64 protein-coding genes, 3 tRNA genes and 1 pseudogene are annotated in these 94,233 nt (G+C 38.2%); 39 read left to right on the top strand and 29 right to left on the bottom strand.

The features are described 5' to 3' along the window. Nucleotides 1–74: 74 nt before the first annotated feature. Together tamL (AC0UMU_RS03390) and AC0UMU_RS03385 are read right to left on the bottom strand one after the other, a co-directional pair. Nucleotides 75–2,387 carry a translocation and assembly module lipoprotein TamL gene (gene tamL, locus AC0UMU_RS03390; protein ID WP_278714933.1) on the bottom strand — a complete coding sequence of 771 codons (2,313 nt, stop codon included), beginning with the start codon at nt 2,385–2,387 and terminating at the stop codon, nt 75–77. After that, the gene (locus tag AC0UMU_RS03385; RefSeq protein ID WP_278714925.1) at nt 2,387–7,108 is read right to left on the bottom strand and encodes a translocation/assembly module TamB domain-containing protein; all 4,722 of its coding nucleotides are present in this window, start codon (nt 7,106–7,108) and stop codon (nt 2,387–2,389) included. The genes tamL (AC0UMU_RS03390) and AC0UMU_RS03385 overlap by 1 nt, the downstream gene beginning before the upstream one ends. A 186-nt stretch (nt 7,109–7,294) precedes the next feature. Between AC0UMU_RS03385 and AC0UMU_RS03380 the strand changes: the two genes are divergently transcribed. The 3 genes from AC0UMU_RS03380 (at nt 7,295) to AC0UMU_RS03370 (ending at nt 9,905) form a co-directional block, all read left to right on the top strand. Continuing rightward, nucleotides 7,295–7,753, top strand: a complete 459-nt coding sequence (locus AC0UMU_RS03380; protein ID WP_278714928.1) for a PepSY-like domain-containing protein — start codon at nt 7,295–7,297, stop codon at nt 7,751–7,753. 524 nt (nt 7,754–8,277) lie between these two features. Then, the gene (locus tag AC0UMU_RS03375; protein ID WP_473979866.1) at nt 8,278–9,084 is read left to right on the top strand and encodes a KilA-N domain-containing protein; all 807 of its coding nucleotides are present in this window, start codon (nt 8,278–8,280) and stop codon (nt 9,082–9,084) included. A 59-nt stretch (nt 9,085–9,143) separates the two neighbouring features. Continuing rightward, nucleotides 9,144–9,905 (top strand): class I SAM-dependent methyltransferase, encoded by a 762-nt coding sequence (locus AC0UMU_RS03370; protein ID WP_022389598.1) that lies wholly within the window; start codon nt 9,144–9,146, stop codon nt 9,903–9,905. A 93-nt stretch (nt 9,906–9,998) separates the two neighbouring features. Here AC0UMU_RS03370 and AC0UMU_RS03365 read toward each other — a convergent pair. From AC0UMU_RS03365 to ilvD, 7 genes and pseudogenes are all read right to left on the bottom strand, one after another. Continuing rightward, nucleotides 9,999–10,349: pseudogene (locus tag AC0UMU_RS03365) on the bottom strand (MobV family relaxase); the annotation flags it as partial. Nucleotides 10,350–10,683: 334 nt separating this feature from the next. Further along, nucleotides 10,684–12,264 carry a pectate lyase gene (locus AC0UMU_RS03360; RefSeq protein ID WP_288641799.1) on the bottom strand — a complete coding sequence of 527 codons (1,581 nt, stop codon included), beginning with the start codon at nt 12,262–12,264 and terminating at the stop codon, nt 10,684–10,686. Nucleotides 12,265–12,728: 464 nt separating this feature from the next. Next, a complete protein-coding gene (ilvC, locus tag AC0UMU_RS03355; RefSeq protein WP_009317742.1) occupies nt 12,729–13,775 on the bottom strand; it encodes a ketol-acid reductoisomerase in 1,047 nt (348 codons plus the stop codon). A 51-nt stretch (nt 13,776–13,826) separates the two neighbouring features. Beyond that, nucleotides 13,827–14,576 carry an acyl-[acyl-carrier-protein] thioesterase gene (locus tag AC0UMU_RS03350; RefSeq protein WP_009317741.1) on the bottom strand — a complete coding sequence of 250 codons (750 nt, stop codon included), beginning with the start codon at nt 14,574–14,576 and terminating at the stop codon, nt 13,827–13,829. A gap of 4 nt (nt 14,577–14,580) precedes the next feature. Beyond that, entirely contained in the window at nt 14,581–15,129 is a 549-nt protein-coding gene (gene ilvN, locus AC0UMU_RS03345) for an acetolactate synthase small subunit (RefSeq protein WP_009317740.1), read from the bottom strand. A 13-nt stretch (nt 15,130–15,142) separates the two neighbouring features. Beyond that, nucleotides 15,143–16,852 carry a biosynthetic-type acetolactate synthase large subunit gene (ilvB, locus tag AC0UMU_RS03340; RefSeq protein ID WP_009317739.1) on the bottom strand — a complete coding sequence of 570 codons (1,710 nt, stop codon included), beginning with the start codon at nt 16,850–16,852 and terminating at the stop codon, nt 15,143–15,145. Between the two features lie 30 nt (nt 16,853–16,882). After that, a complete protein-coding gene (gene ilvD, locus AC0UMU_RS03335) occupies nt 16,883–18,712 on the bottom strand; it encodes a dihydroxy-acid dehydratase (protein ID WP_278716178.1) in 1,830 nt (609 codons plus the stop codon). A gap of 496 nt (nt 18,713–19,208) precedes the next feature. Between ilvD and tamL (AC0UMU_RS03330) the strand changes: the two genes are divergently transcribed. The 3 genes from tamL (AC0UMU_RS03330) to AC0UMU_RS03320 all read left to right on the top strand — a co-directional run bounded on the left by tamL (AC0UMU_RS03330) (nt 19,209) and on the right by AC0UMU_RS03320 (nt 23,197). Further along, nucleotides 19,209–21,530, top strand: coding sequence for a translocation and assembly module lipoprotein TamL (tamL, locus tag AC0UMU_RS03330; RefSeq protein ID WP_022389594.1), 2,322 nt, complete (start codon nt 19,209–19,211; stop codon nt 21,528–21,530). Nucleotides 21,531–21,617: 87 nt separating this feature from the next. Continuing rightward, nucleotides 21,618–21,691 (top strand) — tRNA-Arg (locus tag AC0UMU_RS03325). An 882-nt stretch (nt 21,692–22,573) separates the two neighbouring features. Then, on the top strand, nt 22,574–23,197 hold the full coding sequence (locus tag AC0UMU_RS03320) for a DUF975 family protein (protein WP_022390049.1): 624 nt from the start codon (nt 22,574–22,576) through the stop codon (nt 23,195–23,197). A gap of 107 nt (nt 23,198–23,304) precedes the next feature. On the opposite strand, the gene AC0UMU_RS03315 is transcribed toward AC0UMU_RS03320, so the two are convergent. The 4 genes from AC0UMU_RS03315 to AC0UMU_RS03300 form a co-directional block, all read right to left on the bottom strand. Continuing rightward, complete coding sequence (locus AC0UMU_RS03315; RefSeq protein ID WP_278716175.1) at nt 23,305–24,681, bottom strand: GDSL-type esterase/lipase family protein; 1,377 nt, start codon at nt 24,679–24,681, stop codon at nt 23,305–23,307. Nucleotides 24,682–24,727: 46 nt separating this feature from the next. Continuing rightward, nucleotides 24,728–25,414 carry an SGNH/GDSL hydrolase family protein gene (locus AC0UMU_RS03310; protein WP_022389532.1) on the bottom strand — a complete coding sequence of 229 codons (687 nt, stop codon included), beginning with the start codon at nt 25,412–25,414 and terminating at the stop codon, nt 24,728–24,730. Nucleotides 25,415–25,613: 199 nt separating this feature from the next. Continuing rightward, nucleotides 25,614–26,855, bottom strand: a complete 1,242-nt coding sequence (cls, locus tag AC0UMU_RS03305) for a cardiolipin synthase (RefSeq protein ID WP_288641807.1) — start codon at nt 26,853–26,855, stop codon at nt 25,614–25,616. Between the two features lie 496 nt (nt 26,856–27,351). Continuing rightward, the gene (locus AC0UMU_RS03300; RefSeq protein WP_022389870.1) at nt 27,352–27,942 is read right to left on the bottom strand and encodes a hypothetical protein; all 591 of its coding nucleotides are present in this window, start codon (nt 27,940–27,942) and stop codon (nt 27,352–27,354) included. A 340-nt stretch (nt 27,943–28,282) separates the two neighbouring features. On the opposite strand from AC0UMU_RS03300, the gene AC0UMU_RS03295 reads away from it, so the two are divergent. The 7 genes from AC0UMU_RS03295 (at nt 28,283) to AC0UMU_RS03265 (ending at nt 41,053) form a co-directional block, all read left to right on the top strand. Continuing rightward, nucleotides 28,283–28,355, top strand: a tRNA-Lys gene (locus AC0UMU_RS03295). A gap of 97 nt (nt 28,356–28,452) precedes the next feature. Further along, a complete protein-coding gene (locus AC0UMU_RS03290; protein ID WP_278716172.1) occupies nt 28,453–28,707 on the top strand; it encodes an Arm DNA-binding domain-containing protein in 255 nt (84 codons plus the stop codon). Nucleotides 28,708–28,866: 159 nt separating this feature from the next. Next, nucleotides 28,867–31,074, top strand: a complete 2,208-nt coding sequence (locus AC0UMU_RS03285; RefSeq protein WP_278716170.1) for a glycoside hydrolase family 3 C-terminal domain-containing protein — start codon at nt 28,867–28,869, stop codon at nt 31,072–31,074. A gap of 946 nt (nt 31,075–32,020) precedes the next feature. Then, on the top strand, nt 32,021–34,171 hold the full coding sequence (locus AC0UMU_RS03280; RefSeq protein ID WP_288641774.1) for a T9SS type A sorting domain-containing protein: 2,151 nt from the start codon (nt 32,021–32,023) through the stop codon (nt 34,169–34,171). Between the two features lie 232 nt (nt 34,172–34,403). Next, on the top strand, nt 34,404–37,733 hold the full coding sequence (locus AC0UMU_RS03275; RefSeq protein WP_288641776.1) for a SusC/RagA family TonB-linked outer membrane protein: 3,330 nt from the start codon (nt 34,404–34,406) through the stop codon (nt 37,731–37,733). Nucleotides 37,734–37,748: 15 nt separating this feature from the next. Then, nucleotides 37,749–39,689, top strand: a complete 1,941-nt coding sequence (locus tag AC0UMU_RS03270) for a SusD/RagB family nutrient-binding outer membrane lipoprotein (protein WP_288641779.1) — start codon at nt 37,749–37,751, stop codon at nt 39,687–39,689. A gap of 41 nt (nt 39,690–39,730) precedes the next feature. Next, nucleotides 39,731–41,053, top strand: a complete 1,323-nt coding sequence (locus tag AC0UMU_RS03265) for a glycoside hydrolase family 99-like domain-containing protein (protein WP_278716163.1) — start codon at nt 39,731–39,733, stop codon at nt 41,051–41,053. A gap of 171 nt (nt 41,054–41,224) precedes the next feature. Here AC0UMU_RS03265 and AC0UMU_RS03260 read toward each other — a convergent pair whose 3' ends face one another. After that, nucleotides 41,225–42,868 carry a diphosphate--fructose-6-phosphate 1-phosphotransferase gene (locus AC0UMU_RS03260; protein WP_009317720.1) on the bottom strand — a complete coding sequence of 548 codons (1,644 nt, stop codon included), beginning with the start codon at nt 42,866–42,868 and terminating at the stop codon, nt 41,225–41,227. 195 nt (nt 42,869–43,063) lie between these two features. Beyond that, the gene (locus AC0UMU_RS03255; RefSeq protein ID WP_288641783.1) at nt 43,064–44,374 is read right to left on the bottom strand and encodes a hypothetical protein; all 1,311 of its coding nucleotides are present in this window, start codon (nt 44,372–44,374) and stop codon (nt 43,064–43,066) included. Nucleotides 44,375–44,598: 224 nt separating this feature from the next. Here AC0UMU_RS03255 and AC0UMU_RS03250 point away from each other — a divergent pair, with 224 nt between their 5' ends. The 10 genes from AC0UMU_RS03250 to AC0UMU_RS03205 all read left to right on the top strand — a co-directional run bounded on the left by AC0UMU_RS03250 (nt 44,599) and on the right by AC0UMU_RS03205 (nt 61,851). Next, nucleotides 44,599–45,300, top strand: coding sequence for an iron-sulfur cluster assembly scaffold protein (locus AC0UMU_RS03250; protein ID WP_009317717.1), 702 nt, complete (start codon nt 44,599–44,601; stop codon nt 45,298–45,300). 18 nt (nt 45,301–45,318) lie between these two features. Then, complete coding sequence (locus AC0UMU_RS03245) at nt 45,319–46,329, top strand: GGGtGRT protein (RefSeq protein WP_009317716.1); 1,011 nt, start codon at nt 45,319–45,321, stop codon at nt 46,327–46,329. A gap of 740 nt (nt 46,330–47,069) precedes the next feature. Further along, the gene (locus tag AC0UMU_RS03240) at nt 47,070–49,430 is read left to right on the top strand and encodes a leucine-rich repeat domain-containing protein (protein ID WP_278715506.1); all 2,361 of its coding nucleotides are present in this window, start codon (nt 47,070–47,072) and stop codon (nt 49,428–49,430) included. A 182-nt stretch (nt 49,431–49,612) separates the two neighbouring features. Then, nucleotides 49,613–52,288: a zinc-dependent metalloprotease gene (locus AC0UMU_RS03235; protein ID WP_278715504.1), complete on the top strand. Its 2,676-nt coding sequence runs from the start codon at nt 49,613–49,615 to the stop codon at nt 52,286–52,288. A 201-nt stretch (nt 52,289–52,489) separates the two neighbouring features. After that, nucleotides 52,490–55,579, top strand: coding sequence for a SusC/RagA family TonB-linked outer membrane protein (locus AC0UMU_RS03230; protein WP_009317710.1), 3,090 nt, complete (start codon nt 52,490–52,492; stop codon nt 55,577–55,579). Between the two features lie 33 nt (nt 55,580–55,612). Next, a complete protein-coding gene (locus tag AC0UMU_RS03225) occupies nt 55,613–57,085 on the top strand; it encodes a RagB/SusD family nutrient uptake outer membrane protein (protein ID WP_022601429.1) in 1,473 nt (490 codons plus the stop codon). Between the two features lie 25 nt (nt 57,086–57,110). Continuing rightward, nucleotides 57,111–57,989, top strand: coding sequence for a DUF4843 domain-containing protein (locus tag AC0UMU_RS03220; protein ID WP_288641607.1), 879 nt, complete (start codon nt 57,111–57,113; stop codon nt 57,987–57,989). Nucleotides 57,990–58,017: 28 nt separating this feature from the next. Beyond that, nucleotides 58,018–59,469 carry a hypothetical protein gene (locus AC0UMU_RS03215; RefSeq protein ID WP_022601426.1) on the top strand — a complete coding sequence of 484 codons (1,452 nt, stop codon included), beginning with the start codon at nt 58,018–58,020 and terminating at the stop codon, nt 59,467–59,469. A gap of 67 nt (nt 59,470–59,536) precedes the next feature. Then, the gene (locus AC0UMU_RS03210) at nt 59,537–61,018 is read left to right on the top strand and encodes a T9SS type A sorting domain-containing protein (RefSeq protein WP_278715499.1); all 1,482 of its coding nucleotides are present in this window, start codon (nt 59,537–59,539) and stop codon (nt 61,016–61,018) included. A gap of 380 nt (nt 61,019–61,398) precedes the next feature. Continuing rightward, entirely contained in the window at nt 61,399–61,851 is a 453-nt protein-coding gene (locus AC0UMU_RS03205) for a GNAT family N-acetyltransferase (protein ID WP_009317702.1), read from the top strand. A gap of 25 nt (nt 61,852–61,876) precedes the next feature. Here the strand turns inward: AC0UMU_RS03205 and AC0UMU_RS03200 are convergent, their stop codons facing one another. After that, the gene (locus AC0UMU_RS03200) at nt 61,877–62,290 is read right to left on the bottom strand and encodes a GtrA family protein (RefSeq protein ID WP_044261709.1); all 414 of its coding nucleotides are present in this window, start codon (nt 62,288–62,290) and stop codon (nt 61,877–61,879) included. Between the two features lie 1,022 nt (nt 62,291–63,312). On the opposite strand from AC0UMU_RS03200, the gene AC0UMU_RS03195 reads away from it, so the two are divergent. The 4 genes from AC0UMU_RS03195 to AC0UMU_RS03180 all read left to right on the top strand — a co-directional run bounded on the left by AC0UMU_RS03195 (nt 63,313) and on the right by AC0UMU_RS03180 (nt 65,887). Then, nucleotides 63,313–63,888, top strand: coding sequence for a hypothetical protein (locus AC0UMU_RS03195; protein ID WP_473979865.1), 576 nt, complete (start codon nt 63,313–63,315; stop codon nt 63,886–63,888). Then, nucleotides 63,875–64,231 (top strand): IS66 family insertion sequence element accessory protein TnpB, encoded by a 357-nt coding sequence (gene tnpB, locus AC0UMU_RS03190; RefSeq protein ID WP_473979864.1) that lies wholly within the window; start codon nt 63,875–63,877, stop codon nt 64,229–64,231. The genes AC0UMU_RS03195 and tnpB overlap by 14 nt, the downstream gene beginning before the upstream one ends. 76 nt (nt 64,232–64,307) lie before the next feature. Continuing rightward, nucleotides 64,308–65,516, top strand: a complete 1,209-nt coding sequence (locus AC0UMU_RS03185; RefSeq protein ID WP_473979863.1) for an IS66 family transposase — start codon at nt 64,308–64,310, stop codon at nt 65,514–65,516. Then, on the top strand, nt 65,501–65,887 hold the full coding sequence (locus AC0UMU_RS03180; protein WP_473979867.1) for an IS66 family transposase: 387 nt from the start codon (nt 65,501–65,503) through the stop codon (nt 65,885–65,887). The genes AC0UMU_RS03185 and AC0UMU_RS03180 overlap by 16 nt, the downstream gene beginning before the upstream one ends. A gap of 1,027 nt (nt 65,888–66,914) precedes the next feature. Here AC0UMU_RS03180 and AC0UMU_RS03175 read toward each other — a convergent pair. Then, nucleotides 66,915–67,235: a DUF2188 domain-containing protein gene (locus AC0UMU_RS03175; protein WP_473979862.1), complete on the bottom strand. Its 321-nt coding sequence runs from the start codon at nt 67,233–67,235 to the stop codon at nt 66,915–66,917. An 11-nt stretch (nt 67,236–67,246) separates the two neighbouring features. Continuing rightward, nucleotides 67,247–67,546 carry an HNH endonuclease signature motif containing protein gene (locus AC0UMU_RS03170; RefSeq protein ID WP_302464149.1) on the bottom strand — a complete coding sequence of 100 codons (300 nt, stop codon included), beginning with the start codon at nt 67,544–67,546 and terminating at the stop codon, nt 67,247–67,249. 430 nt (nt 67,547–67,976) lie between these two features. Here AC0UMU_RS03170 and AC0UMU_RS03165 point away from each other — a divergent pair, with 430 nt between their 5' ends. Genes AC0UMU_RS03165 through AC0UMU_RS03155 form a run of 3 tightly spaced genes read left to right on the top strand, consistent with a single transcriptional unit; the run spans nt 67,977 to nt 71,818 of the window. Then, nucleotides 67,977–69,212: an AAA family ATPase gene (locus tag AC0UMU_RS03165; RefSeq protein WP_473979861.1), complete on the top strand. Its 1,236-nt coding sequence runs from the start codon at nt 67,977–67,979 to the stop codon at nt 69,210–69,212. A gap of 18 nt (nt 69,213–69,230) precedes the next feature. Beyond that, nucleotides 69,231–71,531: a hypothetical protein gene (locus AC0UMU_RS03160; RefSeq protein ID WP_302464147.1), complete on the top strand. Its 2,301-nt coding sequence runs from the start codon at nt 69,231–69,233 to the stop codon at nt 71,529–71,531. A gap of 5 nt (nt 71,532–71,536) precedes the next feature. Then, nucleotides 71,537–71,818: a hypothetical protein gene (locus AC0UMU_RS03155; RefSeq protein WP_021970568.1), complete on the top strand. Its 282-nt coding sequence runs from the start codon at nt 71,537–71,539 to the stop codon at nt 71,816–71,818. A gap of 285 nt (nt 71,819–72,103) precedes the next feature. On the opposite strand, the gene AC0UMU_RS03150 is transcribed toward AC0UMU_RS03155, so the two are convergent. The 4 genes from AC0UMU_RS03150 to AC0UMU_RS03135 all read right to left on the bottom strand — a co-directional run bounded on the left by AC0UMU_RS03150 (nt 72,104) and on the right by AC0UMU_RS03135 (nt 74,972). Continuing rightward, nucleotides 72,104–73,042 (bottom strand): ATP-binding protein, encoded by a 939-nt coding sequence (locus AC0UMU_RS03150; protein WP_473979860.1) that lies wholly within the window; start codon nt 73,040–73,042, stop codon nt 72,104–72,106. Between the two features lie 11 nt (nt 73,043–73,053). Next, nucleotides 73,054–73,209 carry a hypothetical protein gene (locus AC0UMU_RS03145; RefSeq protein WP_181978941.1) on the bottom strand — a complete coding sequence of 52 codons (156 nt, stop codon included), beginning with the start codon at nt 73,207–73,209 and terminating at the stop codon, nt 73,054–73,056. Nucleotides 73,210–73,599: 390 nt separating this feature from the next. Next, a complete protein-coding gene (locus tag AC0UMU_RS03140) occupies nt 73,600–73,956 on the bottom strand; it encodes a hypothetical protein (protein ID WP_117694936.1) in 357 nt (118 codons plus the stop codon). 425 nt (nt 73,957–74,381) lie between these two features. Further along, nucleotides 74,382–74,972, bottom strand: coding sequence for a Panacea domain-containing protein (locus AC0UMU_RS03135; RefSeq protein ID WP_473979859.1), 591 nt, complete (start codon nt 74,970–74,972; stop codon nt 74,382–74,384). 218 nt (nt 74,973–75,190) lie between these two features. Between AC0UMU_RS03135 and AC0UMU_RS03130 the strand changes: the two genes are divergently transcribed. The 3 genes from AC0UMU_RS03130 to AC0UMU_RS03120 all read left to right on the top strand — a co-directional run bounded on the left by AC0UMU_RS03130 (nt 75,191) and on the right by AC0UMU_RS03120 (nt 78,094). Further along, nucleotides 75,191–76,360: an ATP-binding protein gene (locus tag AC0UMU_RS03130; RefSeq protein WP_117694940.1), complete on the top strand. Its 1,170-nt coding sequence runs from the start codon at nt 75,191–75,193 to the stop codon at nt 76,358–76,360. Nucleotides 76,361–76,363: 3 nt separating this feature from the next. Beyond that, a complete protein-coding gene (locus tag AC0UMU_RS03125; RefSeq protein ID WP_117694942.1) occupies nt 76,364–77,014 on the top strand; it encodes a hypothetical protein in 651 nt (216 codons plus the stop codon). A gap of 534 nt (nt 77,015–77,548) precedes the next feature. Then, the gene (locus AC0UMU_RS03120) at nt 77,549–78,094 is read left to right on the top strand and encodes a Panacea domain-containing protein (protein ID WP_235333126.1); all 546 of its coding nucleotides are present in this window, start codon (nt 77,549–77,551) and stop codon (nt 78,092–78,094) included. An 868-nt stretch (nt 78,095–78,962) separates the two neighbouring features. Here AC0UMU_RS03120 and dnaK read toward each other — a convergent pair. Then, on the bottom strand, nt 78,963–80,873 hold the full coding sequence (gene dnaK, locus AC0UMU_RS03115) for a molecular chaperone DnaK (protein WP_009317642.1): 1,911 nt from the start codon (nt 80,871–80,873) through the stop codon (nt 78,963–78,965). A gap of 635 nt (nt 80,874–81,508) precedes the next feature. On the opposite strand from dnaK, the gene mce reads away from it, so the two are divergent. From mce to AC0UMU_RS03090, 5 genes are read left to right on the top strand one after another with little or no spacing between them, the layout of a single operon-like run. Then, a complete protein-coding gene (gene mce / locus AC0UMU_RS03110; protein ID WP_009317641.1) occupies nt 81,509–81,922 on the top strand; it encodes a methylmalonyl-CoA epimerase in 414 nt (137 codons plus the stop codon). A gap of 17 nt (nt 81,923–81,939) precedes the next feature. Further along, complete coding sequence (locus tag AC0UMU_RS03105; RefSeq protein ID WP_022601414.1) at nt 81,940–83,493, top strand: acyl-CoA carboxylase subunit beta; 1,554 nt, start codon at nt 81,940–81,942, stop codon at nt 83,491–83,493. A gap of 23 nt (nt 83,494–83,516) precedes the next feature. Next, the gene (locus AC0UMU_RS03100) at nt 83,517–84,404 is read left to right on the top strand and encodes an OadG family transporter subunit (RefSeq protein ID WP_022389582.1); all 888 of its coding nucleotides are present in this window, start codon (nt 83,517–83,519) and stop codon (nt 84,402–84,404) included. 18 nt (nt 84,405–84,422) lie between these two features. Next, on the top strand, nt 84,423–84,854 hold the full coding sequence (locus tag AC0UMU_RS03095; protein ID WP_022389583.1) for a biotin/lipoyl-containing protein: 432 nt from the start codon (nt 84,423–84,425) through the stop codon (nt 84,852–84,854). Nucleotides 84,855–84,858: 4 nt separating this feature from the next. Continuing rightward, the gene (locus AC0UMU_RS03090) at nt 84,859–86,019 is read left to right on the top strand and encodes a sodium ion-translocating decarboxylase subunit beta (protein WP_122304677.1); all 1,161 of its coding nucleotides are present in this window, start codon (nt 84,859–84,861) and stop codon (nt 86,017–86,019) included. Nucleotides 86,020–86,249: 230 nt separating this feature from the next. Here AC0UMU_RS03090 and AC0UMU_RS03085 read toward each other — a convergent pair whose 3' ends face one another. Continuing rightward, entirely contained in the window at nt 86,250–86,735 is a 486-nt protein-coding gene (locus AC0UMU_RS03085; RefSeq protein WP_261797412.1) for a pentapeptide repeat-containing protein, read from the bottom strand. A gap of 259 nt (nt 86,736–86,994) precedes the next feature. Here AC0UMU_RS03085 and AC0UMU_RS03080 point away from each other — a divergent pair, with 259 nt between their 5' ends. Next, nucleotides 86,995–87,954 (top strand): glycosyltransferase family 2 protein, encoded by a 960-nt coding sequence (locus AC0UMU_RS03080; RefSeq protein WP_009317635.1) that lies wholly within the window; start codon nt 86,995–86,997, stop codon nt 87,952–87,954. A 13-nt stretch (nt 87,955–87,967) separates the two neighbouring features. Here AC0UMU_RS03080 and AC0UMU_RS03075 read toward each other — a convergent pair whose 3' ends face one another. The 5 genes from AC0UMU_RS03075 to AC0UMU_RS03055 form a co-directional block, all read right to left on the bottom strand. Next, nucleotides 87,968–89,389, bottom strand: coding sequence for a lipopolysaccharide biosynthesis protein (locus AC0UMU_RS03075; RefSeq protein ID WP_009317634.1), 1,422 nt, complete (start codon nt 89,387–89,389; stop codon nt 87,968–87,970). Nucleotides 89,390–89,498: 109 nt separating this feature from the next. Then, a tRNA-Ser gene (locus tag AC0UMU_RS03070) sits at nt 89,499–89,588 on the bottom strand. A 495-nt stretch (nt 89,589–90,083) separates the two neighbouring features. Then, nucleotides 90,084–91,685, bottom strand: coding sequence for a phosphoenolpyruvate carboxykinase (ATP) (gene pckA / locus AC0UMU_RS03065; RefSeq protein WP_009317633.1), 1,602 nt, complete (start codon nt 91,683–91,685; stop codon nt 90,084–90,086). A gap of 174 nt (nt 91,686–91,859) precedes the next feature. After that, nucleotides 91,860–93,299 (bottom strand): MFS transporter, encoded by a 1,440-nt coding sequence (locus AC0UMU_RS03060; RefSeq protein WP_009317632.1) that lies wholly within the window; start codon nt 93,297–93,299, stop codon nt 91,860–91,862. Nucleotides 93,300–93,378: 79 nt separating this feature from the next. Next, nucleotides 93,379–94,047 (bottom strand): bifunctional 4-hydroxy-2-oxoglutarate aldolase/2-dehydro-3-deoxy-phosphogluconate aldolase, encoded by a 669-nt coding sequence (locus AC0UMU_RS03055; protein ID WP_022390456.1) that lies wholly within the window; start codon nt 94,045–94,047, stop codon nt 93,379–93,381. Between the last annotated feature and the right edge of the window lie 186 nt (nt 94,048–94,233).

The raw sequence follows: 94,233 nt of genomic DNA, 5'->3' as shown, positions 1-94,233 counted from the left end.
ACTCTATCGACTTTATATGCCATCTTACTTTTTAGGGACATTTACTGAATATCCCATTTTATTTGTGTTTAATATCAGAACGGATATCCGATAGCCAAATGGAATCCCAGACTGTTTTTAAAACTGGATAGATTATAGTATCCTTTCTTATCGGGATTGGAATAAGGGGTATGCAAACCTATGCCGAGGTCGGCTCGTAATACGATATAGCTAATGTCATAACGTAGCCCGAATCCGGTACCTAAAGCAATGTCTTTTCCGAAGCTTTTTAATGTCAGTTTTCCTCCGGGACGTTGCGGGTCTTCTTTTAATAGCCAGATATTTCCTGCGTCCATAAATATAGCTCCATGCAGATCTCCTATAATCTTAAACCGAAATTCTATATTAGCTTCTAACTTGAAATCTCCGGTTTGGTCAAAATAAGCATTGGGATTGTCTTGTGGCGGTCGATAGCTACCTGGTCCTAATGTCCGTATTGTGAAAGCTCTGATACTGTTTGCTCCACCGATATAGAACTGTTCACTATACGGCATTACTTTTGAGTTTCCATAGGCATGTCCTGCACCTACAAGAAAACGGGATGCCAGCCAGTTATCTCCCCATAGGCGACGATAATATTTCAATTCGGTACTTCCCTTTACAAATTGGGAGAACTGATTGCCGAACAGATGTTTTTCACCTTTATCTCCCAATAACCCCATTACTCCGGCGAGTATATTTCCTGCTTGAGTTCCGTTTGTTTGCCATAAAATACGATTATTGCCTTTTCTACCGAACGATTTATTGAATGTATAGGTATAACTTATTGTCGGAATAAACTGATTTCTGAAACTAAGGGCTATGGCCGGATTTTTATCCATGGTTTCATCAAAATTTTTAGTCGTGTTCAGCAGTTTATTATAAGTTAGTTTTAAAACAGTTAGGTTATGATAACTGACGTCTGACGTCTGAAATTCATATCCTCCTGAGGCATTGAATGAAATCATTCGGAAAAAATGTGGTCTGTTCATCAGATCCGTACCTAATTGAAAGTTGGTACGTGCGCCATACTTTTGAGGTCGGGGAATAAATTTGGGTACTAATAGTCGAGGAAATGATAGGTTTGCATTTAGACCTATTTCATAGGAGTTTAAAAGAGACGATTTCGATCCGCTTTGTTTTTTCCCGGTTTGCCATTCGTATGATCCGTTCAGTTTTACACTTAAAATTTCTCCCCCTCTAAAGATATTTTTATGATTTACTCCGAAAATCATTCCCGGACCGATAAAACTGTTCGATTTAGAGGAAACGTCTATTTCGAACTCCGATTCGAGGGGAATGTCCATAGCTCCGTCTATTTGTACATTGAGAGAGTCTGCTCCCCGTAAGGAATCTATGGGCGTAACATTTAGATTTATATATCGGAATATACCCAGCCTGCTTAGATTGGTCTGAGATTGGTCTTGTTCGGTTACCGAATATACTTGCCCCGGACGTAAAGTTATATTTGACGGCATGATAGATTGCTTGACTCTTAGCGGTTTCTGGTATGCCATTTTCATATCTTTATAATATATGGTATCCCAAATGCCTTTTCCGGTAGAATTTTGTAATGATATGTCTATCTTGCCCACAGTATATGCTTTCAGAGCCATTGTCGGAATACCTTTTTTTATAATCATTCGAAGGTTGACTTTCAAATGTTCTTGTGTTGTATCTGCCAGGTATTCTATATATTCAGGACGAAAATAGTAGTATCCGTTGTTTCGTGCGAGAGTAGCGATTCTCGTTCGCTCTGCCGACAGGGAATCTGCATTATATTGAGATCCGACTCGTAGTAAGGACTGGGCTTTGGTGCTGTCAATCAATTGTGTAATTCCGTCTGTCGGCTTCGGATAGGAAATGCTGCCATAGGTCCATGCTTGCGGAATTTTTACAGAGTAGCTGATTTTCGCCTTTTTCTTGTTTTTTTTATTATAGAGTAATGAATAACTGGCTTCAGCTCCGAAATATCCGTAATTTGCTAAAATATCTTCGACGACTTTAATACGCAACTCGGGTTGTACACCGGATATGAGCACAGGTTCTTTAGCGAATTTATTGTAAAACCAATGCTTGAATCCTTTATTTTTTTTAGGAACAAAATTGTTGTAAACCCATAATCCAAAAGGAAACGGGGTACGGTAGTAAGGACTGTATAGCGGATTGTTAGGAGGAACGGATAAAGGATCTTTTACGGCAGAGATTACATCTCCGTCAACTTTAACGCCTTCTATCGGTTCTATTTTCATTTTTTTCACTCCGGTATAGAGAACCTCATCTTCTCCCAATCTTTTTGTCGTGGAACAACTGGTTATGAAAACTATACCCGATAATATAATAATTATGTTCGCTATATATTTTTTCATCATTTTGTCTCTTTCTTCTCTTTACGGCTACTTAATCGGAAAAGTTCCGACAGTTTGAGTAATTTCTTTCTGACAACGAACCCGACACCGGTTTGTGTCACTTCTCCCTCTAAAATGCTTTCGTAACCTGTATGTCTGAAAATTTTGATAAGCATGTTATCTCTTTTATCGAGTCTGTATTCTAAAGAAATATCATCGACAAGATTTTCTTTCAGATTTTCATCTGCTGCAGCATCTGGGCTGAAACTTCCACCGATGATTACTTTAAAACGATCGTTGAACAGAGTTTTAGAAACTTTATACGAATAGTCGGTCCGTGTCCCTTGTCCGCCGTTCATCGTATCGTCGTAGCTATCGATTCCGAAACTTACATCGATATTTTTCAGATTGTTTTGAGCCCATTGATTCAGTTCTTTCTGTATGAATGAATTTAGAGGATTTCCCGATGTCAGGCTCGATGATGTCGATGTACCTGGACCACTATATGTATTGTAGATAAGCAGATTCATGGCTTGGGTAGCTCTTTGTTCTGCAGTCATAGCAGTGAGTTCGTTTTGAATAGTCAGGTCTTCCGGAGCAGAAACATTGAATGTGATTGCGAGATTTTCGAGCGTATTTTTGATGTTGATAATAACATTGAAAGTAACCGGACGACTATTATTATCATTTTCTGTGACTGAAATCCTCAGAGGCTCTATTGCTGTGATATTCATACTGGGGTCGGCTATATCTCCACTCCATGAAACAAAGCTGCCTTGTTGTATATTGAATAACTTTTCGGAAATGATCGGTGGATTGTATCTGACTGTACCCCCAGTCAATTCGTATTTTCCTGTAAACCGGCTGTCTCCGAGAGTATTCATTGTATAAGTAAGATTTCCTCCGCCTTTGAGATCTATGCGATTCTTTCCGTCGGCGGAGAGATTTACTGCCATTTTCACTTCGTTGGCAATATCTACATTCATGAGAATGTCCATCCCGCTTATTTTAGCAGCAGTTACAGAAAGAGTGTCGGCCAAAGCCGTGCTATCATTGAAAGATACGAATGTGACCATATTGGTATTAGCTTGTTGTTTAAGCTCCAATGGAGAATCTCTCATGACATAAGTCACCTCTGTCCCGTTTAATAATCCGATATTTCCTCGTAGCTTCAACTCATCGATAGCTCCTTTGACAGAAATATCCAAATCGGCATTGGCCTTACCGTATAACATTGTTTTATTATTCTTGGGAACGTTGATCATTTGAAAATCAGAACCTTTTATTGTAATATCTGTCATTATCCTTGAAAAGTCCCGTAAATTTAAATCTCCGTTTATCGTAAGGGGCTGTTTATTCGGTCCGTTTATAGCATAGTTATTCAGTATGACATCATTCTCTATAATTTCTATTTTTTTGTCGGATAGTCCGAATGAAGTTCCGATCATCGGAACAGATATAAATGTGCTTGCAAATTGCAGATATCCAGACGCTATGGGGGCATCTGTTTTCCCGGAGATATCTACTTCTCCGTTAAGTGCTCCATCGATCTTTGATACATCTGCAGGTAAAAAAGGATTGGCTATTGCAAGAGGCAATGATAATAGCTGGAGTTTTAGTTGTATAGCGTTTGTAGTGTCCGGTTGGTAGTATCCTTTTACGGCAAGCGCCTCTTTTTGGTCTACCAATAACCCTAATCGTACTTGTTGTCTGTTTTCATCGTTGAGCCTGTATCGCATGTTCAGATCGATGTTACCGACTCGCTGTTTGTCATATAATAATTCTGCAATGGAGATATCTCCCGATACGTTAACTTGCTCTTTCGGAAAATCGAGGACCAAATCGGTCGATAATTTCCCGGCAACGGGTGGTGCTAAAGGCCAGGAGCTGAGTAATGAAGCTATGTCAAGTCCTTTCATGTTGATATTTAGTGCTCCCGGTCTGCCGCGACGGTTGGTTGTCGATTGTAAAGATATGCGTTGTTCTCCGTTCTCCATATTGATATTGGCGGCCATGTGTTTATCGAAGTAGTAATCGAAATAGTTATTTTCATTTAGCGTCCATGTCGAAAATCCCAATATAGGATCGGTCGGGGCAAATGTAATGTGCACCAAAGAATCTTGCATGTAGGCATCGCATCCGAAACGGAATCCTTGTTCTGATTGTCGGTTTCGTTGCAAACATCTTAAACGTAGATGATTGTCGGTTATATATCCGTTAAATCCTAAAGATGCAATCTGATCCAGATTTCCCGATTTGTTTCCGATATGCAATCCGTATAATAACCGAGCACTATCTTGTCGAGCTTTAAATGAAATCGTATCTAAATTGATGCCTCCGGTAGTCAATTTATCGACGAATGCCGAAAGACTGAATGGTTTATCTTCGAGAATAGAAATGTCCATATTTGCAGAATTCATTTGAATTCCGTATCTCTCTAAATAATTATTGAGGATTTTATCCGATTTGATATCAGCTTTTAATTCCAGACGAGGAAGATTTTTTTGTAAGGTTTCTATATCTATACTTTGTTTCTCGATCTGTTCTGAAATAAGCCGGTTTGTTTCATTTATTCGTTTTAAAAATTCGTCTAATCCAGAAGGAGATGAGAAAGAAACATAAATATCGGGAGTTTTGAAGTTAACTTGTATTTTGTCATTTAACAATTCTCCTTGTAACGCAAGACTTTTAAATTCTCCGTTTATTTGATCGGCTTCTATTTGCAGATTATGAAGTTCGGTATCTAATGTATATTCTCCTTTGGAATTTCCGCTGCCGGAAATATTTAATTGTGTTGAGACGCTGAGGGGAGTATCGGTAAATCCCATTTGCCATGTATTGATGTTTTTTATTTCTCCGATGATATAAGCTTTGTATTCTTCGGGAGATAAGTTTCCTGAGATGTCCATGTGGAGATTTAAGGCTTCGGAGCTACTGGATAGAACACCCGTTAGAATACCGTCTTTTAGATGCAGCGTTGTGATGAGGTCGGTGTAATCATATTTTTTATAATCGAACCGATCTATCGTGAGAGCTATGTCTGTATAGGTTTTAACTGATAAAGGGTCGAAGCCTTTTCCTTCTCCTTTTAAATGCATGCTTAAACATCCCAAAGAATCTTTCGGTAAAAATGAATTTATGGGGAATTGAGATGCGTCCATATCTATTTTGTATGCCTCTGAAGCAAGATTGACTTGCCCGTTAGCAGAAAGATTTCCATCTCCGATTTTCAATAAAATAGAAGGAGAGTATTGTTTCCCATTCATGCGTATAGATCCGTTGCATATTATTCCGTTAGGGATATCTATCTGATCGTTCAGATCTTTTGGAAAAATATTTTTAACAAAAGAGCTATGTACAAGAGTGCTTTGCCAAGAAAATGCTCCATTTAACTTGTCAGAATTTATAATTTCATTCATTGTACCTTTTCCGGAAAAGAGGAATCGCCTGGGTAATGTTAAGTCAAATTGTTTTATATCTAATTCCCCTAATGACCCTGTTATATGGGTGTTGGCTTTTAAGGTTTCTATCGGTAGTAAGGCTATTTCTTTTTGTAAATCGGGATACAAGGCATAAATATCTTGCATGGCGACTCGTAAAGAAAGCAATGCGGAAACGGGACTTTCGTTTTTTTGTTCGATTATATCTCCTCCTACTTTTATATCCGCATCTATTTGGGAAAGAAAAGTTTTCAGACTGAATCCACTTAACGAGATTTGTTCGGAATTCATATCGAAGTCTCCCTGCGTTCGTAAGACCGATAATCCGGAACGTTCGGTAAATGCCAACTGTTGTAATTTGAGTTTTATTTCACTTCCCTTATTATAAAAAGAGTTTACGCCAAGGTTTAGTCCCGATAATTGAATATAGTCAGGGTCTAATCCTTGTTGGGGAATATGATGCATGAGACCGTATGTTCCCGAACTATTTTTTAATTGAAGAGATTGCACATCGATTGTCCACGGGAGAGATGTTGCTGTATCTGTTTCTGCCGTTTCCGGTTGAACGGGAGACATTGATGTTGTGTCGTTCAGATAGCTAAATCCTGCCTCGGATATTGTAACCGATTCTACTCCCACAAACTGTTTCCCTAAATCAACGATGCCTTTTTTTAGTAAAGCTGATGCGACTTTAACTTGCAAATCGCTTGTTTGGGGTGATGTAGTCATACCGAAAGCAATGTTCTCTAATTGCAATTGCTTTATATCGAGTATCCATAGGATAGGATTCGGTTCGCTGTTTGTAGTATCGGGTTCGCTTTCTCCCAAGTCTAATGATACAGTTCCGTTTCGAAGTTCTATATTCGGGATTTCAACTCGTTCATTTCCAAGGTCTACCGGTTTTGCATTGAGAGCTAATAGTCCGACATCTCCTTTTAGATTGAGTTGTGATATAGTGTCATTATAATGAAAATGAGTGTTTTGGAATGAAAATTTCTCTATTTGGACTTTTTTTTGTAATAAATATCGGAAATTTACATCAAGTTGCAGATTATCACAATATAACATGGTATCACCTTCGGCGGTGATAATTTTGCTGTTGTCCAAAACCAAATTTAACGGAAATTTGAGACGTATGCGTTCAATAGCGATACTCATGTTTAATTGTTTCGAAGCATACGTTGTTGCTAGATCTTTCGCCCAGCTTTGTATTGCCGGAATATATAATGTGAAAGGCAATATTAGTAAAGTCAGGAATAATATTCCTATGGATATAAAGCAATATTTAAGAATTTTCTTCATTTCGTATTTTCGGACTCAGGTCGTTTAAAATGAATCATGCTATAAAAATAAATATTATTGCTTAAAAAGCGGTTATATTTACTGTGATTATTCAAAAAAACACCTCTCTTTTGTTTTATAAGATATAAACATTCTATCCTTTATTTTGTTTTTAATAAACGTAGAAACATAAAAATACGATAGATTATGAAAAAAATGATGATGCTCATGGTTTTTCTGGCCAGTGCAGTATTGGCCTTTTCAGCCACGAAAGGCTCGGAAAAACCGATTCCTTTTGAAAAGTTGCCGAAAATGGCTCAAGAATTTATTCATACCCATTTTAAAGGGGTAAAGGTTGTTAAATGTGAAGTCGAGTCTCCTTGGACGCAATTCGATGTGCGAATGGCCAACGGCTATGAACTGGAATTTGATCGGGTTGGAAATTGGACTGAGATCCAGAAAGAAAAGGGCGGCATTTCTTCATCGATATTAGGCGTTCTTCCTCAACGCTCTTATAGCTACTTGCAATCGAATTATTCGGGTGTTTCTGTAGAGAAAATTGAACGCCAGAAAAAAGGTTTTAAGGTAAGTCTCAATACACAGCCCGAAGAGACAGAGATACATTTCAGTAAAGATGGAAGATTTTTAAGTAAAAAGGTTGATTGATTTTTGTATATGAAAATTTAAACAGGCTCTTAGAACCTGTTTAAATTTTGCTCAAGTCAGATTCGAGGATTTCATTCGAGTATGTTTTCTTGTTTTTATGAGTATGATAGCAGATTATCATAATAAAAAACAGATCGAAAGAAAACTCAAAGAAGATATGGTTGAATTTCCTACATTGGAAAATTTAGGTCCTTAGAAAAAGAGAAGAACAGCCGGAGATTTATATATCGGCTGTTCTTTTTATTTTAAATTTTCATCGGTTAGATTTAACCGATTGAAGAATAAACTTTTAGCGTAGTATTTGAGAAATAGAGGTAACGAATTAGCAACCGTGCAATTTTCAGCGATTAGCGGTGCTATGCTGTTAAATAACTCTTTGCATTTACAAAGGTATAATAATTATTCAGGAAATAATGCCTACTATCAAAAAACTGCATCCTATCTTTGTAAATAGTCCATTAAAAAGAATGCAATCTCACAAATTATAGCGACCTTTGTGATTGAAAATCAACGTATCAATTACAATGGCAAAAATTACCGTTCAAAATACAGATATTAGCGTTGTCAGGTACAATGAAGAAGACTACATTAGTCTTACAGACATGGCAAGAAGCCAACTGCAAGAGCATATTATCTTCCGTTGGCTTAGCCTTAAAAGCACTATCGAGTATCTTGGCGAATGGGAAATGTTGTATAATCCCGATTTTAATTGTACCGAATTCGGTACAATTAAAAATGCGGCAGGAAGCAACAATTTTGTGCTTTCGGTGAAAACGTGGATAGAACGGACCGGTGCAATTGGCATTCGTTCTAAGGCTGGTCGCTATGGTGGTACGTATGCACATCGGGATATAGCATATCATTTTGGTATGTGGATTTCTCCTAAATTCCAATTACTTCTTGTTAAGGAGTATCAGCGGCTAAAGACAGAAGAACAAAGGCTGCTCGGTTGGTCAGCGAAACGTGAATTGTCGAAAATCAACTACCGCATACATACTGATGCCATAAAGCAAAACCTTATTCCAATGGAAGTCACACCGATACAAGCAAGCATTATTTATGCCAATGAAGCCGACGTGCTGAACGTGGCAATGTTTGGTATGACAGCAAAACAATGGAGAGAAGCGAATCCCGAGCTGAAAGGAAATATCCGTGATTATGCTACTATCAATGAACTTATCTGTTTGTCGAATATGGAGAATCTAAATGCTGTGTTTATCGAACAGAACATGTCACAAAGGGAACGTCTTGTTAAGCTAAACCAAATAGCTATCCATCAAATGAATATATTGGAAAGTGATGATAATCAAAATCGTAAGCTGTTGAAATAAAGAATTGAAGAATCTCTTTACAGATAAGCATTGTAATGTTTTAGCAATCAATAAAGAATATGAATACCGATTATAAAGTTGGTGATTTTATTTATAATGCAGATATTTATGACGGGTTGAATAATTCTCTGTTCGATTTGGAATTCTACAAAAAATGGCTACCTCAAAATAAAGATGCCAAGATACTTGAACTCTGTTGTGGTACGGGTAGACTTACGATTCCAATAGCAAAGGATGGGTATAATATTAAGGGAGTTGATTATACTTTATCCATGCTTGAACGGGCAAAGGAGAAAGCATTTCAAGCTGAGTTAAAAATAGATTTCATTGAGGCAGATATTAGAGAATTGAACTTAGGAGAAAAATTTGATCTTATTTTTATTCCGTTTAATTCAATCCATCATTTGTATAAAAATGAGGATTTATTTGATACGTTGAAAGTCGTAAGAAATCACTTGAAAGAAAAAGGTTTGTTTTTATTGGACTGCTTCAATCCTAATATCCAATATATTGTTGAAAACGAGAGGAAGCAACAGGTTATTGCCGAATATACAACCAATGATGGAAGAAAAGTATTAATAAAACAAAGCATGCACTATGAAAGCGCATCTCAAATTAATCGTATAAAGTGGCAATATTTTATTGACGATAAATTTCATTCAGTCCAAAATATGGACATGAGATTATTCTTTCCTCAAGAATTAAATTCATACCTCAAACAAATTGGATTTAATATTGTCCATAAATTCGGGGATTTTACAGAGGGCGAATTTGATGACAATTCAGAGAAACAAATATACATTTTGGAACTTAAAGAGTAAGGGCAAAATGATAAAATCATAGACAAAATACAACAAAAACACTGTTCTTCTAAAAATTGTAAGCAGTATTTTTGCCTTCTGTGAAATGAACGGTTACAACTTCATCTCTCTGTCTTTTCTTTGCGGTTGTATAGGTCGGCGTATGTTCTGCCTTAACTTCTCGAACTGTTCCTTGAACCACTCGGCAATGGGTTTTCGGTCAATGGCAAGAACTAATTTCGTCCCGTCCGTGGGGTCTTTCAGCACTTGAAACCCTGCCTTTTCGGTCGTGAATTTCCGTCCGTGTTCCTCCGAATAGAGTTCCCCTGCATACTCCAACGGCTTTCCCTTGACGAGCATTGCGGTCTGCCTTTCATCAAACCCGACAAGGCGGCAGAGGTTTTCGATACGGAGCATTTCACGGAAATAGGGAAACCATGCCGTCGCCTTTGCGATTACCGTTTTTCAACTACGCATAGCTCACTCCTTTTGGGGGTTACAAAATTAGTTGTTAGTGAGTTATCGATAGCTATGTGAATCGATGCAAAACGTAGAAACAGAACATTTTAGTAAGAAATATGTACCCGTTACGGGAGTAACGAGGTGGTAACTGAACTTCTGCACCGTTTGGCTTCGAGGTGGTATTTCGTTGGCTCTGCCCCCCATAGAAAAACAAAGCGTAACGAACGCTGTATCAGCTAATTCGCTACGCTTTGCCCAAATTTACTTTTTCGCTATGTGTTTATTTTAAAGTTTATCTGGATTTTTCGAAATTAATGTTTTCGGCAATTCCGTTTTATTATTTATTCTGAGCTTCTGTAATGGTCTCTACTAAACTATTGAGGTAAACTTCTATATCGGTATATCCCGAACTTAAAGTGTGAGCATTAGGGTTATTGTAACTATTCGGATTCAGGCCTACTTGTTTTTCCCATTCATCGGGCATACCGTCACCATCTGTATCGACCGGAGGCTCGGTACTGTTTAGTGTCGGCCAGCCACCTACTGTTTCTTGTGAATCTATTATACCCGGATAGTTAGCTCCGCTATAAGTGGCTGTACCATTCTTTACTTCGTTGATAATTCTTTTGTCGACAGCGTCGCGAACTAAAGAACATCCGGCATATTCGCATACACGGGTGTATGCATTTTCTGCCGAATGAGTAGTGACTTCGGTGGCATCTCCCATATCGGTAAACATGACAGAGGATTTGATAGAGGAAATTGTTCCACCCGGAAGCGAATAATTTCTTTCATCGGGATGTACGCCGATCCAGTTGTCATTACATACGTTATTTGCTTCTTGAGCAGTTGATGTAGTTGCTCCCATGTAGTTCCCGTTGATGTAAAATGTACCCCATTGACCGCTCATTTGCCCGTTGCTATATTCCCCTAAATCTGCATTCGGTGCAAATATTCGGTATTTTACGGTCGCAGAGCTTTTTTCGGTCGCAGGTCCTGGTTTATAATAATTGTTTACCAGATTATAAGATCCTCCTTCTCCGGCATAACTGCTGTTTCCTCTCCAGTTATAAATAACGTTATTTCTGAAATCGACCTTTTCAAGATCGGGTAGGGCAGACATCCGGCTACCGTTGAAACGAGGGTTACGGCTGTCATGGTGCGCTAACAAGTTATGATGAAACGATGCGTTTTTACCTCCCCATATTCCTCCGTAACCGTGAGCTTCCTTGCTGTGCAGTGAAAGTCTGAGGCTTTCCGAAATCAAACACCATTGCATTGTGAAGTTGGTATTGTCATAAAATGAGGCACATTCATCTACACACCAACTGACAGAGCAATGGTCTATCATGATGTTTTTTCTTTTCGTTCCCCCGAAAGCATCCGCCCCGTCAGCATAAGTAGGGTCTATTTTGCCTGCTGCAATATCCTCTTTCATTTGAGCATCACCTAATCTGAATCTCATGTAACGGATAATTACATTATCAGCTTTTATCATTACTGGATATCCGGCAAGGCATATTCCATCACCCGGAGCTGTTTGTCCGGCTATGGTTACGTCTCCGTTTTCGATAGATAGTTCTTTTTTAAGTTTGATTGTTCCTGATATTTTGAAAATGATAATACGAGGTTCGTTTCGAGACAAAGCGTACCTTAAGGTAGTGTTGTCGCTGAGTTCATCATTAAGAGAAGTGACATAGTATATTTTTCCGCCTCTTCCTCCTGTCGTATTGCGGCCAGCTCCTTCTGCACCGGGAAAAGCGTAAGCCGTTTCTTGTATTTGTGTATTATTATTGCCATTCCCTGATGTGTCTATATTACCTCCGGCAGAAAATGTTTCGTTATCTTTTCCACAAGAAATAAAACATATCGATGCACACAATAAAATTTCGGATAAAGTCATTTTTCTTGTTTTCATAGTTTTTTGTATGGTGTAATATTTTTATTGCTATATTATATTTTTAAACACAACAAATTTAGTCCGGAGTTTTTTGAGATAATAGGATTAATTGACATAATTGTGGCCATTTTTTTCCACATAAGCGGATTTTTTGTTTTTAGATAAGAAAGGTTGTTATGTAGAACGAATTATAAGACAGTCAGTTAAAGATTGTATGTTTGAGAGTTTGTTTTAATTTCCCTTGGAACGGTACTGAGAGTTCTTTTTGGGAATGTTTTTTGTTTTTCATGAAATTACTGGAAGGAAAGTATAATATAGGACATGTTACTTGCCAGATAATAGGTGGGATATAGTAATATACAAATTTTATATCTTCCTTTCTTGGTATGGAGTGGAAAATAGAAATTATTTATATAAAAAATACAAGAAGCTGTCTCAAAAATTTTAGAGTTCAGCTTCTTGTATTTTTATGAAATGTTGAACTAGTTGTTTTCTGGACGTAATTTACGTACTACCATACCGGCTTGCCACATTTCACTTTCACGAAGTTCTTTCAGTTCTTGATTTAAACCTTCACGATAGTTCGGTTTACTATTGGTATCGATAGAGCGTTGAGCCTCATTTCCTTTAGCGACTTCGCTATATAATTCTTCAAATACGGGTTTAGTTGCATCACGGAATTTTTTCCACCAGTCGAGAGCTCCTCGTTGAGCTGTGGTAGAACAGTTAGCATACATCCAGTCCATTCCGTTTTCTGCAATCAGTGGCATCAAAGATTGAGTAAGTTCCTCTATTGTTTCGTTAAAAGCCTCAGACGGAGTGTGTCCATTTGCTCGCAATACATCATATTGAGCAGCGAAAATACCTTGGATAGCACCCATCAGAGTACCGCGTTCTCCGGTTAAGTCGGAATATACTTCGCGTTTGAAAGTTGTTTCAAACAGATAACCTGAACCAACTCCGATTCCTAATGCAATGACTTTTTCTTTAGCTTTTCCGCTTGCATCTTGGAATACGGCATAGCTTGAGTTAAGACCACGTCCTTGAAGGAACATACGGCGCAAACTAGTTCCAGAGCCTTTAGGTGCAATAAGGATTACATCGATATCGGCAGGAGGAATGATGCCTGTACGTTCTTTGTATGTGATGGCGAATCCGTGTGAGAAGTAGAGGGTTTTACCTGCAGTCAGATGTTTTTTTACTTTAGGCCATACTTCGATTTGTGCCGCATCGGAAAGCAAATATTGAATAATGGTTGCTTTTTCACAGGCTTCTTCGATCTCAAACAATGTTTCTCCGGGAACCCATCCGTCTGCAACGGCTTTATCCCATGTTTTAGAATCTTTACGTTGTCCGACGATCACATTAAATCCGTTGTCACGAAGATTCAAGCTCTGACCGGGACCTTGAACACCGTATCCGATAACGGCTATGGTTTCATTTTTCAAAACTTCTCTTGCTTTTTCCAAAGGAAATTCTTCGCGGGTTACAACATTTTCTTCAACACCGCCAAAATTCATGATTGCCATAATGTTTTAATTTATAAAGTAGTTAATGAAATTTTTTGTATATATTCTTTACTAATTACGTTCAGAAAATTCTATTCTTCCTCGACATATAGTTTCTCCACTGCTGTTTCGTATTTCCGATGTATAAATATTTTCTGCAAGTTGTTCACGATAAAAACTCAATTTGTCACCATAACGGGCTTCACTGATATAATTGATCTCAAACCTACGAATAAAATTTTTGTCATACATATCCATCGAGAACATATCGAGTATATGTTCGATATATTTTACACTGTTTATGTGACGATTAATGTCTATATCGCTGTATCGAATAGGATAGATGATCGGATTTTCATCGTTTACCGGTTTTATTTTTGATTGCGGGGCAATCGGACAATCTTTCTCCCCTACATTGTTCTCGATATGGCGGAATGTAGTAATATCTACCGAAGTACGATTTTGTATATCTATAACTGACCAGATAGAACGGGCATATCCGTATAGTTTTCCATCGGGACTGCTGAAACAAAAATTTCGCGCAGAAAAATGTTTATTGTAACTTTCGATCCATGTTTCTATTTTGTATTTATCGTAAATACCCGGATAGGAAGACATCTCTATTGCCAGTCTGGCCAGTACCCATGCCCGATTTTCTTTGATCAGGGTACTGTATCCTACTCCCCAGTTCTCTGCATGATATGTAGCTGTTTCAAGTATTCGTTTGACCAATAAGGTCAATGGAATTTCCTGTTGTGCATTTCCTTCGGCAGGTTCTAAATCATAAATATATGCCGCTATCTTTTTCTGTTCATTCTCCATAATGTTATTCTTTGGTAGAGAGACGTCGACACTCTTGTGCTTCGAGAAACAAACTTACATGTTCTACGGTCGATTTGGTGATTGCAACACGTCCTGAACGGACAAATTGCATAACTCCGAATTTACTCAATTCTTCGAACAGTTGTTGAGTCTCCTCCGTGTGGCCTGATTTTTCTATCACTGTATAAGTTCGGTTTACTTCCAGAATTCGGGCGTTATGGCGGCGAATAAGTTCTTCTATTCCGCTATCGTCCAATAATTTTTCTGTTGCGACTTTGTAAAGAGCCACCTCTTGGTAGAATATTTCGTCTTCGGTATAGAAGAATGCTCGGAGTACATCAATGCGTTTTTCTATTTGTTGTACGACTTTTTGTATCGTATCTCGATCGCTGTTTGTCGTAATGATAAATTTGTGTATCCCTTCGATTGCTGAAGCAGAAACAGAAAGACTTTCGATATTCAGACGGCGGCGACCGAAAATAATCGATATCTGATTTAGAAGACCGACTTGATTTTCTGTATATACCGTTACTGTATATAATATAGATTCCATATGCTTCGTTCAATTAATATTTTTCAGTACTGTTTAATAAAATATCGGTAACGCATCCGCCTGCAGGAATCATGGGGAATACCATGCCTTCTTCTTCTACAGCGACATTTAATAAGTATGCTCCTTTGTGGGCGATCATTTCGGCAATGGCTTCGTCTAATTGAGAACGGTCTGTAACATCGCGTCCTTTGATGCCGTATGCGGCTGCTATAGCCTTGAAATCAGGATTAAGCATGTGCGTTTCGGAATATCTTTTTTCGAAAAACAATTCTTGCCATTGGCGTACCATGCCTAGGAAATTATTATTTAAGATGATGATCTTTATATCTGTCCCTGTTTGCATGACTGTACCTAACTCTTGAATGGTCATCTGAATGCCTCCGTCTCCGGTAAAAAAACAAACGGTACGTTCGGGTGCTCCCATTTTAGCTCCGATGGCTGCGGGAAGACCGAATCCCATAGTTCCTAAACCTCCGGATGTAACAATGCTTCGCGTACGAGTATAATTAAAATATCGCGCTCCCATCATTTGGTTTTGTCCTACATCGGTAACCAGAATGGCGTTGTTGCCTGTTGCTTCAGAAATCTTTCGGACTACTTCACCCATTTTTAAAGCTCCGTTTTCGGGATATACTTCCGGACGGACGACTTTTTCATATTCGGTTTTCTCACAGATTTCAAATTCCGATAGCCATTCGGTATGTTTATTTATATTAACTTTGTCGAGCAGCTCCGAAAGTGTGGATTTTGCATCCCCTAATACAGTGACATCTGCATGAACATTTTTGTTGAATTCTGAGGGATCTATATCGAAATGGATCACCTTTGCTTGTTTCGCATATGTGTCTAAACCTCCGGTTACCCGATCGTCGAAACGCATTCCTACAGCAATGAGAAGATCACATTCATTGGTTTTTATATTCGGACCGATATTCCCATGCATTCCCAACATCCCTTTATTTAGACGATGGGCGGTCGGTATTGCGGACAGTCCTAATAATGTGCAGCCTGCAGGAATGTCGGCTTTTTCCATTAATCTCAATATTTCATTTTCGGCATGGCTCAAGATGACACCTTGCCCTATCAGAAGCAGAGGCTTTTTTGACTGATTGATTAATGTTGCCGCACGGTTTATTTCCTCTTTGTTAATTGGGGGATAGGGATTGTAGCTTCGTATGAAATTGCATTTTTGATAATGAAATTCAGCTGTTCCTACTTGCGCATCTTTGGTGAAGTCCAGTACTACAGGCCCTGGACGTCCCGAACGGGCAATATAGAAAGCTCTTGCTACGGCCCAAGGAATATCTTCGGTACGGCGTATTTGATAACTCCATTTGGTAACCGGTTGAGTAATTCCTACGACATCGGTTTCCTGGAAAGCGTCAGTACCTAATAGTGAGGAACTGATTTGTCCGGTAATAACAACCATGGGAGTGCTGTCTACCATGGCATCGGCTACTCCTGTAATGATATTTGTTGCTGCCGGACCAGAAGTTACCAACACTACACCTGTTTCACCGGATACTCTGGCAAAGCCTTGAGCTGCATGAGTCGCTCCTTGTTCATGTCTTACCAAGACATGTTTTAGCCTGTCTTTGTAATTGTGCATACAATCAAAAACCGGCATGATAGCTCCTCCGGGATAGCCATAGATCAGTTTTACATTTTCTTCTAATAAAGAACGGATCAAAGCTTCTGATCCTGATATTTTATCTGTTGCCATATAAATATTTTCTGCAAAAAATTATTGCTTTTATTCTATAATACGTACCGCTCCTTTATCGGCCGAGCTAACCATAGCTGCATATGCTTTTAATGCTTTAGAGATATTCCGTTCTCGCTTTGCCGGAGTAAAAGCTTTTTTCCCTCGAGCTTCTTCTGCAGAGCGGCGTTCGGCTAATTGCTCGTCACTTAGTTTGACATTGATCGTACGTTTCGGGATATCGATTTCGATAATATCTCCATCCTTGACAAGTCCGATATTTCCTCCGGCTGCCGCTTCTGGAGAAATGTGTCCTATCGATAATCCTGATGTTCCTCCGGAGAAACGTCCGTCGGTGATCAGAGCGCATTCTTTTCCTAAATGTCTAGACTTTATGTAAGAGGTCGGATATAGCATCTCTTGCATGCCGGGCCCACCTTTCGGACCTTCATAAGTGATGACGACAACATCACCTTTTTTGACATCACCCTTTAAAATTCCTTTGCAGGCCTCTTCCTGTGATTCGAATACTTTGGCTTTCCCGGTAAAGTGAAATATGCTTTCATCTACTCCGGCTGTTTTTACAACACATCCGTCAATTGCAATGTTCCCTTTGAGTACAGCAAGACCTCCGTCTTTTACGTATGCGTGTTCAAAATCCCGAATGCATCCGTTGATGCGGTCATTGTCTAAAGAGTCATACCGGTTGTCTTGAGACCCCATTTTGAGATTATATTTGTTACCGGGTGCGCTTTTCCATAGTTCGGCAGCTTCTTCTGTGTATTCTGACCCGTCGATGGCATATCGGGCGATTGCCTGTTCCAAAGTCAGACCATCGACTCGATGCACATGGGTGTCCAATAATCCCTGTTTTGCTAATAAACTCATAATGGATAGAATGCCGCCGGCACGATTTACATCCTGAATATGATAATGTGAGTTGGGAGCGACTTTGCAAAGTACGGGTGATTTGCGAGATAGACGATCTATATCGTCCATTGTAAAATTGACACCGGCTTCTTGAGCTATCGCTAATAGATGTAGTACTGTATTGGTAGATCCTCCCATAGCAATATCGAGAGTCATAGCATTAAGGAATGCATTGCGTGTGGCTATGCTGCGGGGTAGTACCGATTCGTCTCCATCTCGGTAATATTTGTAACAGTTCTCAACGATCTGCGCTGCTGCTTTGATAAATAATTTTTCTCTGTTGACATGGGTAGCGACAATAGTGCCGTTACCGGGAAGTGCCAGACCTATGGCTTCGTTCAGACTGTTCATGGAGTTTGCCGTAAACATCCCAGAACATGAACCGCAAGTCGGGCAAGCAGTACGTTCTACTTCAGCAACTTGCTTATCACTTATAGTTTCGTCTGCCGATTCTATCATCGCGTCGATAAGGTCAAGAGAACGCCCGTTTAGGTTACCGGCTTCCATAGGGCCTCCGGATACGAATATTGTCGGGATATTAAGCCGCATGCTTGCCATTAACATACCCGGGGTGATTTTGTCGCAATTACTGATGCAAACCATTGCATCTGCCTTGTGGGCGTTTACCATATATTCGACACTATCGGCGATAAGATCACGAGAAGGGAGAGAATATAACATACCGTCATGTCCCATAGCAATACCGTCATCGATCGCTATTGTATTGAATTCGGCTGCAAAGCAGCCTGATTTTTCAATCTCTGTTTTGATTTTTTGTCCGATTTCATGCAAATGTACATGTCCCGGGACAAATTGTGTAAACGAATTAACAATAGCGATAATGGGTTTTCCTATCTGATCTTCTTTCATCCCGTTGGCCCGCCATAATGCTCTTGCTCCGGCCATTCGGCGTCCTTGTGTGCTGGTTGCACTATGCAATTGATGTTTCATTATTCTTATCGTTTTATATACAAAAAGACCTTTCTACTATATGAAGAAAGGTCTTTTTACTTTATTTTATTTATGCTATTCACATAAAGTAACTACATACCTTTCTTCTTTCACTCCCACACGACGACATCGAGTAGAGATAAACCAAGAAGGTTAATGATATGTAGAATAATACTAATCATAATCGTTATTTGTATTACATTGTCATTTTGTATTACGATGCAAAGGTATAGCTTTCATTTTATATTCCAAATAAAATAGTAGAAAAAAAACATTGATAGTAAAAAAATATCATATATAGTCCTGTTTTAATGATAAATTATTATAAAACAAAGAACGATGAATTTTAAATTTAGTATTGGACTAAATAATTGAAAACTATGTTTTATTGTTGATAACATAATTTTGAGTTGTTAATTTTGTGCATAAAACAATATTTCTGTACGTTTGTAAAGAGATTCTGAAATTACATCTGCTCCTCGGATAAGGTAAAAATATGAGATACTTCCGCTTTTTATTTTGTTTGTTCGGTTTATTGCTGGTTGCATCTTGCAATACGACTCGGCATGTAGGAGAGGGGCAATATCTTTTGAATAAGGTGAGTGTAACTTCTGATAATAAGAATGTGAAATCATCGGAGTTAAAATCGTATGTAAGGCAAGAACCTAATCATAAAACTTTTGGTTTAGTTGGGCTTCCTTTGTTTTTCTATAATCTTTCAGGAGACAAAGATACTCGTTGGAATCGGTGGCTGAGAAAAGTCGGGACACCGCCGGTGATTTATGATCCTGACTTGACAGAGAAGTCACGTTTAGAGATTACGAAAGCATTACGTAACCGAGGATATGAAAATGCCGTGGTGACGGTAGATACTATTGCCCGGAAAAAAAAGATGAAAGTCCGTTACCAGGTTAAGCCGGGAAAACCATATCATATTGAAAATATAACTTATAATATTCCTAATGATAGCATTGCCCGTATTATATTAGCTGATACTTCGGCTTTTCTATTGAAGAAAGGGGCTATTTTTGATCGGAACTTGTTGGAGCAGGAACGTCAGCGTATTTCTACGTTGTTAAGAAACAGGGGATATTATGCTTTTAATAAAGAATATATTACCTATACGGCTGATACGACGTCTCGAAATTATGAAGTGGATCTGGAACTGAATCTTATGCCTCCTTTGTTGCAGGATACCACTCGTTCGGATATGGTATTCAGCAAGCATGAAGTATATCATATCCGGAATGTCTATTTTATGACCGATTATAACCCGATGAATATCGAGCAAGATTTACGTTTCAATGTAAAAGATACGGTCGATTATAAGGGCTTCAGGATATTTTATGGGAATAAAAAATACTTGACGCCTGCAACTTTAGTGGAAAATTGTTATATACGTCCCGGAATGCGTTACAGTAATAGGGCGGTCGATAACACATTTTCTGCATTTGGTCGTCTTCGGGTAGTAAAATATGTCAATATACAATTTCACCCTCTCAATATTGACGGAGATCCTGTATTGGATTGTTATATTTTGTTGACCGAAGGCAAGCCTCAGACGATCTCTGTAGATGTTGAAGGTACTAATTCGGCAGGAGATCTGGGTTTTGCGCTTGGTTTGACGCATCAGCATCGGAACATGTTTCACGGGTCGGAAACATTTACGACCAAATTAAGAGCAGCTTACGAAAGCCTTTCGGGGGATTTGGGAGGGCTTTTGAACGATAATTACCTTGAGTTGGGTGCGGAAGTCGGAATTTCATTTCCGAAGTTCCTTTTCCCTTTTGTTAGTCCGACGGTACGTCGGCGTATGCGTGCGACAACCGAATTCACATTGAATTTCAACTATCAGCAACGTCCCGAATATACTCGGGTAATTGCAGGTGGCGGATGGAATTATAAATGGTATAGTCATAATAATATGTATCGGCATCATCTCGACTTGGTAGATATCAGTTATATTTATTTGCCGAAAACGACCGAGCGGTTTATCAGTAATCTTGATAGTATTGCTTCGAGTAATCCTTTGTTGAGGTATAGCTACGAGAACCATTTTATTATGCGTTCTTCCTATGTTTTTTATCAATCAAACTTGAGGCCGGGAGTAAAGAAAGTTTCCGGAAATATTTACACTTTACGAGCTGCGGGAGAGATAGCCGGTAACTTGTTGTATGGTATATCTAAACTTACTAGACATAAGCCGGGAGAATATGGAGAATACAGTATATTGGGAATTCGTTATGCGCAGTATGCAAAAGCCGACTTGGATTATGCTTATACTATTTTGTTGAATGAGCGTAATTCGCTGGCATTGCATGTAGGGGCAGGAATCGCAGTTCCTTATGGAAATTCTGAGATGGTACCGTTTGAAAAGCGTTATTTTTCGGGGGGAGCTAATAGTGTGAGAGGTTGGTCGGTCCGAGGTCTTGGCCCGGGACGTTACAGAGGAACGAATCCTATGACGGATTTTATGAATCAATGCGGGGATATTCGATTAGATATGAATGCAGAATATCGCAGTAAATTGATTTGGAAACTTGAACTGGCTGCATTTTTAGATGCCGGGAATATTTGGACAATACGTAATTATCCGTCACAACCCGGAGGTAAATTTCAATTGAAATCTTTTTATAAGGAGATTGCGATGGCTTATGGCTTAGGTATGAGACTAGATTTTAACTATTTTATTTTACGCCTTGATTTGGGGATGAAGTTGTATGATCCTTCAGTTGTGAATAAAAGTAAGTGGGTGATTTCTTATCAAAATTTTAATCGGGATGCGACATTGCATTTTGCTGTAGGATATCCCTTCTGATGGTTGTATATAAAAATACATTTGTCATATTTGGAAATCCGATAAAAAATATTACCTTTGCATCGCTTTTGAATAAAAAGTAAGGCCGGTCGGGTAGCTCAGCTGGATAGAGCAACAGCCTTCTAAGCTGTGGGTCCTGGGTTCGAATCCCAGCCCGATCACCGAAATAATAAGCAGTTAGTCGAATGATTAACTGCTTATTATTTATATGTTTTCTTGCAATTCTTTGTTTTGGACTGGATTTGCTATCACAGTTAAAACTCGATGAATGGCAATAATAAGTGTAGATCTGCCAATTTTTTTACTTTTACAGGTAGTGAATTACTGATACTATATTTAATATTTTCTATACTTACAGGAATGGCATTATCAAAACTTGATTCCCCTTTTATCGGTATTGCCGATTTTACAGATTCTATTTTTACGGGAATTTCGGTATTGTGTAATTAACACCGATGATATGAACGTCAACGCCTCCATCGTTTAATTGTTTTAATGTTGTGGAAGCGGCTCTAAGGGTAGGAATTACTCCATTATTTTTGAAAATCAGAGTGATTAGACAAATAGCAATAATAGTTAAAGTACTTTTGGTATATAAATTTATTTTCATAAAAGTAGAATTTAAATAGTTGTTTTATAGCTTTGTTTCTTTATTAAAATTAATATAATCTTTTTTTTAGATTAAAAAAGTTGATGATGCTATTTTTTATATTGAGCTTTTAGTATTGAAAATTTTACTTTTCTGTTTTCTTTTTTTAAGAAAGTCTGTATAGGTTTTTTGTATAAATTATGAATATCTGTTCATTTGTATTCTAATTGGAATTGTTTTTGCTGTAAAAAACACTTTTTGTTTATATTAGATTTAATATAAATATTCTTAAATTGCTATTAATAAGGAATTTATCCTATTTCATGTTTGAATATTTATTGTTTGTATAATTAAAAATTTTTTTTCTGTATAAAAAAAATGTATTTTTGTTCATTATAATATCGAATACACAGATATAAACATTATTGGGGCTAAATCATTTAAAATTGTAATTATGGAATCATTTAAATCTTCTATTTTTAAAGACAAAGCTTTGAAAGCTCTTTCGGGGAAATGGAAGCCATCTGTTATTGTTTCGCTTGTGACTATGCTTATCATAGGGGGAAGTATTGCATTCCAGCACGTTTCAGTGCTGTTATATTATGCTGTTTTTTGGCTTTTTGGAAGTATAGTTTCTATCGGGTGTGCGTATGTCTTTCTTGATTTGTATCGTGATAAAAAAGAGCCTCGAGTTGCCGATCTCTTTACTCCTTTTCGACAATACGGACGTATTGTTACCTGTTATATTCAGGTGCTAATGTTTACTATATTATGGTCGTTGCTTTTGTTTGTTCCGGGAATAATAAAGGGATTATCTTACTCAATGTCTTATTTTATATTGAAGGACCGTCCGGAACTATCTCCGGCAGAAGCCATAAAAGAAAGTATGCGCTTGATGAACGGTCATAAAGCCGATTTGTTTATTTTACAGTTGAGTTTTATTGGCTGGACAATACTTGGTCTCATTACCGTTATCGGATTTATCTGGGTTATTCCTTATATAAATACCTCTATTGCCGCATTCTACGAACAATTGAGGAATAAAGATACTGGGTCTTTGAATACTGTTACAGAATAAAATAGAATTGAAAAATGGTCGAAAATAATGGTCCTCAAAAAGTTCTCTATTTAGCTTTTTGAGGGCCATTATTAAAATTTGCCATATTTGTTTGCATCAGAAAATGCTTATTTTGTGTATTTGAGAATAAAATTGACAATGGGTGTCGGATCTGTCAAACTGTGTGGATGGTGTCCGCAACCGAGTTTTGTGATTACTCTAACTGTGCCTCCCAGTTCTAAGTAACGTTTTCTGATAATATCCATGTGCTGTTCGAAGGGTACAGCTTCATCGCTGTCACCGCAAACGCTGATAATCGGAATATTTGCCTCTGCCAAAGCTTTGAGCCTGTAAATAGATTTTCCTTTATCTTCAGTCATTTGATTGTCTTTTAAATTCCATTCCTTCAATACATCGTTCCATAATTTTTTATTGTCTCTTCCAGGCCATAAAAAAAGATCACATAAAGGTGCATCGACATACAGACATGCTACTCGGTCGGTATTTTGTGCAGCCCAGTTGAACGCAAAGAATCCTCCTCTGCTGAACCCCTCGACGGTTACTTTGGAGGAAAGTTGATAAAAATCTCTCATATAGTTGCAAAATTCAGCTCCTAACTTTACGGCATGAGGACTTCCGTATAAATGAGTGAGATCATAATAGGCGACATGAAACCCTTTTGCTAACAGAGCAATATCTACGCTGGGAAATGCTGCGAAAAACGCCGGTCGCCATATCCAAGGATTTCCCGGAGCAGCTTTTTGGGGAACTACTACGATGGCGTTACGGTTTTTAAATTTGAAATCATATCGATCATATCGCTCCCATTTGCTTTTTATTCCGGGAAAAGCTTGCATAGTATGGTATTGCTTTTCATTTTTGATGCTTTCATAAACTGTTTCTGCAATGATAATTGCTCCTTCGGGGTTTGGGTGTATTTTATCCGGAAAGAGATTTGGCATATTATCGGTCGCTGTATGTATATCGATGACAGGTAGCTTTTTTTCTTGTGCGATTTGTCGGATGATGGGTATGATTCCTTTGGTTATGATACTGTCATTGATACCCCATTGTATTCCATAAGCTTTTGCCGGAGTGCATAGATATATTTTAGGCTGGGATGAAAGAGCCTGAAAATCTTGAATCATTGTTTCCAAATCAGATTTGAAGTCATTCTTGTATTTCCAGTTCTGAGGCTTGGAGTCATTCGTCCCTAATTTGATAATGACTATGTCCGGTAAAAATTTTAAGGCATCCCGATATGTTTTTTCTTTCATATAGGGATTATCGCCTTTGTTTATAATAATACGTCCGCTGATCCCGAAATTACGCACTAAATAGTCTTTTCCCAGCATTTGGTTCAATACAGACGGATAACTATCTTTATCTCGGTTTTTTATACCTGATCCTGCGGTTATGCTATTCCCGATACAGGCAACTTTTATTTGTGTATAAGCTGTCGAATATAGAAATACAATAAAGGCAAATAATACTATTTTTTTCATTGTGTGTGTTTGTGTATTAATGAAAAATATTTTCTTTAAGTTCTTTTTATTCACTCAAAGATTCTAAAATTTTTTTTGCAACTTGTTCTGCAAGTACTTGATAGCCTTTGTCTATAGGATGCACACCATCTCCTCCGATAAAATATTCGGGATGGTCGAGTATTAGATTGAATAAATCGTTGGTTTTTATATCTTTTGCTTTTGAAATATGTTTTTGTGCTATTTCATTTCTGGTAACAATGCGAGCTACTCTTTCTTCGAGCCGTTCGCAGTATTTCCCTGTGCGTATAGGTGTGGTTGTAGCCCAAATCAGTTTCGCATTCGGTGCATTTTTGCGAATAGCCTTGATCATGTCGGGAAATGCTGCATCATATTCGTCTTCGGTATATTCCCAGCCGTGTAATCCGTTATTGAAGTGTACTAAATCGAATTTCCCGTAACTCATTATCAGATTTATTTCTTGAATGAGTGCCGGATCTCCTAAACTTTTGGAAGTTGTTAATCGCGCTACATAAGCTTTCCCTTTGAGTAATTTTTCAACTTTAGGATAATATCCTCGTGTAATGGAGTTTCCGATAAGCAATACTCTTGGTAATTTGTCATCGTTAGTATGTGGTAACCATACATCTATCCATTCTACTGTTTCTCGTTTAGGTGTAATTTTTTTCGCCTGAACCGAATTTGCTGTAAAAATAAAAATCGCAATGATAAAAATGATCTTTGAAAGTTTCATGGTTTTGTGTGTTTAATATGTGTGTTTTATGAAAAGAAAAAATGTACTATAAAATGATAAACAAAATTATCTTCCTTTATCTGAATATGAAATACCTTTCTGTTAAATAAGTATAAATTTATAAATTCAAAAGCTCGATTTTGTAAAGATTGGTTGATTTCTTATCTCGGTATAGGTAATTGCAGGAGTTAAACAAAGTTTACAGGAATGGAGTGCACATTTGAGCCAATAACCCTACAAAACGTTTCCATACCGATCTTTTTCTCCATTCTTCCAGTGTAAGCATAGTGCAATTTTGCTTGTCTTTTTCAAAAATTTCAGAGAGTTCTTCTGTTATCTCTTTATCAAAAATGAACGCATTTACTTCATAGTCATATCGTAAGCTTCTACTGTCGAGATTCGCTGTTCCTACAGTACAGAAAGTACTGTCTATCATCATGATTTTAGAATGATGAAATCCTCCGTTATATAAGTAAATATGAGCTCCTTTTTTCATTAGATTATGGGCAACACGAATCGAACCTTCAGGTGTAAATGCGATATCTGCTTTTGCGGAAATCATGATTTCTACATTGATCCCGCGTTTTAATGCCGATTTTAAAGCTTTTCTTATAGAACGAGTAGGTAAAAAATATGGATTTACAATTTGTATATTCGATTTTGCTACGTCGATTGACTTTGCATAGGTTTGTCTTATTTGTTTTGGCGATTTTTTCGGAGTTCGATCAACAATAGCTATCGATTTACCTTTATGAAATGTTGTATCTGAATAAATGGGAAAATAAGCTGTCCCGCAGATATTCTGTTTAGTAGTCTTATTCCAGATAGAAAGGAATATCTCTTGCAGATAATGTGTGGCTTTTCCCTCGATGCGTACATGCATATCCCTCCATTCTCCTATTTCCGGCAAGCCTTTAATATAATAGTCGGCAATATTCATACCTCCGACATAAGCGATTGTTCCGTCTATAACAGCAATTTTCCGGTGATCTCGATGAAATACGTGGTTTATATAGGGAAAGCGTAGGGGGTCGAAATGATAAATTTCGATTCCTTTTTTACGTAAATTCTTTAAGTGTTTTTTTTTCAATGGTCGGCTGTTTGACCAGTTTCCGAATGCGTCGAACAGAGCTCGTATTTCTACGCCTTCTTGAGCTTTATGAGCCAGTAAGGTAAAAAGTTCATTAGCAATAGAATCGTTGCGGAAATTGAAGTATTCAAGATGTATATGATGTTTGGCTTTTTTTATAGCAGAGAATAAATCATCAAATTTTTCTTTTCCGCTTTTAAGCAAATGAATTTTATTATCTGTTGTAACGGGAATGTCGGCATCAGATAAAAATTGAATTACTGCCGAGTCACTGGTGATGGTATCTGATGGTTTTGAATGAAAAAATATTGTATCTTGTTGGGCATATAAGTTGTTTACAAATCCGAACATGATGATTGTCAGGAAAAAGAAAAATCCTTTTTTTAGATAGTCTGCAGTTAGAATTATGCGATAAATAAAATGATAGATAAAAGACATGTTCAGATTTGTATTTGGGTAATTCGTTTTTATAAAAAAATTATTGTTCTAAAGTTTATACATAAATAATAAATAGTTTGTACGATAGCTAGAATTAAGAACCTGTTCAAAAGTTTATCCGGAATGAAATAAACCTGTTTCGGATTATTTAAAAAAGAGAGAATAGCCTCTTGTTTTAAGTTTTAAGAGTCTTTCAAAATTCTAAAATTATTTTGTTGTAATAATTAGAATATTCTCATAATATTTTCTTTTGGAAAAAAAGAAATAGGCTCTTAAATTATTTTACGAAATTACCTAAAAATGTAAAGATTGTCAAGCCGCTATTTTATTATTTCTACTAAAAAAATTGTCAAAATCTTTCTTTTTATGGCCTTTTCCCCCTTTTTTCAAAAAAGGAGGATTCTGTTATTTATGGAATCCAATTTACGATTCCATTTACAGGATGTTTTTTTCTCCATTCGATAAAATCAGAGTAATTATCTATTCCGTTTTCAATTACGGCTTGATAATATTCTATTCCCATGATTTTTTCCGTATCTGGAGTTTCGTTCTTCAGAGTTAAAATGGCTAATTTTTTTTCAGGGGTAAGAGCTGCACAAATGTTGTCGGCAACTTTTTCAAAATAGCCATCATATCGAGATCCTTTTAAAATATGGATCATGTCTATTTGCCACAGGTCGTTATCTTTATCTATATACCAAGCATGCCATTCGATGCAATGTTCCTCTGTATCGATAAGATTGTTGTATTCGATTTTTGTTATAGAAGGACTTTGGGCTAATTGTGCGATGGCCTTGAAACTGTCATGGATGTTAAGTTGTGTGGTGTAAATATGAAAGTCGATGTCTTTATGTTTTAGGAGCAGGCCCATTCTTAAAGAACCGACCAGATTGATTTCTGCCCCTATCGACTTCCATATATTTATTATGTTTGTTTCTTCTATGATGTTTTTTGCTCGTTTTTGATTTTTTTCGGCGAGGGCAAATATAGGGTTCTCCATATTATATTTTTAGTTAGTAAAAAGCAAATATAATATTTTGAAAGAAAATATCGAAGTCATGTTTTCTATTATGCGATTAGATCAATAGAAAGAAATCCAAATTGATGTTATTAAGCTATTTGCTTGTAATTAATCAGAGAGATGTTAGAGGAAAGTAAGATGAGAAATTTTTTTTGTATTATATGTGTATAACTGTTTAAAAAATAAGTATGTATGTTTTATACATGACTTTTATATTTGAAAATGTATCGGAAAGTGATAAAAAAGTGCATGGATAATTTGCAGAAATAAAAATAAAGCGTACCTTTGCAACGCATTTGGAAAAACAAATGCCCGCGATGATTCGCTAGCTCAGCTGGTAGAGCACAACACTTTTAATGTTGGGGTCCTGGGTTCGAGCCCCAGGCGGATCACTTGAAAATCAGAGAGTTACACCAAAGTAACTCTCTTTTTTTATGCCCAAATTGCGCTGGTTTACATGGTTCAGTTAAACCGAGAGTTAAACCAAGAATGGAAGCAACAGTTAATGTAACGTGCTACAAATCAAAAGTCTTAAAGAATAGCGAATCACCGCTTATGGTGAGAATCTGTAAGAATGGAAAGAAAAAGTACAAGAGTTTAGGAATCTCTGTCAATCCTGCACATTGGGACTTCAAGAAGAACCTGCTTAAGCCCAAATGTCCCAACCATGAAGCATTGTTTATTATAAACAAGAGGATTAGCGTTTTTATTGAAAATTTGGTACTTAAGTATCCCGGATTCTAATCTGTTTATTTATGCCTTTTTTAATTTGTATTTAATCGAGATGTTTTTATTTCTTTAATATAGAATCGTGATCTTTGTGAATGTAATTTTTTGAGATTATAAATTAATGCTATTTTTGCATATCTTGAATTTTAATCATCAACATAAACACTATCATACATGAAAAATCAAATTTTTTATTGCGTTTTATTTGTTTTATGGGGTTTTTGCGCTCATACGGGAAAGGCTCAGAATACTTTTCCGTTTCAAAACCCTGATCTCTCTTTCGAAAAAAGGGTAGATGATTTGGTATCTCGGTTGACATTGGAAGAAAAGGTCTCCCAAATGTTGAATAAAGCTCCGGCTATCGAGCGTTTGGGTATTCCGGCCTATGATTGGTGGAATGAATGTTTGCATGGCGTTGGACGTACACCCTATAAGGTGACGGTATTTCCACAAGCCATAGGTATGGCTGCTACGTGGGATGATGCTTTATTTCAAAAAGTTGCGTCATCTATTGCCGATGAAGGCCGGGCTATATATCATGATGCCATATCGAAAGGAATTCATGAAATTTATCATGGATTGACTTATTGGACTCCGAATATTAACATTTTTCGAGATCCGCGTTGGGGAAGAGGGCAGGAGACTTACGGAGAAGACCCTTATTTGACCGGAACTTTAGGAAAAGCTTTCGTCAACGGTTTGCAGGGTGATGATCCTAAATATTTAAAAGCATCGGCATGCGCAAAACATTATGCCGTGCATAGTGGTCCGGAAATTTCCCGGCATTTTTTCAATACAGAAGTGAGCATGTATGATTTGTGGGACACATATTTACCTGCTTTCAGAGATTTGGTCGTGGATGCGAAAGTGTCGAGCGTAATGTGTGCTTACAATGCTTTGGCCGGTCAGCCGTGTTGTGGAAATGACCTTTTAATGCAGGATATTTTAAGAAAACAATGGAAGTTTACCGGTTATGTGACATCTGATTGCGGAGCTATTGATGATTTTTTGAAGCATAAAACTCACGCCGATGCTGCTCATGCTTCGGCTGATGCCGTATTGCATGGAACAGATCTTGAATGTGGGCAGAATATATATGTAAAACTGGTTGATGCCGTGAAACAAGGACTTATTACCGAAGCTCAGATCGATGAATCGGTAAAGCGCCTTTTTATGACCCGGTTCCGTTTGGGCCTTTTTGATCCTGCAGATCGGGTAAAATATGCCGATACTCCGTTGTCTGTTCTTGAATGTGACGAACACAAGGCATTGGCTTTGAAAATGTCCAGGGAATCGGTTGTGTTGTTGAAAAATGACAATGTATTGCCTTTACGCAAAAATTTAAAGAAAATTGCTGTTATAGGCCCGAATGCCGATGACTCGACTGTTGTATTGGGAAATTATAACGGCTTTCCCTCCAAGGTGATTACTCCGCTGGAGGCAATACGTTCGAAAGTCGGAAAGCGCACACAAGTCATTTACGATAGAGCGATAGATTGTGTGAAACCTTCGGATGAGAAAACCTTAAATGCTTTGATAGAACGCTTAAAAGGTGTAGATCAGGTGATCTTTGTAGGGGGAATATCTCCTCGTCTTGAAGGTGAGGAATTGCCGATCTCGGTCGATGGATTTCGAGGTGGAGACCGTACGACAATTGCTTTACCTGAAGTACAGACTGAATTGATGAAAAAAATGAAAGAGGCGGGTTTGCCGATTATTTTTGTGATGATGACGGGTAGTGCTTTAGGTATAGAATGGGAATCTCAGAATATTCCTGCTATTCTGAATGCATGGTATGGCGGTCAATTTGCAGGACAAGCAATTGCAGATGTATTATTTGGCGATTATAATCCTTCGGGGAAGCTGCCTGTTACGTTCTATCGTTCGGATAGCGATTTGCCGCCTTTCGGAGCGTTTTCTATGGCAAATAGAACTTATCGCTATTTCAAAGGTGAAGCGTTGTATCCATTCGGCTTTGGGTTAAGTTATACGATGTTCGATTATTCTGTACCGCAAGTCGTATCCGGGGGAAAAGTCGGTGAGCCGATAAAAGTTTCGGTAAAAGTTAAAAATATAGGGAAGAAAGATGGGGATGAAGTTGTCCAACTGTATCTTTCTCATGAAGGTGTGGAAAAAGCTCCGATTACGGCTTTGAAAGGATTTAAGCGAGTTTATTTGAAAGCAGGAGAAGAAAAAACGCTTTCGTTCGAGATTTCTCCGAGAGATATGTCTTTGCCGGATGATAACGGGATCATAACTGTATTTCCGGGTAAGAAAACAATATACGCAGGAGGAATGTCGCCTACTTCTGAGGCTAAGTCGAAAGGATTGGTAAAAAGTTCTGTATGCCAGATTACAGGAGATGCTTATGTAATAAGATGATTGGGTTTTAGAAGTATAATTTGTAACAGATTCTGAGGCGGTCAAAATGACCGCCTTATTTTTTGTTTAGACAATCTGTTTTCTATTTTTTTTGCTGTCATGAGGCTTTGTTTGTCTTTCTTATCGAGGCTGAAAATACTCTTAAAAATAGATATATTGAGAAACAACTTCTGTTATGATAGGACCAAAATATATAAGAGTCTGCTATAATACTCATTATTTCCTTTCTGTTATTTAGTTAAAAATAGATGTTTGTTTTTGCTATGTTCATTAATAGTAAAATCGGAGTGCTTCTGAAAAATATCGGAAATAGAATTCTTAATGTATAGATATACTGACAGAGAAGACATGCTAAATATTTTTTTTAATTCGAATAGAAAAATGTTTATATAAATCATGTGAAAGTTGTCTGTTAAAAATGATATTGAATGAACTGTGATTATAGATTTATTCATTTCTTTGCCTTACTCTATTAATAGTTTTGTAATATTATAGAAATGCTGATAGAAGTTTTTTGTAAATTATTTTTGATAGGTAATTATTTGAAATATTGAATAGTTTTATCCTTGGTATAAAAATCTTGTATACTTATTTTTTAAATATTGATTTATTTGTATTTTAATTGATTATGATAAAATTAATTCATATTTACTGCATATTTTAATTGTTTTGACGGATTTAAATTTGATTTGGAGACCTGAAAATATTTTCATTGATTTCTTTGTTTAATTATTTTTTAATCGCTAATTAATATGAAATAAAGAGGTGAATTAATACTTCAGATATACTTTTGTTTCAGAAATAGTAGGCAATAATAGGATTTGCTGAAAATTTACACTGTGGGTTTTGAATTTGAAAAATGTAATAGTTTTTTAATATGATAGAAAGATTGATCTTAAATCAATAATAAATTAATAACAAATTGTAGAATTAAAACTTGATTATCATGAGAAATGTAAGTACTCTGAAAAGGATAGCACTTGCTATTTTGTTTGCAGGTCTTTTTACTTCATCTTATGCTGATGCCAAGAAGTATTATTTGTCACCTGAAGGTAGTGATGATAATGATGGATTGACAGAGGCTACAGCTAAGGCCTCGGTTAGTGGTGTAATTACTGAAATTTATAAAAGTCCGACTTTGGCTCAAGATACAATGGGGCATACACCTGTGGAGGTTTATGTAGACGGAATTATCGATATTACTAAAGAACCTTCAAAATCGGGGGGATGGAGAGATATTATCGGTAATGCGGGAGATTACGCTACCGGTTATCCTCAATCGTTAAAAGGTCCTGATGGAGTAGAGCGTGAATATCGCACATGGAATGCAAACGGTGGAGATATGGGTGTATTATTTTTGGATGTACCGATGACATTTATCGGGAAAGATACCGTGACTTGTGGGTTTACCGGAAGTGATAGAAGTCGTATATTTCGGATTGACGGAGGTTTGAACGGTGGAAAACATTCTTTTAAGAACTTGCGTTTTACGAATGGTAAAGGCGCTAGTGATACAGGAGGTGCTTGTTATATAAGAAGTATAAGTGTCGATTTTGAAAATTGTTTTTTTACGGGGAACAAAGTCCTGACTCGTGGTAATGACAACAGTAATCAAGGAGGTGCTATGGTGATTATTGCAGCAAACATCAATATGGATAATTGTGAGTTCCGTCATAATTTCGGTGGTCTCGGAGGTGCTATTTCTTGGCAGGGCGGTGGTGCTGTTAATATTACAAATACACTCTTTTATGCTAATAATGCTACTTGGGTGTCGGATGATGCAGGAGGTGGTATTTGGGGAATTCCCGATGGTTATGGCGCAGCGAATAAAGGCGGTGCAATAGGTATTTCTTTGAGCAATGGAAAGAATAATAAATTGCATGTAAAAAATTGTCGTATGGTCCATAATGGAGCTAATGATTCCGGTGGTGCTATTTATTTTGAAGAAACAGGGGCTGCCAATAATGGAGCGGAGACTCCTATCACATTTGAAAATTGTGTTATAGCAGATAATTTTGCAATGTCGAGTTGGAATGGAAACGGAAACGCCGATGGTGGAAAGGGCGGAGGTGCTATTTATATGCACAATGCTGTTCCTAATATGCAAGGATTTTTTGTAAAGTTTAATCTGGTAAATACAACGATTCTTTATAACTATGCGCAAGGTGCAGGTGGTGCTATTCTTTGTAAATATGGTCGGTCGACTAATGAGTTTAATATTATAAATTGTACGATAACCGAGAATATGAGCGGAGCTCTTAACGGTAATGGATATGATGCCGCGGGGATACGCACTCTGGATGCAGACGGAGACTTGTCGCCTCAAGCAATGAGAAAGAGAATTTGGAATAGCATAATTGAGAACAATCACGCATCGAATCCAGTGCAACTTAATGATGGACGTCCCGATCTTTATTATGGAGATGTTAATTTCCAGAATTCAAAAAATAAAGATGTTGTAGCCAATTTGGATTTGAGACGTTCATGGTTGGGGCGCATCTCTTTCGGCGGTCAATATGCGTTAGTAGGAACTTCTGCTGATGCGGCTATTGCTACAGAAGAAGAATTGGCTAAGTTGAAAGAAGAAAATCGCTGGAACTATTCCTCTAATGGAGAGCTTAAAGCAGGATTTTCACTTTGGGATAATTTTGACTATTATATTGATGAAGGATATCTGTTTTTACCTTCCGATAATGAAGGTTTGACTTTTGGAGAAGGTCGTTTGTTGCAGGCGTTTGATGTAACAACAGATGGGCGGAATTTGGAACGGAAATTTACAGATGGAAAATGTGCAATTGGAGCTATCGAACAAGATTCGGAAGTATATCCTTCGGCTGTAGATAAAAGTATTGTATCTGATTCTGAATTGAATATATATTATGCAGATGGAAATATTCATGTTATCGGTATTTCTGAATCATCAGTTGTTAAGATCAATATATATAATATGTCTTCTCAATTGCTATCTTCTGCTACTAAATCTATAGAAGCGGGAGCTTTTGCTCAAGAAGTTCCGGTAAACTTGTCTTCTGGTATTTATGCGGTACAGGTTATTGCAGGAAATCAAGTAAAAAGTATTTTAGTTAGTGTAAAATAGTTAGTGAGTGCTGGAAAATAGGAGTGTCTGGAAATTTAAACAGACACTTCAATTTTCTAATTTTAAGATTTTCTTGATGCCATGGAAGTCAGATTTTGTAAGAAAAATAGATTTTGTTATATCTGATATTTTTAAGAAAATTCCTGTTGAACTTATGCTTTTTGATCTTTGTTACGCTAAAATTTTTTTAGCGAGGAGATATACACACATTTATTAAATTTATTTTATAATTATGGAAAACAATAGAGAATGTGAAGATCGGATGACGGTTAGACGTCCGTTCCGAATGAGTTTTTTTGCTCTGATCTTTGCACTGATTCTTTCCTCTTTTCAGACATTGTCTGCACAAAACCGTAAATTAGAAGGTACGGTATTTGATGAGCAAGGAGAACCTGTGATTGGTGCGACGATACGGGATTTGTCATCGAAACGGACAACAACAACTAACATCGATGGAAAGTTTACGTTACAGATTCCTGAGAATGCCACGATTAATGTGACATATATCGGATGTGTACCGCAGAACATTACAGTCAATTCTAAAACGACTTTCTTGAAAATCACGTTAAAACCGAAAGTTCAAGAGTTGGAAGAAACAGTTGTGACGGCTTTGGGTATTCGTCGTGATGCTAAATCTTTGACTTACGGACGTCAGACCGTAAAGATGGATGATGAAATGACCCAGACCCGTGATGCGAACTTGTTGAATATGTTACAGGGTAAGGTTTCGGGGGTTCAGATTATATCGGGAGGAGGTCCAGGTAGTTCGACTCGTGTAGTTATACGTGGTAATAACTCTATTACGGGAAACAATCAACCATTGTATGTGATCGATGGTATCCCTATTATGAATGATATGGGAGAAAATGGTGAACTCGATTATGGTAATGCTGCTGCCAACATCAATCCGGATGATATAGAAAGTATAGAAATTCTGAAAGGTGCAAATGCATCGGCTTTGTACGGGTCAGACGGTGCGAACGGTGTTATTTTGATTACGACGAAAAAGGCTCAGGCTCGTGCAGGCTGGGGTGTCTCATTCTCTTCTAACGTGCAGTTGAGTCGTCTGTACCAATATCCGGCATATCAGAATATTTATGGTTCCGGTATGAATGCCGAAATTAATCAGAATGCATTGAATATGACAGGTAAGAACGGATTAAATACTACCTATAATCCTAATTTGCCTTGGGGAATATTTAACTTGACATCTCAAGATGCCAGTGACCGTAGCTACGGTTTACCTATGTTAGGTTTCCCGATTATCGGACGTGGAGGAGAGCTTCGTACTTACTCTCCGAATAAAAATAATATTTCGGATCTTTATAAAACCGGTATTGCCTGGACAAATTCTTTGTCTTTTGATAAGGTAACGGATAAAGCTTCGATACGTTTTTCTTATACCGTATTAACAGCTAATGATGTAGTGAAAGATTGGAATGAACGTTCCCGTCATTCGTTCAATTTGCGTACACAATCTAAATTGACCGATCGTTTGACAGCCGATGTCAATGCAAGCTATACATACGATGCCATGGATAATCGTGGGTATCGTAATTCATCGAGTCGCAATCCGCTATATATATTGGGAAATTTACCTCGTGATACTTCGATCGGAGAATTGATTCCTTGGAAAGACGGAGAAGGAAAACCATATAACTTGAATGGTGGGTTTACTAACCCGTACTGGTTGTTATATGAATTGCCGAACCATGATACGAAACATTGGTTTATGGGGAATATCACATTGAATTACCGTATTTTGAATTATTTGAATTTCCGTTTGCGTATTGCTACCGATTTGCAAACTGCCAGAGGATGGGAATATACCAATATGTATAGCCAGTTCGATACGGACGGTCAGTTCAAAGAGTTCTCTCAAATGGCTCAGAATAACAATATCGAGGCGATGTTGAACTTTAATAAACGTTTTAAGAAAGACTGGAATCTGACAGCATCCTTGGGTTATTCATGGCAGAATCGGAGAAATGAGCGTACAAATTTGACTGTAGGAACGACTTCTCAACCGGATATGCCGAGTTTGGCAAATAACGGAGCTATTTTGGTCGGAAACGACAGCTATGATGGTAAAGAGAAAGTTTCTGTATTTGCGATGGCCAATGTCGGATATAAAGATATGGTCTATTTAGACGGTACAGTGCGGAATGACTGGTCTTCTACTTTGTCTCCCGGAAATAATTCTTATTTCTATTGGTCAACGGGATTGAGTTTTATATTGACTCAGGCTTTTGATATTCCTAAAGAAATATTGACATTCGGAAAATTACGAGGATCTGTCGCTACGGTTGGTAATGATGCCCCGTTCGATTCATTATATGACGGTTTGAATCTTTCGAGTACATACTTGGGGATGCCTTATTATATGACAGATAATATTCGTAAAAATCCTAATTTGAAACCCGAGCAGACAACGTCTTATGAGGTAGGTGCCGATTTCCGTTTTTGGAACAATAGGATCTCTGTCGATTTTACTTATTATTGGAAAAGTACGACAGATCAGATCATGCGGGCGAGTGTATCTTCTGCATCAGGCTATAAAGAACGTTTTGTAAATGCCGGAGAGATTCAAAACCGAGGAGCTGAGTTAACCGCTTCTATTACTCCGGTAAAAACGAAAAATTTTGAATGGACTACAATTTTCAATTGGTCGAAAAATAATTCGAAAGTCGTTTCTTTAACTCCGGGGGTAGATCGTTATCAGGTGCGTGCTGCCGGAGCAGATGGCTGTATCAGTTATGTTGAAGTGGGTAAACCCTATGGTCAGATGTATGGTACAGATTGGCAACGAGATGCTGCGGGCAATGTTATTGCAGATGTTTCTGGTAAGCCTCTTGAACAAAAAGATGTATATATCGGATGTGTCGAACCTGATTTTTTAGGAGGTTGGAAGAATCAGTTCAGATATAAAGGTTTTGATTTCTCATTCTTATTTGACTTTAAAAAAGGTGGGTTGTTCTATTCTGAGACTGCTTATAAAGCGAATAATATGGGTAACAGTATAAAGTCTTTGGAAGGTCGTGATGAATATTTTTTCTCTAAATGGGTATTGGATGAGAGTGACCAGGAACGTGCCGGTTATTTGAGACCTACGGATGTTCCTTTCCCGGCTGATGCTCAAGCTAATCGTGTTCCGTATATGGATGGTGCTCGTCCTAAAGGGGTATATTTCCCCGGACGTGTATTTGAAGCAAGTATCGAAGGTTTGGGCGGACAGCCGGTTGTCAATGACTGGGTGAAGCCGGACGTAATGTTTTGTCATATATCCGGACGTAATGCCAAGATGAACACTTATGATGCGACTTATGTGAAATTGCGTGAAGTTGCTTTGGGATATACCTTCCCGAAAAAGCTTTTGCGAAAAACTCCTTTTCAGAGTTTGAGACTGTCGGCAGTCGGACGTAACCTGGCTATTCTGTTCCAAAATACTCCACAAGGAATCGATCCTGAAGCGACTTCTACAACTGGGAATGGTCAAGGTTTTGAACAAGGCTATCCATTGCCTACTGCAACTTATGGTTTTGACTTGAAAGTAACTTTCTAAAATATAGAGATGAATATGAAAAAAATAATGTATTTATTAGCCGGACTTTTGTTTTTTACGGGAGTTACTTCTTGTGAAGACCGCTTTGAGGAGGCTAATACAAATCCTAATAAGATATACAATGTTCGCTTGCAGGATGTGTTTCCGGGGACAATCTACAAGAGTCTTGATTGTATGGCGGAGTTGAATTATAACTACTTTATGTGGTTTTCTCGCTATTCGTTCCTTACTTTCAGAGGTCCGAGCGATAAAGATAACACGAGCGGTGCATTTACTAAGATGTATGTCGATATTTTAAAGAATCTGCAGATCGGTATTGATAGAGAAAAAGATATACCTGAAGCTATAAATAGAGTGCAGATCGCTCAAATCTGGAAAGCATACGTATATTACTTCATGGCCTCTTCTTTCGGTCCTATGCCTATGCAGGATGCTTTGAATGCCGATTTAAATGAGTTCCGGTATGATTCCGAAGCTTCGATTTATACAGAAGTGCTGAATATGCTCGATGATGCGATTAGTAAGATCGATTTGAATAAGGACGGTTTTGAAAAGGATCCGGTGTATTATGCTTCTGGAAATAAGAGCGATATGACTCGTTGGTTGAAATTTGCCAATACGTTGCGCCTTGAAGTGGCAATGAATACACAGAGTGCAATTCCTGAACGTTCGCTTCAGGCTATTCAGGCAAGTATGGGACGGGAAGATCTGTTGATGTCGACAGTAGAAGATAATATGTGCCCGAAATGGGGAACTCAGAAAGATGTCGATGTATCTTGGTATTATACTCGTTTTTTGAAAGAACTTGATACAAAGCCGAATAATATCGATTCTTATCCGAATGTCAACCTCTACTTCTTTATTTGGCTGAGGTCTTTCAATGATCCGCGTTTGGAAGCGTATTGTCAGAAAACGTTTGATTTTGAAGATCGTTTTGAAGTACGTGATACATTGTTCCGTCAAAGTGTAATTGAGGGACATGAATTGATGATGGACTCTATGATTGTTACTTACAAAGTTCCGTATTGTCCTCGTGAAGAGTATTCTCCGGTTACGACAGGTGCGTGGGAAGTAGGTACTTATGACGGTGTCAATAAAATTCCAAGCCCGTTTTCAAGTGCCAATGTTAGTAGAGACACTTATTCGAAAGTTGCTTATGATCTTGTTAAAATGGATGCATTTCATCCGATTTTGACAGCGGCAGATGCCAACTTTCTTGCTGCCGAAGCTAAAATTAAATATGGATTGGGTGCAAAATCTGCTGAAGATTATTATAAAGCCGGTATTATTGCGTCGTTCGACCAATGGGGAGTATCGGGCGCTTCCGATTATTATGAGCAAGATGGTGTGAAATGGAATACGAACGGAGAAGGTATATATGATTATCAGGGTATTTACAAGGTTGAAGTTAATGGAGAAGGCGGTGATGAAAACCACTTGGAGCAAATATGGAAGCAACGTTATTTAGCTGATTTCTTTAATGGCCATGCTGCGTGGACTTTGGAACGTCGTACAAGGGTGATGAATTATCCTCCTTATTTCTATGCTTCTGTTAATAATTTGCCGGAAGGTTCGAAAACGACTTATGATTATATTCCGGAACGATTGGTTTATCCGACAGAAGAACTTACTAAAAATAAGGTGCAATATTATAAGGCTATCGATTTGTTGCAAGCCAATTCGCCGCAATCATCGCCTATTTATCATTGGGGAGATAACTTTTTCACTTTATTGCAATTTGCAAAAACATTCGATACTGCAGCCGGAGACGCAAAATGGGCAAGGGGTACAGTTGTATACAGCTCTAAATTTGCGCAAAAATGGTATGGTAAAGATTGGGATCATTTCTTGGAAGGCGTAAAGAAAGAGTTTCCGGCAATCAAGGATACTACGGAATTTGGCAAGTATATCGATATGAAGGTGATTAAACAAGTTGAGTTTACGCCCTATTGGTAATATATATTTGTATAAGTTAGAACACATAAAATCAATATAGAATGAAACGAAATAGTAAAATAGGATTGTATCTCTGTGCCGGATTATTGATGTTTTCTTCTTGTGCGAAGGATGACGGACCCAGTATAGATGATTATTTTCTGAATTATGAAATTCCCGATGTTGAGCCGCCTGCCGGTCTACAGTTAGGAGCTTATTATATGAATTTGGGTAGCGGTGGTCTTAACGCAGAGAAATATGCACGGTTGAAACAACCTTTAGATTATGCTAACTCTATTTTAGGAGCGAATGTCATACCGATGTTGTCTTCTGTGAATTATCCGGAGGAAGGATCTAAAGCCACAGATGCTCCTTATCCGATGAACCCGAATAATGAGGAGTTTATCGCTATAGCTCAGCAGCAAGTAGATTGGGCATTACAGGCGGGACTGGACTTTTTCATTTTACCGAATTGCAATACTTCGATGGGTAAATATCCTAATGTGTTAGGAGATACTGCATTCGTTAATGTGGTGACAGGACGTCGTGATGTAACCGGAAAGGCGGCGAATGATCCGGCTTGTGGTGCTCTTGTCGATTTAAAGGGACTGAAGTACGTGATTTCGGTGAATATGAATAATTTTAATAATCAGCCGACGGCATTGAAAGCCGAAGAGGGCGGGCGTGTTGAAGAGGTGCAAGATGTGGTTTCTACTCGTCCTTTGAAGTATCAGACTCGGCTTCAGCGTTTTAATGATATCTTTAAGCGTATTGCCGATTATTTTAGTGATCCTAATTATTTTAAGGTTGACGGGAAACCTATGGTTGTTATTATTGCTGCAGATAAAACCCATTCTTTAGATAGCAAGAAGCTATATGCCGATATGAGGGCTTATGTGAAAGAAGAAAGAGGGTATGATATGTTCTTGGTCGCCCGTCAGGGAGCTTTTACGCCTCCGGGACGCTATCAATATTATTTTGTGGGCAATGTAGATGCATTGTGTTGTGAAACGATGTATAAACAGACTAATTATAACCGTTCGCAAATGTACCCGCAACTGATAGACCAGAACTGGGCTTATTTCCAGAGTTTCTTGTCCAGCAACTTCGGGCACGAATTTATTCCGACAGTTTCTCCTGCATTTAATTGGTATGTAGAGAATCTGCAGAATTATGCTCAATACCCGTTGGTCGTTCGTAATAAAGATACGTTTAAAACATTATGTAATGTGGCAAAACGTAATTTGGGCAGACATCCTATCGTGTTTGTCGATTCGTTTAACGATTGGAATACCAATACAGCGATAGAACCTACCGATCCGGCTTACGGTGATGGCTATGGAACAGAATATCTTGATTTCGTAAGGGCACAGTTTAAGAGATAAAGGAAGTATAATATGTTTTGAGAAAAATGCGGAGGATATTTTTATTCTCTGCATTTTTTTATGATCAGACCGGTTGTTTAAAGAAATGGAATAACAGGCTTTTTTATATAAAAAACGAGTCTCGTTTCAATTAAAGAAACGAGACTCATTTTTATATAAGAATAATAATCTTTAGGCTTGTTCCAATTTCAATGTTTCTGTCGGTTGGTCGCAAACTTCTGTCGGTCCGAAGTATTGGATCGGTCCGGGATAAACATAGCAAGTCTCTTTAGCCCATTGTTCGCGCTGTGCTACAAAATGTTTAAAAGGTGCACCATCCAATTTTACCAATGCTTTTTGTATAACCGGTTTCATTTCTCCGTGGCGGCGTTCCATATTCATCATCATGGTTACAGGAACACCTCCTGCAATCCATTGATCTGCAGGTTTTGTAGTATTACGTACCGAAGACATGTATCCGGTCTTACCTTCACCGATCAACATTGCCGCTGTGTATCCTAATGAGTAGCAGTAGTCGGCATCGAAGTTAGAAGGAGCAGCGCAACGACCTTCGTATCCGAAGAAATGATGTTGAGCAGCGAATTTGCCGTTATATTTGCCTTCAGCTTTCCATTCGGCCAATTTTTTGCTAACCATTTCTGAAAGTAATTTTTCAGTTTCGATCAATGATACTTGGACGTTTCCGTGCGGATCGCGGTCTAATGATAATTGACGGGCGACACCTTCGGGAAGGCTTGCATAAATAGCCGAATTTTCGGAAGAGAGGTGATTGATGATATAATTTCGTTGTTCTGATTTTTTAATCATAGCAAATTCATTGCTATTGTGTGCAAGGAAGTCGTTCAATTCGGCGATAAGTCTTTTCATGGCCGGAATGAATTCGATCAATCCTTCAGGGATAAGAACAGTCCCGAAATTATTACCTTGTGCTGCACGATCGGCAACGATCTTTGCAATATATGTCACAACATCGTCTAATGACATGTTTTTGGCTTCTACTTCTTCTGAGATGATACAGATATTTGGTTGGGTCTGTAATGCGCATTCCAAAGCAATATGAGAAGCCGAACGTCCCATCAATTTAATAAAGTGCCAATATTTTTTTGCAGAGTTGCAATCACGTTGGATATTTCCGATAACTTCGGAATAAACTTTACAAGCCGTGTCGAATCCGAAAGATGTTTCTATCATTTCGTTTTTGAGGTCTCCGTCGATTGTTTTGGGACAACCGATTACCTGTACACCCGTATTGTTTTTTTTGTAGTATTCTGCCAATACGCAAGCATTGGTATTAGAATCATCTCCTCCAATAATAACGAGGGCTTTGATATTTAATTCTTTAATAATTTGTAACCCTTTGTCGAATTGGTCTTCTGTCTCGAGTTTTGTACGACCTGAGCCGATAATGTCGAAACCACCGGTATTCCGATATTCATCGATAATATCTTGGGTCAATTCGATATACTTGTGATCGACTAGACCTCCCGGTCCTAATAAAAATCCGTATAAACGGGAGTCTTTGTTCAGCGCTTTTAATCCGTCGAAAAGTCCTGCAATTACATTATGACCTCCGGGAGCTTGTCCACCCGAAAGTATAACTCCTGCATTAATTGCCGGGTAATTTTTTACTTCATTGCTTTCTATGAACGATAATACCGGCATTCCGTAAGTATTGGGGAATAATTTCGCAATAGCATCTTGGTCAGCTACAGACTGAGTCGGAGCTCCTTCTTGGATTTTGAGAGACCCTTTAAGCGCTTTAGGCAACTTCGGTTGATAAGCTGCACGAGCTATTTGCAGAGCACTTTTTTTCATTGTAATTGAGAATTTATTTGTGTTAATAATTAAAACTACTGTCAATCTTACAAAAGCGATACAAATTTCGTCAATTTTTTTCAGAATGCAAAAAGAGCTTTTATCAATTTGACAAAAAATAAAGATAAAATCGATTGCACATTGTAGTGATATGCGACCGTTTTAATCATGGATATGATGAGATACCATTGAAATTTATCGGTTATTTTTTCCGATGCTGAACGTATATCCGATAGAAAGGTTGAATTGTGTCCGTAATTCCATCGGTCTGTCTATACTTTCGGTAAATGGGAGATAAGTGTTTATTTTTATGGGAATTTGATACTTTCCTTTATTAATAGATATTCCGGCTGAAGCAATTATCCCGACAATATAGTGAGGATATTCCATCGGATTGATGTTGTGTCCTAACTCTCGAACAGATATGTCGAGTTTATTTTTTACCGGAATATATACTTGTTGATAAAATCCTATTTCGAGTAGAGGTTGTATTTCCTTTTTCACCATCAATCTGCCTTCTACACTGATTTGATTATATATCCCTAAAGTACGAAATAAGTAATGGTATTCTATATCGTGATATGTTTTTAGTCCTGTAACGTTTCCTTCATTATCTGTGAATTCATATCCGGGATGATAAAATATTTTGTCGTAATAGGTGTTTTTTTTAGCATTCAGATAGAACAGACCAAGTGCGACATTTAATCGAAGCCTGTCTGTGAATTTATTAAGGCTGCGGCTATATGTCACTCCGACATGTGCCATGGGACAGAGAAAATTTTCTTGTTTTGGATCGAGCAGATCTGTTGTACGTCTTTTTTGAAATCCGAAACTTGTGAAACAAGTCAAAAATTGAGAAGGTCTTTTATGGGGTTCTTTATATATGACACAATCTTTGTCTGTACATACGAGGTCATGATATTTTTTGAACAGAGCGATCATCTTATCTTGGTTATAACTTGATTTAGGTATATCGTTTTTCAATTTCTCTATTTGATTTATAAAAAGGCTGGCCAATTTCTTGTCGTTTCGTTTCGATTCCAGTTGGTCGTTGAAAATATCAGCCGGACAGATTATCTCAACCCAACTGTCTTCTTTCGGGATTTCGGCTAAGAATGCTGTGACGATAGGCCCGAATGATTTTCGATTATTCATTTCTTTCGAATAATCTATTTGTGCGCAATATAAATTGATAATTCCTTCCAATAAACATTCTACGAAATATTTTCCGTTGAGATGAGCTGTTTTTATATTTTTACTTTGAAAACATAGTCCGTCATCGTATTGATATGAGATCAATTCGTTCGGAGTATAGTTAAATTCTGGAGATCGCATGTCTTTTTTAAACAAGCATTTTTCTTGATCTTCCATGCTTTTCCGATAGGCGATATATCCTTTTATTGTGTCATTTTGGGTGGTGACAACATATCCCGACTTCCATTCTTTGTTTGCCGCAAATAAAATTTCGGGAATGAAAATTAACAGAACTGAAATTAATTTTTTCATGATGTAGTTAGTGTGTGAATAGTAATGTGAATGTAATACAAATGTATAAAAATATTGGGTTTATTCAATAATATTTATCTTAAATTTGATTGATGATGATAGATTGATGCCAATTACTCTGATTTTTCTTCAAATATATATGTTGTTAAAATCGGGAAAAGTTCTAACTTTGCGGTGCTTATAAAAGGCTTTAAATTTTCATTAAATAAAAAGAGCGAATTATTATGATCTATTCACACGAAGTAGAACACATGTGTGTTGTAAAGAAAGGACCTAATCATGGTCCGGCTCCTATACCTGAAGAAGGTAGATGGGTGAAAGCCAAAGAAGTGATTGATATTTCAGGCTTGACTCACGGTGTGGGGTGGTGTGCTCCGCAACAAGGTGCGTGCAAACTGACTTTGAATGTAAAGGACGGTGTAATTCAGGAAGCCCTGGTAGAAACTATCGGTTGTTCGGGCATGACTCATTCAGCTGCTATGGCATCTGAAATTCTTCCCGGGAAAACCATTTTGGAAGCATTGAATACCGACCTTGTATGTGACGCTATCAATACGGCTATGCGTGAACTTTTCTTGCAAATTGTTTACGGACGCACTCAGTCAGCTTTCTCTGAAGGCGGTTTGATGATCGGTGCAGGGTTAGAAGATCTCGGTAAGGGTTTGCGTAGTCAGGTAGGTACTTTATATGGTACTTTGGCAAAAGGCCCTCGTTATCTTGAAATGGCGGAAGGTTATATTAAAACTATCGCTCTCGATAAGAACGATGAGATTTGCGGATATGAATTTGTTCACCTCGGAAAATTCATGGATGAGATTAAGAAAGGTACGGATGCCAATGAAGCTTTGAAAAAAGTGACCGGCACTTACGGACGTTTCACTGAAGAACAGGGTGCAGTTAAACATATTGATCCACGTCACGAATAATATAGGGAGGAACAGATAATGATTAGAGAAGTAAAATTTGAAAGTCAAGACCGTCGTATCAAACAGATTCTTGCTGCATTGAACGAAAACGGAATTAAAGATATCGAAGAAGCAAATGCTATCTGCGAATCATATGGTCTCGATCCTTATAAAACGTGTGAGGAAACTCAGCCTATTTGTTTTGAAAATGCGAAATGGGCTTATGTCGTAGGCGCTGCTATCGCTTTGAAAAAAGGTTGCAAGAATGCGGCAGAAGCAGCAGAGGCTATCGGCATAGGATTGCAGGCGTTTTGTATTCCCGGTTCTGTTGCCGATGATCGTAAAGTAGGTATAGGACACGGTAATTTGGCTGCAATGTTATTGCGTGAAGAAACTAAATGTTTCGCATTTTTGGCTGGTCACGAGTCGTTTGCTGCGGCTGAAGGTGCTATCAAAATTGCTGCAAAGGCCGATAAAGTACGTAAAGAACCTTTACGTTGTATTTTGAATGGGCTTGGTAAAGATGCTGCACAGATTATCTCTCGTATCAACGGATTTACCTATGTTCAGACTCAGTTCGATTACTATACCGGAGAGCTGAAGGTGGTTAAAGAAATTGCATATTCCGATGGTCCTCGTGCCAAAGTAAAATGCTATGGTGCTGACGATGTTCGCGAAGGTGTGGCTATTATGTGGAAAGAAGGCGTAGATGTGTCTATCACAGGTAACTCTACCAACCCGACCCGTTTCCAACATCCGGTTGCCGGAACATATAAAAAAGAACGTGTATTGGCAGGCAAACCTTATTTCTCTGTTGCTTCAGGTGGCGGTACGGGGCGTACCTTGCATCCTGATAATATGGCTGCCGGTCCTGCATCTTACGGTATGACGGACACAATGGGCCGTATGCACTCTGATGCTCAGTTCGCCGGTTCTTCATCAGTTCCCGCTCACGTAGAAATGATGGGCTTCTTGGGTATCGGTAACAACCCGATGGTAGGATGTACAGTGGCTTGTGCGGTTGATGTTGCTACTGCTTTGAGTAAGTAATTAACAATACTATTTTATAAAGAATCCTTATAACTTCTCAGTTTATAGGGATTCTTTTTTTGTTTATTTGTAGATAAAGAGTAGTGTTGTTTTCTTAAAGTTGTCTGAATTTTCTAATAAAAAATATTATTAGGTCATCTTTACGTTTTCTTTTAGTCTGTAATGGTGTTGATGTTTTTTTCTCGAGAGGAGAATTGACTATTCATGTTGATTTCTCTCGAAACTGATCTAAGTAGAATTTAGTCGGTTTTTTTAACTAATAATCTTGAGTCAATAAATAAATTTTCAATTCGTAGTAGTAAAAGAATGAAAACATAATTCTGCATAAATGGTGTATATTTTATCATTTTTCTTGATAAAATAGTTGCTGCATAGCATATATTACACAAAAAAATATGTTTTTGATAAGAAAAGAAATAAATTTATTATATTTGTAGCCGTTAGGCTTGAATGTTTATGCTGGGTTAGCGTATTTTTATGCTAATATTTTATTATATATAAGGTGAATCGTCCAATTAATTGAACGTTAATCTGGACGTTTTTTTTATCAAGGACATTTTTTCTATTAGCACTTAAGAAATTACATTTCAGGACAATATCCTCTTTTCCTCACCAACACAATATCTTTCTTCCACAATCCAAATAAACGTTCGTTAATATAGACATCTGTGGACTATAAGGTTTTAAATAGGATTTTGATAGTGTTAATTTTATTCTTAAATAACTAAAACTTAAGGCTTATGAAAAGATGTTTACTCTTATCTGCTTTATTATGTCTTTTTTCTATTGTACATATGTATGCAGAAACTACTACGCCTTCTATTACATTGACTACGACTAAGACTGATGTGATAGAAATGAAATTCGGTTGTCGAACAGCTCACACGATCCATATTGATTGGGGAGATGGAAAACTTGTCGAAACAGTAGAAATTGCTGATTCAGCGACGGTTTATCCAAAAGCTTCTTCTGCAGCAATTTATCCTACTACTGTTACCGGAACTCCTGTAAATGGTGGAGAAATAAAGATTTATGCAGATGATATCAAGTTTTTTGTTATTGATGCAGATCAGCAAGTTACTGAATTGGATGTGAAAGGTGCAAAAGATTTGGGATATATTAAAGTTAATAAGAATAGTATTACGGCAATTGATTTATCTAAAAATAATCAATTGGAATATGTGAATCTTGACGATAATAAACTCGAAACCCTTACTTTGGGAGATGCTCCTAATTTGGAGCAAATTGTTGCAACCGATATGTCGATAGCTAAGATCAAGTTGACAGGATGTCCTAGTCTTGTAAATGTAAATCTTGCAGATAATAAGATTACTACGATCGATGTAAGCAAGAATACTAAAATGACGACATTAGCGTTGACGAATAATCTTTTGACAGAGATTGACTGTTCGGCATGTGAAAGTTTAAAATATCTTCGGTTGTCAGGGAATAGATTCGCAGCTGCGAATTCGGTAATTTTCCCGACATCAAGTGCCAATCTAACACAAGTTTTATTGAAAGATAATTATTTTAAATTATCTACTTTGCCTGTTACGACAGCCAGAACTTATACTTATTATCCGCAAAATCCGTACCCGTCTCCTAAAGAAATAGCGTTGGGCGGAATTATTGACCTTTCTTCAGAATTGAAATTGCAAGGACTTTCTACACAAGAGGAAACCACGACTTATACATGGCGTAAAAAAAGCGATAATGCCGAGTTGGTTGCCGGAACAGATTATACAATAGAAAGCGATGGTATATTTAAGTTCGACAAAGCATTGTCCGATAGTGTGTATTGCGTTATGGCAACAAATGCTTTCCCTAAATTTACTTCCTCGAACCTTTACAGAACAGAATATTCGGCTGTCGTTTCAGATCCGACAATTACATTGAGTACTACCAAAACCGATGCTATTGAATTGATGGTCGGTTGTGCCACAGGGCATAAAATATTTATCGATTGGGGAGATGGTGCACCGGTAGAAACGGTAGAGATAAACGATTCGCTTACTGTTTTCGGACAGGCAACAATGAAACCGACAACGATTACGGGAACACCCAAGGGAACAATAAAAGTTTACGGAAGCGATATTCTCTATTTTGGAGCTGATGAACAGGAACTGACTGCACTCGATGTGACTGCAGCTACTCGGTTAGGTGTTCTGAAAGTACCTACAAATAAACTCGAAAAATTGGATGTTACGAATAATGCAGAATTATATTATATCTATGCAGAAGAAAATAATTTGTCGAAGTTGGATGTAACAAATTGTTCGAAATTATTCTGGTTGACGGCAAAAGGGAATAATCTTGCTTCGATAGATTTGACAGCTTGCCCCGATTTGTATAACTTAGATTTGAGCACCAATCAGTTATCTACCATCGATTTGTCGAATTGCAATGCATTGGGAACATGTCGGATATACAGCAATCAATTGGAAAGCATTGTTATGCCGAGTGAAGGTGTTGCACCTAAGACAATGATGGATGTTAAGAATAACCGATTAACGATTTCCACACTTCCGAAAAAGACCGAAGGCATGTCTTCTGCCACTCGTCTTACTTATGCACCCCAAGCTCCGTATGTATTGCCTAAGGATATTACTGCGGGAGAAACAGTCGATCTCTCTTCAGAATTGAAGGCTATCGGAGTATCTGACAAAGAAGAAACCACGACCTATACATGGAAGTTGAAATCTTCGGGAGAGGCATTGCAAAAAGATGTAGATTATAGAGAACAAGACGGAGTATTTACGTTTACCGGAACGGCGCTTTTGGATAGTGTATATTGCGTTATGGCAACAGCGGCTTATCCTAAATTTACGGGTACTGCAAATATGTTTAAAACAACAAATGTTCACATTACTGTCCCTGCGGGAGTAAAAGGAAATACAGTAAGTGACAAAATCGTAACTACCGGAAACGGCTTGATTAAAGTATTGAACGTCGCAAATAATGATATGATTGAAATATTCTCTCTGAATGGAGCTTTAATTACAGTGCGTAAAGCATCCGAAAATACGGAGACTATAAAAGTTGTACCGGGTTCATATATTGTTAAAATCGGCGATAAACGTTGTTCTGTAATAGTTCCGTAAAATAGAGGAACATATAGATGAAAAAAAACGGGAGATACCCGTTGATTTACGGGATCTCCTTTGTTTGGGTATCAGAAATTGGAAATAGAGAAAAGGCGTGTTCTGTATTTTAGCTGTTTAACTTAACTATGCAAATCATAGAACATGTTTAGGATTAATAATTAAATTATAGGTAAGTGCAAATGAGAAAAGTTGGATTAATATTGCTGTCGGCAGTATTATTGTTCGGATCTCCCGATGTTTATGCCAAAAGGGGGAAATCTAAAAAGTCTAAAAAAACAGAAGTTTCGAAAGATTCTTCAGTGAAAAAAGAGAGTAGCAAGTACAAACGGACTTTTAAGACGAAAGCTTGTGAAACGGCGAAAGGAGACTTTCTTACATTACATTGGACTAAAGGGAAAATCTATTTTGAAATGCCGGTAAAATATCTCGGTCGGGAAGTTTTGATTGCTTCTACTATCTCAGGTGCGAGTGATACAGATCTTGGGATGATCGGGTATAAGCCTAAACCGCCGATGCATGTGAAATTTGTTAAAATGGACAGTCTTATCTGTATGTCGAAGGTAAATGTCGCTCCACGATATGATGAAGGAGATGCAGCAATGAAAAAGGCTATTGGTATCAGTACTTTAGATCCGATTCTGAATACAATGCCTGTTTTTTGCTATACTCCTGACAGTTCGGCGGTTGTATTCGATATGACTACTCTTTTTACCGGATCGAACGACCAATTATCTCCTATGTCGAATGGCGGTGGTGTAGTGAGTGTTTCAGGTTCTTTCAATTCTAAAGCTTCGACTGTGACAGGAATAAAAGCATTCGAAGATAATGCTTCTATCAAGTCATATATGTCTTATTCGGTTTCGACAAAACTGATGGGACTGTACACGTTATCGCAGAATGTTCCGGTGACATTTCAGGTAACTCGTACGATTCTACTTTTACCGGAGCAGAAAATGCGTCCTCGTGTTTCAGATTCACGAATAGGTATTTTTAATACAAACCGTTTGAATTTCGATAAGAATGAAGATTTTATCAAAACCTATTCGATGATTCACCGTTGGAATTTGCAGCCTAAAGATACTGCGGCTTATTTACGAGGTGAATTGGTTGAGCCGGTGAAGCCGATTGTTTTTTATTTAGATGACGCTTTCCCTGCAGCCTGGGCTAAAGGTGCGCGTATGGGTATTCTTCGCTGGAATAAAGCATTCGAAAAAATCGGTTTTAAGAATGTGATTCAGATTCTCGATTTTCCGAAAGATGATCCTAATTTTGATCCAGACAATTTAAAATATTCTTGTATTCGTTATGTTCCTGCACGAGTTATGAATGCTATGGGTCCCTCATGGGTAGATCCTTCTACCGGAGAAATTATCAATGCGTCAGTATTGGTTTATCATGATGTGGTCAAGCTGTTAAACCAATGGCGTTTTGTACAGACTGCACAAGTAGATGAAAGAGCTCGATGTAAGAAAATGGATGAGGATATGGTTACCGAATCTATTGCCTATATTTTAGCTCATGAAGTCGGACATTGTCTCGGATTTATGCACAATATGGCAGCATCTGCCGCTTTTCCGGTCGATTCTTTACGTTCGGCAAGCTTTACCCAGAAATACGGAACTACGCCTTCTATCATGGATTATGCTCGTTTCAATTATGTTGCTCAACCGGGAGATAAGGGGGTTAAACTGACTCCTCCTGATTTAGGTGTATATGATTATTATCTGGTAGAATATGCTTATAAACCGATATTTGAGGCAAAAGATGAGATGGAAGAGATTCCGTATCTCGAAGCTATGATCGATGCAAAAGCAGGAGATCCGCTTTATCGTTACGGAAGACAACAAGTCTCAGGACGTTATGATCCGAGTGCCGTGGAGGAGGATCTTGGCGATGATGCGATCAAGGCATCCGATTACGGTGTAAAGAATCTGAAATATATTCTTGCTCACATGAATGAATGGATAACAGATGAAATGGATCCGGACGGTTCATACAGGGAGATGACTTATGAGAACTTGGCTAAACAATATGACCGCTATTTCCGTCATGTTATGTTGAATATCGGAGGAATTTATTTGACCGATTTGAAAGCCGGTACTCCGGGAGAAAGAGTTCGGGCAGTAGAAAAATCGAAACAAAAAGCTGCCCTTAAATGGGTGATAAACGAGTTGAAAAATTGCGACTGGTTAGACAATGAAGAAGTGACAAAGAACTTCGGATTAAGAGTCGGATTAGCTCCGATTATGAGATACTATACCGGACTTGAATTATTTAATTCATACAGCAATGTTATTTTTTCGTCTCATATTGCCGGAAAAGAGGGTTATTCTCTCAAAGAATATTTTGATGATCTATATTCTTTGGTTTGGGAAAGCGCCATAAAGAAGAATCATGTACCCGAATCTGACCGTATGTTGCAACGTCTTTTCTTAGAAAGAGCTGTATATGTAGCCGGTAAAGCAACCAAGCCTTTACAAAAAATGGGATTGACCGACGAAAATAGTATTGCTGCGGCTTATGCTCCGTCTGTTGACGAAATTGTCTCTATGGAATTGGATGAAAGCGGAGTTGTAGAACGTTATAAAGATGTTTTGCGTGAATTGGAAATGAAAGAAGGCTCAGGTGTTGTCGCACGAAAAATGGCTCAAGATGAGATCGGCTATGGTTACGGTTGGCAATATAAAGTAAATTTGAGAAGTATAGATAATTCGAAAGATCTGTTATTCGGTCAACTTTTACGTGTTCAATCTTTATTGAAGTCACGAATGGGTGCTGTCGATACCGATACAAAAGCTCACTTTAAAGCTATGTTGTACTTGATCGATGAAGCTTTGGATGCAAGATCTAAATAAATGGGTTTTGAACGGTTCGGAAGAAAATTCTTATTTTCTTTCCGAACCTGACCTTTTCCTAAACTATGCAAGATTTGTAAGATTGTAGGTTATATCGTTCCGGATACTGAAACCTGAACCTATTCCGGATTTTAATTTTATGTAAAATAGTCGAACATGTTTTCTCCGAACGGGGAAAGATTATAAAAACTCAGAAATTATATGTTATACACTTTTGTTCTGAGACGGTGGTTGAAGAGAGTTTTGCTGTTATCTGTTTTAGTAATGATAACCGGCTTAATAAATGCTCAAACCCCTCCTAAAAATGAAAATAAACAAACTTCAGATAAAAAAGAGCAACCTAAAACCCAACGAGTTACGGTTATCGGTACGGTACTTGATAGTAAAGAAGAGCCGTTACCGGGAGTTGTTGTGAAAGTAAGAGGAACAACACAGGCGGTAGCTACGGATGTTGACGGGCGGTTTATTATACAGATTCCTAAATCGGATAAAGACATATTTCTCGATTTTTCGTTTGTAGGTATGTTGCCGCATTCTATCAAGGTTGTAAAGCCTGAACGAAAATTGATTGTTCACTTAAAAGAGGATAATGTCGCTTTAAGTGAGGTTGTGGTAAATGGTTTTTTTGCGCAAGATAAGAAAACTTTTACGGGAACTGCGACGACGTTACAGCGTGATGATTTGTTGAAGGTTTCCAGTACGAACGTTTTGAAAGCGATTACGGCACTGACCCCTAATATGAAAATTGTAGAGAATAATGCAGCGGGATCAAATCCGAATGTAGTTCCTGAACTGATAATTCGTGGTGCTAACTCTTTGGCTATTAGTGGAGAACAGGGAATTAATAATCCGTTGGTAATATTGGATGGAGTAGAGATTTCTATGGAAGAGCTTTATGATATGGAGATCAATGAAATAGAATCTGTTACGATATTAGAAGATGCTTCGGCTACGGTACTTTACGGTGAACGGGCTGCCAACGGTGTAATTTTGGTAGAACGTGTCAGGGCAAAGGATAGTAAAGTGCGTTTACGTTATAGTTTTACTCCGACATTTGCTTATGCTGATCTTTCTTCGATGAACTTGACCAATGCCGAGCAGAAGTTGGAGCTGGAACGCCTTGCCGGTCTTTATGATACCGATGATGGTTCTTTAGATCAGGCATACGCATATAAATTGGAAAATATTCGGAAAGGAATCAATACAGAGTGGTATAAAGCTCCATTGCGCTTCGCTTTCAGCCATTCCCATTCTTTGACACTTACCGGTATGGGGCAAAACTTATCTTATTCGGCGGGACTTAGCTTTAGAGATACTTATGGTATTATGAAAGGAGACTATCGTCGTAATTACGGATTCAATATAAATTTCGGTTATCGGTTGACTGATAAGTTGACTATCTCTTTTACAGGAAGTTATGGATTGGGCGGAAGTAAGAGTTCTCCTTATGGAGATTATTCCACATATAGTAAAATGAATCCGTATGAACCGATTTATGATGAATACGGGGAATATATCAAAGAATATTATTTCGATCCTTTCGATCCTTCCGGATCAGAAAAAAAGATCGAAAATCCTTTGTATAATGCGACTTTATCGAGTTTTAGTAAAAATCAGAGCCGGAATATGAAAAACTCGGTAATGATACGTTGGGATATCGTACCTCAATTCTATGTTACCGGACAAATAAATTATTCTTCAGATTACAGTCAGTCCGATGTATATGTTTCTCCGGATGATTCTCAATATCTGTTAACGGTAAATCCTGCCGAAAAAGGTTCTTATACGATCTCCGGAACAAATAATTCGGCATGGGACGGAAAATTTACAGCCAGTTATAGAAAACAGTTTAAGGATGTCGGGTTTTCTGTTAATGCAGGTTGTTCAAGTATATCTTATAAATACTCCAGCGATTTTTCTGCGCAAGGGATCGGGTTTATGAAGGATAATTTGAATGATATCAAGTTTGCTATGGGATATACCAAGAATGGAAAGCCGAGTGGTGATGAGAATATCAGCACAAGTGTAGGATTTTATGGAAATACGACGATTGTTGTTTTAAAACGATATATTATAGACGGAAATCTCTCTTACTCGGGAAATTCTTCGAACGGTGCAAATAAGCGTTTCGGACCGTTCTGGTCGGTTGGTGCTCGTTGGAATATCCATGAAGAGAAATTTTTTAGAAAGAGTTGGCTGAATGATTTGAGCCTCCGTTGGAATATGGGATCTACGGGAAATGCCGGGTTTAGTGCAAAACAGGCGGTAACCCGATATCAATATGATCAGGATAATGATTATTATACAGGAGTCGGTGCTACCCCGATAAATATGGGAAATCCCTTATTGAAATGGCAAAAGACCTTGAAGAATACATTTGCGATAAATACTCGTATGTTTCAGGATCGTCTCTCATTTAATTTTAGTTTCTATTTAGATAAGACTTTTGATATGTTAGTACCCATCGATTTGCCTCCTTCAGTCGGGGTATCCAGTGTGAAAGTCAATATGGGAGAATTACTGAATAAAGGACTTAGTTTTAGTTTGTCCGGAAGAATTTTGCAAACAAAAGACTGGTATCTGAGCTCTTATATCAACGGGTCTCATAATTTCGATAAAATAACGAAGATCAGCGATGCCTTGGAAAAAACCAATCAAGGAGGAGATACCGGGACTAAACCTAAACTTCTTTACAAAGAGGGCGGTTCTCAGTACGATATATATGCAGTGCGTTCTGCCGGTATCGATCCGGCTACTGGGCAGGAAATTTTTATTACCAAAGACGGACATTATACTTTGAAGTATAATGAAGATGATAAAGTTGCTGTGGGAAATGAAAATCCTATATTGAAAGGAAGTTGGGGAATGACATTGGCGTACAAAGGATTCGGATTGAATCTTACTTCGAGCTATACGTTTGGTGGAGATATTTACAATTCGACGATTGCCGATGCTGTTGAGAATATTGATCCTTATTTCAACGTTGACGTTCGAGCTTTTACCGATCGATGGAAACAACCGGGAGACCATACGCGTTTTCTTGGATTAGGTGAGAAGAAAGAGACCTATCGTTCTGAAAGGTTTGTAGAAAAGAAAAATGAATTTTATCTGTCGAACATAACTTTCACGTACGAGTTGCCTAAGTCGTTTCTGAAAAAAATCAAATTGGAGAGATTAGTTGTCGGAATTGCTTACGACGACGTATTCAGAATTTCGTCGGTAAAAATGGAAAGAGGTACTTCATATCCTTACCAACGAAGTCTGAATCTTATATTCCGACCGACTTTCTGATAAACGTGTTGTCAATTTATTTTATTAAAGAATATGAAAACAATAAAATATATCAAACTCCTGCTTTGTGTGACGGTATTGCCGTTGTTGTTGGCGAGTTGTGCAAATTTCTTGGATGTTAATCCGAAGGCGGAAGTGCTTGATAAAGATCTTTTTGAAACGGATGAAGGTGTTGAGGATGCTCTTTATGGGGTATATACGACTTATCGGTCTAATGAGATTTATGGAAAATATATATCCATACTTTATCCGGAAGCTATGTCTTTAAATTTTTCCGCAAAAGGTGGTGGAGGCTTAGACTACCTTGCTCATGCCGATTTTGAGAATGCTTCTGCACGTTCTTTGTGTAATGCTACATGGAAAAAATCTTATCAGGCTATCGGTTATGTAAATAATATAATACAGAATTTGGAAGCAATCAGTCCGACAAAGTTCAGATATTATAATTTGTATAAGGGAGAAGCTTTGGGACTGCGGGCAATGTTGCATTTTGACTTGCTAAGGCTATTTGCCGTGGATTATAATGCTAATGACAGGGAAGCTTGGAATAAAGCTATACCTTATGTCACGCGTTACTCCTATGATATCACTCCATTTTATACGGTAGGTGAGGTATATAATAAAGTGATAAAGGACTTGAAAGATGCTGAAGTTTGTTTAGAAGAGGATCGGCAATTGGTTCAGGCAGAACGCACTAATATCGGCAGTTCTTTTACCGATTGTCGGGTTATTCACATGAATCTTTATGCTGTACAAGCTCTTTTGGCTAGAGTATATTGGATGAAACAGGATATGGATAGTGCAGCTATTTATGCCAAGAAAGTAATCGACAGTCAAAAATTTCCGTTGATGACATCTTCTGATTTTGTTCAATTCGAGAGAGGGGTATTGAATATGAAAGAGACGATTTTTGGACTTTATGCACCTACTTATGCTTCAAATTGTTATTCGATATTCGGAAAAACAGGTAGTACGGATATGTTAACGTTAAATCCTGATTATGAAAATTGGTATAGTGATACACAAGGACCTACACCGGAAGGCTCTGATTTACGTCTATCTGCATGGTTCGGTTCTACACTTGAAGTAAGCCCGGCTTGTGTGAAAATGATCAATTCGATGTTTGATAGCGGTTCTACCGATTCACAATATTCAGGAGATTCATATCTTGGAGTAAGTTTGATTCGAGTTCCGGAGATGTATTATATCATGGCAGAGGCGTTGCTTGAAAAAGATCCTCAGCAAGCGACGGCTTATTTTGATAAAGTAATCGAATCGCGAGGCATGGTCAAATTTGCTGATCGCGTCGAGGGCGGAATTACAGCAGACGATATTTATATTGAACGGCGGAAAGAATTTTATGGAGAAGGACAGCAGTGGTTCAATATGAAGCGTTTGAAGAAAGATATTCAGATCAGCGAGTCGAATGTTCTGGACGGTCGTTTAGATAAAAACTATAAAATGTTGATCCCGAATGATGAGGATTTGCGTGATAATTATGAGTAAATTCATTATAATATTGAGTAAAGATATGGACAGATTAAAAAAATATGAAACAGGAATAGTCGGGAGTTTTTTGCTGTCGTTGCTTTTGCTGTTCAGCTCTTGTCAGAATACGGGTCTTATGTATGATGTTTCTCAGCCGGGTACTGTGTACTTTGTAAAAACAGCATCGGCCGATGCTCCGGTATGTTCGTTTGTTTTTGAAGCTGAGGATGAGATAACCTATGAAGTCCCGGTAAAACTGATGGGGATGCCTTGCAATTATGACCGGGAATTTGTAGTGACATTAAAACAAGATACAATGACTACGATAAAGGCGGGAGGTGTCAGCTATCCTGTCGAAACAGCCGAATTGGGAAAAGATTTCGATATGGGAAATTTGATTATACCAGCAGATTCTATCATGGGAAAAATCGTATTTACATTGCATCGCATTCCGGAGATGCAAAATACCTATCGAAGTGTGTTGATGGAAATCGGTACGAATGAAAATTTTATACCGTTATACGGAGATTATTATCGGTTCTTTATATCCGATGGAGATGTGCCTCTTCCGACATGGTGGAACAACGGAGGTACAGGTACGGGACTCATTGAAGGGTGGCAAATGTATATCGGTAAGTTTTTCCCGGAAAAATTCAGGCTGATGCTTGAATATTATTGGGATATGGAAGAAACACAACCTGAATTTTATGAAGAAGCTGTAAGTAAGTATGGCAAATATCTGGATAAAGAGGGTATTACGGCCGGATTTTATCAAAAAGACAATCCTGCTGTCTGGGCTAAGTATGTTCTGATCCCGTTGTATGAGTATTATAAGGCGAACCCTATTCCGAATGATTGTCCTTTTGCCGAGTCCGGCAATCAAGGTGAGTTTTGGCGTGATCCGGTTGCGTTGTACAGATGATATTATTTAATTGTAAAATATTTTTCTTATGCGGAAAATTAATATATGTTTTTTGATACTGCTGTTGTTGACAGGATGTTACGGTGTGGAAGAGCAAGAACTGACTCCGTTGGCAGAATTGACAATCGGTAATCCTACCGATGTGATTAATGCCGATTTGGGGATCGAATTGGTTTTTGATGCTCAGGTATCCAGTGCAAATGACCAAACGGTAAAATATGAATGGGCTTATGGCACTCCGAACCCGTCTTCTTCGGCTGTATATCCTATAAAAGGTGATCTGAAAGTAATCTCGACAGATCCTAACATAAGATATACGTTTACTCGTGTCGGCAATTATATTATGCGGTTGAAGATAGATAACGGCGAGTCTATTGTCTTTAAATTCTATACTTTAAATGTCAATTCGGGGTTGGACGAAGGAATCTTGATCTTGAATACCGATGATCAGGATCATAGTTTGCTGACATTCATTAAAACCCGAACTCCGGAAGAGGAAGAAGAAGGAGCGCAGGAAATATATGAAGATATTGTCGGGATGATAAATCCGGGTATTGAGATAACAAAAGGCGTCGATCTTTATATCGCCAATAAGAATTCAGAAGGTAACTATCCCGATCTGGTCGTTTCTTCGGCCGATGACAAAGGCTCGATTATCAGTATGGATCCCCGGAATTTTGAATTGAAGAAAGTTTTAAAAGTCGAGGAACTTTATCCCGGTGTAAAATGCCTCAATTTTGCCGGATTTTCTTCGTCTGCCAGTGGCCGATATACGATGATGAACGGAACGGATGGTGCCATTTACCGGTATGACCTGTTGACAAATGATGTCGCGCTTCGTACAGATTCGAGAAATTTAGGGGTCGAAAAAGCTTATTATGGCACATTTGATGACGATCATTATCATTTCTTCTATAAAGAATCGGTAATTTATGCTCCAAGCTATGCTAAGATCGATAGTACATCGGTTGCAAACGGATCGTCATTGACCGATTACAAAATCGTAAACATGGTTTTCAGAAGAAGAGGTTCAAGAGAATTATGGGTAATTACTCGTCGCAAGTCCGATAACAATATTGTATTGCACAAGATGTCCAGTACTTTTACTCAATATGCCAAACGGTTGGATTATGCTGAAACAGAACCTATGGCTATGGATGAAAATTCGGTAATGATTACCACACGGAGATCGGCGCAGATGTACTATAATTATGACAACAAGGTTTATCGTTGGGATTACGCATCCCGTATTCCGACAATAAATTCGAAGCCTGCTATTACTCCTCCTGCAGGGGAAGAAATAACGACTTTGGGACGTAGTTATGATGAGAACTATCTCTATGTAGGTACTTATAACCCTGCCAGATCAGGGAAAAAAGGAAGCCTGTATATTTACGATTTTGCGACCCAAAATTTGGTGAAGAGTTACGAAGGAATTGTCGATAAGCCTGTAAAAATTCTTTATAAATATAGGATGTAAAAAATAGAAGATTAATCAGGTCGGGCAAAAAAGAAATTTTCTGCCCGACCGTAAAAATTGACAGTGTATGAAAAAGAATTTACTAATTGCTTTGTTTGCCCTTTGTGCGTATAGTTTGTATGCTGACGGGCAGGTGGTGACTCTGGACAGCATTATGACCAGAGATGTGTATAACGATTTGTGGAAATCGGAAAAATATACTTATGACGAGAAACAACAGGTTGTGAAATATATCAAATGGGATAATACGGGAAGCAGTCTGAAACAGGATAGTACCTTTTATCGCTATGATGCGCAGGGGAATATGATCTTTCGTGAGAAATGGACATACCCGCGTACTTCAAGGTATCTCGGATGGAAAGGTTCTTCTCGGGAAGAGAATGAATATTATGCGGATGGGAAACTTTATAAGGAAAAAAATTGGAGCTATTTTCAACCGAATGCCGATACCGAAGGGGAATGGTATGCTAGTAGTGGATATACATATACTTATTATGATAATGGGAGTATTCATACTAAGTTGATGGCAAGTGGAGGCTATAAAGATGGTGCTCCGTTACCTTATAAGGATAAATTGATGTATGTTTATACGTATGACAACCAGGGCCGTGTAGTATTGGAAGAATCCTTCGATAAAAGTGCTTCAGAAGAATGGACGGAAAAAAGTAGCCGAAAAACTTTTGAATATAGTAATGAAAGACTGAAAGATGCTTCTCTTGAGTTATATGAAGATTATGAAAATGGAGAGTGGATACCTTCCAGTAAATTAGAGCGAGAATTTAGTGCCCAAGACAGTCTTGATTGTAAAACATATTGGAGTTATAATAATGATTCGAAAGCATGGGAAGGTTCGTCTAAAGAGGACTATATTTTAGATGATGCAGGAGTGACTACTGAACGTATGGATTATGAGTGGGAGAATGGAGAGTGGAAAGCTGATGTAAAAATGGAGTATGCTTACGATGATGCCGGACGAAAAATCTATTTTCATAGATGGGTTGTTGAAGAAGACGATAACTTGAAGGATGATTCTGAAACAGAATATGGATATGATGATAAAGGTCGTAATAATATGATAGCTTATTATTCGTATTCAAGCGGTGCGAGAAAAGGTACTACAAAATCAGTACAAGTTTTTAATGATAAAGATCAGGAAATTGAAAAAACTACTTATCAGTGGAGTACACTTGATAATAATTGGGAAGGGAAAAAGAAAGAAACCACTACCTATAATGAAAATGACGATATCGCATCTATAAAAGAAGATGTTTTTGACGGGTTCGAATATATGGACCAATATGTACACACATATTATTATACGGTTCATAATACCGGAGGTATTTCTGAAGCGAAGTCCGACACGATGAATTTTAAAGTTATGGTACAAACCGGCACTATACAAGTTGAAGTATCGGATGGCAGCCCGGTTTCTTTTTATGACTTGAACGGTAAATTGATAAAGAGCAATAGTACGATATGTAGTTCTTTGTCGGCGGGTGTATATGTTGTAAAAGTCGGTGTTAATGCTGTTAAAGTAATGGTCCCTTAATTATTATTTCGAGAAGAATAGAGCCAAAAAGTCCGGATATATTATCGGATTTGGATGGGCTTTTAAAATAATACATCGCAAAAATAAATTTGAGAAAAGCGTAATGAATTAGCATAAATAGCTTTCGTTACGCTTTTTTTGTATTAAGGCATAGAAAACCTTATTGTAGCCAAATTGCACAGAAGTCCGGTCATCGGTTCATTATACTCTATGAGAGGGTGTAGTAGATTTCATCGTTTTTCTGCGCAATGGAAAAACGAAAGAATAAAATTGTAATATACTCATTACGCAGAAATACAAAAAAGCGCTGTTCTTCATAAACGATAAGTAGTGCTTTTTTGTAACTTTATAGCCTATTTTAATCGATTATACATTCAAAAATGGAAATAGAAAAATTACAATATTTATCAGATGAAATTTTAGATGAGTTGTTGATAGTATGGGAAAAGTCTGTACGTAGTTCTCATCATTTCTTAAAAGAAGAAGATATAGAATATTTCCGACCTTTAATTCGAAATCAATATTTTCCGGCAGTTGAACTTTTTGTAATACGAAATGAAATCAGACAAATTGTCGCTTTTATGGGGTTAAGTGATGATATGTTAGAAATGTTGTTTGTACTGCCTGAAGAGCAAGGAAATGGTTATGGCAAAGGATTAGTGGATTATGCGATCAACAAATGTAATATCTATAAAGTAGATGTGAATGAAGATAACGAACAGGCTTATCAATTTTATTTGCATATGGGGTATGAAGTCATAGGACGAGATGAATATGATTCTTCAGGTAAACCTTTTCCTATTCTACACTTACAACAGCCGTCAAATCGTTGAAAGTGAAATTAATTTCCAGAGATATTTATCTGTTTTTATGAGGGTGAATCTTTTTTATCCATTTGAAAGATGGCTTCAGAGCCATACGTACCAGTAAAAAATTGATCGGAAGAATAACAATCCAAACAGGCATAGGGGCATACGCTTTGGGTACACCGAGAAATATGAATAAATTGAAACAAGATATTTGCAACAGATAGTTAATGACATGACTTCCGCAAAATCGGATTGCGTTTTTAACCGAAGGTTTGGTTTTGAATGTGTAGTAGTTCGATAATAAGAAGTTACAGACAAAACTGATAATGAATCCGGTAGTATAAGCAATGTTTAAAGAGAGAAAATTGCTTAGTGCTAAATAAATGCTATAATGTATGACCGTAATGATCGTACCGGTGACAATGAAGCGGAAAAGTTCACGGTAACGAAGCTTTTGTTTCATAAACGGCATTAATTCTAACTTAATAAATATTCGTTTTTGTGGAACTATGAATTATAAAATTCTGACAAATGTAATGTAAAAAGATTAGATACACAATTTTATTACCGATTTGCTTTATATTTTGTAGTATGATTTTTTTAAGAGCTTTTTGGAAGCTTGTTGTCGGTTGATTGATGTATCCTGTTTACAGGAATAGTTGTTAAACAGTTAATTGAATGTGGAAATTTACAATGGATTTTTTTAGAGAATTGGGAGATATGAAGTTCAATAAAAGGGCATTTCATTTTATTGCAATAAAGCCTGATCTCACCATTTACTACATCCTTCAAAATGGCTTTAATAAACTCTTGAACATCGATAGACAATATCTATAGTTCTGTTATCTTGTTTATATTCATATTTTAATTGTGAAATACGACTTTTGAGGGAGAAATATTACTGTTTGTAGATGAAGCCATCAGAAGTAATAAGGATCTGTATTAGTATCAAAGGCATAGCAACCATGAACCCCATAAACGCAAAAAGCGTGCAACTCATTGAGCTGCACGCTTTTTACTATTTATTGTTACTGTCTTTTATCGCAGTTTATTTGACTTCCTCTAAAACAACTTCAACTGATTATCAGAAGGTTACAAACATCATGGTACAAATATGGTAATTTTATACCGTAAATATTCATATAAACAAAATTGGGAAACATTGATTTGTAAATAGCTGATTATTAGATGTTAAGTGGATTATAAACTATTGTATTCTTTGTACTGATAATACAGATTATAACAATCCTGCTGACATCAGTTATCTCCATTGAGAAGTGTGAGGTGTTGTACATAAATCAGCTTGCCCTTCCATTGATTCTGGAAAGCATGTATATATTGTTTTCACTGCATTGGTGTTAAATTGAATACTCTTATGGGAATAAAAATAAACGCCCTCGATTTGAGCATTGTTGGTATAACCGTCCGCGATAGCGTCTTGTAGTCTGCCTGTAGTATTTCTAACTTTGCCATAAAATTTTAAATATGGAAAAAGTAGAATACTACAGGCAGATTTTTTCTGCTTTTAAAGAATTATGTGCGTGCGGCAAACAATCATGTTCTTTTCGGGAATATTGCCGTGAGCATGGTGTCAGTTATTATAGGATGTATTTAGTATTGAAGGAAGAATACCCGAGTTTAAATGAGATTCCCGGATATACAAGAGGCAGCAGCCTGAAATTCCTTTGTTCTCAGGTTTATGAAGATTTTAAGAGTCTCTGTGCCGATGGCAGACAGCCAGGGACTTTTATAGATTATTATAGAGGTTTTGGAATAACCAAGAAACAGATGAAGAGCTATCTGAGGCGCAACAGGCTGCGTGTTATAGATTTGCCGGGATATACGAGTCATTTCGGTGTTCCGGGTTCACAATATAAGGAAATACCTTTTGAGGATATTATCTTTGAGGAAGCAGGTTTTCTTCCTGCAGAGAGTTGCAATGTGATTACAGTCAGGGTAGATGGCAATGTTGAAGTAAGCTTCCCGGCAGATACAGACTTGTCTGTTATTGCTAGGTTTATCCGTAAAATGGGAAAGGAGGTCACTCATGTGGGGGATTGATTCATATATGCATCTGTGGGTCTGTCAGAATCCGGTCTCTATGCGTTACGGTATACGTGGTCTGACGCAAATGATATGGTCATGGAAAGGACATTCTCCGGTTTCTGGAGATGTATATGTATTTTTCTCACAGGACCGTAAGACCATGAAAGCATTAAAATGGGACGGTGACGGCTTTTTGATGTATACTAAAAGGCTGTCTCAAGGACGTTTCCGGGAAGTGCTGAAAAACAAGGATGGCAGTGTCCGTAGGCTTCAATGGGACGACTTTTACATGCTGATGAGGGGGCTCACACCTGTAAAAGTAACGGTCGAGAATCGCTTTAGAATGGCCGTCAAATAACATGTACAATACTGATAATCAAACAAATAAAGTGTAAAAAGTTGTATATATCAGTCTTTTTTCGTAACTTTAAAGCATGAAAAAGGATGAACTGATAGAGCTTTTGCAACGCCAGAATGACTTCCTACAGGGTAAACTGGAGGAAGCCTTGACGTCTGTCCATTCACTGACTTCCGCTAACGAGAAGCTGACTGCTACGGTTGAGGAACTGAGAAGGCAGATAGCCTCTTTGGAGAAAACTCTCAAAGGAAAGAACATCGAACTCAGTAAGGAAAAAACTGCCCGTCAGGCTATGCGCCGCCTGCAGGAATCCCCGTCGGAAAGACAGACCAGACAGGTAATATCCAGCCCGGATGCTCCAGAACAGAAGAAGGAAAAGAAATGCACAAACAACGGGGCAAGGAAAAAGACACATCCTGAATGTGAGATTGAAACTGTTGAGGTAGAGCCTGACAGTCCGGAGTTCAATCCGGAAATAGCCAGATATATGTGTACATGCGATGTCGTGCGTTACTCAATGATTCCCATGCGCTTCATCAAGACAATCTATAAAGTAAAGAAATATATTCAGGACGGTATAATCTTCAAAGGTCCTGTTCCGGCAACTCCTCTGTTGAACTCACAGTACACATCCTCTTTTATCGCAGGTCTGGCTGAGTTGCGCTATCTGCACGGCATGCCGCTTGAGAATGCAGTCGAATACTTCCGTTCACACGGTTTCGATCTTGATAAGGGTACCGCCCAGAAACTTGTCAGCAAAACCAAAGTACAGCTTGAGAACCTTTATAGGGCCCTTGCAAAGGCAATCCTAGAGGATAATTATATCTGTGGTGATGAAACTTATCAGAAAGTACGTCTGCAGGTAGCCACTGAATCCGGAAAGAAAATCAAGAAAGGATATATCTGGGTGTTTGTCGGTATGACCACAGGCCTGGTGTATTTCTTTTATGATGACGGATCACGTTCTGCTGAAGTCTTCGAAAATGAAATAAAAGGATTTAACGGTGCCTTCCAGTGCGACTATTACTCCGGATACCGCCATATCGGAATCGGTAATCTGAAAGGAATTAAAAGACTTCCCTGTCTGCAACATATAAAACGGAAGTTTCTGGATATAAAGGATAATACTATTGCCCAGCAAACAGCCAAGCGCTTCGGCCTGTTGTATCACTTCGAGCATAAATACAAAATAGGCAAGTACGGATGGACTGACGAGGACCACCTTCAGTGGAGACAACGTTACTCAAAGGTGATGCTTGAGAAAATCAAATCCACAGAGGACTGATTGAGATTAAAGACCGTCCGGGAATACCTCCTGATGACCCTCTGAATGCGGCTGCAGAACATGCGCTGAAACAGTGGAATGAAATCCCTGCAATCTTCTCTTCTCCTACATACAGGCTTGACAACAATGAAGTTGAACGGATCAACAGGTATATATCACTGACACGACGACGTCTGACAATCGGATCTCATACCGGAGCCGAAGTGGCTGTGTTGTACCATTCATTAGCCATAACATGCCATAGATGTGGAATAAACATATTTGAATACTTCTGCGACATTATAGACCGTTGTGCCGCATGGCCTCCTAATACCCCTATAGATAAATATCGTGATTTGCTTCCTGACAGATGGAAAAAAACACAAAGATAGCCGTCCAAAAATCTGGACGGCTATCTTTTTATGTGGTGAACGCTATCGCGGACGGTTGTACCATTGTTGAGAGGCTTGGGAGTTCTGATGTCGCAAAAGTACATCAACTATTCTATTCCGCCAAACTGTTGTGGATGTTTCTGCAGCAAGGTTTATCGTCATCAGTTTACGCAGGGGCCGGCTAATTTTCGCAACAATCTTATTTAGTAAATAAGAGTTACCACCAAACGGAAAAATAATATTTTACTCTTATACATTACCGACCGGGTAAGTCTTTGTAGTAAAAAATAACTCCATGTGCGGTCCTATATATTAATCAGTTTAATTTAGTATCTATATATAAAGGAAATAAACCAAACTAAACTGTTTTTAAGTTGCTCGAAAAGCGAAAACAAGATCTTGTCTCATTTATTAGACATGCAGATATGCAAGCATATTATTAATGTATAAATGAAGAGATACAACATCGTTCTTATGGCTTTTTTGTTCTTATGTTTTTTTGCTAAAGGAAATATCAGGCAGTCCAAACTAATTTCCTATATAACGAAGGAAGATTGTTGATGATACTTTCATAGAACAAGATAAAATTCTTGCTTTTATACGTTCACGATGTTGTTACTGTTCAAAACTCATGAACTGATATTAATTATGAATGATACATTGTATTGTAAAAATACTCAATCCACTGCGTAAAATGTAGAGATACACAATATCTAAATGAACATTAAATAATTACATACAAAAATCAATAAGTTAAAAAGGCTTATAAGATGCATATATGAAGCAATTAAGCAAGAGAATGAGTAATATTGACTAGAAACTATAGTGCCGGAAATTGAGAAGAAATGGATACAGTCTATTCATAACTAGAGTTTGATTATGAACCAATTTGAGAACAGAATCCAGATATAAAAACAAACTTGCAGCTGAATCCTGTTTCCATTTACACAAAATTCCGGACAGTGCCTATCTAGAATAAAAATAGCAGGCCTTTGAAACGGCCTGCTACCTCCATGAAAAGCGATGCTTAATGCCTGGAGTCCTTGGGAGGACATGGGTCATTTCCATAGCTGTTGGGATTTTGAATCTTACCATCTGCTCCATGAGGAATAAGTTCTAGTCCTTCCCTCTTTGCCAGATCGCGACTCCACTCCATTGCTTCTTTTTTCGTATCAAAATGCTTTGAAGCCCTGTCTGCGTTAGGTCTTTTCGCATCCCAACCTCCTCTGTTTGGATTAGAAACAATGTGTATCTCTTTCCTCATAACAGTAAGGTTTAAATTGTGAAAACAATGCGGTGGACTTCCGATTCCGCTACGGAGCACTTGAGGCGTTGCATACCGTGCCAACTGTTTGGCGATTACTTCTCTACGTTATGGTCCCCCTGAGAAGTGATTTTGCAGCACAAACGGTCATCTTGTCTGGATGCATTGTTCTTCCACTGAAGTGGTCGAAGGTTGGACAGATTATCAGAACCACCCTTGGAAACGGGAATAATGTGGTCAATCTCCCATCCATATTGACTGGTTCTGTCACCATAGTATTTCCAACCAATCCAGGCACCACACTGGTCTTTACGCCACACTGCAGGGTTATTGTTACCGACTGTTTGTGCCTTATTCCAGACAGCAAGTTTTGTTTCTTCACTGAAGTCTGCCATTGTGTAATTGGATTTAGTTCCTGTTGTCTGAACAGTACAGCAGAGCTTTACACTTTGGAGTGGTTTCGATGCTCAGGAACGAGTCCACATTCTGATTATGAACAACAAGAATGCCAATTCTTAAAATTTGAGCAAAAACCTCATAAATTACAACTATTTTATCAAAAACAAGTATATAAAACGTTGATATTCCGCCAAATCAGCACAATCCTGTCATGCTGTCAGTCAAAACTGCCACTGTCAGGTTGGCGTGTTATTTTCTGACAATTTGTCTTCTTTTTGAAGAAAATGCAAAATTTTTTGTGCGAACAAACTAAAATGCATATATTTACAAGCCAAATTTGAGTAAAAATCACAAAATGAAGTTATGATAACAAACTTTATCGTAGAGAATTACCGTTCGATAGACGGAGAAATCAGATTGTCGTTCATGGCTGATACAGGCATTAAGGACATGGACAACAGGGGATATACCACTGTTGCAAACACTCGCGTTCTTAACGCCAAGGCTTTCTATGGAGCCAACTCTTGCGGTAAATCAAATGTGTTCAAGGCTGTTGGAATGATGAGGGGTATCATTATTCATTCAGTGAGGCTGAACGATAACGAAACGTTACCGTATGATGCCTTTCTCCTTTCGGATAAGGAGGCGAGACCAACACGGTTTGAAATGTCATTTGTGGATGGCACCGACAAGTTTACATACGGTTTCAGCTACACTGCGAAACGGATAGAAGAAGAATGGCTGGTAGCAAAATTCCCCAAGCGATCACTGAAGACACTATTAAGACGCAGCCAAAATACAATTGAGATTGATGAGCAGAACTACTCGGAAGGTTTGTCAATAAAAGAAGGCACTATTCCACTGAACAATAACAGGTTGTTCATTTCGTTAGCCGCACAATTGGGAGGCGAGATATCGAAACGAGTGATAGAATGGTTCAGAACAAAGCCTAGCGTGATTTCCGGTTTGCGAGATAATGACTTTTCGCGCTATACTAAGGAGATACTTCATACCAGGACTGATTATAAAGATGAAATTTTGGACTTTATCAGCAGTATGGATGTGGGGTTCCGTGAAGTAACCACCGAACAAGAGTATATTGACGAAAAGATGCTGCCCAAAGGTCTGCCCGCAGAAATTGTGGCATCCCTAAAAGAGCATCCACCCATTGTTGCCTATGCCAAGCATAGCAAAATAAACGCAGATGGTGAGGTTGTTGGGATGGTTGATTTTGACATAGAAGAAAGGGAGTCGGATGGTACGAGGAAACTGTTTAATCTTGCCGGGCCTATTGTTGACACCTTACGGCAAGGGAAATCGCTGTTTGTGGATGAACTGGATGCACAGTTGCACCCGCTGTTGTCGCGACGTATTGTAAAACTCTTTAACTATGCAGAAACGAACCCTCACGGAGCCCAGCTGATTTTTACGACTCATGATACTAACATGCTGTCAAAGAAATTGCTGAGACGAGATCAGGTGGTCTTCGTAGAAAAGACGGCAAAAACGAGCTATTCTACAAAACTCACACCGATGATGAGTATAACGCTGGACAACGGGGCAAAGCCTAGGACAGATAGCAACTACGAGAAGAATTATTTGGAAGGCAAGTATGGTGCAATTCCATACTTTGAGGATGAATTTAAAGGTTGTAACGAATAGAGAAAGGAGGCGAATACCATGCAGCCAGTGTATATTGACTTACATATCCACACCTATCCCAATGCGAACGACCGTTCGACGGACTATGATGTTGTGACGCTGGTGAGGAAGATTGAGGAGTACAACAATGATGAACCATTCCTAATAAGCTTTACCGACCACAACACCATTAACAAGAAAGCATACCTAGCAGCCAAGGCTATCGGAGTTAACCTACTGTTGGGTGCAGAACTGCACATCAAGAACCACGATGACGTAGAGGCGTTCCACTGCCATATTTATTTCAACATGGATGTGACAGAGGAAAACATTAAAGCGCTGAACGAGATCTTGGACAAACTGTATACAAACAAACTGCCATGCAAAACCGACCAGTCAATACCCGACATACAGAAGGTAATTAATGCCTTCGATCCATTTGAGTTTATGCTACTGCCACACGCGGGTCAGAAGCACGGACAGTTCAACTACTCACTGCATGAGGGGGAACAGGTAGATAACGCCATCAGCCGCAGTATCTACTACAACCAGTTTGACGGCTTTACTGCGCGTGAGGACAAGGGACTGGAAACCACACGAGAGTATTTTGCCAAATTGGGCATAGCGGAGTTTGTGAACCTGCTGACCTGCTCAGACAACTATATTCCTAGCCGCTACCCGGAACCGAAATCGAGCGAGGCTTCGCCTTTCGTGCCTACGTGGATGATGGCTGAACCGACATACGACGGCGTGAGGTTGTCACTCTCGGAGAGCTCGAGACTGTTCTACCAAAAGGAAAAGCCGCAGATACAATGCGACCACATAGGTAAGGTGAAGTTGTCAAACGAGCTAATAGACATTGACGTAGAACTGACAGAAGGACTTAATGTGGTGATAGGTGGCTCTTCATCGGGCAAAACGCTGTTTGTGGACTCGATGAACAAATTCTTTGAACAGGATTTGCAACATTCGGAATATGCTAAGTTCAAGGTGGAGAACATAGACGTAAAGAACCCGTCGGAAATTCATCCCTACTACATTCACCAGAACTTTATAGCAGATTTGGTGAACAGGAATGATGAAGCCTCGATAGACGAGATTCCCATCCTGAAGAAAGCATTTCCGAGCGACGACAACGTGAAGCGCCAAATCAGCAAAACGCTGGCAGATCTAAAACGCATAGTGGATGAGATGCTACTCTGCGTGGAAAATATTGAGAAGATAGAGCGTTGGCTGAAGGACATTCCACATCCCGGTAAACTGATTACGAAGGGTAAAGTGGAGGGAAACATTTTCCAGCCGCTGATGCCAAAGAATGATGAAGAGGAGAAATGCGCCTATTCAGAGGAAGACTACAATGCCGACGTTGAAAATATGGTGGCTTTGAAAAAGTTTGTAGATGAAAATCCGTTTACAAACAATATCAGCAAGGAGGTAGAGGTTATACTGAAGGAGCTCGCTAAAGCTAGAAGGGGTGCTGTGCTATTTGAAAATGTGGCCGCACTGATAGCGACGCGCAAGGATGAGAAGGACGAAGAACTGCAAACAAGGCAGGGACAGAACCAGAGCAACTTACAAAACCGCAGGAAACTGATACAGCACCTTCGTGACTACGTGAAATACAGCCGTAGTTTTGCTGAGCAGAAAGTGAAACTGACCGAGATGAACAGGTCGTTTACCACTAAAGAAGTGAAGGCCACTGGGCACACGCTGTACATAGAAAACACGTTCAAATTTAACGAAGGAGTGTTAATGGAGGTGCTGAACAAGTATCTGAACCACCACTTCAGGAATATGGACGATGTGGTACCGAAGAATATGTATCAAACAAAGTTCAAACAGCGTCCGAGGGTGAGCTCATATAGGGAATTGGGTGACTTTATCTATGAATACCTTCGGAAAAACGACCATACATCGTATAAAATCGTGTCTTCGGATGGCAGGAATTTTTACGAGATGAGTCCTGGCTGGAAGTCGGCTATCCTGCTGGACTTGATACTTGGCTATGATGGCGGCAATTCACCTATCATCATTGATCAGCCGGAAGACAACCTAGCTGTGAAGTATATCAACGAGGCGCTGGTGCAGACCATCAAAAAGGTGAAGTACAGGAAGCAAGTAATATTGGTGAGCCACAACGCCACCATTCCGATGATGGCTGATGCTCAGACCATTGTGCTATGCAAGAACGACGGAAAGAAAATCACAATCCGTTCAGCATCGCTGGAAGGTCAGATTGGAAAAGAGAAGGTACTGGACCTGATAGCAGACCAGACCGATGGGGGCAAGGCATCGATCAAGAAAAGAGTAAAGAAGTATAACCTGAAAAAATTCAATTAAGCGATATGAAACTGGTATTCAATAAAAACGAAAATGGTGATGTATCGGTAACCATGTTTAAGGGCACCGCAGAAGCGCAATTCTCCTATATCGAGATGATTAAGGCACTCTTGGCTGGTGAAGCACTAGACCGTGATTATGATGAAAGCATCTCTAAGGAAGAGCAGGCGCAAATAAACGACGTGTTGAAAGAGATAGAGAATACAGCAATAGAAACCATGACAGAGAACACGGATATTGAACATGACAAAACGGAGAGCGATGAGGACTTACCGTTTTTGAAGTAACATACCAAGGATGATTATAATAACGAAATACAAAATTTATAAATTGTTTTTGTGACCAAAGAAATGTCCAATACACATAACATTTAAAGTTTTTACTTGTAAGTGATCATGATAGATTATAATCTACGCACTGTCATACTTTTTTATGGTTTTATAATGTTAAAAACATTAAATCTTAATTCTTTCAACAATCCTTGGATTTTCCCTTATCACTTTTCTATTGTTTAGTTAAAAAGCGTTAATAATCAGATATATACAAATTCTGTTTTTATTATCTAAAAAGAATTATACATTAGTTTGCAACCATAATTTAAACAGCGGGTCTGTAATGGTATATATACCTCCCCGTTGGGTTTGAGATGTTCTATCTATAATTTTCCGGTCAGCCATCAGTTTGAGATATGGGGATATCTTCCCGTTATCTTGACCTGTCATCTGACGGATCTCCTGCAGACTGACTCCATTTTCAAGCCTTGCAATAGCCGATAAAATTCTTTGAATCTGCACTACATAGCTATCATACTTTGCCTGATAATAGAAAGAGAAATAGTCTAAAAGAAGCATTATATCCATTTCGGGACTTGCAGAATCTTCAATAATCTTTGCGGCAATCTGTAAAGAACGTGGTGTCTTAGGCAAGTAAAACATCAGGTTTTCCAAACGTGTCATATCCGCCTCATACCCTACGAACATACTATAATCAGTGACGACAAGAGGTCGTATATAAGAGATCTTAAATCCTTCGAAGAAAGCAGACTCATAACGGGTGAATGCCGGCAGCACCTTGTCGGCTGTTGCTATCAGAATAGGTGCACCAGCTTTATTGAGCTTTCCCCTCAAATTATACTGCTCAGTATTATCACTCCTCTCGAAATAGTACTGGACATTGTCAATCAACAAGACAATCCTGCAAGAATCGCCCTGCAGTGAACAAAACTTCCATATATCATCAGTTGAGAAAAGGCTTTTTCCATCTATAAAAATCGGCTTAAGCCATTTGGCACTGTTCTCTATATTGAAATACATCCTTTTGAGCAATGAGGTCTTTCCACTCCCTTTTTCACCAATAATCAAATTGGGCTGTGCGATTTTATCCCTGTCCTCCTTTAACAAATAGTTGAAGATGGACGTAAAAATATCATTGTTTATGACAACAGCCTCTTCCTTTATCCCATTGCCAAGAGATAAAGGAGGCTGATGCAATATGCTGGTACTTGTATTCATCTATTTAATCATTAAACAAACCTGTCAAACCAATAATCCCTCAAAAGCGGTGAGCGGAATATACGCAAAGCGTCTTTCTTCATAATGTATTCAAGAACTTTGCTTAAAGTATAATCAACAGCCTCAATCTTTGAGGCATCCTGACCTGTCATCAAAATGTTGAGCATACCTTCCCTTTCTATATCCTCCGGTAGAGTGGCAAGTAGCTTCAGAATCTACCGGGCAGGAAGCTCGTATTCACCATATTCGACTAGTCTCTCAGACCATGTGCTCAAATAATTCTCTAAATATAACCTACGATAAGCTGTGTCGATATCTTCCAAAGTCATCTTGTCCTCATAGTCTTCTACCTATTTTGAGAAATAGAATAAGGGGATGTTCCAATACGAATACTCAACAAACTCATCGCTCATTTCAATATTTTCAGACCTACAAAACCGCAAAACAGCCAATGGATTTTAGTTTTGCTAACCCGTAGGGCTTATAAGCCAGTTGAGGATAAAGTCCACTTTTTCAGTTCTGTCTTCACCCGTGCTGAGAATCTCCAGGAAAAGAGTCTATTCATCAACGACAATAAATATGTCTTCATCGTGCCTGATTAGCTCCTTCAAGAAATCTTCTTGGTCTTCTTTTTTCCAAAAATCAAATTGAACAGGACCGAGAGAAATCTTCTCTATCCTTTCCAGTACTGAAGCCAACCCTTTGGACATTCCTTTAGCTACCTGTTTCCAAATACCATTTTTGCAGAAGGCTTCAATTACAAGGTTAAGAAAACCATCTTCTGTGATTGTTTCCTCCAGGTCGATATAAACACATTTCCACCTCTGATTCTTTTTCTCTTCTATCAGACTTTTGCCAATGAAGACTTGCAAATGCGGCGAGGTACGGACAGTAAAAAGAATGGCTACTATCAAGCTGTCTGTTTACCTTGCGGATTTCCTTTTCTCTTCCGAAGAAGTCACCATATTCTGCCAATAGACCAATCTTATCTGATCTACACATAGTTTTTCAGATTTATCCGCAAAGATAAATATCTAATTAATAAAAAAATATTTTTATAGAAAATTATTTTTATAAGTTTATGGCCATGCAGTTCATTTGTCCGGACGTATTCATTAAATATGAACACAGGTAAAATGATGAAGCAATAAATATCGTCATAAAAAGTGAAAAAATCGGGTATATACAAAGAATTTCTTAAGTTCACAAATGGTATTCCACTGGGATTAATCTGCAGTAATCATTATTAAAAATTATATCTAAATAGCTTTACATACTTTGAAAAACGCAATCTTGCTTTCTGAACAAAAAAGGACGAAAAAACAACAAATCACTTTCCTCAAATATGAGATTCAGTATTTAAGAGATTAGCCGTCTGTCGTATATTCAAACTCTCACGATAATCCTCTGCTGCACAATCAGTCATTTCTTCTGTAAAGTCAATTTGCTGGTCGGAATTGTTGCATTCATATTTATTGAATGCCTCCAATAATCCAGTACGTACTGCTGTCCGATACCAAAGAGTACCTTCCTTATGGGTTTCCGAAAACAAATCAGATGCAGTCATATTTCCATATTTTGCCAATATCTCGTCCATCATCTCGATTTCACATTCTGAGAATTCATTGTCATCAAAATCGGCTATTGCTTCAATGAAAGTACCACCATCCTTAAAATCAGTTTTTACGAAATTTTTCAGAAGATACGGACTGTCAGAAAGATCGACGAACACATCCTTTGCTACAGGACCGATCTGCCATACTTCAAACGGTATGCCTATGAACGGGATATGATATTTCAGTGCCATACGTTCCTCCATCAAATACAAAAGTCTAAGTAGTTGTGTCTTGCTGAGATTAGATTTTTTACGCGCTATATACACAATCGTATTACCAAGCTTCTGTTTAGTATATTCAGAGAATTTACACATAATCAATGTATTTTGGTTACAAAGATAGCTTTAACCTTAAAACGGACAAGAAAACAAGCAATTAACTGTACAAATGTACGTCGACACATGTGGTCAAATAAACAATAAAACAGTTTTAGATAGAAGCGAACAAAATAAATATTGAAAAATCAGCCTTCACACACCCGTAATCCATTAATTATCCGTATCTTTGCCTATTAGAAAGCAACTTCAAAATCATGAAAGAATCTATAATCATAAAGAACTTAGGCCCGCTTAAAGAAGTGGAAATAAGAGATATCAAGCCACTGACCGTATTTATCGGTAAGTCTGCCAGTGGTAAGAGTACAATCATGAAAATTATTGTACTTATGAGATATATCTATAAAATGATAAACATCCGGTCGTATCTGAAAAATGCGAAGATTACCCGTTCGCCATTCAAACTACGTTTCAACTCTCTGCTTCAGGACGGCCTGGAAAGCATGATAACGGTAGAAACCGAGATATATTATACCGTAGAAATAAACGGGAATCAATATACCCTGTCCTATACCAACAAGACTTTGCAGTCGGACATCAACATTCCAAACAACGACCTGGTATTCTTCAAGGAATCGTATATATCAGAAACACGAAGCGTAATTCCTACATGGGCATCCAAAGTGGCTACGCTTAAAGGGGCAAGCCTCGGCTTCTTCTTTCACGAGACATTCAACGACTTCAACAACGCGACAGATGTCATCAAAGAACAGCAACTGGACTATCTGAATCTGAAGATGAAAGTCCAGAAGTCCGGCAATAAGCCTAAACAGTTTATGATAGAGTCATTACAGGAAGGCACCAAACCTGTGGAACTGAGATATGCTTCTTCCGGTATTCAGACATCTGCTCCATTGGTCACCATTGTTCGCTATTTTGCAAAAGAATTCTCATTCAAGGATGCTTTCAAGCGCTCTGTGCTGGACTATCTGTACAAACAAGACAGACTTGAAAAATTCACTCCCCAAATCAACCAAAGCGATTTGGAGAAGTATGTGCATATCCATATAGAAGAAGCTGAACTGAGTCTTGATCCAGAGGCACAGAGGGCCCTCATAAGCAATCTTATTGATGAAGCGTTCCACAAAAACAATGAAGACCGCAAGCTGGGGCTGATGATAGCCACACACAGCCCTTATATCGTAAACCATCTGAACGTACTGCTTCGTGCCGGATACTTTGAAAAGGCAAGGGAAAACTATCCATTCCTGGAAAAGGATAATATTGCCGTATATCGTGTACATGAAGGCACTCTGACATCTCTGATGGCAACGGATAACGAAACGGAAGAGTATGTAATCAATACCTACGACATGTCCGACACGATGGAAAGAATTTTTGACGAATACGAAAGCATGGAGGAATAATGTATGGACAGCGCACTGATTGACTTCCTCAAAAAGGACTATCCCGCACATTTCGGACAGGAATGGAAAGAAGACACCATGCAAGTCCGAAGAGAACAACGGCCTAAAGGCAAATTCGAAATACGAGACGGACAACTGCAAATTGTACAATATACAGGTAATGGCGTATCCGTCATTAACAACAATTCGGAAACAGATGTAGAAATCATAGATTTCGAACACTATATAAACATCTTTCGCGATACAGATGCCGGTATGGGACGTAAATGTGACTTTATCATCAATCCGATAGCCGGATATGATTTCATCATATTCAATGAGTTGACTGAAAGCGAAAAACAATACATCATGCCTTTCACTTCTCCCAAAACAGGGGAAGAAAAGGAAGGAAAACTGGCATACGCAAAAAAACAACTAGAAATCTCCATTGAAAAATTCTATAGCGTAAACAACTTTTTGGACGACTATGAAAAAAAAGTGGCTCTTTTTTCATGCCGACTGACAGATACGAGACCTAATGGAATCATGTCAAAATCATTACGGGCTTTCCGAAAACCACAGAAAATATTCGCCAATATCCGGGCTCATGAGCTACTGATACATGACTTTGTCTTTGAACAGAGAATATACGATAACGAGTACAAAGTTTGCTAAAAATAACAAGAAATACTCTGATAGTTATCAGAGTAAACCATATATACAGGAACAATGGATGGAGAAAAGACAAGAATATCCAGATTCTAAAGTGTATTGCCTATCTGTAACTGAGACCACCCACTAATAAAAGGACTTATCAGTTTGGAAAGTATCGCTTATGTAAAAACTAAGGACATCATTCTTGCGTTTATGGCGGTTTATGAATTGCCGAAAGCATTATATTCTTCTCTGATAAATGAATGAATTAAATCATAGGAAAAGTCCAATCTAATAAAGATACCAGTAATGAAACAGGAAAGACTTTGAGCAGTTGAAACAGAAAGTGATTATAATGAATATGTTATAAAAGCATTCTATATCTCATGATTGTCGGCTAGTATGGTTGCGCCCTGCTCAAATATCTGCATAACAAAACATTTAATTTGGAAGGAAAAAAGAGAAGAAATAATAAAAGGTTGGCAGTCTATTCCAATGAATTATCATCTAAACAGAAATATTAGTTACATTTTGCCAATTATAGATTTGATTAAGATGAAAGAAAAGATACAAATAGCTAAAATGAGAGCGGTATTACTATATATCATGCAAAGTTTCCCTCATGGAGTAGAGTTTATAAAGTTATTTAAAATACTTTATTTTGCTCAGCAGGATCATCTTCTCAAATATGGGAAAGTGCTTATAGAAGACTCTTTTAAGGCATTGAAGCATGGCCCTGTTCCTACCTACATTTACAAGGCACTACAAATAGCAGAGAGAATGCAGCTGGAGGGTAATTTTGATGAATTTCTTATCAACATAAAAGTGCATGACAAGAAGGTTTATACTTCTGCCACACCTGATATGGACTACATTTCAGGCTCAAACAGGCGTTGTCTAGATGACGCTATTGCCCAATATAAGGACATAACTTCCGACATGCTACATGACTCAGCATGGGAGGAAGTCATGACGTGCATTCCGGATGCTCCTCAAAAAAATTGTATTACTATTATAGACATAGCAAGAGCAGGAAAGGCAACAAAGGAAATGGTAGACTATATCCGCGAAAAACAGATAGTAAAAAATGCTTTATCCTAAAATTTGAAGACGTAAATTAGACTGAGGTAGTGCCTTTAAGCAATAGCGATGGCTTTGTCCTTTCAGTACTAGATAAATCTTCCGTCGTCTAGGTATTCAACTTTATAACACTTGCAGCCCGAGATTCAGCAGTTGCTGTCTTGCCACACCACTTTGGTCTTGGATCTGCTCCGTACCAAAAGCTTCGAGTCTCAAATCAAGAATCTAGTCGCAATTCTGTCAGATATTTTATCTCCTTCATAGCTGACTGCGAAAATGCACAAAAAAGCAATCACAAATTCACCAGTTAAAATACTCAATCCGCAGCATAAAATGTAAAGACACGCTATAACTAATTAAACATAAATAATTACAGATAAAAATCAATAAACAACAAAGACTTATCAGATGCATATATGAAGCTATTAAGCTAGAAAATAAGTAATATTTGATTAGAAATTAGAGAACAATCTGATTTTATTTCAGCAATTCTTTGATGAGAAAATATGAAAACTTATAACTTACTGTTATTTAAGTATTTATATATTCATTTGTTGCACATTATCTACTAATTTGTTGCGGTACAAATATGGTACTAATAAGTGAATTACATATATTTTAGGAACAATGAATCAAAAATGTATCCCAATATTCGTTTTCAATATTGATAAAGGAAAAACCACTTGTGTATATCCTTGATTTTCAGACTATATATTTTTTAAGTGTCACATTATCTACCATTAAGTTACGGTACAAATATGGTACATTTATACCATAAAAAACAATAAACATAGATAGAAAAACACCAAATATAAAAACAAAAAAAGGTGTGGAATCGTCTGATTTCCACACCTTTTCTTATGGATGTTTATTGTTTATTTATCGTTACTTACTTGACTTCCTCAAAGTCAACATCGGTTACGTGATCACCGTTGTTGTCATTGTTCGGAGCTGATTGTTGCTGCTGTTGAGCGCCAGCTTGTTGCTGTGCTCCTCCTTGTTGAGCATTATACAAATCTTGGGCTGCCGATTGAAGGGCAGTGTTTAATTCGGTTGTTGCCGAATCTATGCCGACCATGTCTTGAGATTTGTGAGCTTCTTTCAATTTAGAAAGAGCACTTTCGATAGCAGACTTTTTGTCAGCCGGTATTTTATCACCCATTTCACTCAACTGTTTTTCAGTTTGAAAGATCAGAGAATCTGCGTGGTTCAATTTGTCGATACGTTCTTTTTCTTTAGCATCAGCATCGGCATTTGCTGCAGCCTCTTCTTTCATCCGTTTGATTTCTTCTTCTGTCAAACCGCTTGAAGCTTCGATACGGATGCTTTGTTCTTTACCGGTTCCTTTATCTTTTGCAGATACGTTCAATATACCGTTGGCATCGATATCGAATGTTACTTCGATTTGAGGAACACCACGCATAGCAGCGGGGATTCCATCGAGATGGAAACGTCCGATTGTTTTGTTATCTTTTGCCATAGGACGTTCACCTTGCAGTACATGTATTTCTACAGAAGGCTGATTATCTACGGCGGTAGAGAATACTTCCGATTTACGTGTCGGAATAGTCGTATTCGCATCGATTAATTTCGTCATGACGCCACCGAGAGTCTCGATACCTAAAGAAAGCGGGGTAACATCCAACAACAATACATCTTTGACATCTCCTGTCAATACAGCACCTTGAATAGCAGCACCGACAGCAACGACTTCATCGGGATTTACACCTTTTGAAGGAGCTTTGCCGAAGAATTTTTCGACGATAGCCTGTACTGCCGGAATACGAGTAGAACCACCGACAAGGATTACTTCATTTATATCAGAAGCACTTAATCCTGCATCTTTCAAAGCCTGACGACAAGGTTCGATAGTCGCCTGAATCAATTTGTCTGCCAGTTGTTCGAATTTAGCACGGGTTAGAGTTTTCACCAAGTGTTTGGGCACTCCGTTCACAGGCATAATATACGGCAAGTTTATCTCAGTAGAAGTCGTACTCGATAGTTCGATTTTCGCTTTTTCAGCAGCCTCTTTCAGACGTTGTAAAGCCATCGGATCTTTGCGTAAATCTACGCCTTCTTCTTTCTGGAACTCATCGGCGAGCCAGTCGATGATAACATGGTCGAAGTCATCACCCCCAAGGTGAGTATCACCGTTTGTGGATTTTACTTCGAATACGCCGTCTCCTAATTCGAGGATAGAAATATCGAATGTACCTCCACCTAAGTCGAATACGGCGATCTTCATGTCTTTATTAGCTTTATCGAGCCCGTATGCCAAAGCTGCGGCAGTCGGCTCGTTTACAATACGTCTTACGTTCAATCCGGCGATTTCTCCGGCTTCTTTAGTCGCTTGACGTTGAGCATCGTTAAAATATGCCGGAACGGTAATAACGGCTTCGTTTACTTCCTGGCCTAAATAGTCTTCGGCTGTTTTTTTCATTTTCTGAAGAATCATAGCCGAAATTTCCTGAGGAGAATAAAGACGTCCGTCAATATCGATTCTCGGAGTATTGTTTTCACTCTTGACAACCTTATAAGGAACACGAGCTATTTCGGAAGCTACTTGATCATAAGTTTCTCCCATGAAACGTTTAATGGAGAAAATCGTACGTGTAGGGTTGGTGATCGCCTGACGTTTTGCCGGGTCTCCGACTTTACGTTCACCTCCGTCTACGAATGCGACAATAGAAGGAGTCGTTCTACGACCTTCGCTGTTCGCAATAACAACCGGTTCTGAACCTTCCATAACGGAAACACAAGAGTTGGTTGTTCCTAAGTCTATTCCAATAATTTTTCCCATCGTAATTATTTTTTTAATTGTTTATATTCTTGATTTTAATTTGTATCGTTTGTCTGATCGGAGTATTGATTTATCCGTACCTTTTAAACGGTAGCACAAGTAGTGTATCAAATCATGTGCCAGAAAAAATGAGTTTATGTTTCCATTTTTTTGTCAGTTTGTACGGCTATTTTACCAAATATTTGTCATATTTTTCTGTCGAATTGGCAGAATTTAAGTAAAAAATAAATTCTATATTCATTCTTTCATCAGGGTTGACCGGATAGATTTCTAACAAATTCGGAAAGAAATAGTTTACACCGGAACAGCCTGTTTTTTAATTTGGTATTTGTCGTGAAAATCATTTACGATATGTCGGACGGAACTGATATGGAAATGTTTTAAATCACGAGATTGAGATTAACGGATAAACGCTTTTCTGAAGTCGGTGGAATCGGAAAGAAGTCTTGGACGTATTGAAAATAAGAGAAAGTCGGTTTTGTATAGATTTGTAACCATATTTATTTATGGAAATATTTCTTTATATGGGTTTATTCTTTTATATTTGTCGGGAATGGTCCGGGATTTCGTTCTGGAAACCCGGTTTCTTTATTCTTATTTATATTGATTAAATTGACTAATTAAATTTTTATATTATGAATTTGACACATATCGAACATTTGGGGATTGCTGTGAAAAGTATTGAAGAAGCTCTTCCCTATTATGAAGGAGTTTTAGGGTTAAAATGTTATTCGGTAGAAGAGGTTGCCGATCAGAAAGTAAAAACTGCTTTTTTTAAAGTCGGCCAGACTAAAATAGAATTGTTAGAGCCTACCAGTGAAGATAGTACGATTGCGAAGTTTATCGAGAAACGGGGAGAGGGCATTCATCATATCGCATTTGCCGTAGATGGCGTAGCCGATGCTTTAGCCGAAGTGGAAAGCAAGGGTGTGAGACTTATCGATAAAGCTCCTCGTAAAGGAGCGGAAGGGTTGAATATAGCGTTTTTGCATCCGAAATCGACTTGCAGCGTATTGACCGAACTGTGTGAAGATCCAAATAAAAAATAAACAATAAATCCATTACCATGAGTAATCAACTTGAAAAAGTGAAAGAGCTGATCGCTTTGCGGGAACAGGCTCGTTTAGGAGGGGGAGAGAGACGTATCGAATCTCAACATAAGAAAGGTAAATATACGGCTCGCGAACGTATTTCTATGCTACTAGACGAGGGCTCTTTTGAAGAAATAGATATGTTTGTGCGGCATAGAAGCGTAAATTTCGGAATTGACAAAGAAAGCTATTTGGGCGATGGCGTAGTGACCGGAACGGGAACGATTGCCGGACGTCTGGTGTATGTTTTTGCACAGGACTTTACCGTGTTCGGAGGTTCTCTTTCCGAAACTTTTGCTATGAAGATATGTAAGATTATGGATCAGGCCATGAAGATGGGTGCACCGGTAATCGGGATTAATGATTCCGGTGGTGCTCGTATTCAAGAAGGGGTTAATGCTTTGGCTGGATATGCCGAAATATTTCAGCGGAATATTTTGGCATCTGGGGTCATCCCTCAAATCTCAGGTATATTCGGACCATGTGCCGGAGGATCGGTATATTCTCCCGCTCTTACCGATTTTAATATTATGACTCGTGGTACTAGTTACATGTTTCTTACCGGACCGAAAGTCGTAAAGACTGTTACGGGTGAAGATGTGACTCAAGAGCAGTTAGGCGGGGCAAGTGTGCATGCTACAAAATCGGGAGTGGCACATTTTGCGGTAGATACGGAAGAAGATGGATTGAAGTTGATCCGGCATCTGATGAGTTTCTTGCCTCAGAATAATATGGAAGAACCGCCGTTGGTAGATTGTGAAGATCCGATAGATCGCCTTGAAGATTCGTTAAATGATATTATACCGGATGAGCCGAATCGTGCTTATGACATGTATGAAGTAATCGGAGCGATTATCGATAATGGCGAGTTCCTTGAAGTGCATAAAGATTATGCACAAAACATTATTGTAGGTTTTGCTCGTTTTAACGGCCAGTCGGTAGGTATTATTGCTAATCAGCCCAATAAGATGGCCGGAGTACTTGATATAAATGCTTCTCGGAAGGCCGCCCGTTTTGTGCGTTTCTGCGATGCTTTCAATATACCTTTAGTAACTTTGGTAGATGTTCCGGGATTCTTGCCGGGAACGGGACAGGAGTATGGCGGAGTAATTTTACATGGTGCTAAGTTATTATATGCGTATGGTGAGGCTACCGTACCTAAAGTGACCGTTACATTACGTAAATCTTACGGAGGAGCTTATTGTGTGATGAGTTCTAAACATTTGCGGGGGGATGTCAATTATGCATGGCCGACTGCTGAAATTGCCGTTATGGGTCCGTCCGGAGCAGTAGAAGTGATATTTGCTAAGGAGGTAGCAGCTTCGGAGAATCCTGCTGCTACGGCTGCTGAAAAAGAGGCTGAATATAAAAAAGTTTTTGCTAATCCTTATAATGCAGCCCGTTACGGTTATATCGACGATGTGATCGAGCCGCGCAATACCCGTTTCCGTATTATTCGTGCCTTGCAGCAATTACAGACGAAAAAGTTGACTAATCCGGCAAAGAAACACGATAATCTGCCATTGTAGTAACTCTTAAAAATTTGAGAAGTATGGTAAAACGTAGTATAGGAGTATTGCTGCTGGTTTTGGCTTCTGTGTGTACTGTAACAGCGCAATCGACTTCAGCTTTGCGGATCAACGAGGTGTTGACGAATAATGTAAGCAATTATGTCGATCCTTTTGGTAATCGGGGAGCTTGGATTGAGATTTATAATTCTTCTGCCGGGACAGTGCAGATGGCGGGTTGTTATATTACTAATGATAAGAGTAACCCGAAAAAATACATGATCTCTAAAGGAGATCTTAAGACAAAGATAGGACCTCGTCAGCGTGTTCTTTTGTGGGCGGATAATCTGACCCATCATGGAGCATTTCATACGAATTTCGTATTAGAGCCGAATAAAGAAAATTATATTGGTCTGTTCGATGCAAGTGGTAAGAATCTGATCGATGAGGTCATTGTTCCTCCTCTGGGACCTGATGAGAGCTATGGTGCTCCGGTAGATGGGAGCAGGGAATTGAAAATACTTCCGCATCCTACACCTGATGCGGCAAACTATGTAGAAAACAGCAATCCGAAAGTAGATAAATTTGCAGAAAAAGATCCGGATGGCGTTGCTATGTCATTGACGGCGATGTCTGTTGTATTTCTCGCTTTGATACTTTTATATTTGGTATTTAAGCAGATTGGTCGTACGGCCGTTTGGATGAGCGCCAAACGGGCAATGAAAGCTAAAGGAGGAGATTTGAAGAGTGCTAAAGAAGAAGCAGATATCCCGGGAGAAGTTTTGGCTGTGATATCGTTGGCTTTATATGAGTATATGGAGGCAGAACATGATTATGAAGAAACTATTCTGACGATGAAGCATGTTACGCGCCGTTATTCTCCGTGGAACTCTAAGATCTACGGCTTGCGTGAATTACCTACAAAAAAATAACTCAGAAATTTTATACACATGAAAGATTTTAAATATAAAATAAACGGTAATCTTTATAAGGTAAGTATTAATAGTGTAGATGAGTCTGTTGCCGAAGTGGAGGTAAATGGAACTCCTTATAAAGTGCAATTGGATAAACCTGCAAAAAAACAAATAAAACCGTTGACTCGTCCGCAAGCTGCTCCTGTGACTCCTACCGGAGAGCCGGTGGTGAGCCGCCCGGTAGCTTCTACAACGGCAGGTGCTGTCCGCACTCCGCTGCCCGGTGTTATTCTCGAAATATCGGTTAAGGTTGGAGACACGGTAAAACGCGGTCAGAAAGTGGCGATTCTTGAAGCTATGAAAATGGAGAATGTCATTAATGCCGATCGGGATGGAAAAGTAACTGAAATAAAAGTAAACAAAGGAGATTCTGTACTCGAAGGTGCGGATATTCTGATTATAGGATAAGCGTATGGGTGGGGAATTTTTAACATTCTTAAGTGAGAATATTCAGGAGTTTTTCACTTATACCGGGTTTGCCAATTTTGAGATGGGAAACCTGATAATGATCCTTTGCGGTATCCTTTTTATTTATTTGGCTATTGCAAAAGAGTTTGAACCGATGTTGCTTATTCCTATCGGTTTCGGTATTTTGATCGGAAATATTCCTTTTAAAGATGCCGGATTGCAGGTGGGGATTTATGAAGAAGGCTCGGTGTTGAATATCCTTTATCAAGGAGTGGTGCAGGGATGGTATCCTCCTTTGATCTTTTTGGGAATCGGTGCAATGACCGACTTTTCGGCTTTGATATCGAATCCTAAACTTATGCTTATAGGAGCTGCTGCTCAATTCGGTATTTTCGGAGCTTATGCGATTGCGTTGATGATGGGATTTGAGCCCAATCAGGCAGGGGCGATCGGTATTATCGGCGGGGCTGATGGACCTACTGCAATTTTCTTGTCTTCAAAACTTGCTCCTAACCTTATGGGTGCTATCGCTATTTCAGCCTATTCCTATATGGCATTAGTCCCGGTGATACAGCCTCCTATTATGCGTTTGCTGACGACTAAAAAGGAAAGGCTTATCCGGATGAAACCTCCTCGTGTCGTTTCTCAGACGGAGAAGATAATTTTCCCTATTGCAGGTTTGCTGTTGACTTGTTTCTTAGTGCCTTCGGGCCTTCCTTTGTTGGGAATGCTATTCTTCGGAAATTTATTGAAAGAGAGTGGAGTAACTCGTCGTCTTGCCGAAACAGCACGTGGACCGCTGATCGATGTCATTACGATTTTGCTGGGTGTTACGGTAGGTGCTTCGACTCAGGCATCGCAGTTCTTGACGATGGACTCTGTGAAAATATTCGCTTTAGGTGCTTTGTCATTTGTAATTGCTACGGCTGCCGGAATTTTATTTGTTAAGTTTTTTAATCTGTTTTTGAAAAAAGGAAATAAGATCAATCCGTTGATCGGAAATTCCGGAGTATCGGCTGTGCCCGATTCGGCACGTATATCTCAGGTAGTAGGGTTGGAATATGATCCGACTAACTATTTGTTGATGCATGCTATGGGACCTAATGTTGCGGGAGTTATAGGTTCTGCTGTTGCAGCCGGTATTTTGTTGGGATTCCTTGCATAAGGCATATATTGTATAGAAAAAAACAGGGATTTTACCAAAAGTAAAATCTCTGTTTTTTTAGAGTTTGTTCAAATTTTTATCTGGAGATAAATAATGATGATTGAGACAGAGGGGGTGAGAATTGATTATAATTAGGGGAGAGAGTCAAAAAAGCATTTTATTACAAGTGGAGTGGATTGGAAAAAGAAAACATTTCCATAAAATTTAAACAAGACACTTAATTGGTAGGGTTATTCGATTATAATTCCGTATCGCTCTAATAATCCTGGAAGTCCGTTGAGGGAAAAACGAGCGCCTTTTAATCGGTTTGTTTCTGGATTGATGGAATAGTAATTTGATGTGCGGAAGTCGGCTTTCTCCAAATTTGCGTGATCGAATATTGCCCTGTATAAGTTGCACTCCTGAAAAGATGCGTTGGTTAAATCTGTCTCGGTGAAATCGGCTTCTTGCAGATCACATTTATTGAAACAAGCTTCTTTTAACTTGAGATTATAAAAAACAGATAGTCGCAATGAACAGTTTTCGAATCTGAACGAAAGGAGAAAACGACGGCACTCATTGAATTGAACTCCCAGAATCTTACATCCGAGAAAGTCTATTTCGCTTAAAGTCGTATTGTTCATTTTGGATAAGCTGAGGTCGCAGCTTTCGAATTTGCATTCTCTGAAAATTTTATGGGATAGGTCACAATTATGAAATATGCAATTCTTAAAAATGCATTGTTCATATTCGTTGCAGAGAGGAGTTTCATTAAAGTTGATTCCGGAAATCAGTTGACCAAAGATATATGACTCTATAGATTGAGAATTTTATATTTTTATCATATATGAGAATAATCAGATCAAAAGTAAGAATTTTATAAAAAGAGTTCTTTGTTATGGATAAAAAGAATAGGTAATGTTTGTGGAGTTTAGAAAATATTGATGGTTATTTATTATTTGATTATATTTGTTTATCCGAAAAAAAGATGAATTTATGAGAAAACCTGACGTTGCAGTTATAATTCCTGTTTATAATACAGAAAGGTATTTATCACGTTGTGTTGATAGTGTAATTGCTCAGACATTGGAAAATATTGAAATTATACTTGTCGATGATGGTTCTTCTGATAATTCCGGTCAGATTGCAGATGCATATACACATAAAGATTCCCGAATAAGAGTTTTTCATCAAAAAAATATGGGAGCTGCTGAAGCACGACGTACAGGAATAAGGATTTCTATTGCAAATTATTTGTTTTTTGTGGATTCTGATGACGAAATACTTTCGACGGCTGTAGAAACATTGTATCATCATTGTATAGATAACAATCTCGATATTGCTTATGGTGCTTATATGAGGATTTTATCTCAAAAGCAATATCCGGTTTACCATCCTTTTGAAAAGATTCTGTCGGGAGAAGAGTTTTTATCCTATATTTTGGATTTAAGATCTATATGCGGTTGTTTCTCTATGACTCGTCGCGATATTTGGCATGATGATGTGTTTACTGATAGCAATATTAAACTTCCGAGTGAAGATGTATTGATGAATATCAAACTTTCGAAATATGTAAATCAGGCCGGAATATTTAATGATATTGTTTATAAATATTATTGTATCGATACATCGTTGTCGATAACAGGAAAGCTTAGTAATCAGATTCTTTGGAAACAATATTTTGAAATTATTCGAACCGATTTAGAGAATAGAGGTCTATATGAGAAGTATGAGAAATCGGTCCGTATTATGGAGATCGACAGATTAGCATTTTATTTATCACGTGTCGATAAAAATGATGATTGGGTAAAGCAAGTTCTTCATTGTGATTCTTCGGATTTTCCTGTTAAGACACGAGTATTAAAGATGTTGCTTCGTTATCCGGTATTTTGTACTTTTTTTATTAAAGCAAATCGCTTTGTTAAAACTAAAATAAAAGCTATCTCTAATGTATAATTCTACAGGCAGGTTATGTGAAGTGATGTAGTTTCTGAGATATTTTGTTTAGAAGTTTTTTAGGAATAGCTATAATTAATAGAGATAACATGATTGTAACATAAATAATATCTTGCCACCATATATTGCATATATGGAAAGCAATTGAGCTTATTACGGTTATGAAAATCGGAATCCATGTCAGTCGATATAATTTTAGCTTAAAGTAGCGTCTCATGTCGTGAAGACGATATGCTAAAAGTACTCCGTATGTTACTATCGATGTTGTTATTACTCCATATATGCCGAATTTTTGTACCATGAAGTAATTCATAACAACATTTACAATTGAAGCTAATATGATAGCAGGTAGTGTGCGTGCTGTATCACGTGCACATTGGTAGCCCATATCAAGAAATGCCGCTATTGCGAAAAGCATGGTTGAAACCCCCATGAGATATATGTAGTTCACACTCTCTTGATAACTTTTGTCGATAAGCCAGAAATAGTTTAGTTTAAGACCAAATGAGTAAAGTAGTAAGATGATCGAAAGTATATATATATAGCCATTGAACATGTCGGAAAAGAATTTATTCCGATCTTTGCTTTCATATTGACGGATAGCGGTTTCTTGCCATGCTTGATAAAAAATTGTTACTAAAGTTTGCAATATAGACGTGAAACGCAGTGCTACTGCATATATTCCGTTATAACTTAATCCTAAATAGTGTTCGATAAAAAAACGGTCGCTGCTTCCGGTAAGCCACCAGCATATCACTCCGGGTAATAACGGAAGAGAGTATTTCAGTATATCACGTTTCAACGCACGGTTTTTTATGTTAAAATGAAAATAGTTTGCTATAATCTTTATTCTCATCTCTATATAAATAAGGGCTACTATACGTGCAAGAATATTGGCGAGAAATATTCCTGTGATTCCCATATTTAGTAATACGACAAATAGGATACTGAAAATTCCTATGCAAAAGGATGAAATAATTCCGGTAGTAACAAAAACTTTTGTGTATCCTAATCCTCGTGTTACTTGTGTAATTACCTCATAAAAAGACATTACACATAGCAATAATAAAGAATACCATAAATATTCGACTTTTATGAAAAATGAAATGATTAAAGCTATTATTGCGGAGATCGATATGGATGTGATTAGCGTGCGATATACGAAGGATACTATTTGAGCTTTGTCTCTTTTTGTATTGCAATCAAGAAGGAATCGGAAAGCGCCGTCCCTTAATTGCAATGTCACGAACGGGATAAAAAGAAAGATTACGGTAAGGCAAATATCATAATATCCGAATTCATCTGTATTCGTAATATAGTGTGTATATAGCGGCACAAGCATAAATGTGATCAGCTTTGATCCTAAATTGCCTATCGCATAAATGCCTATATCCTTTAAGAATTTATCTATCCGGTTTTGGGTATTGCCTTTCAATATCGTTTCGATGGTTTATTTACAAAAATATTGATTTTTTGTTTAGTTGAGAAATATTGAATGTCGTTTTAATACAAAAGCCTGTAAATTCAATTTACAGGCTTTTGTATGGCGGAAGGAGGGGGATTCGAACCCCCGGTACCCTTACGAGTACGACAGTTTAGCAAACTGTTGGTTTCAGCCACTCACCCATCCTTCCTTAAGCAGCATGAGTTGCTTTCGTAATGCTGTGCAAAGGTAGTACTAATTCTTAAATCTCAAAATTATTTCAGACAAATTTTATTTTCAGATGTTGTTACTTTTCCTTTGATAAAAGAGCTTTTTGTCTGTATATGAGTTTCTTGTAATTTGTTTAAAATTTTGTTCATGATATTGAGGAACTGTCTAAATTTTGTTAACGGATCAGTAGTACTCTGTATTGAGTATTTTTTTATTTCACATTCTTTGCCGACAAAACGGATAAATTATTCAGGAAAAACGATTGAGATTAGTTTTTAATATATTTATCGATGGCGAGTTTATTGTAAGGAATGATTGTTTGAAAATGTAGAGGACAGACTTTTCAATAAAAATCCCTGTCAGATTCAGCCAATGAGAAATCCCTGATACCGTGAGGAAAACTCTCTCACTTAGACATTGCTTGCGGGATTCCGGATTAGAAGACGTTTGACAGGGAATATGAAAAAAGAGTTTCTTATTTCTTTTCACGTTGAGGGCCGAACTCTATCAATGCTTCGGCTTCGGGTGTTGTGGCATATTGCACAAAGTTGTCGGCATATTTATTGGCCAGAGATTGTGCTTTTTTACTCCATTCTTCGACATTAGAGTAAGTATCTCTCGGATCGAGGATTCCAGAGTTTACACCCGGCAGTTCGGTCGGTATGGTCAAATTGAGAATAGGAATATGCTTGGTCGGGGCTTTTTCAATATCACCCGAAAGTATTGCATCGATAATAGCGCGGGTTTCCTTGATCGAAATACGTTTTCCCGTTCCATTCCAACCGGTGTTTACAAGATATGCCTTGCAATGATGATCTTTCATTTTTCTGGCTAATACAGCAGCGTACATCATTGGATGCACGGTTAGGAACGCTTCTCCGAATGCAGGGGAAAAAGAGGGTTCTGGTTCGGTAATACCTCGTTCTGTCCCGGCAAGTTTTGATGTATATCCGCTGATAAAATGATATTGTGCCTGTTTTTCATCAAGTATTGATACCGGAGGCAATACACCGTATGCATCTGCCGATAAATAAATAATTTTGGAAGCATGCCCGGCTTTCGATGGCTCTACGATGTTGTCTATATGATAAATGGGGTAACTGACACGAGTATTTTCCGTAATTGACTTATCTGCATAATCGATACTTCCGTCGGCGTGTACGGTAACATTTTCCAATAAAGCATCTCTTCGTATTGCGCTCCAGATTTCCGGTTCGTTTTCTTGACTTAGGTTGATTACTTTGGCGTAGCATCCTCCTTCAAAATTGAATACTCCGTTATCGTCCCACCCATGTTCGTCATCTCCTATCAATAGACGCTTCGGGTCGGTTGATAAGGTCGTTTTCCCAGTACCGGATAATCCGAAAAAGAGAGCGACATCTCCGTTTAATCCGACATTTGCAGAGCAGTGCATAGAGGCTATTCCTTTTAACGGCAGATAATAGTTCATCATGCTGAACATCCCTTTCTTCATTTCACCGCCATACCATGTTCCCCCAATGATCTGCATACGTTCTGTCAGATTGAAAACAACGAAGACTTCGGAGTTTAATCCTTGTTCTTTCCATTCGGGATTGGTAACTTTAGAACCGTTGAGTACGATAAAATCCGGTTCTCCGAACTCTTTTAACTCTTCTTCGGTCGGACGTATGAACATGTTCTTCACAAAATGTGCCTGCCATGCAACTTCCATAATGAAACGGACTTTTAACCGAGTGTCTTTATTTGCTCCGCAATATGCATCTACGACATATAGTTTTTTCTTATCGGATAGTTCCTTAATTACGAGCTGTTTCAACTCATTCCATATTTCAGTGGAGATCGGCTTGTTGATTTTTCCGTCCCACCACATGGTATTTTCTGTCGTTTTATCTTTAACCGTATATTTGTCTTTAGGTGATCTTCCCGTAAACTTTCCTGTTTTTACTGCGACAGCACCGGTGTTGGTTACTATGCCTTTTTCATAACCGGTGAGTGACGGATCGGTTTCTGCTTTGAAAAGTTCATCGTATGAGGGATTATAGATGATTTTTTCTACATTCGTAATTCCGTATTTACTTAAATCTATTTTTACCATATTCCTGATATTTTTTAGTTTTTATTCTTTTGTGCAATTAAAACATCTGTTTGAGGATATTTGTTTTGTAAGTATATGGTAATAAATATCAAATAAATACATAGGGGGATATTATAAATAAAAAAATCCCGGCAGATTCCGGGATTTTTTATCGGGTAAAAACCTTGTATATTTTTATAATTCAATCGGTTTGTATTTCGGTACGAGAGTTTTCATAACGATCCAGCCGATCAAATATGCTACGGCGCAGATGCAGAAAATAATGAAATATCCAGCCGGTTTACCTATAAATCCCATGAATTCCATTTGTATTTCATCTGCATATACAAATAGGTTACCCGCACATTTCTGTAAGATCATAGATCCTACACCTCCTGCCATACCGCCGATACCGGTGATAGTAGCAATTGCACTTTTAGGGAACATATCGCCTACGGTGGAGAAGATATTGGCAGACCATGACTGATGTGCTGCACCTCCGATTCCGATCATAATTACAGGAAACCAAGGAGAAATTGTACCTAAAGGTTGGGCTAATAATACAAGTAACGGGAAAAATGCAAAAATGAGCATAGCTTTCATACGAGCAGCATAAGGATTCATCCCGGTTTTATTGATAAATATGGTCGGTAATTTACCGCCGTAAATAGATAACATCGTGATGGCATAAAGTGTAAAAATCAAGGCCATCCCTAATCCTTCGGATGTTTTAATTCCGAACTGAGTATTTAAATAAGATGGTGTCCAGAAAAGGAAAAACCACCAAACTCCGTCTGTCATGAATTTTCCGAAAGCAAAAGCCCATGTCTGTTTATAAGAAAAACATTCCAAAAAGCTCATTTTGCGGGCTTCCTTCAGTTCTTCGACGGGAGTTACATCTTGATCTTTATCCTGTTCGATATATTCTAATTCTGCTTTATTTACAAATTTACTTTTAGAAGGAGCGCTGTACATAAATACCCAGAATCCCATCCATACGAATCCGAGAGCACCGATGATAATAAAAGACATTTCCCATCCCCAGATTTTCGCCAATACGGGAATGCTTAGCGGTGCAATCAATGCTCCGATCGAAGCACCTGCATTAAAAATAGATGTTGCATAAGCGCGGTCTTTTTTAGGGAAATATTCTGCTGTTACTTTAATCGCTGCAGGGAAGTTTCCGGCTTCACCTAATGCCAATACGCATCTGGCGGCAAGAAAGCAATACATGCTTATCGTTGCGATAATAACTGCGACATCTCCAGTTGCGCTCATTAGCTCGGCGGCACTATGCAATCCTACGTATGATTCGGTGATGATACCGCATACAGCATGGAGACATGCTCCGGCCGACCATACACCGATAGACCATAAATATCCTTTTTTTGTTCCCATCCAATCGATAAATCGACCTGCGAATAACATGCATATCGCATATACGATTGAAAATACGGATGTGATAGTTCCGTAGTGTGATTCATCCCAATGGAATTCGGGCTTTATGAACTCATCCCACGTTAATGATAATACTTGTCTGTCGAGATAATTGACAGTTGTTGCGAAAAATAACATGGCGCAGATCGCCCATCTGTAATTTGTCATTTTCGCGGCGTTTTCTTGTAATCTACTCATTATTTGTTCTGTTTTTGTGTTTTTCAAATGAAAAAATACTTTTCCGATAAAAGAATCGGAAAAGTATTTTTATATGTGTTTATCTGTATTTCTTAATAAATGCCAGTGCCTCTTTGCATTTATTTGTGATGGCAGCCCAGTCTTTTGCTTTTATGATGTCTGCAGGGAAGAGGTTCGAGCCCATACCTACGCATGTAACTCCGGCTTTGACCCATGCCGAAAGATTTTCTTCGGTAGGTTCTACAGCTCCGGTAACCATAAGCATAGACCAAGGCATAGGAGCTTTTACATTTTTTACGAATGATGGACCTCCGACGTTTCCTGCAGGGAATACTTTACAGAGATCACAACCGACTTCCTGTGCAAATCCGATTTCAGATACCGATCCGCATCCCGGAGTATAAGGGATAAGACGACGGTTACAAACTTTTGCTATTTCAGGATTAAATAACGGACCGACAACAAAGTTTGCTCCCAATTGTATATATAAAGATGCTGTTCCCGGATCGACGATAGAGCCGATTCCTAAGATCATTTCAGGACATTCTTTTGCTGCAAATTTTACTAATTCCGCAAAAACATCTTGGGCGAAGTCTCCGCGATTAGTAAATTCGAAAGCTCTTACTCCGCCTTCGTAACATGCTTTTACTACGCTTTTTGCAATCTCAACGTCTTTATTGTAGAACACAGGTACCATACCTGTAGAGGCCATAGCGTTGAGTACCTCTATTTTTGAAAATCTTGCCATATTATTTTTGTATAAAACGAAATAATAATTGAGAAGTGATTTGGTAAAGGACTTCTCTATATTATAAAAATGGAAACCTGTTTAGATAATCTTTTATCGGAAAATTTAGACAGGTTTTAAGTAATCGCATTTTATCTCGACACTCTACCCGAAGCATCACCGCTCATCAGTTTCTCGACTTCTTCT

The sequence above is a fragment of the Coprobacter fastidiosus genome (assembly GCF_982245605.1).
The sequence above is the reverse complement of the archived record's forward strand: the minus strand, read 5'-3'. Positions and strand labels throughout refer to the sequence as shown.

What these genes read in the sequence shown, in the direction of transcription:
- ilvD (WP_278716178.1), bottom strand. Translation starts at nt 18,712, where the DNA reads ATGAAACATCAATTGCATAGTGCAACCAGCACACAAGGACGCCGAATG.
- ilvN (WP_009317740.1), bottom strand. Translation starts at nt 15,129, where the DNA reads ATGGAATCTATATTATATACAGTAACGGTATATACAGAAAATCAAGTC.
- AC0UMU_RS03220 (WP_288641607.1), top strand. Translation starts at nt 57,111, where the DNA reads ATGGACAGATTAAAAAAATATGAAACAGGAATAGTCGGGAGTTTTTTG.
- AC0UMU_RS03060 (WP_009317632.1), bottom strand. Translation starts at nt 93,299, where the DNA reads ATGAGTAGATTACAAGAAAACGCCGCGAAAATGACAAATTACAGATGG.
- AC0UMU_RS03135 (WP_473979859.1), bottom strand. Translation starts at nt 74,972, where the DNA reads ATGTGTAAATTCTCTGAATATACTAAACAGAAGCTTGGTAATACGATT.
- AC0UMU_RS03370 (WP_022389598.1), top strand. Translation starts at nt 9,144, where the DNA reads ATGAATACCGATTATAAAGTTGGTGATTTTATTTATAATGCAGATATT.
- AC0UMU_RS03285 (WP_278716170.1), top strand. Translation starts at nt 28,867, where the DNA reads ATGAAAAATCAAATTTTTTATTGCGTTTTATTTGTTTTATGGGGTTTT.
- AC0UMU_RS03205 (WP_009317702.1), top strand. Translation starts at nt 61,399, where the DNA reads ATGGAAATAGAAAAATTACAATATTTATCAGATGAAATTTTAGATGAG.
- AC0UMU_RS03185 (WP_473979863.1), top strand. Translation starts at nt 64,308, where the DNA reads ATGAAAAAGGATGAACTGATAGAGCTTTTGCAACGCCAGAATGACTTC.
- AC0UMU_RS03230 (WP_009317710.1), top strand. Translation starts at nt 52,490, where the DNA reads ATGTTATACACTTTTGTTCTGAGACGGTGGTTGAAGAGAGTTTTGCTG.
- AC0UMU_RS03210 (WP_278715499.1), top strand. Translation starts at nt 59,537, where the DNA reads ATGAAAAAGAATTTACTAATTGCTTTGTTTGCCCTTTGTGCGTATAGT.
- AC0UMU_RS03350 (WP_009317741.1), bottom strand. Translation starts at nt 14,576, where the DNA reads ATGGAGAATGAACAGAAAAAGATAGCGGCATATATTTATGATTTAGAA.
- AC0UMU_RS03385 (WP_278714925.1), bottom strand. Translation starts at nt 7,108, where the DNA reads ATGAAGAAAATTCTTAAATATTGCTTTATATCCATAGGAATATTATTC.
- AC0UMU_RS03080 (WP_009317635.1), top strand. Translation starts at nt 86,995, where the DNA reads ATGAGAAAACCTGACGTTGCAGTTATAATTCCTGTTTATAATACAGAA.
- AC0UMU_RS03100 (WP_022389582.1), top strand. Translation starts at nt 83,517, where the DNA reads ATGGTAAAACGTAGTATAGGAGTATTGCTGCTGGTTTTGGCTTCTGTG.
- AC0UMU_RS03120 (WP_235333126.1), top strand. Translation starts at nt 77,549, where the DNA reads ATGAAAGAAAAGATACAAATAGCTAAAATGAGAGCGGTATTACTATAT.
- AC0UMU_RS03235 (WP_278715504.1), top strand. Translation starts at nt 49,613, where the DNA reads ATGAGAAAAGTTGGATTAATATTGCTGTCGGCAGTATTATTGTTCGGA.
- AC0UMU_RS03280 (WP_288641774.1), top strand. Translation starts at nt 32,021, where the DNA reads ATGAGAAATGTAAGTACTCTGAAAAGGATAGCACTTGCTATTTTGTTT.
- AC0UMU_RS03195 (WP_473979865.1), top strand. Translation starts at nt 63,313, where the DNA reads ATGGAAAAAGTAGAATACTACAGGCAGATTTTTTCTGCTTTTAAAGAA.
- cls (WP_288641807.1), bottom strand. Translation starts at nt 26,855, where the DNA reads ATGTTCGGATTTGTAAACAACTTATATGCCCAACAAGATACAATATTT.
- AC0UMU_RS03315 (WP_278716175.1), bottom strand. Translation starts at nt 24,681, where the DNA reads ATGAAAAAAATAGTATTATTTGCCTTTATTGTATTTCTATATTCGACA.
- AC0UMU_RS03155 (WP_021970568.1), top strand. Translation starts at nt 71,537, where the DNA reads ATGAAACTGGTATTCAATAAAAACGAAAATGGTGATGTATCGGTAACC.
- AC0UMU_RS03255 (WP_288641783.1), bottom strand. Translation starts at nt 44,374, where the DNA reads ATGAAAAAATTAATTTCAGTTCTGTTAATTTTCATTCCCGAAATTTTA.
- ilvB (WP_009317739.1), bottom strand. Translation starts at nt 16,852, where the DNA reads ATGGCAACAGATAAAATATCAGGATCAGAAGCTTTGATCCGTTCTTTA.
- AC0UMU_RS03095 (WP_022389583.1), top strand. Translation starts at nt 84,423, where the DNA reads ATGAAAGATTTTAAATATAAAATAAACGGTAATCTTTATAAGGTAAGT.
- AC0UMU_RS03200 (WP_044261709.1), bottom strand. Translation starts at nt 62,290, where the DNA reads ATGAAACAAAAGCTTCGTTACCGTGAACTTTTCCGCTTCATTGTCACC.
- AC0UMU_RS03130 (WP_117694940.1), top strand. Translation starts at nt 75,191, where the DNA reads ATGAAAGAATCTATAATCATAAAGAACTTAGGCCCGCTTAAAGAAGTG.
- AC0UMU_RS03090 (WP_122304677.1), top strand. Translation starts at nt 84,859, where the DNA reads ATGGGTGGGGAATTTTTAACATTCTTAAGTGAGAATATTCAGGAGTTT.
- AC0UMU_RS03290 (WP_278716172.1), top strand. Translation starts at nt 28,453, where the DNA reads ATGGAAGCAACAGTTAATGTAACGTGCTACAAATCAAAAGTCTTAAAG.
- ilvC (WP_009317742.1), bottom strand. Translation starts at nt 13,775, where the DNA reads ATGGCAATCATGAATTTTGGCGGTGTTGAAGAAAATGTTGTAACCCGC.
- mce (WP_009317641.1), top strand. Translation starts at nt 81,509, where the DNA reads ATGAATTTGACACATATCGAACATTTGGGGATTGCTGTGAAAAGTATT.
- AC0UMU_RS03310 (WP_022389532.1), bottom strand. Translation starts at nt 25,414, where the DNA reads ATGAAACTTTCAAAGATCATTTTTATCATTGCGATTTTTATTTTTACA.
- tnpB (WP_473979864.1), top strand. Translation starts at nt 63,875, where the DNA reads ATGTGGGGGATTGATTCATATATGCATCTGTGGGTCTGTCAGAATCCG.
- AC0UMU_RS03170 (WP_302464149.1), bottom strand. Translation starts at nt 67,546, where the DNA reads ATGGCAGACTTCAGTGAAGAAACAAAACTTGCTGTCTGGAATAAGGCA.
- AC0UMU_RS03145 (WP_181978941.1), bottom strand. Translation starts at nt 73,209, where the DNA reads ATGCTCAACATTTTGATGACAGGTCAGGATGCCTCAAAGATTGAGGCT.
- AC0UMU_RS03250 (WP_009317717.1), top strand. Translation starts at nt 44,599, where the DNA reads ATGATCTATTCACACGAAGTAGAACACATGTGTGTTGTAAAGAAAGGA.
- AC0UMU_RS03260 (WP_009317720.1), bottom strand. Translation starts at nt 42,868, where the DNA reads ATGAAAAAAAGTGCTCTGCAAATAGCTCGTGCAGCTTATCAACCGAAG.
- AC0UMU_RS03270 (WP_288641779.1), top strand. Translation starts at nt 37,749, where the DNA reads ATGAAAAAAATAATGTATTTATTAGCCGGACTTTTGTTTTTTACGGGA.
- AC0UMU_RS03275 (WP_288641776.1), top strand. Translation starts at nt 34,404, where the DNA reads ATGGAAAACAATAGAGAATGTGAAGATCGGATGACGGTTAGACGTCCG.
- AC0UMU_RS03375 (WP_473979866.1), top strand. Translation starts at nt 8,278, where the DNA reads ATGGCAAAAATTACCGTTCAAAATACAGATATTAGCGTTGTCAGGTAC.
- AC0UMU_RS03265 (WP_278716163.1), top strand. Translation starts at nt 39,731, where the DNA reads ATGAAACGAAATAGTAAAATAGGATTGTATCTCTGTGCCGGATTATTG.
- AC0UMU_RS03320 (WP_022390049.1), top strand. Translation starts at nt 22,574, where the DNA reads ATGGAATCATTTAAATCTTCTATTTTTAAAGACAAAGCTTTGAAAGCT.
- AC0UMU_RS03105 (WP_022601414.1), top strand. Translation starts at nt 81,940, where the DNA reads ATGAGTAATCAACTTGAAAAAGTGAAAGAGCTGATCGCTTTGCGGGAA.
- AC0UMU_RS03300 (WP_022389870.1), bottom strand. Translation starts at nt 27,942, where the DNA reads ATGGAGAACCCTATATTTGCCCTCGCCGAAAAAAATCAAAAACGAGCA.
- AC0UMU_RS03240 (WP_278715506.1), top strand. Translation starts at nt 47,070, where the DNA reads ATGAAAAGATGTTTACTCTTATCTGCTTTATTATGTCTTTTTTCTATT.
- tamL (WP_278714933.1), bottom strand. Translation starts at nt 2,387, where the DNA reads ATGAAAAAATATATAGCGAACATAATTATTATATTATCGGGTATAGTT.
- AC0UMU_RS03245 (WP_009317716.1), top strand. Translation starts at nt 45,319, where the DNA reads ATGATTAGAGAAGTAAAATTTGAAAGTCAAGACCGTCGTATCAAACAG.
- AC0UMU_RS03160 (WP_302464147.1), top strand. Translation starts at nt 69,231, where the DNA reads ATGCAGCCAGTGTATATTGACTTACATATCCACACCTATCCCAATGCG.
- pckA (WP_009317633.1), bottom strand. Translation starts at nt 91,685, where the DNA reads ATGGTAAAAATAGATTTAAGTAAATACGGAATTACGAATGTAGAAAAA.
- AC0UMU_RS03150 (WP_473979860.1), bottom strand. Translation starts at nt 73,042, where the DNA reads ATGAATACAAGTACCAGCATATTGCATCAGCCTCCTTTATCTCTTGGC.
- AC0UMU_RS03215 (WP_022601426.1), top strand. Translation starts at nt 58,018, where the DNA reads ATGCGGAAAATTAATATATGTTTTTTGATACTGCTGTTGTTGACAGGA.
- AC0UMU_RS03055 (WP_022390456.1), bottom strand. Translation starts at nt 94,047, where the DNA reads ATGGCAAGATTTTCAAAAATAGAGGTACTCAACGCTATGGCCTCTACA.
- AC0UMU_RS03380 (WP_278714928.1), top strand. Translation starts at nt 7,295, where the DNA reads ATGAAAAAAATGATGATGCTCATGGTTTTTCTGGCCAGTGCAGTATTG.
- AC0UMU_RS03125 (WP_117694942.1), top strand. Translation starts at nt 76,364, where the DNA reads ATGGACAGCGCACTGATTGACTTCCTCAAAAAGGACTATCCCGCACAT.
- tamL (WP_022389594.1), top strand. Translation starts at nt 19,209, where the DNA reads ATGAGATACTTCCGCTTTTTATTTTGTTTGTTCGGTTTATTGCTGGTT.
- AC0UMU_RS03360 (WP_288641799.1), bottom strand. Translation starts at nt 12,264, where the DNA reads ATGAAAACAAGAAAAATGACTTTATCCGAAATTTTATTGTGTGCATCG.
- dnaK (WP_009317642.1), bottom strand. Translation starts at nt 80,873, where the DNA reads ATGGGAAAAATTATTGGAATAGACTTAGGAACAACCAACTCTTGTGTT.
- AC0UMU_RS03225 (WP_022601429.1), top strand. Translation starts at nt 55,613, where the DNA reads ATGAAAACAATAAAATATATCAAACTCCTGCTTTGTGTGACGGTATTG.
- AC0UMU_RS03165 (WP_473979861.1), top strand. Translation starts at nt 67,977, where the DNA reads ATGGCTGATACAGGCATTAAGGACATGGACAACAGGGGATATACCACT.